Genomic DNA, 115,343 nt, shown 5'->3' with positions numbered 1-115,343 from the left:
ATAACGGATTATCCGCCCGGGAAAATCCTTGCACATTAAAGAATGATTGTAAAAAATTATTGATCTTGGTTCGTTGGTTGGAATTGGCTTTTAACCAACTTAAAATTTCTGAACCAGTTAGCTGATTAGCCCTTTTCCATTCGTTATCAAAGTTGATTAAAAAGTCAGAAGCTTGATCATCTTTACGCGTAATTAGTAATGGTTGGCGTTTAAAGCCTTGTAAGATGACGCTATTTAAATTCACGTTTTGGTAATTACCTTGGGGATCAATTAAATTAGGTTTTGTTTTATTGGGATCAAAAATAACGCTCAGTAATTGAACTTGGCTAAGGTTCATTTCCTTAGGATTAAAACTCAAGAACGGATTGAATAAATAAATTTGTTCGTTTTTCTCGCTGTATTGAATATCAGATTTCCGAACGTTAAAACTCAAGTTCAAATTGGTTAAACTGGCTTTTAAATTATTGAAAACGGTTTGATAATAAACACTGTTAGGATTAATGTTAATGCCTGAATTATCCACTAAACTTCATGTGACCAGATCAAACAATTGATCTTGGTTAGTTAAACTAATGTAATCAGCATGATCCGGATTGGTTTTAGTTATCAGTTGGTCATAATATTCTTTTACTGCATATTTTTTAAACCCATCATTCACGATTGTCCCAGCAACATTTTGGCCTTCTAATGAGGTTAGACTAGGATCATCAGTTGCAATCACAATGCTGTTTTCGTTGTAGTTTTTCCAAGTTGGTAACAAGAAAGAACTTAAAGCATTAGTGATGTGGAATGTTTGTTCTTGATCACCCAGTCGAAAGTGCGTGCCATCTAAACCTTGAATGTAGTTTTCGATTACCACTTTAATGTCAACTTGACCCTTACTATGATCTTGGTTAGTAAAACTAATTGTTTTAAACTGGGTCATTTTACCAACTTGATTATTTGGTACATCATTAGTTCCAAATTTGGTTACAAAGAACTGATCCGCATCGGGGTTAGCATAATAAAGCGGATCAATAAACCGGAATTTCAGAATGTTAATTGCATCGGTAGCAGCTAGTTGCTCTGAAACAGTTAATTGCTGGTTATTATCTAATGCATCATATAATTTTTGGGCTTTAGTTAGTAATTCATTTAACAAGTCCATAATCCCAATCACACTCTCATTCCCAAAGCTGCGGTTAACAAGCGCGTTTTGGGTAAATGGTAATTTCACTTCTGTATGAACTAACCCACTAATGCGGTTGAAGTAGTTGTCTAAGAAGAACCGAATTTCTTGTTGGTATGGTTGCACCACTAAATTACGTTCGGCCCGATCGTTGTTAGTATAACTGTTGTTAATCAATAAGGTGTTAGCACTAATCACGACTTCACCAGTGGAATTATTGACCGAAATTCCACCTAAATTATTGATGTCAACTGTTGTGCCATAACTAGGGTTAGAAGTTGAAGTGGTTAAAACATGGTTTAAAAACCCCGTTAAATTATCATATGCGGTGTAATCAAGGTTTGTGCTTGATTGACTAAGTTGCAAGTTTTTTAACACCCGTAATTGGGTTAATCATTCACTTGGTAACAAATCTTTTCATTCTTGACTTAAAGCATGGTGGAATAAACTACCCCCACCAGTATAACCACTTGTTGGACTTTGATTCGTTGGGGTTGCTGAAGCCTTATAAGCATCTGAAATGGCTTGGGTGGTTGTTAGATTGGGCTTTAAAGCAACTAGTAACGAAGGTAAAGTAGTGATTGGTGCAGCTTGGTCGGTTCCCGCATAAAATTTCCCGTACCGGTAACCGCCTTTAATCGTTAGGGAATTAATGCTCACTAAATTCGCATCAGCAATGGTGGTGATATTATTATTAATGTCATTTTGACTCCAGTTTGCCCCAGCATGAAAACCAATTAGTAATTGGTTTTTCTGGGCCATACTTAATTCTTGGGTCGTTGCTGTTAAGTGTTTATCAGTTCCAAAAGTTGGTGCAGTTGCACTTAAATCCAGCAATGGCAAAATCAGTTGACTAAAAGCAGCTTGGTCTGCAGCTGCTAATAAAGCTGCTTTAAATGCACTTACTTGTTGGTCTTGATACTGGTTGTAAGGAATGAAGGCAATTCCTGAAAGATTATCATTATTTTGTTTTCAAGCAAACGTGGAATTAAAGTTGGATAAATTAAAGAAATTAGTTTGTTTGAAATCAATAAAATTATCCCGTCCCGAATTATTTTGTTCGCGTAAAACAACCGCAAAATCGACACTACCAATTTCCCCATTGCGGTTAACATCAACTAGTCCTAACTCGGTTTCAGGTGGTAAATATGTGTCTAATTGATTATCACTAATTGCTTCACTCCATTTTTTAGTTTGAACATTTTCTTCAGTGCCATTAATGGTTTGAAAGGTTTTTAAAGTAACAAATTCTTTTAGTTTGTCATCAGTATAATCTAATGCGGATAAATCATTTGCCACATTGGTAGAATCAATGGAATATTCCAATTTTTTAAAGGAATTAATGGTGTAGTTTCTAACTAAATTAATCCCCCCATTTGCCGCAGTAGCCCCAATTTGTAAAGTGAAGGACAAAGTTCCCCGGATCTTATCGAAAAAGATTCCGGTTAAATAATTTTCATGGTGATCTAATTGATCTAGTTTGTAAATATTTTGGTTATTTAAAACCGCATTTGCTCCGGTTGTAGTTGTGGGAACCGTAGTATTCCCCCCGTTGTTTGCACTATTTTTAGCTAAGCCAATTCAACGCACACCCAGATGGTTTTTAATCCAAGCTAAAGCTGCAGTGGTGTCTTTGGGAGCAAACGTATTCGGCGCACGATTACGATCATCAAAATCAGTGACAATTTCATTACTATCACTAATTAAAAATGCTTCTTGTACTGCAAAATTAGTTAATGTAATATCTGCAATTTTAATTTGGTTGTTCAACGGGTCAAAGACATTAAACCCAACCACTAACTGGTTGCGGTTTTGATCAAACGACCGAATGAAAACCGAAGTGTTATCATTGGCAATATAACTGGAAACATACCGATCAGCTACAGCTCATTCATCAAAACCATTAATCAAATCAGATGCGGTAATTGACGAAACAAAATAGTGTTTCTTGTTGAAATTGGTTTGGGAAATATCTAGGGTTCGGTTGCCACTGTTGTCATTTATTTGTTGGCTTCGACCTAAACTTGGTGCACTTGGTTGACTGGGATTAATCGGGTTTAAGAAATAAGTGGTGTCAGTTAAAACATTAATGGTGTAAGTATAGTTTCACTGCTGTAATGGAGCACTAATGTTTAAGGTCAGGGTTGATGTTTTGGGAGTGACAGTCCCGTTATCATTAGTGTAAAAAAATTCATTACCCAAACCTTGGGCGATGTTGGATGAACCCGAAGTTCATGGTCGAGCGTTTTTGCGCCCGTTTAGATATGGCATCTGACCAAGCACACTTAATAAGAACCGGTTACCATTATTAGTATCTGCAGCATTAGCTCCAGTTGGTGTGCCACTTATGGTGCTTGGTTCGTAATTGGTTGGTAAATCTTGAAATGCTAAATCATGATTTAAACCATTAGCTTGCGCATAAAAACTAACCCAATCGATGTTTTTAAATTCGGTTGGGGTAACATCTTCACCCTGGTCATTTACTAAACTGGCTTGGATTGTTTGCCCGTTGCCACTTCTGCCGTCTTGTTTCCCCCAAGAATTAGCTACTGAATGATTTTGGGGAAGCGTACGAGTCAGAATGTAAGGGACTTGGGAGTTATATGATTTATACGCGTCTGAAGCATTACTTAAAATGCGGTCATCAAAAATTTTGCGACTTGGTTCGTTATTAACAACTGTTCCACTATCACTAGTAGTCCCAATTTTTCTCACATCTGAGCCAGAATTAAACCCTGGCAGAATGAATGGATCACTATATTGTTGGGCTAAAGTCACATTATAATCAATGGACTTGTTATAACGTTGTAGATAAGTTAAAGCCTTATTATCATTTAACTGGTTAAAGAAAATACCATATAAGTTCTGTGAAGCCGTGCGGGTTGTTTCATTAGCAGCAATATCAAACAGAAAACTTCCTGCGCCAAAAACGCCTAAATAAGTACTAAATTGAGCCGTGGTATTTCGATTAATTGCACTCGTTGGGCCAAATGCAGTGCGGTGGAACCAGGGATAGTATGGATTAGCATCATCACCAATTTTGTGGTTTCATGGTCCAATGGGATAACCATTCACATTAGAATTAACATTAGCGCCTGCACCTTGGACTCGGTTGCTGGTCGGAATGGTTAACTTAGGTCAGGTGTACCAACTGCTTTCTGTGTCTTGTTGGGGTCAGAAATCTAGTAATTGGTTATCATAAAAAGAAAAAGTTGGTAAAGTAAAGTTTTCATTTCCAATTTTTAGCCGGGTAATGTGCAAATTATCATTACTATCAGTTGAACCACGGTTTCAACCTCTTGGTAAGTTTTCTGTGGTTTGATCGTAATATTTGGCTCAATTAGTTGGGTTGAAGTATTGCGTGTAAACTTCATTAGTTAAAATATTGTTGAAATAAGCAGCGTGATTAAACCATGGTAGGGGTTTTGCAGCAATGGGGGTAATATAACGCAAGCGATTGTTGTTGAACTTCACATGAGTAAACATGTTTTTTGATAAAGGAATGCGTTCAATCCGGTTGCTTGAAAAATCAATCCGCGCAATGTCTTTATTGATATCTAAACGAACCGCACCAAAATTAGTTCCTTTATCAAAAGTAATTTCATTTCTGATATTCATAACAACTATACCATCTGAATTGGTACGAATACCCGCGTTCGGATCGAAGCGAACAAGCCCATCAGTTCCTGCCACTAACCCATTATTATTGTTATTAGTGGTAGTAGGATTAGTTTGGTTAACAAATTTAGTGCCATCTTTATTTTTGAAATACAACGGATCAGCTGAAACAGCATCTAGAAAACTGGTGTAGTCATTAACCGTTTTAGTTCCTGTTTTAGTACTAGAACTAGCGGTTGGTCCAGCATAACTAACTCCTGCTAAAGTTTGGGTAATTCAAGTTTTAATTCCTTGAACTGCAGCTAAATCTTTCACTTCATTATCAGCTCACAAACCACTTAAGTATTGGTAATAGTTTTGGTTATCTGGAGCGGTTCAAACCGGACTTTTTAGTTCTTCATCACTAATAAATTCAGTGGAATAGTGGTTGTTACTAAAAGTATTGAAGTCGCCAATCGCTTCAATTTGGTTGCGGCTGGCTTGAATTGTTTTTAAGCCAGGAAAGTTTTTGTAATTCGGGTTGGGAAAGTGGGTTAAAAAGTTATCATCAACATTAATGGTGCCAATTCCACTGTAACGAATTTCAAAATTAGGATTAGTAGTTATACTTGCTTTTAAATCATAAATTCCCAAACCCCAGCGTAGATTGGGGTTAAAAATTTCAGCAATTGAACTCAAGCCTAAATTCGATAAATCCAATGTCATATTGGGTTTATCGAATGCATCGAATCATTCTTGTTTGGTGAAACTACCATCGGGGCTTTTATTAAGTAGTGCCGCAATAGTAGTTCGAATTGTTCGGGTTGGAAAGAATTTTTCTAGTTCATTTCCGCTTGTTTCTAAAGTTGGTCAAACATTTTCGGTTTCATTGTTACTAAATAATCCTAATGGTGGTGCATATTTGACATTTTTAATTTCTTTTGTTTTCGGGTTGTATTGCACATATTTAAGATTGACATAGTCATAAGCATTCGCAACAGTTATAACCCCATTAGTTTGCGTTAAACTAACATTAGTTGAAACAACCTTAATTCCCGTTTTAGGTAGATCACCTTGAAAGGAAATTGAACGATGGGTATTTTCAATAACAAAATTTTCTAGATCAGCTAAATCCCGACCAACAAAAGCGGATAAATTCACATCATCATGATTATTCTGACTGGAATCAACCGGATTAGTATCTCCCATGCCCGTTGCTTGAAACCGGGCTAGTCGGGTTTGAACTGGATCTTGTTGTTCTAGTGCGACTTGTTTTTGATAAGCTTGGGAAACAAAATACAGAGAAGCCGTTAGTGCAACAGTACTAGAAGTTAAAATTGCTAAACCAATTAAAAAACTGGTTGCTGAATTAAGCCGTAGTTTTGCAAAATTACCACGTCAATTACGCTTAGGAGAAGAATTCATAAACTCAAAAAAACTTAAATTCATTTTTTATACAAAAAATGAACTGCTCAAATAATTCGATCAATAAGCAATGGAAAAAGTCAAAATTAACTTAATTTTGATTTTTTTCAGTTACCGCTAAAAAATGCCAAAGAAAACAACGGTTTTCTTCATCAAAAAACCCACAATATTTCTCATGAAAAACAGTGGGTTAAAAATCTAAAAAAATGCTGCCAAAATCAGTAATTTAATGCCTTAATAACAGTTCACTAAATTTTGAAAAATTGTTAATGAAACAGCAGCGGGATAAATTTGTTTTTATTATAAATAAATTAATACCATAATGGTGGTATTCTAATACCAAAATGGGGTCAAAGTGACCCCAAAAAAACGAAGCGCAGAATCTACAAAAAAGCCCGTATTTTCCTGAAAAATACGGGCTTTTTTTTTTTTTTTTAGAACCAATAAGAAAAATTAAACCAAAATTAGAAGTTTAAAGTTTGGGGTTTTCTGAGAAAAAAGATAAATTTTTAACCTTTTTACAGTCATTGTTTTATCTAGAAAAAACAGTTGTTTTTTCCTTAATTTACCTCCTTTTTTCATTCCATTTGTCTTATTTTTTGGGAAGTGAAAATTCATGAAAAATTCGTGTAATTTACCTTGAGAAAATCATTTAATTTATCAGAAAAAAATAACTAATTTTCCCATTATTGATGGACTGAATTTTTATTGAACTTCTAATTATAAATCAGTGGTAATTTCAACTGTCCCCTGCCATATAGAGTTCATAATAAAAAATCATTTCGCATCAAAATAACTCAAAAATGAATTAATAACCAGCAAGGATTTTTTTGGGTAAAATTATTAGTAGATAATAATTTTAAGAATTATTAAGTTATTTTTATGCGTATCTCATCCGTGAAGTGGTTTGACAACCCCCAGTGAAAAAGGGTTGTTGATGTCACTCGTTCATTTCTGACCCAATTGTCCCAAGCTTTAATGCTGCCAATTGCGGTTTTACCCATTGCGGGTTTATTATTAGGAATCGGTGGGGCTATTGGCGCAAATGTTCATACTGCTACAGCTAATGGTTTTGCTGCTTTTTTTAAAAGTATTTCCGAAGTAATCTTTGCTAATATCGCCATTCTATTTGGTATTTCTGTTGCCATTGCGTTTGCTCAGACCAACAAAATTTATGCTGGGTTTATGATGGTCATTGGCTATTTGGTTTTTAATTCATTACAAAGTGCGTTCATTCACTTCGATCACCAAAACCAGTTTCAAGATATTTTATGGTTCCATAAAGACTCGAACATCAGGTATCTAGTCGGCAGTAATTTAGGGATTACTTCGATGCAAACTTCGATTTTTGGTTCGATTATTATTGGCGGGATTGTTGCGTTTGTTTTAAACCGGTGAAGTGAAATTGAAGTTAAATACTTAAACTTCTTTTCTGGGATTCGGTTAGTCCCCATTTTATTAATGCCACTGATTACTGGATTAACCATGTTGTTTTTAGTTATCTGACCTTATGTGGGTCAGTTAATCGGCATCATTGGTGATCGGTTAGCAACCGCACCTGGGGGTGTGGATGGTTTGGTTTATGGGATGGTAGCTCGGTCATTAATGCCTTTAGGATTACACCACATTTTGATTGCCATCGCGTTTCAAACCGAATTGGGCGGACGTTTAACCCTAGCTAGTGTTGTTGAGGCGGGTGAGCGTTTACAAATTACTGAAATCCCCGAATTTCAAACTCTAGTAGCTGAATTACAAGCTCGCAATGGGCTAATTATTGGCGACCAGAACATTTGAAACTTTATTAATGGTTTACCATTTAACCATTTACCAACCAATGCTACAGGCCAATCTCTACCCGTATTTAATTGGTTTCAAACCCAACTAAATGTTTATGCGGGCCGGTTTACCCAAGATTATCCGATTTATTTGGGTGCGATTCAGGGTATTGGTTTAGCCATGATTTTAGCAGCGAAAAAAACCTACCGAAAAAAAGCAGTGGCCATTATTGGTTCATCCATGGTTGTCGCTTTTTTAACCGGCATTACTGAACCACTAGAATTTTCTTTCTTGTTTGTTGCCCCATTATTTTATTATGTGATTTATGTGCCTTTATCCGGATTAGCTTACATGTTCATGAAACTAGCAGGAGCACATGTCGGGGTTGGGTTTGCCCGAGGATTCATTGATTACATTATTTATGGCGCAGTGCCCGTGCAAAAAGGGACCCAGTTTTATTGAGCGATTGTGATTGCTTTAGCAATGGGAGTATTCAGTTTTGTCACCATGTATTTTGGCGCTAAAAAATTTGGTTGAAAAATTCCTTATTCCACGGATGAACAACTAAGCTTAATTGATAAAAAAACTTGAACTGAGCTGAAAAAAACCGAGCCAACCGAAGCCATTCCCACTTTAGTTAAGGCTTATGGGGGCTTTAGTAATATCCAAAGCATTACCGCGTGTGCCACCCGGTTACGCATTGTTGTCATTGATCTGAATCAACTCGATACAGAAACAATCAAGCAGCAAGGTGCGGTTGCAGTCTTAGTCAAAGGCAGTTCCACCCAAGCAATTTTTGGCGGACGTGCCCAAATTTTAGCCAACCAAATGGAGCAGTATCGAAAACAAGTTACACCCCCCAACTAATGTGGTTTCAACTGCTACTGTAAAATAATGATCCAACTACATTCAGCAGTTAGTTAAAGCCAATAATTAATAATAAAAAACCAACCTAATTAGTTAGGTTGGTTTTGTTTTGCTCATTTTTTGGTTTTACGTAATAAGTAATTCACCCCTGATTTAGTGACCGCGATACTGTATTTATCATGAATGAAAACCGCCAGTTCGTGCAAGCTTAAATAGGGATTTTTTAACCGTTCTTCCATGATGATTTGTTCTTCATCATTTCACTTATAAATATTGCGTTGATCAATAATGGTTTTGATTGCTGCTACTTGTTCAGTGGCAGCTTTGGTGACTTTAGATAAATTGGCCACATCCAAATTATTCAAACGCTGTTGTTGGTTTAAATAATCCTTTAAGATTTTATGATCTTCAAGTTCAAGCATTTGGTTAACCGCGTTCACTGATTTTAATAAATCAGATAAGCTTTCAGCCCGTTTCACATAAATCTTGGTTTTGTTTTTGTAATTGAAAACTTTGGATTGGATTTTCAGTTTTTTCAAGATTTTGCTAATCAGTTGTTGAATGAACCAGTCACTAACCCCAATCTCTGCGTGATAAACATTTTTTTCAATATCTAAAACTACCCCATGGGCTAAAAAGATCCCTGTTAAAATTGCTTGGTGGTTCATTTTATTTTGACTGAAAATCCGGCAACTAGTTTCTAGATCTTCTAGAAACGGGATCGTGTGAAAATCAGGAATTTGTAACCGATAAATTTTGGTTGGCTGATCAGGAACAACGAGTTTGGTTGGTAGTTCAAAGTATTTTTGTAAATACTTTTGAAAAAATTGTAACTGGTGTTGGGAATAGTTTTTGATTTCTCAAAACTGTTGCTTGGTTTCTGGATCTTCTAATAGGCTGTAATTGTTGTAACAATAAAAAGCCATAATCACCATGAAATCATTTTTCGTGTATTCTCAATCAATGATTTCGCGCTTAATTTTTTCGTTAAAAGTCATACCCCACCTTTCTGATCGGTTTTTGTTATTTCAACCCCACAACCCTACAAACATAAAGCATGCTTGTTGATCGATTATCAACAAGCATGAAAAACTCTAGTCCCGATCAACGAAGTGGTTAGCGATGTAGTTTTTGGCTTCAATGGCCGCAATTGCTCCATCATTAATCGCAGTGGCCACTTGGCGTAAATCCTTTTGAATTACATCCCCACCCGCGTACAAGCCTTTATATTTGGTTTCCATTTTATCATTAACCATGATAAATCCGTCATTACCCACAATTGCTAGATCTTTGACAAAATCAGTCACCGGGTTTAAACCAACATACGGGAAGACACACGCAATCGGAATTAATTCGGTTTTTTGGGTTTCGGTGTTTTGAATTGTGATTCCATTAACCACATTATCAGCAACTTCGATACTTAAAGCAACTGCGGGAGTATGCAAAATGATGTTGTCAATTTTTTTCATGTTGGCCACAATTTTCGCATCGGCCCGAAACTCGTTACGCCGGTGGATCACATGCACTTTATTTACCACATTAGACAAATAAATCGCTTCTTCAACCGCGGAATTACCCCCACCAATCACTGCAACATCGCGTTTTTTATATAAGGCCGCGTCACAAACCGCACAATAAGAAACACCCCGACCATAATATTCGGTTTCATTAGGAATGCCAAGTTTGCGTTCAATCATCCCTGTAGCAACAAAAACGGTTTTGGCATAATAAATTTTTTCATCCGCAGTGTGAACTGCTCAGTAGGGATCTAAATGAACTACTTTAGTGACATGCCCATAAATGTAGCTCACTTCATTTGCCAAGGCGTGATTCATCATTTTTAATGATAAATCAGCTCCCCCAATTGTTTCAAACCCTGGGTAGTTTTCCAAACTTCCCGTTTTAACCATTTTGCCCCCAGGTGTATCTTTTTCTAAAAACCCGACTTTCATACCCGCACGTGCACCATACACTGCAGCGGTTAATCCAGCTGGTCCTCCCCCAATAATTAAAAAATCATATAAATTGGGATTATTGCGTAATCCATCAGTAATTGCCATAATAAATAACTCTTTGACTTGTGCAAATTCAATTAATTTTCAATTCAAATGTCATGTTTGAAATAAGTGACATAACGTGAACCATAGAACTTAGTTTGGCTTGGGGTTAACACATAATCAGTTAACCGGACGGTGTCTAAACTTTTTAAGCGTTGGATGTCCTGACTAATTTTAGTAGTTAAACTGGTTTTTAAAAAGTTGTCTTGGAAATGCCCGTATTTTAAAGCTAAATCACGGAACCATGGCAGTTGATAAGCTTGGATTTTCATTCAATCCGCACTATACCCAAACCAGTGTACGTGCCGAATTTTCCGATTACCCGCCACTAAAAACGCATAGCTAATAATTAATGTCCCCAAAACGACCAATAAAATCGATAAGACAAATGATTGGTTAAAACTAAATGAAGTACCTCCGGCTGAAAAGCGTAGCCGTTCAGTTGCTACCCGGAATAAACCAGTGTAAGTAATTGCTAACCCCCCAATCATTCCGGCTTTAAATTTGGGAATCATGTTAATGAATCCACTGTAAATTAAAGTGAAGAAAATCACATTAAAGAAGGATTCATATAAAAATAAGGGTTGGTGGAACCGAGCCGCATTCATTCATGCTGGATCGGGATTAGCTGCTCCCCCAGGGTTGGGAATACTAGCAATTCACATGTTAGTTCATACCCCAGGCATCGCATGACGTAACCAGTTCAGCGGTAAAATTTCGGTATTACCCGTTTTAATTGCTTCTAAAGCTTGAGCATAAGTCAAATTGCCCACGGCTTGACCAAACACTTCGTAGTTGAAAAAATTCCCCCATCGACCCACAGCTTGACCAATTAAAACCACGGGAACAATTGCGTCAAAAAAGATTCAAGTTGAAACCCGACGGACTGCTTCAGCTTCGGCTTGTTTGCCTAAGGGAACATTAACCCAGTATTTGGGATTGCGCATGGATAACGGAAACCAAAATAAGCCTAAGAGCGTTGACGCAACCACTCCACCTTGAATCGCTAAACCACCGTTTCCGGTAAACCCAGCATATCACGCATTGGAGTTACCAATCGCGTATGATCAAATACTGGCAAACACAATTCCAATTGGAAAAGCAACTACAGCAAATTTAAGCAAGGGATCATAAGAAACTTTATAAAATTTGCTTAGTTTAATTGCACAAAAGATGACAGCAATAATAAAACCTAAAACTACTAAAAAACCATATAAGGTAACCGGAAGTCGACCGATGTGAAATAAGGTGCCAAAGCGGTTGTCTAAGTTGATGTCATTAATACCATGAAACATTGTTACTAATCATCATCCTTTCTTGTTGTTAATTCAATAATGCGATCTTGAAATTCATCAAAAGCAAAATAATGCTCATAGTATTTCAATTTAAAATCAATCACTGCGGCTTCAGCAATATCACTTAATTTTTTCCCATAACTCACTGGTAATAAATAATGGGGGACATGAATTCCCAGTAGGGGTTTCATGTTTAAGTGTGAACCAATGCGATCAATTTCATCCCGATCCAAATCTTTTTCTTTGCGTAGTTCAATCACCATCCGGATTTGGGTATGATCAATTAAGCGTTGCATTCCATACATTTTTTTGACATTTAAAATGCCTAGTCCTCGCAGTTCAATAAACCCAGCAACAACTGGGTTAGCTCGAGCTCACAATTCATTCCCAATCACGGCCACATCAATAGAATCATCACCAACAAACAAATGGTTTTTTAATAACAATTCCATTGCTAATTCGGATTTACCAATTCCTGCTTCACCAGTAATTAAAACCCCTTCGCCAAAAACATTCACCAACACACCGTGTAAAGTATGAACTTGGGCAAATTTACGGGATAATCAAGTTCCTAAAATTGATGTTGTTGTTTCAGCTGCAAAATTTGATTCAATAATCGGAACTTGATTATCATGTTTTTGACTCAAGCTAACCAATTCATCACGGTATAAAAACTGGTGACTTAAAATAATTGCTGGAGGCTGGCGTAATAAAATTGCTTCTAAACGCTTGTGCCGCTCAGCTGGGGATAAAGTTTGTAAAAACCGTTCCTCGTTTATTCCTCAGGAAATAATTTGTTCAATTTTGGGATGAGCAAAAATTTCGGCTAATTCTAATCCCGCTTGGTACAAAATCGGACTAGTAATTTTCAGCTGTTGATTATGTTGGGTTAGGTTTAAAAAATTGCCGCCCAATTTGGTAAATAATTGGGCAACCCGAATGTATTTTTGTGCCATAAATGTTGCTGAAAATTCATCACCATCCAGTTTGTTGGTTTTGGTTTTTGCAAAAAACCGTATTCGCTAATTATAGAGCAATAATTAGTGGTTTTTGCTTTTTAAATCAGCTTAATTAGAATTTTTTTATTTTTAATTTTGGGAATTATTTGTTGATAATAAAATTATTAACTTGGTTTTTTCTGTTGTTGTGCACTTGATAATTTCGTGCAAAAAAATTGGTCAGACAGGTTGGTAAAAAACAAAAAATTAATTGATTGCTCAATTAATTTTGGGCTGCTCCAACTTTGACTAAAGTTGGTTTAATGATGCGTTCGTGTAATTGATAACCAGGAGCAACAATGACAACGACTTTATTTTCTTGACCAGGTTGAGCTGGAACGGTTTCGAAGGCTTCCATAATTTCAGAATTATATTCATCCCCTAATTGCACCGGAATTTTTCGAATGTTTAAGTTTTCTAATAACTGGTTAAACATGTTTAAAAACATCATAAAACCAGAAACATAATTTTTTAAAACCGGATCAGTTGGGTTCATGCTTAAAACACTTTCAAACTGACCAATAATTGTTACCAGTTCAATTGCTTGTTTTTCTAAAGCATACTTTTTAGCGTGATTTAATTCCGCTTCAAATTTTTGTTGGTAAGCAATAATTTTTTGGTTTAAAACTTTTTCTGCTTGTTCAGCTTTTTCTTGCACTTTAGCTAAAAAAGCATCATTAGTTTCACCCTGAAGTTTGCGGCGTACTTCAATTTCGTGCGCTTCTAATTCCTTTTTATGCCGTTTTTCAGTTTCATCAATGCGGTGTTTTAATCGTTCTAATTCTGCTACCAAATCACCATGAGTTTTTTTGGAATTGGTTGGGGTTGGAATTGGATTTTTTTGACTTGGTTGTAAATGGTGTAATTTTTTGGTTAATTCGCGATTAATTTGTTCTAGTTCCTGAATTTTGTTGCGGTGGTCATTTAAAATTTTTTTAAAATCCGGATTTGGTAATGGATTAACTGATCCGTTTCCTGTTCCTTGGGTTTTAGGTTGTTGGGCTTGGGAGCCGAAATTGGACCCAGTGTTTGCTAGCTCGGCTTTTAAGCGGGTAATTTCGGCTTTTAGAGCTCGGTTTTCTTGATTAAGTTTGGAAGCGGATGCTTTAGTATAGAAGGTCTTATTATTATGTTTAGCTTTTCTTTTTGGGTTTAGCTCATTCATACAGCAATTACTCCTTTAATTCACTTAAAGCTTTATTGATCCAATTAACTGCTTCTTTGGGTTCTTCGATTTTAATCCCACTTAAAATTTTAATTTCTGCATCAGATAATTTTTGGGGACTAGCATATTCGACAACACCAATTAAATCACCACTAGTTAATTTATTATTGCGACTAATTCGACAACCAGCCCCAACAATTTTTAAGTGTTCGCCATTTTTAATTCCGGGTTTTACCCGGATGGTTTTAATCCCTCAAGGCGAAGGAATTTTCAAATCTCCCCCTATCATTGCTTGTAGAGGATTAACAACTAACTTAGTGTAAATGTTCATGCCGTGGCGTTCAAAAACATTGGAGTGGGTGACAAAGATCTGAATTTTTAAAGTTACTTCAGTGGAACCATGCTGGTTTTTAAAGATTAAAAATTGACCAGCACGAACTCCTGCGGGGATGGTTAAATCCAAAGTGGTGGTCACTTGGTTAAACCCGTTTCCGTTACAACTTTTACACTTTTTAATTGGAACTTTTCCTGAACCATGACAAGTGTAACAGCGAGAACGAGTTGAAACAACTCCAAACAGACTTTTGCGTTTAACAATTTCTTCGCCTAAACCATTACATTTTTTACAAATGGTAATGTTTTTAGCATCCCCATCTAAAGCTCCTGTGCCCCGACATGGGTCACATTTAGCTTGATAAGAATAGCGGAAGTTTTGTTTTGTTCCCCGAATGGATTCGACAAAACTAATTTCAATGCCTTGTTCGATTTCATTAGGATTCTGATTCGGAGAACGTTGGTTACCAAAATTATTACGAAACACCCGGCCAAACAGATCATCAATATCGCCTGATCCGTCCTCGTTGCCAAAAAAAGTTTCGCCTTGTTGGTTAAAAAACTGGTTAAAAATATCAAACGGGTTAAAGCCTTGGTCGTGAAATCCGGTATTTTCTAAACCAGCATGACCAAAATCATCATAAGTTTTGCGTTTTTGAGCATCACTTAAGACTTCATAGGCCTCATTAATTTCTTTAAATTGATCTTCAGCGCCCTTTTCTTTATTAATATCGGGGTGATATTTGCGAGCTAAAGTGCGAAATGCGCGCTTGATATCAGCTTCAGACGCATTACGACTAACTCCTAAAACTTCATAATAGTCTCGTTTACTCATTAAAGAGATCCTTTCATGATCAATTCTTTTAAATTAATGTCGGGTATTTAATGGGATAATGAAACGCCCATTAAAGCAGTTAAGAGTGATTTATTCCAAAATTATACCATAAGATTAGCAGTTAAGGTTAATAACTGCTAATACAAAACCGCTGTTGGTGGCTTTTAGGCATTAATCCCCATATTAATCCACAAAAGTGGCTAAACTTGTCAAGCCAGCCCATAAAAACACGACTAAAATAGCGTGGGTATAATATAATATACTCTATTAACTAGTGAGAAGAAGAACTAACTTAGACTAAAAATGATTTTACAAGCTCATCCCCGCATTACTTTCGGATTAAAAACTTTCAAATACGCACCAAGCTACAAAAAAACACCGTTTGATAGCGTATTTGTTTTAGTACCTGAACTTTATGATGAACTACATTTAACTAAAAATCCGACTTTAGAAGTCCGTTATTTTGATCCAGCAGGTAATTTGTTACACGTGCAAAACGACTTAGTCACCAAAGCGGCTTTTTATTTAAGCGCCCATCATTCCATTAATGTCAATTTACGAATTGACATTAAAAAGAACATTCCACTAGGTTCTGGTTTAGGCTCTGTAGCTGCATGTGCTGCAGCGTTAATTAAATATTATGCAGACCGATTTGATTTGCCAATTAATTTCCGACACATTGCAACAAGTGTTAGCCCTGATATTCCTTTCTTTTTAACTGGATTCAAAGTTGGCCGAGTGCAAAACTTTGGTGATGAGGTGGTTGGTTATACCCACATTCAATTGCCAAAAATGAAACTTCACTTCACAAACATTGCGCTTGATGAAACCCAAGTTCGTGAAGTTTTCAAAATTCAACCTAAATTTTTAGCTAATAACTACGTGTCTAAATTAGTGAGTGCTCTAACCAATAACCAACCCTTTGAAGTGTTTAACGAATACCAATCCGCGGTATTTCAAATTTCACCTGAATTATTTTTAATGCAGGCCAAATTAAAAACCCCTTTTAACCAAATTTTTACATGTGGAACTGGATCAACTTTAATTGAATTAAACGATCCACATTTCACTGAAGAAAACCACTAATCGCCTGTCTCCTTTTATTCTGGTTGTTAACCCATAAAAACAGATTTCACCATGGTTCATGTTGAAATATTTCATTAGTGTCTACTAGAATATCCAAGTCAAGGAATTAATGTCATGAATTCACAAATTAAAACGGTCCGGACCCGCTACGCTCCTTCTCCCACTGGAGAATTACACATCGGCGGAGCTAGGACCGCGATCTTTAATTATTTATTTGCCAAGCGGCATTTAGGCAATTTCATTCTCCGGATCGAAGATACCGATGTTGAACGTAACATCGAAGAAGGATTAGCTTCCCAATTTGATAATTTAAAATGATTGAATATTTTCCCCGATGAATCATTTAATAATCCTGGTGATTCGGGGCCGTATTTGCAGTCCCAAAAGTTATTAACTTACCAAAAAATTGCGGTCCAATTATTAGAACAAGATTTAGCTTACCGTTGTTTTTGTACTCCAGCAGAACTGGATCAAAAACGTCAACAAGCATTAGATAACGGCCAAACCCCACGGTATGATCGCACTTGTTTAAACTTAAGCCCTGAAGAAATCACTGCTAAAGTTAATGCCGGGAAAGAGTTTGCAATTCGGTTGAAACTAAGCGATGAAGCTACATATGCCTGGGATGATTTGATTCGGGGTAACATTAGTGTTCCAGGTACTGCTTTAAGTGATTACATCATTTTACGTTCCAATAAAATTCCCACCTATAATTTTGCAGTAGTAATTGATGATCATGACATGAAAATTAGTCATGTTTTACGGGGCGAAGAACACATTTCTAATACTCCATACCAAATTGCTACTTACCAAGCTTTAGGTTATACTAAAATGCCCCAGTTTGCCCATTTATCCATCATTATTGGGGCTGATGGAAAAAAACTTTCTAAACGCGATAAAACAACTAAACAGTTCATTGAAAACTACCGTAAGGATGGGTTTTTACCCGAAGCTGTTGTTAACTTCTTAGCTTTATTAGGTTGACCAGGAATTCCTGAACAAGAAATTATGACTTTAGAGGAGATGATTAATAATTTTGATCTTGCTCACCTTTCTAAAGCGCCGGCTTTTTTTGATTATAAAAAATTATTATGAATTTCTGGGCAACACTTCCGCCGGTTAAATGACAAAGTTTATTGAAACTTTGTTAATCCCTTTTTTGTGATTGATTTAAACCAACTAAACGAAAGCAAAGAAGAAATTGCCCTATTATTTAAAAACCAAATTTCTTATGCTGCGCAATTAAACGAATTAGCTAATAACATTTTTAATTCGCCTTCTAATGCGCAAACCATTTTCCAAGACCATCATCAAGTTTTAGCTGATAATCGCGATGTATTAGAAATCGGGCTAAAACTTTTACCTGATTCCACTGAAGAGTGAAATCATGCTAATGTGCGGGCGTATTTAAAACAAATTATGGCCCAAACCAATAAAAAAGGTATGGACTTTTTTATTCCATTACGTTTAGGATTAACTTATTCTGAACATGGTCCAGAATTATTTAAAATCATTAAATTAATGGGTTATCAATTATGCCGAACCCGTTTGCTTGAGGTCTTAAAATTCTTAGATGAATTCACCCCACAAAACTAAACCGTGATACTCCCGGTTTCACTTGGAAATTAAAGAAAAAAAGAAAAGTTATTTCATTAAAGACCCGATTCATAATGAAATTAATTTTGACCGCTCCCGCCGGTGGTTGTACCAATTGGTTAACACCCCAGAAATGCAGCGGTTAAGTAAAATCTTACAGCTTAGCTTATCTTATAATAATTTCCCCACTGCAACCCATACTCGTTTATCCCATTGTTTGGGAGTGTATCAAGTTGCGGCCAATTTCATTGATGAATGAATTCGTAAGGGTTGTTTACAACCTGATAAAGACCGGGTGGCGATTAATGTGGCTTTAGCAGCTGCATTATTACATGATGTGGGGCATGGTCCGCATTCGCATGCGTTTGAAGAATACATGCATTTTTCGCACGAAGCTTATGCCACCCAAATCTTAAGTTCACCCGAAACCCGAGTACACCAAATTTTGGTTAACCAAGCACTCAAGGATAAAATTGATCCGCTATATTATGTGCAAAAGGTTGCTCAAATTATTACTAAACAAAATAAAGCGCCCGAATTAAATTGGGTGCAAGATTTAATTTCTTCACAAATTGATGCGGATCGGTTGGACTATTTGTTGCGCGATTCGCATTTTTCAGGATTAAGTTATGGTAGTCGGAACATTCATTTGTTGATTAAATGATCTGTTATTGTCCGGGCTGAACAACTGGATTTAATCAATTATCCTGCACAAGCTAAATACGTTAACAAAATTGCATTTTATGACAAAGCGAATCATTTAATCACCAACTTCTTAATCAATCGTTACACCATGTATGCGGAATTGTATGCCAATATTTACAGTGTCACTTATGAATTACTAATTGGGAAAATCATTGATTATTTCCGTCAAAACTACCACCAAATTCGCCAGGATCCGCAGTTGCAAACTTATCATTTCTTATATGATTTAATTCAACCTTATTTGCAACCAGAAACTGCTAAACAATTTGATTATGCCAAATTTATTAAACTAACTGATCAAAGCTTTGATTTAATTCTTGAATCCTTCTGTGAAGCAGCAGATCCGGTTTTAGCATCTTTAGCTAATTTATTAAAAGGCAACATCAGTTTAACCCAACACCAGTTTTTGGCTCTAAGTCTAGAAGAATACCAGCAATTGCAAACTAGTTTCCAGATTTTACAAACCCAAAATCCCGAAATAACTTATACTGACCAATTGATTCTGCCCCAGCACCAACAACAATGACGACCAGTAATTTATGATAAAGAAAACCCAATTTTGAATTACAATAATGAAACAAGCCAAGTCGTTGCTTATGACAGTTTTTTAGATCAAACCCCGTTAGATCTGGAAAAATTACTCACTTTTAACCCAACCAGTAAAAAATACACTGTGATTGTGATTCAGAAAAAATTATGATCCAAAATTCAAGCAATTAATAAGAAAGAAGCAAACCCCTTATGACCAAACACTTAAACCCCCGCATGTTAACTGATTTAGCTTATGAAATTGCACTAACCCAATTTCATAACCAAAATTTCAGTTTCCAAAACTTATGATCTTTAGTTTGGAGTCAGGCAACTGATTTCAAACAAGAAAAAGTTGAAGACTGAATTGGCGATTTTTATGTTGACTTATGCCAAGACAAACGCTTTTTGGTTTGTGGTCCCACCACTTGATGTTTAAAAGAATGCATCACAGTTGAAAAAGCCGAAAAAATTGCTAACACCATGTTTTTATACGAAAAAGATGATCTGTTTGAAGAAGGCTATGAAGATTACACCGATGAAATTGAAGTTGCTGATTCGTTTGAAGTCGATGAAGAAATCCAAGTGAGTGAAGACGAAATTATTGACGAATAATTCGTTCTGCTTGCTTTAACCCAACCGAACAAACAAATTATGAATTAATGTTCGGCTTTTTAAAATCAAAAAAAGCTATGGTTTTTGACCATAGCTTTTTTTGAAACAATTTTGATTTGATTTAATTTATCGTATTTTTATTTAGTTTAGTTGAAGGATTGGATATCTTAAATAAGTAGACCGGCAAATGAAAGTAGCTAGACAATCATTTGATGCAACTAGTTCAAAATTTGGGAACCCAATTCTAAATTAATAGATAAATCGGGATTTTAATCCCAAAATTATGGTGCCTAAGAAGGGACTCGAACCCCCACGGTATTGCTACCGGCAGATCTTGAGTCTGCTGCGTATGCCAGTTTCGCCACTTAGGCAAAGGATTGGTTTTGCACCCATCATAAACAAGACGGAGCGATTCGCTAATATTATAGCAAAAATTCAGAGACTTGCAACAAATTATCCGACCAAACCCAAAGCAATTCCAACTAAGTGCGCTCATCTAATTGTTATCACAACAAAAAAACAAAATGAAAGTGGGCTTTCATTTTGTTTTTTCTTTTATACAGCTAAGTAAAAACTAGGAATTCATTTAATAGTTAACCACTCACTACTTGGGTTGACTCAATTTATACACCGCAGTGAAATAAACGGGTGAATCTGGTTCTAAATCACGTTGGTTACTAAAATCATAAGTAATATAAACTACATCTAATGTTTTAGAATAACTCACTGTAATTTGATCAACACTAGTTATACGATAGCCTTTAGAACGTAGAATAAAACTGTTTAGATTAGCGAAAACTTGTTCTTTAGTTAGTTGGCTTAAATCCAATTGGGTGGTTAGTTGTTCCTGGTTTAAAACCTGAAATAATGAAGTATTCGCCTGAGTTCGGGAGAAATTTCGGAAAGTATGCTGATAAACATTGGGCAAGCCAATTTGGTTCGAACGGGCTGGTGAACGGTTTTCAAAGGGAAGAGTAATAATAACGCTCAATTCACCCAAATTATTATTAGCTAATAACCGGGTATTTTGAGCGGTTAATTGAAAGTTAGGCATTTGTCCGGACAAATCAGCGCCCAAACTAACCAATTGATTAATGTCTTGATAACTAACTTCTGAAGCATTTTTACTCCGTTGGAGTTGTAATAAACGCTCATCATTAGCATTAGCAAAGCTAATACCGTTTTGTTGGTAGTGTTCGGGTGCGGTTCGTTTAAACCCCTGAATTGTTACATTAATCACTTCGTGGTTTTTGAATAAATCCAAAGTGGAATGGTTTTGTTTAGTCAAAGTGACACCTAAAGTTCCCCGCACATTATCGGGAAATAAATTAATTCCTAAGTTCGCTTCTAAATTGAAATCATTATGGGCGAAAAAGTAATTTCATAGATGACTAATGTTAACTTCTGATGGTAAGAAGCTACTTAATTTCTTCTGGTCAGCTCTATTTTTTAAATTATTAACATTAACTATCACCTGATCTTGATCAATTTGGGGTTGATCGAATTTATCGAATGTTAGATTTGGCTGTGTTCGAGCAATCTTATTATTAAACCCAGTATAAACTGTTGTAATTGTTTGGGCGGTTGTGCCAAACCCCAGTTTTTCATTAATTGCAGCCGGAACAGTAATGCTTATAGTTAACTGGTTATTTTGGGCATTAGCTGTAATTTGAGTATCAAGTTTAAATAACGGATAACCCTTCAGTTTTAACCGGTCAATTAATAGATCTAAAGTTTGTTCTTTCTTTTGAGCTAATGCAGTAGGATGAGAATTAGCTAGTAAAAATTGCACAATTGCTGGCAAACTATTAATATTGACTGATCTTACTTGGTGTAATTGCCCCCCGACTAAAGAAGAACCGCCAATTAAATCAATGCGATAATCAGTGTTATTACCATCAACCGGCAAGGCTTGATAAGTTTTATTAATTGCTAAATTTTGCACCGGACCATGAGGATCAATCACTGGGTGATATTTTTTTAATCGGGCGATAACTTGGAATTCGCCAGTCGCAAAATTCGGGTTATTAACTTCATAACTGAGTTGTTTTAAGACACTTAAATCAATGTGGTTATTTGTTAAGTTAAATAAGTTACGGCGTTTAATTGCTTCATCGTCAATGAAATCAATTCGACTCCGCGCTAATTGGTAATCCAGTTGTTCCAGTCTTAAACTGCTTGTGGTTTTTAAACCATTAAAAATTTTGGTCACTTGGGTCGAGTTCACATTAGTACTGGTCGCATTTTCAAACCACGGTACATAATTAATCGTTGCTTTCACTTCAATGGTGCCCGCACTATCATCAACATTTAAAACTTCATAATTCACAATTGACCCCGTCCCACTGGCCCGGAAATTTTGGGGTTGTAATTGGGAAGGTAATAAAAATTGGGCCCCTAAGTTTAAACTAAAATCAGGGCTGCGTAAAAATGAATGGGCTCCGTTTAAAGTTCCAATAATCCGACCTGTCCCTGGAGCAGCCGGGTCTTCATCAACTGCAACAGCCACCCCAGTATCCTTGTTGATCAACATGATTTTGCCAACTTGAACCGGAATGGCAAAAATTTTAAAGCCACTGGTGTTTTTAGAAATATCGGGATTATCAGATGTTGCTAAGTCCGCATAAGGAGTGTAGCGTTTAGTCGTAGCTGATAATTTATAAATAGTTGAACCAATGTTTCAGTCTTTTTTCACTGCATCCCAAGTTGCCATGTTAAAGAATAAATCACCCCGTAGATCCAAGTAACTACTGTAAATAATTCCGCTATCCCACGGAGCTAAAGCTGAACGTAATTTCGGTAATTCAATTGAACTTGTCTCATAGCCTATTTCTGAACCATTGGGACGAATAAAGAAAATTTTGTCCAAATACGGTAACCAAGTCTCATTGTTTACCGTATTGAAATAATAGTTGTTAGTAAAACCATAATTGTTGTTTAACACGAGTGGATCCCGACCAGGAATTCTTTTAAACCCATCCCTAATTTCTGGGGGAACCCAACGTAACGGACTAGTTCGTCACAATTTGTTACTTAAAGCAAAATTATTATCAGTCAAGTGAACATAAATATTATTAGTTACTTGGTTATGAGTAAAAAATAAAGCATGGGTTGGACTAATCGGAACTGTGGTAATCGGTGAAACATAAAAGAAATTTAACCCATCCACTGTATAGTTATATTCTCTGGGCCGGATGCCAAAAATTTGTCGATCCCGTCTGATTGTATTGGTCCCAGGAGAAAACACGGCAAAACCAGCTGCGCCGTTAGCAATCCCGCTCAAATCCAATAAACCATAAATCACAATCGAACCATCACCTAACTGGCTGATAATCGCAAACTGAAAACCTAACCCCGCATGTGTACCGTTTCAAGTTGAATCGCGCACATCGATCCGTGGGGTTGTTTCGGGTGTAGTAATTTCTAAAATCCCCGTTTTAGGATCAATTGGCACAACATATTGGAATTTTCAGTTTTCACTAACATTCTCATTAGAAGTGCGGGTTGCGGGAATTAGTAAATAGATTTTCTTGGTCAAACTAGAATAAGTTCAACCAATCACTGCTACGCCTTTGGGAAAACCAAAAATGGGATAAGCCGTTCCTTCAGGAGCGATGTAGTCCGCATCAACTAAACTTTGGAACACATTAGTGCTTCAAACCCGGTTCCCAAACCAGTCCAACTGGAAAATTGTGTTATTATCATCCATTAACACCGGACCAATATCAGAAATAATGGTTGACAACCGGGTCGTGGCGTTGAAATTAATTCGTTCATTAGCTGCAGTGTGTTTAATTGATTCATTTAAAACAAAAGTTTGGGGGGCATAATTAGTGTGCAAACTTGCTACCCCACTCGTAGCTACTAACGTAGATAAAGCAAATAAAAGTCAAAATTTAGAAAAGCGTTTCATTATTAAAAATACAAAAAGGAGAAATTACTAAAAGAAAAAATAACAAGAATACTAATCCGTGTTTAATCTAGGATTAAACACGGATGAAACAATTATGCAAAATCTTAATTCAACTGATACACCGCAGTGTAATAAAGGGGTAAATCAGGTTCTAAGCCCCGCTGGTGGCTAAAGTCATAAGTAATATAAACCACATCTAATGTGTTCGAATAGGTCACATTAATCTGGTTTGCACTTGTGAGTTGATAACCTTTAGACCGCAAGACAAAATGATCAAGGTTGGCAAAAATTTGCTCGGGAGTCAAGTGGTGCAAATCCAATTGGGTGGTTAGTTGTTCTTGGGTTAGTGTTTGGAACAATGAGGTGTTAGCTTGGGTGCGAGAGAAATTCCGAAAAGTATGTTGGTAAATGTTCGGTAAACTAATTTGATTGGTGCGGGTTTGCGCACGATTACTAAAGGGTAATCTAATAACCACACTTAACTCACCCAAATTATTGTTAGCAAATAATTGTGTGTTTTGTTCGGTTAAACTAAATCCCGGGCTTTGTTTTAATAAATCAGCTCCCAAATTAATTAGTTTACTAACATCTTGATAAGTAACTTCTGAAGCATTTTTCTGGCGTTGGAGTTGTAATAAAGCCTCACTGCTTGCGCCTACAAAACTAATTGTATTTTGGTAATACTGTTCTGGAGCAGCTTGTTTAAACCCGCTAATTTGAACATGAATTACTTCATGATTATTGAATAAAGCTAAAACAGAATGATTGCGTTTGGTTAATACCACATCCAATGTGCCCTGAACATTATCGGGTAATAAAGTCATTCCCAAATGTTCTTCAACATTGAAATCATTATGTTTAAACAAATAATTTCATAAGTGATTAATGCGAATCTCAGATGGTAATAAGTTGAGCAAACTGGTTCTTTCAGCAGCATTTTTTAAATCATTTAAATCTAATCGCACCACATCTTCATTTATGATTGGTTTATTAAAAGTCTCAAAATTAATGAAGGGTTGTTCCCGAATTCGGGGATCACTAAAACCAGTATAAGTTGTTTTAATCACTTGTTGCTGATTAGCAAAACCTAATTGCTGATTAATTGCAGCAGGAATTGTAATGGTGACAATTAACTGATCATCTTGAACATTAGTGACAAAATCAACATCAAGTTTAAATAATGGATAACCCTTTAATTTAGTGCGATCAATTAATAAATCTAGCAAATGATCTTTCCGTTGAATTAAAGTTGAGGGACGGGATCCAGTTAGTAAAAGTTGTAAAACTGGGGATAGAGTTGACACGTCCACACTACTTACTTGGTTTAAAGTTCCTCCCGTAATTGATGAACCATTGATTAAACCAATTTGGTATGTTGCTGAATCAGTCGTTACGGGTAAAGCCCTGTATGTTTCACTGACTTCTAAAGATTGTTCAGGACCATTAGTATCAATAATTGGTCTGTAATTAGTTAAACCAGCTTTAACATCAAATTCACCCGTATCATTATTGGTATTTTGAACCGCATAACTTAATTGGGATTGTAAACCAGGATCAATGTCATTGTTGGCTAAATTAAATAAGTTACGTTTTTTCACGGCTTCATCATCAATGAAATCAACCCGTGCATTCAATAATTGATAATCTAAAACATCAAATTTTAAATCTTTAGTAGTTTTTAACCCCGTGAAGGTACGGGTCACTTGGGTGGAAGTGACATTTGTGCTAGTTGCGGTTTCAAATCAGGGCACATAATTAATTGTTGCTTTAACTTCAATGCTACCTTCTGTGTCATTGACTTTTAAAACTTCATAATTCACAATTGACCCAGTCCCACTGGCTCGGAAATTTTGGGGTTGCAATTGGGATGGTAATAAAAATTGGGCGCCTAAGTTTAAACTAAAATCAGGACTACGTAAAAATGAATGGGTTCCGTTTAAAGTTCCGATAATCCGACCTGACCCAGGCGCAGCTGGGTCTTCATCGACCGCAACCGCAATCCCGGTTTCTTTGTTGATCAGCATGATTTTGCCCACTTGAACCGGAACCGCAAAGATTTTAAATCCACTCGTGTTTTTGAAAATATCAGGATTATCAGATGTTGCTAAATCAACATAAGGGGTGTAGCGTTTAGTGGTAGCTGATAATTTATAAATCGTGGAGCCAATTGTTCAGTCGCGTTTATTAGCATCCCAAGTTGCCATGTTAAAAAATAAATCACCCCGCAAATCCAAATAACTACTGTAAATAATGCCACTGTCTCAAGGCGCAATTCCCGATTTAAGTTTGGGTAATTCAATTGAATTAGCTTCATAACCAAGCGGAGAGCCATTCGGACGAATGAAGAAAACCTTATTAAGATAAGGTAATCAAGTTTCATCATTAACCGCGTTGTAATAATAATTATTTGTGATTCCGTAGTTATTATTAATGTTTAACGGATCATTTTTTCTTAATGGTCGAAATCCTGTACTAGTTGATGGGGGAGCCCAACGTAAAGGACTGGTTCGTCAAAGGTTGTTAGCAACCCCAAAATGATTATCAGTTAAATGCACATAAATATTATTGCTGACAGCATTGTGAGTGATGAATAAGGAATTAGTGCGACTGATCGGAACGGTGTTAATTGGTAGTACATAGAAGAAATCCAGATTATCAACTTTGAAGTGATAATCATTAATTCCAAAAATTCGTCCAGCTGGTCGTAAGGTATTAGTGCCTGGAGAAAAAACTAAATAACCCGAACCACCATTAGCAATCCCACTTAAGTCTAATAACCCATAAACAACAATCGAACCATCACCTAACTGGCTAATAATGCCGTATTGGAACCCTAATCCGCCCCCTTGACCGTTTCAAGTGGAACCACTTACATCAAACCGGGGTGTTTCTTCAGGGGCAACTAATTCCAATCTACCAGTTACTGGATCCAGTGGCACAATGTATTGGAATTTTCAGTTTCGATTTCCGGAATCATTCCCTTTGATCGTTGCGGGAACGTGTAAATAAATTTTATTGGTAATACTTGAATAAGTTCAACCAATCACTGCTGTGCCTTTGGGAAAACCAAAAATGGGTGCATTAGCCCCCTCTGGGGCAATATGACCCATATCCACTAGTTGTTGTTTAACATCAGTACTCCAAACCCGCTTGCCAAACCAGTCCAATTGAAAAATGGTATTGCCATCTAATAACACCGGACCAATGTTAGAAATAATTGTTGGCAAACGGGTGCTAGCATTGAAATTGATGATTTCAGCACTATCTTGTTGTAAATGTTTCTTTGTAACAGTTGCATCAGAAGTTCTTACTTTATTCACAAAAGTGGGTAATAATAAACTCGTAACAGAAACACTGCCAATTAGGAAATAAAACAAAAACTTGGATAATTTTTTAGACATAAAGTTCGTTCAACTCAAATTACTAGAAAATTCAAATTGAAAGAGTAATTCAAAATGAATTTAGTGCTTGTTTAACAATTGAATTTGCATTAATAATGCAAAATAATTGGATCGAATTTAAACCCAGTTAGGTTACAAATAATCAGGTTTTTTCAAATTTTTACTTATTCTTCTCATGGAAACAAGAAGGGACAAAAACAAATCAAAAAAGGCAATTGAAAATTAATAATTACAAAAAATTATTGATTCAATACGCTTAAAAATTTTCTTCAAGAAATAAAAATAAGTTTATTCCATAAAATAATTTTTTTTGCTTCATTGCGCCCAAAACCAAATTCAGAACCATAAATCTGTTTTTGGGTTAAAATTTTTAGAAATTTAATTCAGTTTTCTGATAAATCAAGTTAATGCTATGATCAAAACCGCTCATTATGAACTTTTTAAGTTGTAGTTACAGGAATATTCCCACAATATTGCAGGCTTGACCAACCTTAATCTTAGTAATGATTTTAAAGCTTTTTTAGGATTTTTGCAATGAAAGTTATATTAAAATGGTGGGAAAATAATACAATAATGGTATTATTTTGATATGAAAATGGTATTAAATTTTTTTTGAAATAAATCTCCAGAAAATTATATTCTACTTGGAGTTTAATGGCCAAGTTCACCAAAAAACTCTAACCAAATACTTGGTTAGAGCCTTTTGGTTTTTAAAACTGAAAAACAGAAATTTAATTCAGTTTGTACACCGCAGTGTAATAAAGGGGAACATCAGGTTCTAAATCACGTTGACCACTAAAATCATAAGTAATATAGACTACATCTAAAGTTTTAGAATATTGAACACTAATTTGATTAGCACTTGTTAATTTATACCCTTCAGACCGTAAAACAAAACTACTGCTGTTGGCAAAAATTTGTTCGGGTGTTAGTTGAGTTAAATCCAATTGGGTTGTTAACTGTTCTTGAGAAAGGGTTTGGAACAATGAAGTATTGGCCTGGGTTCGAGAAAAATTGCGAAAGGTGTATTGATAAATATTGGGTAGGCTAATTTGGTTAGTTGGAGTTTGTAAACGATTAGTAAATGGCAAAGTAATGACCACACTTAATTCACCCAAATTATTATTTGCAAACAATTTAGTATTTTGGTTAGTTAAGCTGAAATTCGGACTTTGTTTTAACAAATCAGTACCAAAAATAACCAATCGATTCACATCTTGGTAAGTAACTTCAGAAGCATTTTTTTGGCGTTGTAATTGCAATAAAGTTTCGCTGTTAGGGTTTACAAAACTAATCCCATGTTGTTGGTAATTTTGGGGTGTAGCTTGTCTGAAGCCTTCAATTTTGACATGAATTACTTCATAATTTTGGAACAAAGCTAAAGCAGAATGATTGCGTTTGGTTAAAACCACATCTAATGTTCCCTGAACATTATCGGGTAATAAAGTCATTCCCAAATTTTCTTCGACATTAAAATCATTATGCTTAAAAAAGTAATTTCACAAATGATTAATACGAATATCAGATGGTAACAAGTTCAGTAAACTTCTTCTTTCTGAGCTATTTTTTAAGTCGTTCAAGTTTAATTGAACCACATCCCCATCAATAATCGGGTTGTTAAAGGTTTCAAAATTGACAAATGGTTTTTCCCGAGCCCCAGTTGTACTAAAACCTGTGTAAGTAGTTTGAATGATTTGTTGTTGTTCGCCCAAACCTAATTGTTGATTAATTGCTGCTGGAATAATGATTTTAGCAGTCAACTGATTATTTTGTGGGTTAGTTGTAAAATCGATATCTAATTTAAACAAAGGATAGGCTTTAAATTTATTGTGATCAATTAATAAATCTAAAAGATGATCTTTTTGTTGAATCAAACTTGAAGGACGAGAACCACTTAATAAAAATTGAAGAACTGGTGGTAAATTAGTTAAAGCCACACTAGCTACTTGATTTAAGTGTCCACCAGTAATTGATGAACCACTTACTAAACCAATTTGGTATTCAGATGTAACAGTCGTTGCAGCTAAAGCTTGATAAGTTTGACTAACTTCGAATGATTGTTCAGGACCATTAGCATCAATTACTGGAGTGTAATTAGCTAAACTTGCTTTAACTTGGAATTCTCCAGTATCCCGATTAACATTTTGAACACTATAACTTAGTTTAGTTTGAAGGCTTGAATCAATATCGTTATTGGCTAAATTAAATAAATTACGTTTTTTCAAAGCTTCATCATCAATAAAATCAACCCGAGTGTTGCTTAGTTGATAATCAAGAACATCAAATTTTAAAGCTTGAGTAGTTTTTAAACCCGTAAAAGTACGGGTTACTTGGGTGGAAGTGACATTTGTGCTAGTTGCTGTTTCAAATCAAGGCACATAATTAATTGTTGCTTTAACTTCAATTGTGCCCTTTGTATCATCGGCATTTACAACTTCATAATTAATGATGGATCCAGTGCCACTAGCCCGAAAATTTTGGGGTTGTAATTGGGATGGTAGTAAAAATTGGGCGCCTAAGTTTAAACTAAAATCAGGACTACGTAAGAATGAATGGGCCCCATTTAAAGTACCAATAATTCGGCCTGATCCAGGTGCAGCAGGGTCTTCATCAACTGCAACCGCAATCCCAGTTTCCTTGTTAATTAACATGATTTTCCCCACTTGTACCGGAACTGCAAAAATTTTAAATCCGCTGGTGTTTCGGGAAATATCAGGATTATCTGATGTAGCTAAATCAACATAAGGAGTATAGCGTTTAGTAGTTGCAGATAATTTATAGATGGTTGAACCAATTGTTCAATCATTTTTATTCCCATCCCAAGTTGCCATGTTGAAAAACAGATCGCCCCGTAAATCTAAATAGCTACTGTAAATAACTCCGCTATCTCAGGGCACAATTCCTGATCTAAGTTTAGGTAACTCAATTGAACTAGCCTCATAACCCAAAGCAGAACCGTTAGGACGAATAAAAAAGATTTTATCTAAATAAGGCAATCAAGTTTCGTTATTAACCGTATTGTAATAATAGTTGTTAGTAATGCCATAATTATTATTAATGTTTAATGGGTTATTTTTAGGTATTGGTCTAAATCCTGTATTGGCTGCTGGAGGATTTCAAAGTAAAGGGCTGTCTTTTCAAAGTTTATTGGCCACGCCAAAATTATTATCAGTTAAATGCACATAAATATTATTTGTTCTTGCATTATGAGTGATAAATAAGGAGTTAGTACGACTAATGGGGACAGTATTAATTGGTAGGACATTAAAGAAATTTAAGCCTTCTATTCTGTGGTAATAATCAGTGGGACTAATTCCAAAAATTTGACCACCTTGACGTAAGGTATTTGTTCCAGGTGAGAAGACTAAATAACCAGCTCCGCCATTAGAAATACCGCTTAAATCTAATAATCCATAAATTACAATCGAGCCATCGCCTAACTGACTAATAATGCCATATTGGAATCCTAAACTTCCACCTCTACCATTTCAAGTTGAACTACTCACATTAATGCGGGGTGTTTTTTCAGGGGCCTCTAGTTCTAATCTACCAGTTACCGGATCTAAGGGAACAATGTATTGGTATTTTCAATTATTATCACCTTGGTCATTCCCCTTGATCGTAGCAGGAATATGTAAATAAATTTTGCTGGTAATACTTGAATAAGTTCAGCCAATGACTGCAGCCCCTTGGGGAAAGCCTAAAATGGCCGCATTGGTTCCAGTTGGAGCAATATGACCTTTATCGATTAATTGTTGTTTAACATTAGTGCTTCAAACGCGTTTTCCAAATCAATCTAATTGAAAAATAGTATTATTAGCATCCATTAACACCGGACCAACATTAGAGATGATCGTTGGTAAACGGGTGCTAGCGTTAAAATTAATGACTTCAGCACTATCTTGTTGCAATTGTTTTTTAGAAATAGTAGCATCAAAAGTTTTAATTTCATTAATGAAAGTTGGTAGTAGCAAACTGCTAACAGAAATACTTCCAATTAAAAAATAAAACCAAAATTTGGACAATTTTTTGGACATAAAGTTCATTTAACTCAAATTACTGGAAAATTCAAATTGAATCAATAATTCAATTTGAATTTAGTGCTTGTTTATCAATTGAATTGTTATTTACTTGTTTGAATTAATCAAGTAATCAAAAACAATTGGATCAAATGTAAACCTAATTCATTTTTAGATAATTAGGTTTTACAAAAAATTAGCTTATTGACATAATTGGATAATAAATTATTAAAAATAATTTATTAAATGAAAAAATAAAGTTAGATTATTTTTAATAATTACTTTAATTTGCTATACAAATTTATTTATTTCTAATTGGAATAAAAAATTAAAGTTTTTATCTAAGCTCTAAATTAACTATTGATTTTAAATCTTTTTTTTTTTTTTTGTTTAAGTTTTATTTAATTAATTTAGAAATTATAAAACAGTTACATTGCTTAGAAATTAAACATTTTAAAACAATAACCGATATGACTTGAAGTATTTTGTTTCATGTTAAATAAATCATAAAAAAAGATCTAGCAGTAAATTCCGACTAGATCTTTTTTGATTTATTTTAAACAAAAATTAATTATTTGGTTCTACATGATAAACAAAAGAAAAATGCTTAGTTATATTTTTTGGTAAATTCTTTTGTTGATCAAAGTGATAACTAATAAAAACAATATTTAATATCTCAGAATAATTAACATGAATTTGATTTTTATTTCTTAAATCATATCCTTTACTTCTAAGAATAAATTCATCTTGATTTGCAAAAATATAATCGCTTGTAATTTTAGTTAAATCAACTTTGGTATTCAATTGTTCCATTTTCATTGGTTGAAAATTAAAATTGGAATTAGTGTTAAGAGTAAAACCTCTAAAAGTATGTTGATAAACTTTTGGCAATTGAGTTTGATTGTGACTTATTGGATTTTTTGGCAGTTCTATTGTCACACTAACTTCTCCAGTTTGATCATTTCCAATTCATTTAGTATTATTTTCATTTAAAACAAAATTAGAGAATTGATTTTTAATTTCTGATTCCATCTTAATTAGTGATTTTAAATCAGTTAAATTTAATTCAGAAGCATATTTAATGCGCTGTAAACTAATTAATTCTTGGTCTTGGGGTCTGGCAAAATTGAAAAATTTTTCCTCATATTTTGATGGAATAATTTTTTGAAATCCTTCAATTTCAATCACTAAAAATTTGTTATTTCCAAAAAGTACAAAATTGTTATTGCTCTTTTTAGATAAAAAATTTTTAATTTTCCTTTGATATCATCAGGAATTAAAGCAATATCAAATTCATCACTATAATTAAAGTGGTCATGTTCAAAAATATTTTCTCATAAATCTTCTATTTTAATTTGACTAGATAAACTATTTCCCAACTTCGAACGATTATCCCGATCTTTTAAATTAGATAAATTTACATTAATTAAATGATTTTGTGTTGCTATTTTATTAAATTTATTTAAAGAAAATTGGGGACTAATTTTTGAATTAGGAATTGGAAAGCCAGTGTAAGTTGTACTAAAAGTTTGTTCTTTAAGATTTTTAAAACCTAATCTTTTATTCACATCAGCTGGAATTGTTAGTTCTACTTTTAAAGTGCCTGCTTGATCATTAGCAATCACTCTTGTTTTTACTAGAAATAATGGATAACCTTTCAATTTAGTTCGATCAATTAATAAATCCAAAACTTCGTTTTTTCTCTTAGCTAAGTATGAAGGATAAATTTTAGTTAAAATGGTTCTTTGAATTTCAGGTAACTCATTTAAATTCGTTACCTCAATTTTATTAACTAAGCCAGCCTTCAAACTGCAACCATTTAATAATCCAATTTGATAATCATTTTTATTTTTGAAAACTGGTAAAGCCTTATATTTATAAGTCAAATTATAAGTTTGTTCAGGACTTCTTGGATCAATTTCAGTTCTATATTTATTTAAGTTAACTTTAACAGTAAATTTACCAGTTGAATTAGACATATTTTCAATGGAATATTTAAGATTAGGTTTTAAATGGTTGCTAATCTGATTATCTTTCAAATTAAATAATTTCATACTTTCTAAAACATTAGCATCAATAAAATCAACTTGTGCATTAGCTAATTGATAGTTTAATTTTTCAAATTGTAAATCTTTAATAGTTTTTAATCCACTGAATGTTTTGATAATTTGAGTTGTTGTTACATTATTACTTGTTTCATTTTCAAATCATGGCAAATAATTAATGGTTGCTTTTAAAGTTATTGTGCCCTTATTATCATCAACACTAAGCACGTCATAATTGCTAATTGTACCGTTGCCATTAGCTTTGAAATTTTCGGTTGACAATTGTGATGGTAATAAAAAATTTGCCCCTAAATTTAAATTAAAATTCGGACTTTGCACAAAAGAATGTTTACCATTTAAAGTTCCAAGAATGCGACCTACTTCTGAAATTTTTGGATTTTCATCAATAGCAACTGCAATTCCTGTTTTATTGTTAATCAACATAATTTTACCTACTTGAGTAGGTACAGCAAAAATTTTAAAATGCTCACGATCTTTTAAAATATCAGGATTATCTGAATTAGATAAATCGACATAAACACTAATTTTTTTTTGTAGTAACATCTAATTTAAAAACTGTGGTATCAATTTTTCAATCATTAACAGTATCATTTCAAATTGCCATATTAAAAAACAAATTACCACGTAAATCTAGATAACTACTATATAAAATTCCTGAATATCAAGGAGATATATTAGTTACTAATTTAGGTAATTCAAGTGAAGTTGCTTTATAACCTAAAGTTGAATTATTGGGTTTTACAAAAAATATTTTGTTCAAAAAAGGAATTCAAATTTCATCTGCAACTAAATTTTGATAATAACTGTTATTCAAACCATAATTATTGTTAGTGACCAAAACTGAGTTTCTATGAGGGTGAATAAATGAAGATGATGAAGACGGTTGTCATCACAAAGGACTTTCTTTTCATAAGTTATTTTCCAAAAGAAAATTATTGTTTACCAAAAAGGTAAAAATATTACTGTTATATTGACCTTCATTTCAAAGTTCATGATTCCATTCTGTATCAGGATGTAAACCTTGACGAGTTAAAAACAAAGTTTTATTATTACCTATTGGAATAGTTGTAATTGGCTGAACTGTATGTAATAGAAGATTATTCACTTGAAAACCATAATCTCTAGGTTGCATCCCCAAAATATTTCCTGAGAAAATTATTTTGTTCACTGCAGGATTGAAAACATGATATCTAAATCCACCATTTGCCAATCCAGTAGTTCCCAATAAGCCATAAACTAAAATTGAACCATTGTCTAATTCACTAATAATTCCAAATTGGAATCTTAATCCTTTATAAGTACCATTTCATGTAGATCCGCTAACATTTATTCTGGGCGTATATTTTGGTTCTACTATTTCTAATTTGCCGTTTTCAGGATCTAAAGGGATGATGTATTGATATTTTCAGTCATCGTTGGCATTATTATCGTTTCCTATACGAGTAGCAGGAATATGCAAATAAATTTTGTGAGTAATTTTAGAAAATTTTCATCCAATAACTGCAGTTCCTACAGGAAATCCAAAAATTTCTTCATTAGTGCCATCGGGTGCGATATGTCCTGAATTTTTTAGTTGTTCAAAAACATTAGTACTTCAAACTTTTTTACCAAATCAGTCCAATTGGAAAATGGTATTACCATTCATTAAAACTGGACCTAGATCAGAAATAATCGTTGGCAGACGAGTGCTGTTATTAAAGTGAATTAGATCACTTTTGTCAGTTTGGCGGTGAATTTTTAATGATTGATCGTATTCAGTGCTAACTTGATTAATTTGGTTAGCCAACAAAAAACTACTACTTGAAAAAGAACCAATTGCTAAAAGTAAGAAAAAAGAAACCTTCTTCAATTTCTTCACCCCAAATTATAAAAAAAAGATGTTTTGGGCAAACAAAACATCTTTTTTTATTCATAAATGAAAAATAAATTGGAAAAATTTAATAATTAAATTTATGAATAAATAACTTCTTTTTTTAGAAATTTGTTGACCTTTCAAAAAAAGAACTAGAGCACTTGCGCTCTAGTCATTTATAACACTTTTTTAAATTTTATCAACTAAGAAATACGATAAACAACAGAAAAATGATTGGTATTATCATTTGGGGTTTCAGTCTGGTTATAAAAGTTATAAGTAATAAAAACTGCGTTTAATGCTTTAGAATGAATCACTTCAATTTGGTTAGGTGAAACTAGATCATAGCCCCTATTTCTTAGAATAAAGTCTTTTTGGTGATCAAAAATATACTGATTAGTTAAATTTTGTAAATTAATTTCTTTGGATAATTGAAATTGGGAAAATGGTTGAAAGCTTCTAGTTGCGCCATCTTTTCTAGCAAAATCATTAAAAGTATGGTGATAAAGACTTGGCAAATTGACTGGAGCTTGATTGGCTAAAGCAGTATTTTCTTTAGCTAAATTAATCACAACACTTAATTGACCCGATACATCATTAGCTGTTAAAGTGGTGTTTGTCGCATTTAGCCTAAAGCTTGGAAACTGCTGTTGCAGTCCAGTACCAATTGTTACTAAATTTTGTAGATCACTCACTTGGACTTCTGAAGCTAGTTTTTTCAGTTGTAAAGCTAATAAATTAGCATCAGTGGGAGCAGCAAATTCAATTTGGTTTTGAGTATAAATTTCTGGAGTAATTTTTTGGAAACCAGTCACTTCAATAACAGCTATTTTGCTCTTCTGCTCTGCAACTTTAAACAAATCAAATTCGAAACCACTCTTGTTGAATAAAACAATTTGTAACGATCCTTTAATGTTGTCAGGAATTAAAGAAATGTTAAAAACATTTTGGTAGTCAAAATTATTATGTGCAAAAATTTGGTTTCACAAATTAGCAAAACTCATTTGGGTTGCTAGTGATTGAGTTAATTGGGTTTTAATTGAATTGTCTTTTAAATCTTGCAAATCAACTTGAGTTACACCTTTAGTTACTTGTTGGTTTTGAAATTTATCTAAACTAAATTGGGGCTTAGTTTGAATGGTGGTTCCTAAATCAGTATAAGTGGTTGTAAAGGTTTGTTCTTTTTGACCATTAAGATTTAATTTTTGATTAACACTTTGTGGAATTGTGATTTCAACAACCAGAGTTCGTTTTTTATCATCAGGAGTTAATTTCACATTCATCAAATACAACGGATAACCCTTTAATTTAGCACGATCAATTAATAAATCTAATGTCTTGGTTGGATTGGCTGCTAATTCGGATGGACTGATGTTTTCTAATAATATTTGACTTACTTTGGGCAAATTATTAAAACTAGTTGTGGCAATGTTAGTTAATTTACCATTAGTAATTGATGATCCATGCACTAAACCAATCTGATATCCCGCAGAATTATCAATTGGTGTTGCTTTATAAGTATGATTTTGGGTAATTGTTTTTTTAGTAGCAATGTTAGGATCAATCCCAGGCGCATAATCTGATAGTGTTCAACGCACTTCAAATGTGCCCGCATTATTATTAACATTGTGAATTTCGTATTTAATTTTTGATCGTAATTGTTCAGAAAAACCATTATCGACTAAATTAAGTAAATCAAATTTTTGCAACACTTCATTAGTAATAAAATCAACCCGACCATTTTGGAGTTGATAATTTAATTCACTAAACTGTAAATCATTAACGGTCCGTAAATTAGTGAATCTTTTGGTAACTTGGGTTGTTTTTATATTGGCATTATTATTTTGTGATTCAAACCAAGGTACATAATTAATCGTAGCTTGAACTGTCATGGATCCTTTGTTATCATCAATATCAGTTACATCATAATTAACAATGTTACCATTACCATTGGCACTAAAATTATCAGCTTGTAATTGAGAAGGCAACCGAAATTTTGCTCCCACGTTCAAATTAAAATCAGGTCGTTTTAAAAAAGAATATTCGCCGTTTAATGTCCCAATAATCCGCCCAAAACCAGGGGTTTTAGGGTTTTCATCAACCGCAACCCCAATCCCGGTTTTTTTATTGATTAGCATAATTTTGCCCACTTGAGTGGGGATGGCAAAAATTTTAAAATGATGGTTTTCTCTCAAAATATCAGGATTATCTGAAGTGGTTAAAGTTACATAAGGCGTGATTTGTTTACTAGAAGCTGATAATTTATAAACGGTAGTGTCAATGATTCAATCATTAACAGTACTGTCTCAAGTTGCCATATTAAAAAATAAATCACCCCGCAAATCCAAATAACTACTATAAATAATTCCCGAATTTCACGGTGCGTCAGCATTTCTAATTTTCGGTAAATCAATTGTTGTTGCTTGATAACCTTGAAGTGAATTATCAGCTTTAATTGCAAATAATTTATCTAAAAAAGGTAATCACACTTCCCCAGTAACTTTATTATCGTAATATTCGTTATTCAAACCATAATTGTTATCAGCAACTAATGAACTTCTACGATCAGGATGAATAAAATTATTTGGATCCTTTGGTTTTCACCGCACTGGAACATGGTCCCAGTCACCATTAACTAATTGAAATTGGTTATTAACTACTAATGAAAAAATATTACTTTTATTTCTTCCGTGATTTCATAAGTGATTATTTGGTTTGTTTGCATCATTCACTACTTGGCGAATTAAAAAAAGTGATTTATCATGACTAATTGGTGCAGTAGTAATTGGTAAGGTAGTATGTAGATTTAAACCATTAACACTATAATTTCATGTATTTCTCGGTATGTTTAAAATTCTGTTACCCGCAACAACTTTATTAGTGCCAGGATGAAAAACGAAATAACTACTGCCCCCATTCGCAATTCCGGTTGTTCCTAAAAGCCCATAAATAATAATAGAACCATCACCTAACTGGCTCATGATACCAAATTGGAATCTTAATCGCGCTTCTCTTCCGTTATATGTTGCACCTTTAACCCCAATTTGTGCGGTTTCTGCCGGTGTACTAACTTCTAGTTTTCCCGTTTTGGGATCTAAAGGAATAATATACTGGTTTTTTCAGTTATCATCTCCCGAATCATTTCCAACCCGAGTAGCAGGAATGTGTAAATAAATTTTATTGGTGATTTTTGAATAAATTCAACCAATTAAAGCTGTTCCCTCTGGAAAACCAAACATCGGTAAGTTTGATCCTCCAGGTGCAACATGACCAGTTTGGGTTAATTCAGCTAAAACATCAGTGCTTCAAACGGTTTTACCAAATCAGTCTAGTTGAAAAACTGTATTTTTGTTAACTAAGACTGGTCCTAATTCAGAAATAATAGTGGGAAATCGGGTATTAGCATTAAAAGTGATCAAATCACTTGTATCAGCTTGCTGGTGAGTTTTTAGTGAAGCATTTTGTGGTAATTGACTAGCAAGTAAGATACTACTAGTTGCAAGTGCACCAAAGGTTAGAAAAAGGAAAAAAGAAATTTTCATTAATTTTTCTGTTCTAAAAATATAAAAAGATGTTTTGGATTAACAAAACATCTTACTACTCATAAATGAAAAATTAAGAGAAAGCATTTAATAATTAAATTTATGAATAATTAACTTCTTTTGCAAAATTATGGATTAATGTTGCAAAGAGAACGCGTTAATTATAATCGATTAAATTTAAAACATTTTGGTTCTTTTTAATTAAGAAAGACGATAGACTACAGAGAAATGATTCACATCATCATACTGGTGTTCGGGCTGGTTGGCAAAATTATAAGTAATGAAAACCGCATTTAATGCTTTGGAATGCACAACTTCAATTTGATTGGGTGAAACTAAACTATAACCATGACTTCTTAAAATAAACTCGTTTTGGTGGTTGAAAATATATTGGCTAGTTAAATTGGGAAGATCAATTGTTTTGGATAATTGGGCTTGGGAAAAGGGCTGAAAATTTTTGGCTGTCCCATCTTTTCTAGCAAAATCACTGAAAGTGTGGTGATAAAAATTGGGCAAATTAATTTGGGCTTGGTTGGCACGAGTTGTATTTTCTTGGGCTAAACTAATTGCCACGCTTAACTGACCCGATACATCATTAGCTGTCAATTTGGTGTTGGTATCATTTAATGTGAAATTGGGAAATTGTTGTTTAATTGCGGGACCAATTGTTACTAAATGGTGTAAATCACTCACTTGCACTTCAGATGCTAGTTTATTAACTTGTAAAGTTAATAAATTTTGGTCCCTTATTCCCGCAAATTGAATTTGGTTTTGAGCGTAAGTTTCTGGGGTAATTTTTTGGAACCCAGTTAGTTCAATAACGGTAATGTTACCTGTTGGCTCTGTAGGTTTAAACAAGCTAAATTCAAAATTACTTTTATTTAACAAAACAATTTGTAATGATCCGTGAATGTTATCTGGAACTAAAGAAACTTCAAAAACCTTTTGATAATTAAAATCATTATGCGTAAAAATTTGGTTTCACAAATTCGCAAAACTCATCTGACTAGCTAAAGAGCTGGTTAGTCTACTTCTGATATTATCATCATTTAATTGGTTCAAATCAACTTGAATACTTTTAAGAGTAACTGTTTGAGTTTTAAATTTATTTAAATTTAACCTTGGTACAACTGGTGTTGATTTAGCTAAACCCGTGTAAGTCGTTTTTAAAATTTGTTCTTTTTGACTATTAAGGTTAAGTAGCTGGTTAACTGCAGCTGGAATTTTAATTTCCACATCTAAAGTTTGGGCTTGATCATTTGGGGTTAGTGTCACATCCATTAAATATAACGGATAGCCCTTTAATTTAGTGCGATCAATTAATAAATCTAGTGCTTTATTTTGATCCCTAGCTAATTCAGAAGGCGTAATATTTTTTAGTAAAAATTGACTGGCTCGGGGTAAATCACTGAAACGAGTTGTTGGTACTGTTGTTAAAGTACCTGCAGTAACTGATGATCCGTTAATTAATCCTAATTGGTACCCAGTGGTATCAGTGGTTGGCAAAGCTTGGTACTTATGGGTTCTGGTTAAAACTGCTTTTTGATTAAAGCGGGGATCAATTGCGGGGACATGGTCAGCTAAAGTTCAGTGGACTTCAAAACTCCCACTAGTTTTATCTACGTTTTGAATTTGATATTTAATTTTTGAACGTAATTGTTCATTAAAACCATTATCAACTAAATTTAGTAAATCAAATTTTTGTAAGACTGCATCCGTAATTAAATCAACTCGGGCATTTTTTAATTGATAATTTAAATCCCCAAATTGTAAATGATTAACTGTGTGTAAGCCGGTAAATCTTTTGGTGATTTGAGTCGTTTTGACATTGACATTATTTTCTTGTGATTCAAATCAAGGTACATAATTAATGGTTGCTTGTACAGTAATTGAACCATCATTATCATTGAGATTAGTCACATCATAATTGACAATATTGCCGTTACCATTGGCAGTAAAATTATCAGCTTGTAATTGGGAAGGTAGCTTGAATCTAGCCCCAAGATTTAGGTTAAAGTCCGGACTTTTTAAAAAGGAATGTTGACCATTTAATGTGCCAATGATCCGCCCCATCCCTGGGTGTTTGGGATTTTCATCGACTGCAACCGCAATGCCAGTTTTCTTGTTTAACAACATAATTTTGCCCACTTGGGTAGGGATGGCAAAAATTTTAAAGTGTTGGTTTTCGTTCAAAATATCAGGATTATCTGAAGTGGTTAAAGTCACATAAGGCGTAATTTGTTTGGTTGTGGCTGATAATTTATAAACTGTAGTATCAATGATTCAGTCATTAGTTGTTGCATCTCAAGTAGCCATATTGAAAAATAAATCACCCCGTAAATCTAGGTAGCTACTATAAATGATGCCCGAATTTCATGGGGCATCAGCATTTCTAATTTTGGGTAAAGCAATTGTTGTTGCTTGATAACCTGAAGCTGAATGGTCAGATTTAATTACGAATAACTTATCTAAAAACGGTAACCAAGTTTCACCAGTAACTTTGTTGTCATAATATTCATTATTTAAGCCATAGTTATTATTAGCTACTAATGAACTATCTCGGTGCGGATGGGTGAAATTATTGGAATCTTGGGGTTTTCAACGAATTGGTGTAGTGTCTCAATTTCCACTTACCAAATGGAAATTATTATCAACAACCAGTGAAAAAATATTGCTTTTATATCTCCCATAATTTCATAAATTGGTGCTGTTTTTACCAGGATCATTCACTACTTGCCGTATTAGAAAAAGTGATTTGTCTTGACTAATTGGTGCTGTGGTGATCGGTAAAGTGGTGTGTAAATATAAATCGTTAACACGATAATCTCAGACATCCCCAGGAATATTTAGAATTCGATTCCCCGTAACTACTTTATTAGTCCCTGGGTGAAAAACAAAATAACTGCTGCCCCCATTCGCAATCCCTGTTGTGCCCAAAAGACCATAAACAATAATCGATCCATCCCCCAATCGGCTCATGATGCCAAATTGAAACCTTAAATTACTTTGGTTACCATTAGAAGTAGCACCCTGCACCCCAATCCGGGCAGTTTGATCTGGTGTACTAATTTCTAATTTGCCGGTTTTGGGATCAAGCGGCACAATGTATTGGTATTTTCAGTTGTCGTTATCCTGAGAATTGCCCACTCGAGTGGCAGGAATGTGCAAATAAATTTTGTTAGTGATGCGAGAATAAATCCAACCAATCAAAGCCGTACCTGTGGGAAAACCAAACATAACCGCATTTGAACCATCTGGGGCCACATGACCAGTAGCGGCTAGTTCTGTCAATACATTGGTGCTTCAAACGGTTTGACCAAATCAGTCCAGTTGGAAAACGGTGTTACCATTTACTAACACTGGACCTAATTCAGAAATGATCGTTGGAAATCGGGTATTCGCATTAAAGGTGATCAAATCATTTGTGTCTGCTTGTTGATCTACTTTTAATGCATGAGTTTGCTCAGCATGAGTTGGTTTTAAACGACTAGCCGGAAAAATCGTGCTAGCTGCTAGTGTTCCGATTGCTAAAAGAAGGAAAAAAGAAATTTTCATAAATTCTCTGCTTCAAAAACATAAAAATGTTTGAAGTTAATCAAACATCAATTATTCTTAAACTAAAAATCAGTAAATAAATTTAGTATTTTAGTTTATGAATGACGTACACTTCTATCTGAAAAAACTGATGTTTTTTCAGATAGAACAAAATAAATTTCACACAAATAGCTAATTGTTTTTATCAAAAGCAATTAGTTATGAAAGTCGATAAACTACTGAAAAATTATTGACTTCATCATTTTGGTGTTCAATTTGATTGGCAAAACTATAAGTAATGAAAACAGCATTTAATGTTGCAGAATAAACAACTTCAATTTGATTAGCTGAATTTAAACGATAGCCTTTTTGTCTTAAGATGAATTCATCTTGATGTTCTAAGATATATTGACTTGTTAAAGTTCTTAAATCAGCTTTAGTCCGCAATTGAAATTGCGAAAAGGGTTGAAAACTTTTCGCTGAAGCATCTTGTTTTGCAAAATCACTAAAAGTATAATGGTAAAAATTGGGTAAATTCACTTGATCGTGATTAGCTAATGCTTTATTTTGATTAGTCAAATTAATCAAAACATTTAATTGACCTGAAACATCATTGGCCTTTAAAGTCGTATTATTTTCATTTAGGCTAAAGCCTGGGATTTGTTGTGTGATGGCTGCACCAATTGTTATTAATTGTTGTAAATCACTGATTTTTACTTCTGATGCTAGTTTGTTAGTTTGTAACGCTAATAAAGCGGGATTTTTTGGGTCTGCAAATTGAATTTGGTTTTTTGCATAAGCATCAGGGGTAATTTTTTGAAATCCCGTTACTTCAATAACTGTGATTTTATTGTTGGGTTTAGAGCCCTTAAATAAATCAAAGGAGAAATCACTTTTATTTAATAAAACAATTTGTAATGATCCTTTGATGTTGTCTGGAATTAACGAAATTTGAAAAATATTTTGGTAGTCAAAATTATTGTGTTCAAAAATTTGGTTCCAGACATTAGCGATGCTCATTTGACTTGCTAGTGAACCTGTTAATCGAGCTTGAACCCCATTATCGTGTAATTGATTTAAATCAACTTGAATTGCATTTGTTGTGACAGTTTTCGTTTTAAATTTATTTAAACTTAATTGGGGTACAACTTGATTCGGCGCACTTAAATCAGTATAAGTGGTTTTAAAAATTTGGGCTTGCTGGCTATTAAGGTTTAGTGTTTTATTTACACTTGCAGGAATAGTAATTTCAACATCCAAAGTCCGTTGTGAATCATTTGGGGTTAATTTCACATTCATCAAATATAACGGATAACCTTTTAGTTTGGACCGATCAATTAATAAATCTAATGCTTTTTTTGGATTTTTTGCTAATTCTGAAGGACTAATATTTTCTAATAAAAGTTGGGTAGCTCGGGGTAAATTTTTGAAACTAGTTGTAGTTACTGGGTTTAAATGTCCACCTATAATTGATGATCCGTTAATTAAACCAATTTGGTATCCAGTTTGATCATTAGTTCCAAGAGCTTGGTACTGCTGAGTTTTGCTGATACTTAATCTGCGTCCAATATTGGGATCAATTGCGGGCACATAATCATTCAAAGTTCAACGCACTTGAAATGACCCATCACTTTGCACATTTTGAATTTCATATTTAACTTTTGGGCGTAGTTGTTCAGAAAAACCATTATCAGTTAAATTCAATAAATCAAAATTTGTTAATGTTGCATTATTTATGAAATCAACTCGGGCATTTTTTAATTGGTAATCCAATTCACTAAATTGCAAGTCATTAACTGTATGTAAACCAGTAAATGTTTTGGTAATTTGGGTGGTTTTAACATTAGTATTAGTATCCTGTGATGCAAATCACGGTACATAATTAATGGTCGCTTGCACTGTGATCGTGCCTTTAGTGTCATCAATATCTGTCACATCATAATTAACAATGTTGCCATTGCCATTAGCACTAAAATTATCAGTTCGTAATTGCGATGGTAACTTAAATTTAGCACCAACATTTAAATTGAAATCCGGACTTTTTAAGAAGGAGTATTTTCCATTTAATGTTCCAATAATTCGGCCTAAATTAGGATTTTTTGGGCTTTCATCAACCGCAACCGCAATGCCGGTTTTTTTGTTTAACAACATAATTTTGCCGACCTGAGTGGGAATCGCAAAAATTTTAAAATGATGATTTTCTTTTAAAATATCAGGATTATCTGAAGTAGCTAAACTAACATAAGGGCTAATTTGTTTAGTAGCAGCAGATAGTTTATAAACTGTTGTATCAATGTTTCAATCATTATCAGTAGCATTTCATGTGGCCATGTTGAAAAATAAATCCCCACGTAAATCCAAATAACTGCTGTAAATAATGCCGCTATTTCATGGTTCAGCTGCAGATTTTATTTTAGGTAAATTAATGAATTTTGCATCATAGCCCAATTCTGAATTATCGGGACGAATAAAAAAGACTTTGTCTAAATAAGGTAATCAAGTTTCTCCAGTAACTGGATTGGAATAATAGTCATTGGTAATTCCATAGTTGTTATTAACAATTAGCGGATCACTCCGGCCTACACGATGAAATCTTCCGTCTTGTTTTGGAGAAATTCAAGATAGTGGACTTTTTCTTCAAAAATTATTAATTAGATTAAATTGATTATCAATTAAATGTGTATAAATATCACTTTCAGTTGGTTTATGAGTAATGAATAAAGTTTTGGTTGAACTAATGGGAATTGTGTTCATTGGTCTAATGTAATAAAAATCTATACCATCTACTCAATGGTGAAAATTTTTGGGGTCAATATTAAAAATGCGTCCCCCTGTAGTCAGTGTATTAGTGTTAGGAGAAAAAATTAAATAACTTGATCCCCCATTAGAAATTCCGCTTAAATCCAATAAACCATAAACAACAATTGAACCATCACCTAACTGGCTAATCAGTCCAAATTGAAAACCTAGTTTACCTCTTTTGCCATTTCAAGTGGAGCCACTAGCATTAAATCGTGGTGTGTTTGCGGGCTCATCTAGTTCTAATTTACCTGTCTTGGGATCTAAAGGAACAATGTATTGGTATTTTCAATCATCTTGTCCCGGATCATTGCCTTTGATGGTTGCAGGAATGTGTAAATAGATTTTGCTAGTAATACGAGAATAAGTCCAGCCAATTAATGCTGTGCCCTTAGGTAAACCAAAAATTGCTTCATTAGCCCCTTCTGGATTAATAAAACCTTTGGCCGCTAATTGATCTTTAACATTTATACTTCAAACCGTTTGACCAAATCAATCTAATTGAAAAACGGTATTACCATTCACTAGTACTGGCCCTACCTCAGAAATAATGGTGGGGAATCGGGTGTTAGCATTAAATTGAATTAAATCATCCATATCCGTATGGCGATTAATGTTTAGGCTTTGGTTTGGTTCAGAACTTATTTGCTGCAATTGATTTGCAGGCAAGATGCTACTGGTTGTTAGTGCCCCAATTGTTAGAAGAAGAAAAAAAGAAATTTTCATAAATTTTCTGCTTAAAAAAACATATAAAGATGTTTTGGATGAACAAAACATTTACTATTCACAAATCAAAAAATAATTAATAAATTTAATAATTTGGTTTGTGAATATCTGACTTCTTCTTTAAAAAATCAAAGTTTTTTAAAGAAGAACAAGTGAAATTTCATGGAAATAATTAATTATGAAACTCGGTAAACCACTGAAAAATTATTGATTTCATCATCTTGGTGTTCGGGTTGGTTAGCAAAATTATAAGTAATGAAAATCGCATTTAATTCTTCGGCATAAACCACTTCAATTTCACTCGCTGAATTTAAGGTATAACCCTTTTGTCTCAAAATAAAATCGCTTTGGTGTTCAAAAATATATTGACTTGTTAAACTTTTTAAATCAAGTTTAGTTGTCAACTGCGATTGTGAAAATGGTTGAAAGCTTTTAGCTGAACCATCTTGTTTAGCAAAATCAGTGAAAGTGTACTGATAAATTTTTGGTAGACGAACTTGATCATGATTAGCTAAAACTTTATTCTCATTAGTTAAACTAATTAAAACATTTAATTGTCCAGAAACATCATTGGCAGTTAAAGTGGTGTTAATTGTATTTAAACTAAAATTAGGAAATTGTCTTTGAATTTCTGAACCAATTGTGACTAGTTGTTGAAGATCATTCACACTAACTTGTGAAGCTAATTTATGTGTTTGTAAAGCCACTAAATTAACGTCTGTGGGACCTGCGAACTGAATTTGGTTTTGATCATAAGTATCAGGAGTAATTTTTTGGAAGCCAGTAATTTCAATCACTGTAATTTTGCGATTAGAATTAGATCCTTGAAATAAATCAAAGGCAAAATTACTTTTGTTTAATAAAATAATTTGCAATGATCCTTTGATATTATCTGGTACTAAAGAAATTTCAAACACATTTTGATAGTCAAAATTATTGTGGGTAAAAATTTGGTTTCATAAATTAGCAATGCTCATTTGACTAGCTAATGAATGGATTAGTTCATTTCTAACGCTTCCATCTTTTAACTGTTGCAAATTTGCTTGAATTAGGTTGGCAGTAATTGTTGTCTTTTCAAATTTTTCTAAACTTAATGCTGGTGTCACTTGACTAGAAGTGCCTAAATCAGTGTAAATAGTTTGGAAGCTTTGTTCTTGATTTCCCCCAAGTTTTAATTTTTCATTAACACTCTGAGGAATTTTAATTTGAACAGTTAAAGTACGTTCTTGATCATTTGGCGTTAATGTAACATCCATTAAATATAATGGATAGCCTTTTAACTTGGAGCGATCAATTAATAAATCAAGGGTTTTTCTTTTATCTTTAACTAGCGCAGAGGGACTAATATTTTTTAATAAAAGCTGGTTTGCATGGGGCAAATTATTGAAACTAGTTTTTGCTACATTGGTTAAAGTTCCGTTAACAACTGCTGAACCATTGATTAAACCAATTTGGTATCCTGTAGTGTCAGTGGTTGGAATTGCTTTATAGGTTTTGGTTTTAGTAAGACTTAATTTTGGAGCAAAGTTTGGATCAATTATTGGAGCATAATTTTCTAAACTTCAATGCACATCAAATGTTCCTTCAGTGCTATTTACATTTTGAACTTGGTATTTTATTTTTGAGCGTAATTGTTCAGAAAAACCATTATCAGTTAAATTTAATAAGTCAAAATTTTTTATAACTGTGTCATTGATGAAATCAATTCGAGATTTTTCTAATTGGTAATCTAATTCACTAAATTGTAAGTCATTAACTGTTCCCAAGTTAGTAAATGTTTTAGTAATCTGGGTGGTTTTGACATTAGCATTATTATCTTGTGATGCAAATCATGGTACATAATTAATGGTTGCTTGTACTGTAATCGCACCATCGTTATCATTAATATCAGTCACGTTATAATTAACAATATTGCCATTACCATTAGCAGTAAAATTATCAGCTTGTAATTGTGAAGGCAGTCTGAATTTAGCCCCAACATTTAGGTTGAAATCAGGACTTTTTAAGAAGGAGTGATCCCCATTTAGCGTTCCAATAATCCGACCGAAACCAAGGTTTTTAGGATTTTCATCAATCGCAACTGCAATCCCAGTTTTTTTGTTAATTAACATAATTTTGCCAACTTGAGTCGGGATCGCAAAAATTTTAAAGTGTTGGTTCTCTTTTAAAATATCGGGATTATCTGAAGTTGTTAAAGTCACATAAGGAGTAATTTGTTTGGTAGTAGCCGATAATTTATAAATGGTGGTATCAATATTTCAATCTTGAGTAGCCCCATCCCAAGTGGCCATATTGAAAAATAAATCACCTCGTAAATCTAAATAGCTGCTGTAAATGATCCCACTATCCCATGGGGCAACTCCACTTTTAATTTTTGGTAAATTAGTTGAAGTTGCCCCATAACCAAGAGTTGAGTCATTTGGATTAATAAAGAAAATTTTATCCAAATAAGGTAACCAAGTTTCTCCAGTAATCGGATTATGGTAATAATCTTTAGTCATACCATAATTATTATTAAGGATTAAGGGATCTCTTTCATCTATAGCACGATATCCTGTACTAGTATCTGGAGGAATCCGAGTAAGTGGACTATCTTTTCAAAGACTATTTCCAATACCGAATTTGTTATCAGTTAAATGAGCGTGAATATAATTAGTGCGCGGGTTATGGGTAATAAACAACGCGTTGGTAGAACTAATTGGAATTGTGTTGATTGGTTTTACAAGATATAAAGCCAAATCACCAATTCTAAATTTAGGCATGGGTTTTTCAATCCCAAAAATTTTTCCTCCTGTAGTTAATGTGTTTGTGTTAGGAGAAAAAATTGCATAACTTGAACCTCCATTAGAAATTCCGCTTAAATCCAATAAGCCATAAATCACAATGGAACCATCACCCAACTGGCTAATAATGCCATATTGGTAACCTAAGTTGGCAATTTCACCATGTCAAGTCGAGCCCCTTGCATCAAACCGGGGAGTTTGTTCAGGAGCCACTAATTCCAATTTTCCTGTTTTAGGATCTAATGGCACAATGTATTGAAATTTTCAATTATCATTTTCTGTATCATTTCCCGCCCGAGTAGCTGGAACGTGCAAGTAGATTTTTTTGGTGATGTGCGAATAAGTTCAGCCAATTACCGCAATTCCTGCTTTAAAACCAAAAATCTGCGCACCTACTCCCTCTGGAGCAATATGGCCTTTAGCAACTAATTCACTTTTAACATTGGTACTTCAAACCGTCTGACCAAATCAGTCTAATTGAAAAACCGTATTATCATTAAATAGAACTGGACCAATTTCAGAAATAATAGTGGGAAAGCGGGTGTTAGCATTAAATTTAATCAAATCATCTGCTTCAGCATGTCGATTAATTTTTAATCCTTGGTTTTGTTCGGTACTCATTTGGTTTAGTTGGCTTGCCAGCAAAATACTGCTAGCTGAAAACGCACCGATTGTTAAAAGTAGAAAAAAAGAAATTTTTTTCAATTTCTTTCCTCCAAAAAGATAAGAAGATGTTTTGAATTAATCGAACATCTGCTATTCATAACATGCAAAAAATACATTTATGAATAATTAACTTCTTTTTCAAAATTATGGATCTATTTTAAAAAAGAACAAGAATCATTGTTAAAAAATAATTGGTCTTAATTATGAGAAATAATTAACTATGAAAGTCGGTAAACTACAGAAAAGTTATTGATCATATCGTGTTGGTGTTCGGGTTGATTAGCAAAATTATAAGTAATGAAAACTGCGGCTAATCCTTGATCATAAATCACTTCAATTTCACTCGCTGAAGTTAAAGTATAACCTTGCTGTCTTAAAATAAAATCTTGCTGGTGTTCAAAAATATATTGACTAGTTAACCCTTTTAAATTAACTCTGTTGCCCAATTGAAATTGGGAGAATGGTTGAAAATTTTTGGCTGTACCATTTTCTTTAGCAAAATCAGTGAATGTGTAATGATAAAGATTTGGTAAATTCACTTGATCCTGATTGGTAGAAACTTTATTTTCGTTAGCTAAATCAATTTGTACACTTAATTGCCCTGATACATCATTAGCTGTTAATTTGGTGTTGGTGTCATTTAATGTAAAATTAGGAAATTGTTGTTTAATCGCTGCACCAATTGTTACTAATTTTACTAAATCACTCACTGTTACTTTAGATGCCAACTTACTACTTTGTAAGGCTAATAAATTAATATCTGTTGGGCTAGCAAATTGAATCTGGTTTTGATCATAGTTATCAGGAGTAATTTTTTGAAAACCAGTTATTTCAATAACATTAATTTTCCGTTTGGAATCAAAACCTTTAAATGAGTCAAATTTCAAGTTACTATTGTTTAATAAAATAATTTGCAACGTACCTTTGATGTTATCAGGCACTAAAGAAACCTGAAAAATATTTTGATAATCCAAATTATTGTGTGTGAAAATTTTATTTCACACACTTGCAATGCTCATTTGACTAGCTAATGAATTAAGCAATTGCTGCTTGTGTTTTTCATTTTTTAATTGGTGTAAATCAGCTTGAATTAAATTGGAAGTAATTGTTGTATTATTAAATTTATCCAGACTTAATGCTGGTGCAATGTGACCAGAAGCACCAAGATCAGTGTATGTGGTTTTTAACGTTTGGGCTTGGTTATTATTAAGATTTAGTTTTTCATTAACATTTTTAGGGATGGTAATTTCCACAGCTAAAGTGTGATTGATATCATCGGCTGTTAATTTCACATCCACCAAATACAACGGATAACCCTTTAGTTTTGAACGATCAACTAGTAGTTCTAAAACTTTCTGTTTATTATTAGCCAATTCTGAAGGACTAATATTTTTTAATAAAAGTTGGTTAACATGGGGTAGATGATTAAAACTGGTGCTTTCCACATGATTTAAAGTTCCAGCTGTGACTGAAGATCCATTTATTAATCCTATTTGATATCCTGTTGTGTCACTGGTGGCAATTGCTTGGTATTTATGAGTTTTAGTAAGGTTTAGTTTTTGACTAGTAGTTGGATCAATTGTTGGAAAATAATCGACTAGTGTTCATTGCACTTCAAATGTGCCTTGAGTATTATCTACTTTTTGAACATGATATTTTATTTTTGATCTTAGTTGTTCAGAAAAACCATTATCAGTTAAATTTAATAAGTCAAAATTTGTTAAAGCTTGATCATCAATGAAGTCAATTCGGGAATTTTTTAATTGATAATCTAATTCACTAAATTGCAAATCATTAACTGTTCGCAAACCTGTAAAGGTTTTGGTAATTTGGGTGGTTTTGACATTAGCATTATTATCTTGAGACGCAAATCACGGTACATAATTAATGGTTGCTTGCACGGTAATTGATCCGTTAGTATCATCAATCTTGATGACATCATAATTAACAATATTGCCATTACCATTAGCAGTAAAATTATCGGTTTGCAATTGTGAAGGCAGTCTAAATTTAGCGCCAACATTTAGGTTGAAATCAGGACTTTTTAAGAAGGAGTGATCTCCATTTAATGTTCCAATAATTCGACCAAAACCAAGGTTTTTGGGATTTTCATCAATCGCAACTGCAATTCCGGTTTTTTTGTTAATTAACATAATTTTGCCCACTTGAGTTGGAATGGCAAAAATTTTAAAATGTTGATTCTTCTCTAAAATATCAGGATTATCTGAAGTTGTTAAAGTCACATAAGGTGTAATTTGTCTGGTTGTGGCTGACAATTTATAAATTGTGGTATCAATGTTTCAATCTTTAGCAGTTGCATCCCAAGTTGCCATGTTGAAAAATAAATCACCCCGCAAATCTAGGTAGCTACTGTAAATAATGCCACTATCTCATGGATTAGTTCCCGATTTGATTTTGGGTAAATTAATTGGTTCTGCTTGATAACCTAGTGCTGAATCATCGGGATTAACAAAAAAGATTTTATCTAAATAAGGTAATCAAGTTTCACCAGTAACATGGTTGTAATAATAATCTTTAGTAATCCCATAATTATTATTCACAATTAATGGATCAGTTTCACTTACAATCGGAAATCCCGTAGTTGCTGCTGGAGGAGTGCGGGTTAACAGACTATTTCTTCAAAGGGTATTACCAATACCAAAATTATTATCTGTTAAATGAGCATGAACATAGTTGGTAACTGGGTTGTGAGTAATGAACAAAGCGTTGGTAGAACTAATGGGAATGGTGTTCATTGGTTTAACCCGATATAAAGCCAAATCACCCACTTTAAATTTAGCTTGTACTCCTTTTAATCCAAAAATTCCTTTTCCTATAGTTAAAGTATTTGTATTGGGCGAAAAAACCGCATAACCTGCTCCCCCATTAGAAATACCACTTAAATCTAACAGTCCATAAATCACAATGGAACCATCACCTAATTGACTAATGACCCCATATTGATAACCCAATTTCGGAATTTCACCATGTCAAGTTGAACCTCTGGCATCAAACCGAGGTGTTTTATCAGGAGCAACTAATTCTAATTTACCAGTTTTAGGATCTAAAGGAACGATATATTGAAATTTTCAATTATCGTTAGCTTGATCATTTCCCACCCGGGTGGCTGGAACATGTAAATAAATTCTTTTAGTGATTTGTGAATAAGTTCAACCAATTACGGCAATGCCTTTTGGAAAGCCAAAAATGGGCTCACTTGCTCCTTCAGGAGCAATGTGACCCATTCGAACTAATTCCTCTTTAACATCTGTTTTCCAAACTGTTTGTCCAAATCAATCCAATTGAAAAACCGTGTTTTCATTAAATAATACTGGTCCAACCTCAGAGATAATGGTTGGAAACCGGGTATTAGCATTAAAAGTGATTTGATCACTAGTTTGGGCTTGAGAACGATAATTTTTCAGTGTATTTACTGTATTTACCGAACTATGATCATGCGCCGTAAAAATAACACTACTTACTGACACACCACTAATTAATAATAAAAATGATGATAAAACCTTTTTAAACATGAATGTTTGTTAGTTTGACTTATAAAAACAACAAAACAAAAAGTAGTCACAAGCCAAAATGGTTACATCTTCATAATATAACCACAAGTATTTTGATAATAATATATTTTCCCTAAAACGGTGGAATAGTTATGGTATTTTGGGGGATAAATGGGGCCATTTTCCCCCCAAAATTGTATCAAGTTCTCCCATTTAAATTCCTAATGAAATTGCTGAATTTTAGTAAAATTTCATGCTATTTTTACGATTTTTATAATAAAATCGGAGTAATTAGAGGATTGAAGGGTTTGTCACCTGTAATTTAGTTCATTTTTGCTGCAAAAGAAGCGAAATAAATTAAATTAATAACAAAATCTCACCCAATTAATCTTCTTGTTTTTGTTAGTATTATTGATTGCTAGTAATCCCAATTCAGGCATCATAATACTAAGTGATTTTAGTTTTTTCTCAAAAAACTAAATGTTTTAGAATCGGATAAATGAAGCACATTACCAAAAATAAATTGTTTTTGTTAGTGTGTTTTTTCATTTTTGTTCGTTCTTTTTTTCTCGAGCAATCGGTATTTATTTACTATGAAAAAAAGATTTAAATCACGACGTTGAATTAGTCTGATTGGTCTGATTATTACCAGTAGTACGCTTTGAGGAATCGCATCAGTTCGCCCAGCAGCAACTACTTCCATTAATTCCAATAGTAAAATTAAATTACACCAAGCCCAAGCCGCAGCACCAGCACCTTCAGCAACTTCAACTGAAGCTGATGGCACATACATTTATCGTCCATCTTCTTTAACCTTTACTCCGCGCACAGCGGGATGAACTGCTAAATATCCATCCCAAGTGACTGCGGCTGATATTAGTGCGATGTTCAATTTGCAACCCCAAACTGTTAGTGATGGTCAAGCAACAGCAACTAATTCAGGTTATCAATTTCAAAAAGTTGATGCTAGTGGTAAAGGGACTAAAGTAGAAATTAGTGGTTTAAACGCTGAAGTTTCACATTTCCTAGGTCAACTTTCTAATAATCAATTAAGAAATTTGAACATTGAATTTGTTAATGTTGATGATGTAAAAGGGACACTCAATTTTCGGGTTTATCAACCATTAAGTGCTTATCAATTAAGTAGTAACGTACCAACAAATACTCAATTGAATTCATCTAATAACAGTTATCGGGCTTTAATTCTTCCGCCAACTGATAAAAAAGATACTAGTGATGCGACTCTGTGAAAGTGAGATGAAAGTCTAACTTTAAACAAAGTTAAATTTACCTTTCGTTGAAACAGCAATGCCAACATCATTAGCTACATTAATCAACTAAATACTAAAAGTTCTACCGTAACTGAAGAAGCAGTAAAAACTAATTTCTTTGTAGTAACTCCTGATTTTGTACCGCCATACCAAACATTAAAATTTCCTACACCAACAGTTACTTTAACTCCAACGGATAATTTAGGTCGATTAAATGTTGCAGTTACACTTAATGATGAATTTTCTAATACTGATAAATCATTCTCTAGAACTTTCTTAGGTTTTCAAACTGATACTCAAGACGCTGTACAATCAGGGGTTCAATTGCACATTTTATCTGATGAACAATTAACTCAATCTATCATTAAATTACCTTTATGAGATCAAACCCAACCTGATGGTACTGTTACTTCATTTACCAATAAAAAAGTTGGTGATTTATTACCTACCCAATTTTTAAATGCTCGTAATGCTGATGCGAAATATAAAAATTATTCTTTATTGGATTTAATTACGGGTAAAAAAATTGATACTAGTAATAAAGTGGTTCCAAAAGTTCCCCAAACTTTAACGGCCAGTGGAGCAGATGCTGCAGCAACTGAACAAAAAACTGATGTTGGAATTGCTCCTTTGGAATTACCAACATCCATTGCCGGATTTCAAAATGAAATCGCTTATCTAACTCTAGCGGGTGATCGAGCTAAAACAGGTAAACTTACTGATTTACCTGAATTTAAGATCACTGAAGTTCGAGGTGTCGCTAACGATCGGGTAGGAATAGTTGATTTATTAATTTATTACCAAACATTAGACAATGCTGCTGAATTAGTTCAGGCTGCGCCAATGCATGTGCGTTATAAGGGTTTTAATGCTAACCCAAACAGTGGTTCATCTTTATTATTCAGCTGAAACAGTTCTTTACCAACTGATTTAGCAACACTAAGTAGTGACCAAATTTTCAACACCTTCAAGAATCAAATTGGGAATAATAATTATGCTGGATCATTCATTAATGATGATGCAGCTAAGTTATTTGTGTCCCGCTTCTTTACTAGTTCAACTTATTTCTCTGATGAATTTTATAAACGTTATGAGCCTAATTTAAATCAAGGAGCTCAAGTTTCAGTTGAACAAGTACAAACAAGTAGTAATTCTTCTGAAGCTGATAGTATTAAAATTTCCATTAAAATGGCAAATTTTAATGGAATGAAAGAACACGTTTTAACCAACATTTTCTTAGCACATCAAAGTGTAGTGAATATTCCTCATGATAAAGTTAGCACAATCGAACCCTTACAAGAATTTTTGTTACGTAATCACCGGTTTGCTAATCGGTTTGCTAGCAGTTTAACTGATGAAGAAATTTTGGAAATGTTTCAATTAACCATTCCTAATGGGGGTGAAATTTATACTGATCCATTATCCACTGCTAAAGTTTTTGCGATCGCTAATGATCAAGACGGACAATTAATTGTGATTTTGTTGTTGCCTAAATTTAATGGAGTAGAAAACTACGAATATAATTTCCGCATCAATAATTTTCGACAAAATGAGGCTTTAGAAAATGGCTTGTCTTTAACTCATGTACCCGAAATTAATTTACCAGCAACTTTCTTAGCGCGAAACCCATTAGATCCGAGTGATTTAACCACTAGTGATATTTTGGATAATTTATTTTCCAGTTTGCCAATTGCAATTGCCCGATTATTGAATGCTAATGATTTAACAATTGTCGAACGGGGTGAAAATTATGTTGTAGTTAATTTAAGAATTAACTGACGTGAATTGCTAAATCGTACTAATAATAGTCTTGAAGAACAACCTAATTCCCGAACTAATAATCAAACCAATCAAAACCCAAATAATGAGACTGATCCTGCTGTTACTACACCAGCTAATAGATCAACAACCACATCAACTACTTCAACTAATTTAGTTCATCATGAAGATGAACTAACAGCCGTTGACAACAGTAGCAGTGATGAAACTAGTGATGGCAAAAATCAAGTATTACGATTTGTGATTAATGGCTTTTTAGGCAAAAATGGTTTCCAAGCTAACAACCAAAGTCCTGTTGCCCAAATTCCAGTTTTAGATGATGCTTACATTGCTGTTATTGGCGTGATCGTAACCACAGTTTTAGCTGCAGCAGCTGCGATTAAAGGCACCCTTTTTTATCGTCGTCGTAAATATTATACTGATGGGTTAGAACCAGAACCTAGTTCATTGTCACAAAAGAATAAAACCAATATTCGAAGTTCAAGTTCTGATAAAAACAATCATCATAGATCTCAAATTAAAAATAAAAGCCGACAAAATAATAAAAAAACAGTTGCTAATTATCGAGCTGATGACTGGGGGAAAATCTAATGAAATCATTAATGAAAAAAATCAATCAACGTTTGCGCATTGGTCTAACAGCGATTGTGGGTTTAGGTTTTTTTGCAACAATAGGTACGGTTTTTGCTCATACTACATCTCCGACTAGTCCAACAAATAAAACTGCACTTAATTCAGTCAATCAAAAATTAGTCGATCAACATGGTCATAGAATTTTACAGCAAGCTAAAACTGTACAAGCAACTAAAACAATTAATGATTTTGATTTTCCTGAACCAGAATTTGTTAATAGCAATGGAAAATTAGGCGAATACAATGTACGCAACATTTATAACGCTAACGGAGCTTCTTTGTATTATGCTAAAGCTAGATCCACTAATTCAGTTAAATTAACATCCTCTAGTTCAACTTCATCTGAACCTTTTGATAATTTAGTCTTAATTGGTAACAACGATAATAAAGTAATTTGAAGTGTTGATGCTGAAAAAATTAAAAACACAATCAACACTAATCGTTCTTCTTCATCAACATCTTCTCCTCAATCTAGTAGCAGCTCTGAGAGTAATTCAGCAACAGTTGCACCCGTGACAACTGCATCAATTAGTGTACGAATTAATAAAGCCGAATTTTCCGCAGCAGCTAATGCCTTTTTTGTCAGTGTTTTTGCTAAAATTAGCGACACTCAAAGTCATACTGCTATTATCAAAATTACTAGAGATGAAGGAACCGTATCTGTTTATCACGATGCTGCTTTAGAGACTAAAAGTATGTCAGCATCTAATGGAACAGATTATAAGACTCATGAATTTAATCATCTAGTAATTCGTGTTGATGGTGTAAATCCAACCATTTTAATGTTAACAGGTGTTTTGAATAATCAATCTGGCAAAAATGTTATTGCAGCATTTTCAGTTAGTGCAGGAACATTGGGTACTTCTGGTGTTTTTACATCTGCTGCATCATCTGATTTTACAGATACAATTAAAAACGCTGGTGGCAAACTAATTATTACCAACTCCATTTTTGATAATGGAGCTTTATTATTAGTTTATTTTGTCTTGAGTGCATCAAGTGAGACAACTTCTAATAATCCTAAAATTTATTCTTTTTCATTAAGGGATAATCTTTTACAAAACCCTCAAAGTACTGATTTACGGGCTATAACCAATAATTCTGGAGAACAAACCCTTTTTAACGTTGAAAAAAATTCTAATGGTTTATTTTTAATCGCAAAAAGCACTAGCGGAACTAAAGGCGATTATGCTTCAACCAGTGAACTCGTAGTATCAAAAGTATCTGCATCAGTGGATATTAACAACGCCAATGTTACTTTAAACACTCACGCCAATAATGTAAACTATTTAGCTGGATTAGCACCAAGTGGCATTGCTCCAATTAACAATGGCAATAACTTACTACCCGGAGCAGCTTATGTAACTGTAAATGCAAATCATGTTTTAGTTGCTTTAAAAAATGACTTCTCTTATTTGCAACAAATTACGTTAATCAACAGTATTCCAAGTGGTGTTAAGATTTTAAACATCAGTAATAATGGTGTTTATTATTTAATTCATTTATCTAATGGTCAAATTATTGCCTATGATAATAATGGATTTGTTGGCTATGCTGATAAGCTTAATTTAGCTTTAGAAACTGTTGCCTCTGTTTCATTTATTCCTCAAAGTGAAATTAATGATGGTGCCCGTTATACCACTCAAAAGTTTGATGAATTTAAAACATCTTTTGAAGCTAATTCTTCTAGTTTTTTTGTGCGCGGTAATCCATATAATAATCGTACTTATCAACCGGTTTATGAGTATGAATTTGAAAAAGGCACAGCTCCTGCTGATGCAAATTATGGCGAAGAAGCAACTGTTAATGTTTTCCAAAAACTACGGAAATTAGGAACAAATGGTTTACCAAATACTAGTGACACCACTGGAATAAAATACTTTGTTGGCTCTTATAAATATCAACTTTATACTAAAGAAGCTAGTGTAAAAATTAAAAATGTAGTGCGTCCTTTTGTTCTCAAATCATTACCAACTGATGTTGCTGCTTTTTATAATTTACAAGATAATCGTCAAGTTGCAATTGATGATTTTTTAGAAATTAAAAACGTTAATTTAAACGACAAATATACTAGTTTAAATAATGTAGCCATTACTTTCCGTGGTAGTAATAATCCCTCACGTTTAACAATTAATGTTACAGTTGGTTATGCTTGAAGAAATAATGCTAAAGTTAATTCAACCACATTTAATGTTACCTTTCAAGGATTTCAAGATACTAAAAATCTATTACAAGAATTTAGTTACACTTTAAATCCGAAAACAATCGAAACTTTAAACCCAGCTTTTTCACGCATTTTCCCATCTGATTTGCAACCTGATCAAGTGATTGATGAATTTATTCAATTATCAGATGAGTTAAAAAGATATAACTATGTAGTTGATATTATTCCCAAAAACACCACCGGGTCGGCCATTTTAACAATTACCTTTGATTTCAGAGGTGAAAATGTTGTTTTGGCTCCCGCTAACATTACTGATGGAACTTTGGTAACTCATAATTCAGTGACTTGAGAGACTTTATCTGTATTCAAAGCTGATCCTAATTACAACGAGAATTTTTTATTTGGATTTAGTACTTTTGAAGAAATTAAACAAAAAACTTTAAAAGATGATAGTGGTAAAGTTGCTGTTTTGTTACAACCTTCTGATTTGGTTAAAAAATTCCGAACTAGTGATGGAAGTCAAGAAAAAGATATTACTGAAAAAGTTAAAGTTGCTATTGATGAATTAGGCTTATTTGTTGCCTCACCAATTGTACGACGCTGAATTACCCAAATCAATATAACTGATGTTAATGATTTATTGGGTTCATTCAAATTAGAAGTTGTTTTATCCCAACCATTACCAGGTAGTTTGACTACAAAATTTAGTCATAACTTTAATGGCTTTGCTCGTCGTGCGGCTACTAATGCTGATATTTTTACGGTCACTTTTCTTGAAGATAAAGAAGCATATGTTAATGAGTTTGCGCCACTAGAAGATGAAAACTTATTTAATCTTTTACCTTCACAAGTCTTGGCTGAAGATTTATTGCAACGAGCTAATGATGTTTTAAGTAAACAAAACCAAATTCAAGGTGGTTTAATTACTTTATCCCAAGCTGCAGAAGAAGCTAAACCCATTATTAGTTTAAGTGCTGATAATCCTAAAGGGAACTTGTTGGTTTCACTTTATTTTGAATCTTTCTTAAGTTACAACCCAACAACTAGTCAAATCACCTTATTACGCAACCAAAAAATTAGTCGTGTCTATTCTGGATTTAAAACTGGTGACCCAGTTGATAATAGCACTGGTTATTTCATTAACTGAAAATCCATTAATGATGTTGTTTTAAAAAATGGCAACCTAAAAATTGATCAGTTAACTGCTAATCAATTCCATGAATATTTGCGACAATTAAATAGTTATCAAATTGCGGAGTTATTTGCTAATTTATCTTTTGCTGCAACTGAAAAATATTCAGCTAATCCGAATTTAATTAGTACCAATTTAGCTGTTGATAATAATCGGGGCACTATTACTGTCACTTTAAATTTTGAACAATGAAACCAACGGGGCGGCATTACTAGTTTTGTGCAAGAATTTTCAGGTTTTTTAATTCCTGAAAACGCTTGAAATGAAGCTGTTGCGGAATTTGACCCCTTTAACGGATTAGATCCAAATGATCCTAGTTTTGCTCAAGCTAAAAGTGTTACTCCAGCTGATCAAGCTAGTGCAGAGATTTTAGCTAACTTTTATTCTTTTAGTAATAGTGTATTTAATAACGTTGAAAAAGAAATTTATTTCTTATTCAACACCAACACGGGAACTGGTCAAATTCACTTCTTTGTAAAAACTCCTAAATTAGCAGCCGCAAGTACAACTAGTTCTACAACTGATCCAGTCGATAATAACAACAATGCTGCTCCAACTGCCCCCCAAACTCCAGCTGATCCGAATGATCAAACAAATTCAAATGGCTCAACCAGTCCAGCTGATTCAACTGATCAATCTAATTCAACTCCTTCTCCTGATCCAACCGTTCCAAGTACTCAACCCACCCCACCAACTCCAACAACACCAGCCAATGCTCCTGCAGCTCCAGCAACTACATTAGTCCATCAAGTTCAAACTAAAATAATTAGAATGGACGATGCAACTAAGACTGATGACACTGATACTGATCAATCCAAAACTAAGACCTTTAATACCCAAGTGATTCCTTATCGGAGTTTAAGTCAGCGTGGCTTTGTTGAACTAGCTAAATCTGGTCAAGTTATTAGCGGTTTTAAAGAATTACAACTATATCCAAGCTTCACAAATAGTATTATTTATATTCTTTTAGCAATTTTCTTACCAACAGTTTTAATTGGTCCTGCAATTTATGTCTTTCACCGTTTAAGACGGAAATACATGGTTGCATATTACGAAAACAAATTGAAAAAAAGACTGGAAAAAGAATTTGGCACCCACAGCTAATCGTTTGCTTTTTTTCTCTTTTTTCATTGATTAATAACAAAACAAAATCCTTGCTTTATTTAGCAAGGATTTTGTTATTTCTAATTTTGTTTTAACCTAAATTACAATTTTTAGATTTTTAATAATCAAACCAGTTTAATCCCCGATTAATTGGTCATCAATCACTGAAAATGCCAAACCCCTTTGTTGATAATCTAGTATAATATATCCAATTAATTTAGCACCATGATAGTATTAAATTGGGGTCATAATGAGGCCAAAATGGTATTATAATGGAGCTTTATTGACGCATCAATCATTCAAATTACCTTATGTAGTCAAATCAATCTAGGATTGATTGGTTATATAGTTGTTATGCATATGAAAAAAAAGTCTTTTTTATGACGTTGAATGAGTGGAATTTGTTTAATCACAGCAAGCAGTATTGCTTTCTGATCAATTACAAACTTCAACAATAATACAACACTTCACACCCAAAAACCACCACTAATCAGCACTAGAGTTCAACATGCTGACGCAGTAGCAACCGCTACTGAAGGTGATGGTGCTTATCTTTATCGACCTTCTTCATTGGTTTTCAAACCCCAAGAATCCCGATGAACTCCAAAATACCCTTCCCAAGTCACAGCAGCAGATGTGGTTTCCATGTTTGATATCAAGCCCCAAACTTCTGCCAATGGAGAAGCTACTGCGACTGATACTGGTTATCAATTTGAAACTGTTGACGAAGATGGAGTGGGAACTAAAATTGAAACAAGTAGTTTATCATCAACTTTAAATTTTCAATTAGGACAACTATCCACTAATGTTGCTAGTAATTTAAATATTGAATTTACTAATATTGATGATGTAAACGGCACTTTAAATTTCCGAGTTTTTCAACCCATTAGTGCTTATACAGTATCTGGAACAACTTATAGCAATGCGCAGTTAACTAACACAACTACTGCTAATTATCGAGCTGTGATTCTTCCGCCAACTGATCGGGCTGATGAAACTGATCCCACCTTGTGAAAATGGGATACAGCAATTCGGTTAAGACGCGTCACCTTCCGGTTTAATTGAAATACTGATGCTAATATCATCAGTTTAATTCGCCAATCAAATTTACGCACTAACCAAATTCCCTTAAACTTCATTACCAGCAACTTTTATGCGATTGTTCCTGATTACACTCCGCCCCACCAAAAATTAACTTTTCCTCAACCCCGCATTAGTTTAAGTCATAACTTAGCTGCGGGAATTTTAGGAGTGCAAGTTGAATTAGATAGTCATTTTTCTAATAATCCCAAAACTTTTTTTCGAACTTTTTTAGGATTTAATCACGCCAACACCAGTGCCAGAAACATCCGCACTGGTGTCACCATTAATGCTTTAAGTAACCAACAGCTATTGAATTCTGAAATTAGATTGCCTTTATGGGATCGACCAGGATCAAATGGTAATACTATTTCGTTTATTAACAAAAAAGTTAGTGATTTGCTGCCGACCCAATTTTTATCCTGAAAAGAAACTACAGCTGAATCATATAAAAACTATTCTCTACTCGATTTGGTTACTGGTAAAAAAATTGCTGCAGCTGGTGGGGGTGGGCAAGGTTCTAATGAACTTGCTCCCTTAGATGTTAAAGTTGCTGGTTTTGAAAATGGAATTGCCTACTTAACCCTAGCCGGTGATCGGTCTAAAACTGGTTCGAATGCAGAATTACCAGAATTCAACATCACTGAAGTTCGGGGGTTTGCGGATGATCGAAAGGGAACAGTTGATTTATTAATTTATTTTCAAACCCTAAATAATGCTGCTGCAGTGGTACAAGCAACCCCATTGCATTTGCAATACACTGGATTTAACACCAACACTAACAGCGGATCATCATTATTTTTCACTTGAAACAGTAGTTTACCATCTGATTTAGCAACTCTAACTAGTAATGAGATTTTAACTTCATTCCGCAACCAAATTGGGAATAATAACTATACTGGAGCTTTTACAAATAATGCGGTTGCCAAATCATTTGTCTCCCGCTTCTTTACTAGTTCACGTTATTTTTCGGATGAATACCAAAAATCATATGACCCAGTTGCTGCCCAAGGCGCAACTGTGGCAATTGAACCTGTTAAAGTAAATGCTGCTGCAACCGAATCAGACAGTATCAAGATTTCGATCAAAATGGCTAGTTTTAACGGTACACGTGATCAAGTTTTTACTAACACTTTTATAGCCCACCAGAACAGCATTAACATTGATCCTAAATTAGTTAGTACAATTGAACCCCGTCAAGAGTTTTTATTACGAAATCACCGTTTCTCCCAGACTTTTGCCAGTCGGTTAACTGACGATCAGATTTTGCAAATTTTTAACTTAACCATTCCCCCTGGTGGTAATCAATACACTTCAGATTTAAGAGAAGCTAAAGTTTTCTCAATCTCTAATGATCAAGAAGGGCAGTTAATTGTTGTCTTGTTATTACCTAGGTTTAACGGAATTGAAAATTACGAATTTAATTTTCGGGTTAATAACTTTCGACAGAACGAAGCTTTAGAAAACGGTTTATCACTAACCCATGTACCTGTTATTAGTTTACCTTCAACTTTTTTAGCCCGTAATCCCTTAGATCCAAATGATCTAACTACAAATGATATTTTAACTAACTTGTTTTCAAGTTTACCAACCGCGATTGCGCGATTATTAAACCCGAATGATTTAGAGATTGTTGAACGAAAACCTAATTCAGTTGTTGTCGATCTGAAAATCAACTGGAACGAATTAATTAATCGCACTAACAATAGCATTAACAACCCTAGCAATGCTGATGCTGCAGCTGATGAACAACCAACTTCTGAAACAGCAAATGTTGATGAGACACCAGAACAAGACACCCAAACCCAATTGGACTTAGTCCGGCACGAAAATGAAGTAGCTGCTAATTCAAATGAAGCTAACCAAACAGGACGAACCCAAACTTTAAGATTTGTCATTAACGGATTTTTGGGCAGAAATGGTTTTGTTACTAACAACCAAAGCCCAGTTGCCCAAATTGCAATTTTAGATAATGTTTATATTGCAATTATTGGCGCTTCCATGACTGCTTTATTGTTTGTTGGCGCAGTAGTAAGTGGTAGTATTTACTACCGTCGGAAACGCATTTATGGAACTGCATTAGAAGCTGATACTGAAATTAATCCACGTCGTAAACGCTTCTTTCGTCGCAAATCAACAAAGGCAACTGAACAAAAAACTAAGCTGGTTCATCATAAAATCAAAAATAATGATCGCCCCCGTCCAGTGAAATCATCTGCTAATTATCAATCCAATGATTGAGGTAAAATTTAATGCCAACTTGACTTAAAAAATGCAGTCAACTAATTAAAATCTGGTTTGTTATTTTAATTAGTTTCAGCTTCTTTACTGCCATTGCTTCCATTTTTAGCCAAACAATTACTAACCAATCCCAATTAACTAAAAAATTGGACGAACCTAGTGCTGGATTTAAACTACAAAGACACCAGGATGCTTTGACCACAACCGATGAACAAATCCAACCACCTACTCCAGTTGCTAAAACCCTAGCTGATTTTGATTTTCCTGAACCAGAATTTATTAATGGGGGCAAATTAGGCCCTTATAATGTGCACAATATTTATGATGCGGCTGGGTTTGCTTTATTGTATGCTAAAGCTAAAACCAATTCTGATACAGCAACAGCAGCAACTGAACCATTTGATCATTTAGTTTTAATCAACAACCGTGATAACAGTTTAACTTGAAATATTAGTGCTACTGAAATGATTGCTCAAATCAAAACTACCCGAGCAACTCCAACTGGTGCACGCACAAGTGCTGATCCAGCTGATATTACTGGATTAAGAATTAATAAAGCCCAATATTCTAGTGTCGCTAATGCTTTTTTTGTGAGTGTTTACGCCCGTACTAGTGCAACTAGTGGTAATACGGTTGTTTTAAAAATTAATCGGACTGATGGAGAAATTAGTGTTTATTATGACACTAAAACCGAAGAAGCCCAAAAATTAACAGCTTCTAATGGAACTAATTATTCCACTCGGGAATTCAACCATTTAGTCATTCGGACTGATGGATTAAATCCGAATTTATTAATGGTTGCTGGGAATTTAAATAAAGATAATAACAATAATGTTATTACTGCTTTTTTAATTAGCAACCAAAGAATTGATACTAGTGGAATGTTATTAGCAACCCCAACTAATTATGTTGCCCAAATCCAAAGTGGAGCAGAATTAATTGTTACTAATTCCATTTTTAGTAACAGTGCCTTATTATTAGTTTTCTTTGTGAGAACTTCAGCGAATGAAGCGGTTGCCAATAGTCCTAAAATCTATTCTTTTTCTTTGAATAGTAATGTTTTACAATCACCTGCAGAAACTGCTATTAGCAGTTTTAATGATTCAGTTAAACAAACCTTTTTCACTGTTGAAACAAATTCAAAGGGATTATTTTTAAACGCCAAAAGCCAAAAAGAAAATAACCAAAATTTCACCAGCAATGGTAAAGTGTTAGTGCAAAAATTAAGCGCTAGCATTAACATTAATAACGCTGCAGTCGAAATTAGTAAATACGAACAAAACGTTCCCTATTTAGCCAATATGAACCCTAGCAGTTTTGTCCCCGTTTTGAATGAAAACAAACTGTTAAATGGAGCGGCTTATGTAACCGTGAATGAAAACCATGTTTTAGTGGCACTATCTGAAAACTTTGCTTACTTGCAACAAATTGCGTTGTTATCCAATATTCCCAATGGAGTGAAAATTTTAAGCATCAGTAATGATGGTCGTCATTACTTGATTCATTTATCTAATGGACAAATTCTAGCTTTCAATAACAGCGGGTTTGTAGCTTATGCCCAAAACTTAAATAATGCGTTTGAAGCGGTTTCACCAATTTCGTTTATTCCCCAATCCGAAATTCGGGACGGAGCTCGTTACACCACTTTAAAACCCAGTGATTTCCAAAATCAGTTTCGCGCCAACCAAACCGTTTTTTTAACTCCCCGGCCCGCTTATGCTTACACTGGTTTTGCACCCATTTATGAATACGAGTTTCATGAAACCACCATCACTGATTTAAACTTAGACTACAGTCATGAAATGGTGGTTAATGCCTACCAAAAACTACGGAACTTAGATCCATCAACCGGACTACCCCAAGCAACAGCAACCCCAAATTCAGTGCGTTATTTTTTGGGTTCTTATAAATACCAACTTTATGCTCGGGATGCGGTTTTAAACATTGCCCAACAAATTCCCCGCAATTTCATCTTGCGTTCTTTACCAACTGATGTAGCCGCATTTTATAACCGCAGTGAAAACTACCGCATTGCTGTGGCTGATTTTTTACGGTTAAAAAATGTTAATCTAAATGATAAATATGCTGATGTTAATAATCTATCAATTACTTTCAATGCAACTAACCGCCCTGCACGGTTTTTAGTTACTGTTAACATTGGTTATGTTTGAACCAATGGAACCCGTCAAAACCCCCGCCGGTTCCAATTTGCTTTTAATGGTTTTAACGGGACAACCCGAATCTTAGAAGAATTAAATTATACTTTGAACCCGAAAATTGGGGATCAATTAGACCCTAATTTTTCCCGGATTTTTCCTTCCCAACTGAAAGACAGTGATGTGATTGATCAATTCATTAGTTTATCAGACGAATTACAAAAATATTCTTACACCATTAATTTAGTTCCTGATAACACTAAAGGAACTGCCATCATTACAATTAGTTTTGATTTTGGGGGTGATAATGTGGCCTTATCAACCCATGGCATTGATCCTAAAGTCACTTTAGTGACCCCAAACTCTGTTACATGAGAAACCCCATCAGTTTTTAAAGCAGATAGTAATTACAACCAAACCTTTTTATTTGGTTTTAATACTTTTGATGACATTAGTAAAAAAAGAATCACTAATAATGACACCGAACAAAGTGTAAGTTTATTACAACCAAGTAATATTGCCAACCAGTTTAAAGAAGAAAATCAAACCACTGAAAAAAATTTAACTGACAAAATTAAAGTCGCTACTGATGTACTGGGTTTAATTACCGCATCCACAGTGGTTCGGAATTTAATTTCCCAAGTAACAATCACTGATATTAATGATTTATTAGGTTCATTTACCTTAAAAATTTCCTTAATTAATCCTTTACCAGGCAGTTTAGTCCGCGAATTTAGCCACAGCTTTACCGGATTTGCCCGCAGAAATCCGAATGTTTCAGATGCGTTTACTGTTGGGTTTGTAGAAGATCGCGAAGCTTATTTACGTCAGTTTAGTCCGGCTGATGATCAAAATTTATTTAACTTATTACCATCAAATATTGTGGCTGAAGATTTGGTGCAACGCGGCATTGCTCAATTGAGTGCTGAGAACAAAGTCTTAGGGGGGTTAATCAATTTATCCCAACCTGCAGCTGAAGCAAATCCGGTCATTAGTTTGAACGCGGATAATGCTCGGGGAAATTTATTGGTTTCTTTATTCTTTGAAACCTTTTTAGAATACAACCAGTTATCTGGTCAGTTCCAATTAATTCGTAACCGCAAAATTAGTAAAGTTTATACTGGTTTTAAAACTGGTGAACAAATTGATAATAACACTGGTTATTTCATTAACTGAAAAGCAAGTAATGATGTTGTTTTAGGTCGAGATCTAAGCACATTAAATACCACTGCAGGACAGTTTTATGCTGAATTACGTAAGTTATCAAATGATTATGAATTAGCTAAAATCTTTGCTGATCTTTCCCCAGCAGCCCAACGAAAATATGGCAGCAATCCGGATTTAGTACAAGCTACTTTAGATGTGAGCAACAGTCGGGGGACCATCACAATTACTTTAAATTTTGACCAGTGAAACGAAGGGAATGGGGTAACTACTTTTGTTCAAGAATTTTCTGGTTTCTTAATTCCTGAAGATGCCTGACAAAACGCAGTTGAAACCTTTGATCCGTTTAATGGTTTAGACCCGAATGATGACAGCTTTATTCAAGCTAAAAGTGTTACTCGGGCTGATCAAGCTAGTGGAACCGTTTTAGCTAACTTCTATTCTTTTGCTAATAGTGTGTTTAATAATTTAGAAAAAGAAGTGTACTTCTTATTCAATGCTAATGATGGGAGTGGTCAAATTCACTTCTTTGTGAAAACCCCGCAGTTAGCTCCCAGAGCAACTAACACCCCAACCCCACCCGCAAATAATAACCCTGCACCCCAACCCCAAAATCCCGCACCCGAAACTAATCCTGAACCAGATGACACTAGAAATCCAACTGATCCCGATCCCAATGCCACTCCTGCACCAACACCAGATCCAAGTGCAACCAATGTCACTCAAGCCCATTATGTACGGTTTGCTGATGAAGACGAAGTAAATACCGATACGGCTGACAGTGCAACCGATAACGTTAAAACCTTTAATACCCAAGTGATTCCTTACCGTAGTTTACGTGATCGCGGATTCATCGAACTAACCCACTCCGGACAAACCCTAACCGGTTTCCAACGTGTTCAGTTGTACCCCAATTTCACTAATAGCATTATTTATATCCTGTTAGCCATTTTCTTACCAATCATCATTTTTGGCCCCGCCTTATTTATTTTCCATACATTCCGTGGCAAACACATGATTGCTTACTACCAAAATAAATTACGCAAAATTTTGGAACGTGAGTTTAGCAGTAGTAGTGAATATAAAGAAAAATTACCCGAAATTAAAAACTAATTAATTAGTAACTGACAACATTAAAACCCTCCTGTTTTTTAAGCAACAGGAGGGTTTTGTTTTGTTATTTCGGGTCCTAAAAATTTATTTGGTTTGTCGCAGCACTTTGTTAACTAACACGGTCAATTCCCCAGTAAGAGAAAAACTATTACCTTGTAATTTAGTCATAATTAAAGCATCGCCCACTTTGATGGCATGAGTTTGATCCAGTTGACCCGAACCCTTAATGACCACTATTTCTAACCAGGCAAAATCTGGAAATTGATAAGTCCGGTTTTCTCCTGAATGCACAATTTTGTTTAAATGAAAATACTCATTTTGGATTAATTGTTGATCAGAAGCCCGATAAACAAAACGTGGAGTCTTAGGAGTTAAGCACGCAATGGCTTGAGTTAAATGAAGTTCACGTTTTTGCCCATTCTGTAACCGATCATAATCATAAATCCGGAATGTTAAATCTGATGATTGCTGAATTTCAAACACCGTTGTTTGTTCAGGAATAGCATGGATTGTGCCTGCAGGAATATAAATTGCTTCATCCTGAGCTAATTGCATTTCCGCAAATAAATTACTAAAATCTTGAGCCGCTAATTTTTGTTTGATTAAAGTTACATCATCACCTTGATAATCAATTAAAAAGGGGGCACCATTAGTTTTAAGCACATACCAAAATTCGTTTTTACCAAACGAATGATATTTGGCCTGAGCGTAGGCATCATCAGGGTGAATCTGAATGCTTAAAGCTTGTGCAGTATCAATCAGTTTTAATAAATTCGGATAAGCACCTTCATAATGATCAAATAAGGTTTTTTGCTCTTGAAACAAAGTTTCTAAACTGACTCCAGCAAATTCCGGATTCAAACAAACTGAACTATGATGCGGATAAGCCGAAATTAATCAGGCTTCACCAATGTTATCCAAATTGGATTGATAAATTTGTTTTAAATTTTGCCCACCCCAAATTACTGACTTTAAATAAGGTTGAAAAAATAAAAATTTTAAATTGGGGGTTGATGGTTGGGAACGGGATAATCTCATATAAAATTAAAGAATTAGACCAAATGGTCTAATTCGGATTTCAAAAAATAAAAGTAAATACTAATTTATAATTTTAATATTAATTAAAACATTTTTAACTGCGGATTAAATTACTCACCCAACTAACAACTATGACCAAAATTGTTTTTTTAGGCACGCCCGAGTTTGGCGCAAATACGTTGCAAACCCTAATCGCTATGAACCTAACCCCAATTCTGGTGGTTTGTCAACCAGATCGGCATTATAATCGCAAAAAAGAAGTTATTTTCTCGCCTGTCAAGCAATTGGCTTTAGCACACGAGATTCCTGTAGTTCAACCCGAAAAAGTTAGTCAGATTTATGAGCAGTTAGTAAGTTTGCAACCCGATTTGTTATTAACTGCTGCTTATGGCCAGTTTATTCCCGAAAAAATTTTACAAATTCCGCGCTTAGGCGCTTGGAATGTGCATGGTTCATTATTACCCGCTTTACGCGGGGGAGCACCGATTCAATGAGCGATTATTAACCAATTGTCCGAAACTGGGGTTTCATTAATGCGCATGGTCAAAAAAATGGACGCGGGCGGAGTGATAGCTCAAGAAGTTATTCCAATTAGTGCTGATGAAACTTATCAATCACTACTAAAAAAATTTTTATTAGCCACTACAGAATTATTAAAAAATCATTTTCCTAAACTAATTAATCAACAATATCACGAAGTGGCCCAAGATGAGTCTGCAGTCAGTTTTGCTTATAACATTCAACCCCACGAAATTTATGTTGATTGGCACCAACCCGCAGCAGTAATTGATGCTCTAGTACGGGGTTTATATAACAAGCCTTTAGCCAAAACCCGCTACCAGGATTTAGAAATTAAAATCCACCATTTAACTTATGATGCCACTAGTCATACTGATCAAGCGCCTGGGACAATTGTTAGTTTAGACCGTAACGGCATTGGTGTGGCCACAGCTGATCAAAAAGTTTTATTTTTAAAAGTGATTCAGTTACCATCGAAAAATCCCCAAGAGGTTCGGGCTTTAATTAATGGTAAAATACCTTTCGAGATCCATCAGAAATTTAGCAACTTTAGTTAATCACTAAAGTTGCTTGTTTAAACAGAAACTACGACCTATGCCAAAAGAGTTAATTAATAAAAGTGATTTCAAAAAAAACTTAGGTTTACCCAAATTTTTTTGGTTTAAGAATGAAGAAGAAATCAGTCAACTACTAACTAAATTCAGTCAACAAACAACCGAATCAACCACTGATCCGCTTGATCATGAAGATTTTGACGAAGAAGCAACCGAATTAGATGAAGCTGAAGTTGAAGAAGCATTTGATTTATTGTTCAGCACTAAAAACGAACAACGCTTATTTAAGCTATTAACTAAACTCCAAAAACAACCAGAAGATCAATTAACCCAACAATTAGTCAAAAAAGTTGTTGGGTTAATTAATGATGAACAACTAGATTTTTTGAAAAACCAGTTTGCGGTTTACGGAATTGTTTTTAATGAACTAAAAAAATTTTTAGCCATTCGGTTCAAAATTCCCTTTCAAAAAATTTTTGACCACAGCTTTAAAACTAATAGAGATTCATCCCAGATTATTTTAGAAAATTTAGACCAAGAAGAATTTATTTATTTAAAACCCAAAATTATTTACCAAAATTTTTATTTAAATCCTTCGGCTTTAATTAAAAAAAATAACAAGTTTTATGTCATTGAATCCAAAGCTAGTACGGTCCAAAAGCGGGATAATTTTTTAGACTTTATTTTTTTTGAACGTATCATGCAACGCGCCCAGTATTTTGAAGTTAGTTGTTATTTAAACGTTTTATTGAAAAAGACTAAACGCGCAGTGGGAGGGTCTATTATTGATTTTATTATTACTTCAAATATTCCTTATACCCGTCAAGTTAACAATAAATTACATAAATTAATAAAGTTCCATACTGATCAATACGATTTAATTAACCATTCTCAAAAACAGCTGTTTTTCCATCCCGCAACCGAACAAGACTGAAGTGAACAAGTTGCGGGTATTTCGTGTGCCCGAATAATGGATTGGAAAATTATTAATGCACATGATGAAAAAGAAGTGGACTGAAAACAGTATAGCTTTATTAATGTCAATAATTTTTTAGATAAATCATTACATTTTAATGATTATTTTATTCAACCATTGCCCAATGAAATGTTAGAAGGTTATCATTACCAAACTTATTTTGCTGAATACTGTTTAGCTCTTCAATCCGAACAATGAGAATCTTACCACCAGGTTTACCAGTTGGTGCAAGCCGAGAAAAAACGTAATAAATTCAATAAAACTGAGCAAACCCTCAATTGAATTTATACCAGCTTAGCTCATCCTGAATTGATTGCTCCATTACGAAATAGCGAAGTTCATGCTAATGAATTCATTGATTTTGATCATTTCTTTGATTTATCGAAATTTAAAACAAGAAAATTAACTCCCGATTTTTTTTATGCTGATCTGAATGGTGAATCCAAATTCATTGACTGAATTAGTTGAAAAAAATTATTATTATGTTTGTATCCTGAAGCGAACTATAGTGGGAATTTTTTAAGAACAAAAAAATTATTTGAATGGTTTTTTCGAAACTGGACTAATCGAAAAACTGATCTAGCCATCATCAACCGCAAACTGCAAACCCTTTTTTTTGGTAAATATTTTTTTAAACAAGCAACTCCCCAAGCTTTTTTGGTCAACCAAAAAGCTGTAACACTTTATCAAGAATATTGTCAAAGTCCTAATAAAGTTTATTATGACTTTGAATCATTAGCTTTACCTTTAGCGATCATGGAACAAACCTATCCCTATCAGCAAATTGTCAACCAAATTTCCATCATTAAAAACATTGATGGAGCAGGGATTGATCACTGTGAAAACCGGGTTTATGATCCGTTGCACTTAAATGTGCAAATGTTCAAAGAAATCATTGATTTAATTCATGTTGATCCCAACAAAAATCCCAAATACATTGTTTATAACAAGGCCTTTGAAAATACCCGATTAAAAGAAATGGCTGTTTTAATTAATGAACCAATTTATTTTGAAAAAGTATTAGATATCATTACTAATACTTTAGATTTAGCTGATTTTTTTGACTATCGCAAAACCACCATTTTAGCAGTTAAACTACGAGCTTATCATTCCATCAAAAAAGTGATTGAACTCGTTCCTCCCGAATTTTTAGCTAAAGCCAAAGCCACTAGTTACAAAGTGATTGAAAAAGTACAAAACGGGATGATTTGTCAAAGCCTTTCAATTCAACGTTATCTAAACCAAATTAATAACGCTTTGTGAACTACTAATGTTAGGTTAATGAAACAATATTGTGAAAATGATGTGCGTTCGATGATTGCAGTTGAATACTTAATGGAACAAATCGTTACTGCAGCAATGCAAAACCAAACAATTTTAGACATTGAAAAATGAACTGATCTAAATGATGTATAAAAAAACTAGCTTAATTTTTAAGCTAGTTTTTTTATTGTTCGATTTAAAAACGATTCAGAACCTAGAAGAAGCGACGTAAGTTGGTTTTCTTGTTTCAGTAAAAAATGAATCCCCCCACTCCAGTTGCTAAAACTGAGAAAAGTGGAATTGATGTACTTAAAGCAATCACTAAAGTTTGGTGACGGTTTTTAGCAACTCAGGATAGTTGGAAATTATAATTCCGTGGTAAGACTTTTAAAGTGTCAGTAAAGACATTACGTTGGGGAATAACTTCCACATCTAACACCGCATTGTTTCAACTTAAGTTAAATTGGGCTGAATCCTTATTAAATCCAGTTGCCACTAAAGCATCAATGACATCAGCACGGAATTCAGGAGTAATGTCAATATCAGAACTGTAATTTTGGATTACAGCTTCAGAACGTTGACGATCAAAAGCAAAGTGGTAGAAATCTTCTAGTTTTGGTACGTTACGGTAAACAAAAACTCTAGATAAATTTTCATCCAATCCTAAAGCCCGCGCTAATGAAGGAGTAATGGTATCTTTAGGATAAGTTAATTGGAAAGAAAGTGTTCCATTTACTAACGCATTCAATAAACTTCCTTCAGATTGTACTGATAGGTTAGTAATTTGGGGATGATAACCCATTAAATCCAAATTAGAATTGTTTAAAGTCGTGTAGAACTTGGTTAGTTCACTAGCCGTAGCCGGATTAATATCATTATTAAAAGTTTCTGATTCATTAAACAAATTAGTTAGGGTTTTACCAGTTGAAAGTTGGTACGGGTCTAAATTGTAGTAGTTAGGACCGGTTGATTCTTGCTCCTCACTATCGTTGGGAGTTGCTTCTAAAGTGGAGAAGTCAAAAGCATTTGGTTCGTTTGCAATTGCCTTACCTTTTAATCCCACAAAGAAATCAGTTGTCTTTTTAAAATTAGTGAAATTAAAACTAAACCGGTTAGTACCATTAATTACTTGGTTTAAGATGTAATCAATGCGTAAAGTTCCTTGTTCATCGTTGGGATAAACAATTGGAGTTGCACTAATTCCTGGGGATGAAACTGTGAACCGGTTGTAAAACTCAATAATCCGTGGTACATCAGGACGGAATAAATTTGCATCCAGTGAACGTAGTGCATAAGATGGTAGGAAATTAAACAAGTTAGCCGGTAAATTCGAACCATTGATTGGATTAATTGTATCTAAGATATCAATGTCAGGATTACCATCACGTTGACCTAAAGCACGGAATTCTTTAACGGTTGTGGACGATGGGTTAATCACATAATTGAAAGTCGAAATAATTGTATTTGAAGAATTACTTAACCCATTCACAAAAGTTAGTGCGGCATTTAAATCAAAACTACTTACGATGTCATTATTACCAAAAGTAATATTAGAAATATAAAAATTAACGGTTGGAATATCGAAAAAACTTGTTTTTAAACGTTCGTAATTTAATGGTTTTAAAGTATCACGAATGAATTCGGGAGTTGCCTCAGTTTGAATTGGTGCACGGCCTAATTTAACTAATAAGTCCAAAGGTTGGGCTCATAAGATCGATAAACGTGAAGCTAAAGTTAAGAAACGATCAAAACCAACTGTCACCCGGGATTCTAATGAAACTGTGCGGCTAAATCAAGAATCACTCACTAAAGTAGCATAAAAAGTAGCTGAACTTGTTTGGGTTGCTGCAGGAGCAGGATCACTACCGCCACTAATTGATGAATTATTCACATTATCAGTTAAAGTTAAATAATTTAAACTTTGCACTAAATAAGTTTTGGTTGTATCACTACGGTTTTCAGCAGAAAAAATATCTTTGTTCACCTCTGATGCAAAAATTGGAATAATACCAGTTGTTGCTTGTGTATCATTATTTAAATCAAAGAAGTTATTTTCTACAAATAACCGATATGTTAAATTGTCATTTAAACTAACAACATCCGTTGAGCTAATTCCGAATTTACGAGTACCATTGGTTAAGATGTATGCTCCCGCATCATCAAGAACATTGACTAAACCATAATTTGAGTCAGAATCTGTTTTTGCAGCACCAGTAATTGCTTGGAAATCTTGGGTTTGAAAGAATTGACCACTATTATAAGCTAAGCGGTAAATTTGATTTTTAGACGCCTCTTGCATCAATACATAAGCAGTTGTATCTTTAAAAATGATTGATTGGATTGGGTCACGACTTGGTGTATTAATAATTGTGGCAGCAAAATTATTTTGCAAATTAATCAATAAAACTGCATCAGTCAAACTAATTGCGGCAACAAAATTAGATAAAGCTAATTGGGAACTTGGAACAAACCGAAAGAAATTATCCCAGTTTAAGTCTTTAAAATTTCTGCTGGAATTAAAATTATGCTCAAATGCAATATCTTTGCCAGAGCCACTATTGAAACCTTCTTTAAATTTTAAGTCTTGGTCAACAAAGGCATATGAAAGTTTGCTAAATGAACTAGTTTGACTTAAAGTGTCTGTTGGTTTATCCAATCAGGTTAATAAATAAATCTCTAAACCATCACCACTAACTACTGGTGTTAAATTAGTGATTAATTTATCTTTTAATTTTGTTGTATCTAATGCTTTCTTTTCAACAGTAGAATTTGGAACATTCGTATTTAAAAGCGCAAAATCCCCAGCAGCTCCAGTGCTGGCTGTTTCGGTTTTAAAGAAATAAACAAAACCATTTATGTATACTGCTTTAGTATATTTTTCGGTTAATGTGTATTCTTGATAAACTTTGGTAATGTTATTGGAGTTGTAAACAACAAATTTATAACTGCTTGCATTCTCTAAAGTAATACCAATAAAATTATTGCCGTTTTTATCGTAACTAATAACATCAATAATTTTATCGTTAGTGTTTAAAACTAATTCACCACCAGCAATCCCACTTCAGTTGGTGATGGTAATTTTATTAGTATTGTTGGCATAAGACAAATAAGCTTTAGCTGCGCGAGCCGAAACATATTTGGTGGAAGCTGTTTCAATGCGAACCGCGTCTTGATGAACACGACGTTCAGCAGTTAATCCTGACAAATTATTTGTCACATTAGAAGATAATGTCGCTTGTTGTTTTGGACGGGTTAAACCTAATCCAATTCCAAGCGCTGAAACAGCAACTGCACCAAATGCTAACCAGCGCAAAGAATATTTAGTTTTCTTTCGTTTAAATCACATTTTGTGATTACCATTACTTTCTAAAATAAATATTTCCTTGCTTAAAAAGAAAAGAATTTGTTATTTTTCAAACAAAATTAACTGATTTAAAACACAACCACAACCAATCAAAATCTTTGATTGGTTGTCTAGTTAGTCTCATTTTATCAAAACAAACTATAACATTATAGCTTTCTTCGAATTTTACCAGAATTAGGGCTGAAAAACCCAGTTTTTCGGTGAATAAAAAGCTCCAAAAGGAGGGAAAATTGTTAAAAATAAAGTTGTTACGCTTTTATTTCAATTCATTGGCCCGTTCTTGGGTTTTTTTAATATTAGCAAAGTCTAACCAGTAAAAAACTTGGTCTAAATCATGGCCGTCATCCAAGAATAAGCCATGTTCTTTTAAGGAATAGTTTTCTTTATCAGCAATCAAACCACCATAAATTACAGCACAGTTGTTTTTCACCGGAAATTCGCCAAAGAATTTAATTAGTTCCTTCTCCACAATTGATAAGTGCTGTTTAATAACTTCATTAGATAGATGCACGCGGTTGCGTAAATAAAAATAGGGCATATACACAAACACGACTTCAGAATCATTAACAAACTCAATCCCATCAAACAACCGCTTTAGTTCTGTTTGAATCACTAGTTGTAAATCATGAGCAGGACTAATTTCACTAATTAAATCAGTAATTTGCGCTCCTAAAATGACGATTGGTTTCATGCCGTATTCTAAAAGCATTTTCAAACGCAAGTTTTGGTTTTTATAATTATTTAGTTTGGGCGCTTCTTCAAAACTATTGTAATGATTAACCATGATATAACTCATACCCAATTCTTTCGCTTCTAAAAACGAAGCTGAACCCATATAATCACCATAAGCTAACGGCGCAACAGCTTGTAGCCCAATTTGGGATAAATAGACTTTTTTGTTGCCGTATTTAATTAAATTAAACAACCCTAAATATGACGGCAAAATAATGTAGTTATCTGGTAAATACTTATCAACCCCTGATAAAAACTTTTCAATTTGAAAAGTTTGCATATTTGTTTTTCAATTTAAAATAATTTTGTTCATTACTAAAAACCAGTTTATTTTTTATTCTTCATCTTGTGGTTTGGGCGTAAAACGTTGGGATCGATTGCGTTCGGCTAAATTAGCATTAATCGATAAGCGACTGGGGACATACCGTTTGGTAATAGCACTATCTTTAACAACGTCGTTATAATTATAAACCGAACTATTTTGCCGTAACAGATTGAAACGTTTGTGTAATTTCAATTTTGTCATAACTTTGTTTCGTTCCATAATCCGTTTTCATAAGGCTTCGTTAACACTACTATTTTTAGCTGCATCATCTAGTCCCATTTTTTCATAATAAATTTTCATATTATTTTCTAACCGGGCTCTTTTAGCATCATGGATGTCAGTTAGTTTAGTTGCAAATTCTTGAAACAACTTGTCTGTTGCTTTGGAATTATGGGATAAGCGAAAAATTTTACCTTGATCTAAAATAATTTTCTTCTGATCGCGTTTGGTTCTTTTGTTAATTCCTAAATAATTACAAGTTTTTTCTAAGTGTTTTAAATAGTGAGTTAAAAATAAATTATCAAAACTTTCCTGATCTTCGTAGTTAATATTGATTTGTTTATTTTCTTCTTTAAACACATATGCCACATAATAGAAGTAAATTAAATCATTAAAATTAATGTCATCAGCAGCAATTAAATCACGTTCACGAAAGAAAATATTTAAATAAGGATTAAATAAATTTAATTTGCTACACTCTTCAATTACTTCATTTGCTTCAAACACCCGTGTTGATCATAAAGGCATTTGTTTGCCAATTTGTTTTAATAAGGCTTCATCAATTTTTTTCGGTTCTTTAGTTAGTTCTTTGATTTCTTTATCATCAGCAGTTTTAGTTGGTTTATAGTACTTATTGATGTAATACAACAAGGAATTGTTGTTATCAATCATTTTTAATTCCGCTTCTAATTCAATCAAATCGTGATTGAATTTAATCGTCACATCAGCTGAACTAGACCGAAGTTGCATTGGTTTGTAGTTTAAACATAACTTCAGATTATCAACTAAAGAATTGATACTAGTGTTTCGGGGTTTGAAAGAAAAGGGTTCTTTAGCCGCGTTAATGGTATTAGTGATGTACAGTAAATTAATTTTAGCATCATCATACTTTTTAAAGTTTCGGTCAAAGCCATAGCCAGTAGAAAACAGGTTTCATTTAACTCCCACTTTTTGTAACAAAGTAATGATTTTAGCAATATGTAAATTGAAAAGCGCTAAAGCAAATAACCATACCGCTGGTGAGAAGAACTTTCTAGCAATTTTAAGGATGTTTCATTCCAAAACAACAATATCGCCATAGAATAATGACTTCTTAAACTCTGCATAATATTGATTGGCCAAGTCAAATAAGTAAGTAAACGGATTATTTTGGTATTTAGTTTCGACTAAAAATAAGTGATAATCACTTAACATTGCTGAAATCGGATCCAACCGAGCTTCAGTGGAAACAACAGCAACTTTGTTAGCGATAAATTCTGTTTGTTTTAAATCACGTTCATGGGTGTTCACAGCATAATTAACGTGATAAATCACTTTTGGAGAAATATGGGGTCGGGCACGTTGACGGTTTAAAACCCCTGTTTTTAGTTCTTCCATGACTTGATCTGCAAAATCAAAGAAAATGATTGGGTATTCATTTAATTTAACTTTCACAAAATCCTGGTTGATATAAAACTGTTTAATCCGGTTATTGGTTTTAATTTCAGTAACCACGTTTTGTAAAGAATTAAATCCTTTAAGTTGTTTTTGAAAAATAACTTGATCAATAAATTTCTGAATTTTTAATGGGGCTTTTTGAAATCCAATAATTCCTGAAGCATCAACAAGAGAATTAATTAAGAATAACCGAGTCCCAAAATTTTTTTGCAATAAACTGATCGCCCGATCTAAAAAACTTCAATCATAAACCGGTCGATCAACTAGTAAATCAAAATAAAATTTTAAATGACGGTTGTTTAGAAAGTTTTTTTGTAAAACTAGAATTAACGCTTCTAAAGCATAGAAATCATTATTTGCAAAGTACTCACCAATCCTTAATACAACCCGAATTGCTGGAGTATCTAGTTGGTCGTGTTGTTTAATTGCTTCATAAATATTGTATAAGTTGCTTTTTAAACTCGTACTTAAATGATAGGCTTGACCCTTTTGAAAATTACAAGCTTGATAAAACTCAGTTTCAAAATCAGCATCATTTGAAGCATAAGAATAAATTTTAGTAACATTGAATAAGTCAATTAACTGGGTGAAATTAGTGAAGGGAACCAGTTTATACAGGTTATCTCCTTGACGAGCTTTATCGATATTAATACTAAAATTGCTAATATTTAGAATAGCAAAATGTGCTTTTTTATTCATTTTCAATTAATTTCACTTTGTTTCTTTTTTTAAACCAACTAATAAATCTACTTGATTATCGGTTCCGATTCCGGTATTCGCTTTCTAGTTTGCGACGTAATTTACGCTCATAAAACAAGGTTGCCCGCCGGTGTCAGATGAAGTATAAACCAGCTAAAATTGGTAAGAAAACTAATAACGGTAATCCTACTGCTAATGCAATATATAAAACACTTGATCAAAACCCATCTGTAACTTGACCAGGCTGAAAGCCTTCTAGCATTTGCCCTGAGTGGGTTAGTTCAACAAAACCATTGGCTTGCAACCTTTGGTACGGAATTGCATCAGTATTAAAGACCTTCGTACTTGCATCTTTAGTTTCATCGGCCTGTTGGACAACAGCAGCAGAATCAACCAATTGGGGTGTTAATGCAGTTGCAATTGCTGGTACATTAGAACGAAGAATGGTGTTAGGGTTAGAAGCTAATTGCGGAGTTTTCACAAAAAAATGAATTTGTCCCATCCCATTTTCTGCATCGAAAATGAAATAAATTTCTTTTTCTAGATTGTTAAAAATACTACCGCTGAAAGAATAAAAATGCGCTAAAGTGGTTTGACTCAATTGATTTACTGGAGTGTTTGAGCGCAGTTGTAATAATTGCGGAGCTTCTAAATCAATTGTACCTAATGGATCGAATGTTTTTAACGCATTTTCTCAGGCATTTTGGGGAATTAAAAAACCGGAAAATTTTTGTTGGAAACTTCGCACTTGGTGTTGATTTTCCCATTGATCAAAGTTCAGGTGCACCGTAATTGTCCCTTGGTTGTTATCAACTGCTAAATTGGATTTAATTAAATTTGGTTGGGACTGGTATTTAGCCCGAACTTCAGGCGAAAAATTAGCAAATAAATTAGCAATTTGGTAATCTGAATAATTTTTAACCTGATCAGCAAAAGCTAAAGCCGTCATTTGTTCCAGCCGGTAATTAGTGTCAGCTAAAATAACATCATTACTGGATTTTCAGTTTAAGAAATAACCGGTTGCTTCATTAACTGGCGCGCCTGTTTGAAAACCAGAGATCACCCGACTAATTTTAACATTACGTAAGAACTGGAATTTATTTGTTGTTGCATCATATTCTAAATAAGTATCAAAGAAGAGTGATACTAACAAATTACCACCAGGATTATCTGCACTAACACTAATTTCTGGTTCAGCATTAGCGGCTTCAGCTGATAATTGAATTAATCATCCTTGAACCCCGTTTAAACTTGGTTCATTGGTTCGGCGTTGTAACAAATCATCCACTGTTACTGATGAAGGTAGACGGTTAAATAAGTTTTGGGTTGGAGTTGGTTTAAATCGTTCCAAATAAACAGCTTGATCATCAGTAAAATTAATGCGAAACACATCATTAGCCGTTGGGGTTCGGGTGTTAAAACCCCGATAAATTTGTTCAAATTGCGTACTTAAACTTCCTGGTAAAGATTGTTTTAGACGCACGAACAATTTAAAACTACCCAATAAATCATTAACCCGACGAATTTGGACATCATCAATTAGGTCTCGTGCCACTACTGATGCATCAATTAAACCTAAATCATCAATTGCGGTTTTTAAATTTGCAGATAACCGGTCAATCCGGTTAGTCGTTGTTGTTTTAAATAATTTTGCAATTTCACTGGGTTTTAATTCCCGGAGTTTTTTGGTAGTACGGTTATATTGAACTGTTTTATCTAAAATGGCCTCAGAGGGTGTAAAACTGAATAAAACATTATCACTTAAAGTTGGGTCAAAACTAAAGACTTGGGGAGTTTCTCAAGTAATTGAATTTGAAGTCACTAAAACGTTGCGATCAGTTTTGTTTTCAGTCAAGAAAACATTTTTACCAATAAAGTTAAAACTAACGGTAATTAAAGCGGTTCCGTTCCCATTTTTAGGCACAATACTAATAGTGCGGGGATATTTGGCTAATTGGTCAGACAATTGGATGAAGTTAGTGATTACTTGTTGGGGAGTTAAACTAGATGGTAATTTATGGCTAAACTGGGCAGCTAAAGTTTCTTTGGGTTTTGGATTAATTGTATAAGTTAATTCTTGTAACAAATTCCCATTACGGTTAAATCCATCAAATTTTAGTGTAAAGGTTTTATCATTAACTTGTGCCCCACCAGAACGTGCATAACCTAAACTAACCGTTATTGTTAAACTTAAATTAACATCATCTGCGGTTAGTTTAATGGACAAATTATTTTTCTGATTAGCTTGATCATTGACGTTAACATTACTTAATTGTAAAAGATCGCGAACTGCAGCTTGGTAATTATTAGCACTATTATAAAACGCTGCTACATCAGATGGTCGAGTTTGGGGAATGAAAGTGTTGCTTAAATCTTTTAAGCTAACACTTGCATCTTGGCTGTATAACTGGTATTGGTTAGATCCAACAAAATATTTCGCCCCATTAGTATCTGTAGTATTAACCTGACCATCAGCTTGTAGGCTGCGTAATTTTTGATAAACATTTACTGTTACTTCTTCATGATAAGCCGCATCCGTAGGAGCAGGTGTTTTAACAAACTCAAACTCATAAACTGGTTGATAATTTACAGTATTGTATTGTGCATGTTGCACAAAAAATTGGGCGTGGTTTTTTTCAAACTCAGTTTTAAATTCTTCAAAAGTTTTAGTAGTAAATTGGGCCCCATTCGTAATTTGGGATTGGGGGATAAAAGCAATTGGTGCAGCTGATTCAATTGCATTAGCTAAATTGCCAACGTTTCCCACAAACCCACTGTTGTTATAAGCCAGAATTTGCCCATCACTTAAATGCAATAAATAGTTAACACCATTGTTAGTGATGTCTAATATTTTGGCTGTAGCTGGGATTTGACTGGCAATGGTAATTTGTTGTAAATAATGAAAATCTTGATCTAAACCAACTAAAACCCCGTTTGCATTAACCCCAACATAAACTGGTTGAGTTGCTAAGCTAGTGTTGTTATTTAATGCGGTTGTAAAACTAGTTAAACTTGTTCCAGCTAAATAATCAACATTGGTTTCATATTTTTCCACCCGCACACTTGCTTGGTTATTATTGGTACTAGTCTCAATTTTTTGCACTAATAGTTTTCCAGCAGAACTGAATGCGCCGGTTTTTGGTTGCTGACTTGTGGCGTTTAAAAACAAACCTTGACTGTTTTCTACAAGATTAAAAAAAGTTTGTTTGTTCGGGTCATTTAAAGTTGTTAAAGCAGCTACGCTAGGGTTGGATAATCCGTTATGGTTGGTTAAATCAAAAGCAAAGACTGCTGCATTTTGACTCACTGTTGCTTTGTTATTTTGAGCAAAAGCAACTAAAACCAAAGTATTATTTTTGACTCACGCATTAGTTACAGTTAGTTTACCACCCGCAGTAAGCACATTAGCGAAATCATCACTTAAATTAGAAGTAGTGATGCCAGTTGTGCTATCATAAGTTTTGCCATTTAGTCCAAAAGCCGCAACATTGCTATTTCTATCAGTTAAATTACCAGAAATTAATAAGAACTTGGGATTAGTCCCATCTTCTTTAATAACAATGTGGTTAAAATCACGTTCCTTATAGCTTGTGCCATTTAGTACCATACTATTAGGTTCAATATTGGCATCAAAATAAACTTCTTTGCTACCACTAGCTTGATCAATTTTAAAAACAACCGTGTGACCAGTATTAGCACTTCTGTTTGTGACTGCAAAAACACTAACAAAAAAAGCTTGAGCAGTAGCTGAATAAACTGAACCTTGCAACCGAACAAGTGAAACCGTTGTAGAAACCGCAACAGTGCTACTAGCCCCACTTGCACCAGTTAACCTACTTTCAGTCCGTTTTAGAGTAATGGCTGTTGCTAAATCATCTGCAGTTACAGTTCATTTCACACTATTATCACTGTTATTGACTAGAACTAAACGATCAAAGTTATTCCCTTCTACTTTGGAACTAGCCCCAGATTTTGCCCGAGCATAATATAATGAACCGTTCGCAACATTGTAAATATTACGCCCGTTATAAGTGCCTAATTGACCATTGTTAATAAACATTGGATCAGTTAACAGAAGGCTGTTGAAAGTAGCATTGCCACTTTGACGTTGAAGTGGGGTTTGCAATCCCGGAATTAATTGGGTGGTGGTTTGGATTGTGTGGCGATGACTAATGCTTCCCATCGTGGTAGTGAAAAGTCCAAGACCTAAAACTAATCCCAACGAGAATTTAGCATAATGGCGTCATTTTTTGCAATGGTGTTTCATTATTGATTCCCCCAGTCTTTTGAACGATGACTCATCGTATTTCGTGGTCGGTGATAACGATCCACTACTTTTTTAGTTGCGTTAGTAGTTGGTGTTTGTTTTGAGCCCCGAATGTTTAAAAACATTGGATTTTTCTTAAAACCAAACCGGAATTTAGATAAACTAGATGCTCGGGTTTTTGGGGTTGATCCGGCTGCAAGTATGGAGTGTTGAACAGTTGGTTTGTCAACGGTTGGTTTTTTAGTTGGTGTTGGTGGATTATTTCAAGAAGCGAAATAAATATCAGCAGCCGAACGTTTGACTCGAGCAGCTGGTGGCACTGGTTTTGCAACCGGTTTTGGTTTAGGCGCTGGTTTGGGTGCGGCTGGAATAGTAGCAGCTGATGGCATGAATTGATCAATTAAGCTTGGTTGAACTGATGGGGTTGGTGGAGTTTGATGACTAAAACTATGGGTTTTTGCTTCATTGTTTATAACAACTTTATTAAGGTTAGCAGTGGGTGCAGTTGTGGTTTTCACGGTTTTATTGAACCAACTTGATTTGCTAAACTTCGTACTTGATTTAGCCGCTGGTTTAGGAATTACTTTTGCAACACTTGATTTTGGTGGGATTGGTTTGACAGTCACTGGTTTTTTAGTTGGCTGTACTCGGACTGGTTTTTGCGCGTAAGCTGAAGGATCTTGGTTAAACAATTGTTGACGACGATGGAAAACACCCGCACTCACTAATACTAAAATTAGTAATAAGCCGGTTAAAATTAAACCAATCAAAATAATGTAAGTTGTGTCTAAAACCGCACCCTTATTTTGGGGGTTTTGGTTGTGGACAATCAGATTATTTGGACTTAAAAATCCACTAATCACAAACCGTAAAACATCAGTTTCATCATGCACATCTTGTTGATGAACAACACGGCTTTGTTGGGTAAGACTATTGTTGCTGTTGTTCGTGCGTTCTAAAAGTTGGTTTCAATTAAGTTTTAAATCGACCACCACAGAATTAGTGGTGCGTTCTACAACGGTTAAATCTTTAGGCTCTAACAAATTAGCAATTGCACTAGGTAAACTAGAAAATAAGTTTACTAAAATTTCAGCCGCTGTTAAATCATTTGGATCTAAGGGATTACGCGCTAAAAAAGTTGCTGGTAAATTAATTACGGGTACATGAGTTAAAGATAATCCTTGAGCTAGAGATTGGTTAGTTTTAAAGTAATTAATTCGGAAATTAAATTCGTAATTAGCAATTCCGTTGAATTGGGGAAACAATAATAAAACGACTAATTCTCCGGTTTGATCATTCGCAATCGAAAAGACTTTTACTTGATCAAAACTAGTAGTATAACCAGCGCCTGAAGCAGGAATTGTTAATTGAAACATTTCCAAAATTTCAGCATCGGTTAAACTACTTGCTAACCGGTTGGCAAACTGGTGGTTTTCTAACAAGAAAACTGGTTTTGGTGCAATTGTGCTAATTTGATCAGGAGCTAAATTAGTTTGACTGCCATGAACTAGAAAAGTGTTAGTTAAAACCTGGTTAGTTTGGTTGTTAAAATGACCCATTTGGATACTAATTTGCAAATTAGTTAATTGATGATCATTACTACTCACTTGTCTAACACTAACCTGAGCTCCCTGATTATTTGCGTTATAAGGTCGGTTAAATTCGGTTAAGAAAGCTTGGGAGCTGGTGAAAAATTGTTGGACAAAAGTTTTGGCTGCTGGAGTAGTTAAATAACCACCGTTGTAATTGGGATCATTAATTTGATTTTTGAATAACTGTCATAATTTAGCACTACTGAAGTTGGCAAATTCGGTTGGTAATGAACTGTTTCAACTAAAAAATAGGGATGAGCCGCTTAAGGGATTAGTATTAAATCCTTTGTATTGTACATGCATTGGTGCAGCGGGAATAAGTGATCCAGCATTATTAACCGTCTGGTAATAAATGATTAAATCTACTTCGCCCGTGCGATCATTTCCAAAACCTTTAACATTAGTAATTTGAAATTCGGGTACTTGAATTTCATTACTTTGGTTTCAACGTTGGTTGGCTAAACTTAAATAACCAATTTCGTTGTTGAACCCAGTTGCATTAACTTTTAAAGGAGCGACACCAGATTCTGCAGCACCAGTTGTAATTGGTTGACCAGTAATTAAGTCTAACAGCGAATAATTAATTAACCCAGCAGCTGGATTCCGCCCGGTTAGGAATTGGGTGGGCAACAAATTTTGCACAGTTTGTCCCACCCAAGAATCAGTACCTTGAGTCTCCCATAATGGAGCTTGAATTTCAGCATTTAACAATTGGTCATTAGTTAATAAATGCAGTTTAATCCGGTCATCAGCTGTAACTGGTTGGGTTGTTTTAAACCCAAAAAAAGTTCGGGAAAAAGTTTTGGTGGGATTGGCAAAATGTTCAGATAATTTAACATCAACCCGTAATCAACCTTCTGCATCATTAGCGTGAGTTGTAACCTGTAAATCATTAGGTGTTAAATAAGCTAACGCTTGGTCGCGATCGGCTGTGGTGATCAAAAAATTAGTTTTAATTCAATCAGCAGTGATTGCTGAAGCTTTTAAAGCAGTTTGATTAATGAAACTAATGATGTTTGCATCGCTGTTTCACTGCAACTGAAACTGGGCTTGTTTTAAACCTGGTTGTTGCTTCCATTTTCACAACGACGGATCAGTTGTACTAGCTTGTTGGTTTTGGGGGGGTAGAATTAATACCCGGTAATTTGCTGAATCAGTTAACTGAATATTACTGTAAACCCCGTTAGTTAAACTATAAGCACTAATTGGTTGATAAACCCGAAAATCCACGCTGCCTAAAACATCATTAGCACTCACTATTTCAATGATTAAATTGGTTGTTTGGTTGGCTAACTGACCTAAACCATGTTTGAAAGTAGTTTGCAAATTACTAATTTCGACTTTAGTTGCTTGGTTGTTAGTAACAGTTTGAAATTCATAACCTGATGCAGTCGCTGTTGGCAGTCCTGTTGAAGAAGTTTGCTGGGTGAAACTAAACATCCCCGCTAAATCTGTCGGAGTAATTTGGGACGGATATTTCGGGGTCCAATTGGTCAGATGAGGTTGAAAAACTAGGGCCCCTGGTCGGTATAAATAAGTGTTATCAGCTTCAGAAGTCTGATTAACTACTTCGGCTTGTTGTTGAATTAAGCGGGATGGAATTGGTTGAATTGGGGTTGTTGATCAAGAAGTCACCGAACCAGACCATCAACCAATAATTGATAAACCCGTTAAAGCTAAACTGAATCATCCGGATCATTTGTGTAATTTCTTTTTCATAACAACTTCCTGTAACTTTTGGTCAATTTCTGTTTTAAGGCCGTGATTTTTGGGTTAAATTGGCGCTAAAAATTAAAAGAAAAACCTGTGCGCTCAGTGGTTTATCCACCCGATGCGAGGTTAAATATAATACCAAAAAAAAGAATATTTAGCTCTCCAATTAGGATTGAGCTTAAATACTCTTTTTAGTATAAACTTTGCGTAAAAACCCGTAGTAGGGTTGGTTTAAATAATCATTAACATCAGCAATGTCTGGACGAACTGTAAAGAAACGTTTGAAATATTCCATTCAATCGGCTTGAGTTCATTTTTGAATCCAGTTGAAGAAATAAATGTAATGTTCATCTACAAAGTCGGGCAAACGTTTCGTACGCGTATTTGCTTGATTAATTTCTAAACCAATAATCCGGTTGCCCCGTTCTTTGAATTTTAAAAAGTCCCTGTTGCGTTTGATTTCCCGAACATTGTTTTTAAACAAGAAATCTGAAATTAACACCACATCCGCAAAATATAATTCTTTGTTATGGTTGACAATTTCCATAATTCGAGCTAGGGGGTTTTGGATGTCAGTCCCCCCATAATAAGCATGATTTAAAAACGTGCTAATTTTATGACTTAAATCATGCCGTGCAGCTCCAGGGTTTAAGTCAATGTAAGTGTATTCAGTCCCATACATCAACAAAATAACCCGCCGGTTCATTGCTAAAGCAATTTCACAAATCAATAATGCAAAATTTTTGGAAATAACCTCGTTAATACCCAACATGGAACCTGAGGTATCTAAAGCTAAAACAATTGATCCTGAAAACCGTTTTTCATTCGAAGAAATCAGTTGTTGGGGGATTTTCGTGTTGGATTTGTTCCCTAACAAATAAGTCATTAAACTGTTATCAATTAATTTTTTAAAGAAAATAATTTCTAAATCTTTGTCTTTTAAATTAATTAATTCCAGATAGAACAAATTCCGTAAATCTGAAGATTGGGTTAATGAATAAAATTCAGTGGGCAACATAAATTGTTGTCGAATTTCTTCAATGTTAACTTTGGAGTCTGAAACCTCTTGCAAAGTTGTCCCCCCCAAACTATCAATTAATTCTTTTAAAGCTTTATCTTGTTTTAACAAATCATAAAATTTGGAATAATGATTAACTGCAACTTCAGATTGTAAGATGTCGTTTTTTGACAAATCCCACAAATATTTATTTGCAAATTTTTTCAAGTGGGGACGAGTTTTAGCTTGGGAAATACTTGAAAAAGCCGCATAGGTTTTTAAACCTAATGATAATGAAGCTCCATCAGCAACTAAATCATCTTCTTCGGTTTCAAATAAACTTAAAACCGGAAAGTATTTGGTGTATTTAGCAAACTGACCGCGGGTGACTTCGGCTAAAACTTTATCACGATAGCTATCTAGAATTTCGTAGTGTTTAGAGATCGGAATTGATTTTTGTTCTAAGTCCGCATAAATTTTTTCTAACAGATTTGGATTGGCATAAACTAAAGCAGTGATGATGCCGACCGCATCTTGACGACTAATTTTCATGACTAGTTACGGGTTTGGTTAAATCATCAGTTAGACTTAAATCAAGGGGACACAATGATTCGGTGCTGGTAACACTGAAACCATATTTTAGTTTTGCTAAATCAGCGGTTAGATTACGCACTTTTTGGGCCAAACCCAACAAATTATCCCGAGCTGTAGCCGCTAATTTTTCATTTGCTAGTTTAGTGTTATGATCCCAGAAAATGTTGTATTGGGAACTATTTTCACTAAAACGGGTGGTTATTCGACTAGCTTGGTCGTTAATTGAGCCAATGAACTTCGCAGTCAAACTTTTCCAAATTTGGCGTTTAGCGTCATTTAACGGAATGATTTCATAACTGGTTTGTTGTTTGGTAATGAAGTTGGTATAGATCTGCACCGTTGGTTTGGTTTCGTCATTATCTTCATACAAGTAAAAATGACTGTTTTCGTATTTAAATAACAACTTCGCAGTTGGTTCTAATCCTTCAGTGAATTGTTCTTCAGAAACATAAGAAATTAACCAGTCAATACTAAAGCGGGCTTTGGTTGGGATGGCATCAATTTCGGATTTCAAGAAGTAGTATACTTGTTTGCGATCATCCACAAACGCGTAGTATTCCACCCCTTTAGGGTTAGTGTGGGCTTCAATTACAATCGCTTCAGAAACTGTGGCGTGAGTAATTAATCGAATTAATTCCTGGCGTAAATCTTTTAGTTCGTTAACCCGTTTATCATAAATTTGTTTGTATTTGTATTCGTAGATGTAACGGTTCACTAGTTTTTCATAAAAACTTAATTGTTCTAAAGTGTTTCACAACATCAATGGCAGCACATCAAAATCAGTCACATCTACTTCTAAACGTTCGTTTAAGTAAGCTGAAACTTTTAAAATATTGATAATTTTCTTTCATTTTCGGTCAGAAACATAGTACTGATCAAACCCATCAGAAAACGGATTTTGGCGTAAAACTTCTAAATTACGTTTTTCAATTTCGGCTTTAATTTCTAAAATTAAGTCCAGAATTTTTTGGGGAATCACCACGTTTTTAGCTTCTTTTTCGATTGCATCAATCAAACTAAAATCTAGTTTTTCTTCAGGACGAATAATTTTGGTATTTAACAAGTTACGGCTGTCAGTCACCATGGCCAAAAATTTCTGGGGATCAGAAATTGAGCCGACGTTAAACTTAATTAAGAACCGGTCCCATAACGCTTCTAGAGATTGGTTCCGTTCTGGCAACTCATTAGAAGCTGCAATCACAAAATACAAATTAACATGCAATAACTTACCATCGTTAACAAATAATTTTTCGTTTAAGATAGTCAATAAAGTATTTTGAATGGATGAAGACGCTTTTCAAATCTCATCTAAAAAGGCAACATTAGCATCAGGTAAATAACCCTTCATCTTTCGGGAGAAGTTACCTTCTTTTAGTTTGTTAATGTCAATTGGCCCAAAAATTTCATCAGTCAAAGTGAATTTGTTCATCAAAACTGAGAACTCTTTCACATTGTTAAAAATGGAAGAAATTTTACGAGAAATTAGGGACTTCCCAATTCCAGGAGGACCTAATAAGAAAACAGACTCTTTCGCAAAGATTGCTAAAATGGAAAGGCGAATTACTAAATCACGTTCGATTAATTCAGTTCCAATTGCATTGGCTAGTTTGTTGATTTTATTTTTTAATAAGTATTTCATTTTTTTGTAATTATTCAATTAACTAATTATCTGTTTTCTAACAGGCTTATTTCTTAGCATTAGCAGACAACGATGCCACTTGACGACTGAGTTCATCAATGCGATCATCAACATATGATTTATTCGCAGCATCACCAGGGAATTTGGGTTTGGTTAAGTTAGTAATAGTTTTGTAGTTCGCATCTAAAAACACTGAACCAGTTTCTTCTTTGTCCAAATTGTAGCGTTTTTCAAAAACTTCAATTTCTTGAACCATTGCCCCAACATCTTGGAAATTTTCAGATAAGAAAATATTAACTAAATCAGTTAATTTTAAAAAAGTGCGTTCTTGAATTTCTAATTCATTAGGGTTAGCAACATCAAAACCTAATTGAATCATTTTATTAATTTTTGCCCGTAGTTCAGCCAAGCGGCGGTGTTCTTCTAAGAAGGCATTTTTCAATGATTCAGGGGTTAAATCATTACTGTCCAAAAAGCTATTTTGAATGTTTTTAGTAATTTCACTTCAGGACAACATAAAAATGTTGGGGCTCATAACCACATCATTTTTTAGTTCCAGTTGAATTCGTTCCTCTTCTTCTTTTTGTTGGTAAACACTTTTAGAGGCAATATCGTAGATGTATTTAAATTTTTCATCGTTTTTTTGGTTCAGCAAATTTAAGATTGCTTTCCGGTAAACAACGATTTCTTGTTTAGATGGTGCATCTAAAGTTTTGTTCATGAAATGAAAAATATCCACCACTACCTGATCGGACTTGGTAATCACATCTTTGACTAAATCCACTTGGTCTTTGGTGAAATTTTGCTTGACAGCCGCAGAAACTCCGGTTTTTTTGCCATTAGCTTTGAAAAGATTCATTTGAAGAATTAACCAATTATTTTTTATAAATTAAAGCTGGCGCTCAAACAAAAAAATTAATAATTAATTCGTTATCAACTGAACTAATTATCATTTCTTTTATACTATGATTTTGTGCAAAAAATTAACTAATTTTAGTTTGCTTCCAACTAGTTAAACTCCTGTTTGGACTCTAGACGAAAATTTGTTTACTAGTGTTTTACTAGCTTCAACATGAGGGATCAAAACGACACAATATGCTTACTAATTTTAATCTAAAAAATCAAAAATAGCATAAATTAGTTGGAATGAATTAAGCCCGAATTATTGGGCTTGTTTACGTGGTCGACGTTGGGGTTTTTTCAGATAAACTTCATTTGCTAATTTCACAAATTCGTTTAATCAACCATCCACAATTTTTCCAGCAGCCACTCATGGATCAGATTTGGTTAAATCAATTCCTAATAGTTTAATAATTTCTAATGGTTTTAAAGAAGAACCAGCGCGTAAAAATTGGAAATACTGATCAATGTCTTTTTGGGTTCCATTAAACATTTTATCCGCAGTTAAAACCGCAGCAACTTCACCAATGGAATATTTGTAAACATAGAAAACTCCACTGTAAAAATGGGGCACAGTTAGAATATTGGCTAAAGCTTGTTTGTCTTCTTCAGTTTCTTTGCGATCATTAACTGGAGGGCTGTATTTTTTAGTTGCTTGATCATACAAATCCATAGCAATTTGGGAATTGAATGGTTGACCAGAATTAATTAACTCATTAGCTTTTCATTCGAATTCAGAAAAGATAATTTGTCGGGAAGTAGTCCCAAAGAAGGTACTAAGTAATTCCTCATAAATTTCAAGTTTTTTCTGGGGTTGATTTGCAAATTTTTTCAGTAGGTAATAAGATAATAATACTTCATTTGCAGTTGAAGCAATTTCAGCATAAAAGATTTTATTGCTTGCGTATACACGTTGGTGTTTGCTATATTCACACGCGTGTAAAGCATGACCCATTTCGTGAACTAAAGTGCTTACATCATCTAATTTTTCGTTGTAGTTTAATAACATATAAATTTTACGTAGCCCTTTAGTACCCCCAATACAATAAGCCCCACCGCGTTTGTTGGGATTAGGTTTTCAATCAATTCAGCGTTCTTTAAAAGCCCGATCTAAATTAGCTAAATATTCTTTTCCCAAAACAGCTAAAGCTTCGCGAGCCATTTTTTGGGCATCTTCAATAGTGTATTTGTCTTTAGAACTACCCAAGCTCATCATCCGGTCTCAAGGTTCTACTTTTGATAATTTATATTTAGCTTTTAAAATTCGGTTAAAAGTTGTACGGTACTTTCGGGACATTCAACCATATTTTTCCACTTCAGTATAAACGTGTTGAATGAAACTTGGATCAATTTCATCATCAAATGCGGTTGCAGCTACATACCCTTCAAAGTTTCGGGTTTTAGCTGAAATGTTAGCATCATTATAGAAATAACCTAAAGTAGTTGCTAAAGTTTCGCGGTATTGGAAGATGGTTTTTTGTCAACTTAAATAAGCAGATTGACGCAACTTACGGTCTGGTTCTTTTAAATAACGAATTAAATCAGCCCGGTTATTAAGTTTGTGTCTGCGTTTTCGAGAATCCACAGCATCTTCAAAAACAAAATCACGGTCAACTAGCCCGCTGAACACATTGTAATAAGAACCAGATAATGGTTCAAAATTACTAATATATTGTTCGATTTCTGGACTTAAATTGTGGGGTGCTCCCTGAAAAATCCGGTTATACATGTAAGTATATTCAGCTAGATCTTTTTCTTGTAAGTACTTCTGAATTTTGGATTTGTTTTTAATAATGGTATTAGATAAATTGGACAAGGCTTTAGAATAAGGCATTAACTTAAATTGTAATCCGTCCATTAATCCCTTAATTTCCAAATTAGATAAATCCACATTATAAGTATTAGATAAATAGTTCCAAATTCGGTTACCTAATAAATTTACTTTTTCATATTGTTTAATAAAAGCCCGAAAATCAGCTAGAGCTTTGAAGGGATCAGCTTCGTATAATTTCACTAATTTTTTGTTTTCGCGTAAGTAGTCTTTTTCTAGGACTTCATATGGCTTATTATCAAGAAGATCTTCTAGATCTCAACTATATTTATCATTCTTCTTTTTCAAAATAAAACTTCCTTTTTACATTTAAATACACTACATTTACTAATAATTCTAAACATAATTTTAGAAATTCTGTTTTTTTCAGGAAAACCGGACCTGAATTTTGAATTTTTAAGCGTTTTTAGAACATAAATTTGCATTTTAGGTACCCTACAGGATTCAAAAACAGGTTTAAGTAACAAAACCCCAATAAAAAACTCCCAAACCACAATGGTTTGGGAGTTAATCTTATTAAGTTATTAATCTCAGTTGAATTCTTAATTGAATTCTGAACTAAACCAGATTTTATTGGTGCACAATTGCAATAATATCTTCGTGATTAATAATTTTTCAGCTCTGATCATCTTTTTGGAAACTGACCCCAGCAAAAGCTTTAATCATCACTACTGTATTTTTGGTTAAACCTTTTTTTGTTAAATCTAACCCTGGACCAGTTGCAATAATTTTGCCCATTTGAATTTGCTGGTTCTGATCTTTATGTAAAATCAGTTTAGTTTGAAAAAATTGTTCAGTATCTAAAATTTGTAAAAGAATGTTTTTATCGGTTGGATGAATTTCTAAATTTGTTTTATTTTTTAGATTTTCCATTAGATTTGGATTTTTCTTCTTTTACTTCCTCAGTCACTTCTTCAACAACTTCTGCTTGACTAATGTCTGGTTCAGATTCAGGAATATCTTCAGGAGTGCGGGCTTGGTTGAATTGTTGTGCCATTGCTTCACTAGCTTTTTTTAAGACGTCCATTTTGGTTTTTAGTTCGTCATATTTTTCTGCTTTTAACAATTCTTTCATCTCATCAACTTGTTTTTTAGCTTCAGCTTTTTGCTCTTCAGATAATTTTTGAGCATCTTCAGATTCAAGTTGTTTTTCTAAAATGCTAATTCAAGTTTCGGCTTCGTTTTTAATTTCGGCTTTTTCTTTAATTTTGCGATCTTCTTCAGCGTGCTCTTCAGCTTCTTTAATCATCCGGTTAATGTCATCTTCTTTTAATCCAGATGAATCAGTAATGGTAATAGATTGTTCTTTACCAGTTTTTTTGTCTTTAGCAGTAACATTTAAAATTCCGTTGGCATCGATGGAGAAAGTAATTTCAATTTGCGGCATTCCCCGAGGTGCGGGATCAATTCCGCTTAGATTAAAGTTCCCTAATGATTTGTTTTGGTTAGCCATTGGGCGTTCACCTTGCACCACGTGCACATCAACTGCTGGTTGATTATCAACTGCAGTAGAGAAAATTTGAGATTTAGAAACCGGAATGGTGGTATTACGTTTAATTAATGGTGTAGCAACTCCGCCTTGGGTTTCAATACCTAAAGTTAATGGAGTCACATCTAATAATAAGATGTCTTTTACAGAACCACTTAAAACCCCCGCTTGTACTGCTGCTCCTAAAGCTACCACTTCATCTGGGTTAATGGATAGATTTGGTTTTTTACCAGTAATTTTTTCAACTAAAGCTTGCACAGCTGGCATTCGGGTAGAGCCACCCACCAATAAAATTTGGTCTAATTCGGATTTATTAATTTTTGCTTCAGTAATCGCATCTTCTAATGGTTTAATGGTGCGGTCTAATAAATCTTTGGTTAGATTTTCAAAGTGGGTTTTAGTTAAAGTTTTTTCCACGTTTAATGGCTGTCCATTAACCATGGATAAGAATGGTAATAAGATTTGCACAGAATTTAAACTAGACAAATCAATTTTGGCTTTTTCAGCCCCGTCTTTTAACCGTTGTAACACCATTTTATCTTTAGATAAATCAATGTTGTGTTCGTTGCGAATTTCAGTTAGCAATCAGTCAATAATTTTTTGATCTCAATCATCTCCACCCAAATTATTGTCTCCTGAAGTTGATAAAACTTCAAAAGTTCCTTGTGCCATGTCTAGGATAGAAACATCAAAAGTCCCACCCCCTAAGTCATAAACCAGAATTTTTTGTTCTTGATTAGCTTTTTCTAATCCATAAGCTAAGGCTGCTGCGGTTGGTTCGTTAATAATTCGTTCAACTTCTAATCCCGCGATTTTACCAGCGTTTTTAGTGGCATTTCGTTGAGCGTCATTAAAATAAGCCGGAACAGTAATAACCGCTTTAGTAACTGTATGTCCCAATTTTTTTTCAGCATAAGTTTTAATGTAACTTAAAACTTTAGCAGAAATTTCTTCAGCAGTATATTGTTTGCCATCAATTGTTACTTTTTTATCAGTTCCCATTAAACGCTTAATGGAGTGGATGGTATCTTTATTAGTAATCATTTGGCGTTTTGCTGCATCACCAACAATTACTTCTTTTCCTTTAAATGCAACAACTGAAGGAGTAGTTCGTTTTCCTTCAGGGTTTTCTAAAACGATGGGTTTATCCCCCTCCATTACCGCTACACAAGAGTTAGTTGTTCCTAAGTCAATCCCAATAATTAAATTTCGATTCATATTAATGCGTATCCTTTAAATTTCCTCTTAATTTTATTTGCATCTATATGTTACAAATAATAACCACTTCAAATGCCAAGAAATTTTAGCAGTGAAGCATGGTTACTGCTAATTTTAGCACTCTTTTGGTTTAATTGCTAATTTTTTTTCAGTTTTTTCTAAAATTTTGTAAAAAATCATTAAAATTAAGTCCAAGGCCTGAAAAAACAGGGTTTTAAAGCAGTGTTTTACAGTTGTAACAGAATAAAAGCACCCATTTTTATTGTCTGATTACATCTAATTGGGGTTGTGGGTTCGCTAAAGAAATATCGGGGTAGAAGCCCTTTTTACTTTATAATTGAATCAACTGTTGATTTTTTGTTAACAACCCAGAACCTAATTTATCACTAATAAGTTATCATTGTGCTTGTTAGTGATAAATTTCATTATGAACTAAACTATTTTGAGTTTAATTATTTGTTTTATGGAGACTTATGAAACTTAATTCATTACTTAAAAAATGAATTCATTTAAGTTCAATTGTTAATTTACTAACTTTTATTTTTGTTTCAATCTTAATAATTGTTGTTTTTTATTACCAATTTGGGTTAATGATTCCCACTAATTATCAAGTTTTAGCCCCAAATGCTGAAGGTGCAGTTGATTTTAGTTTTGGTTATGAATTCATTCACAACAACGGCTTTGCTGCTTTTTTTGCTAGTCCTTTAGGTGGTGGTACTTATTGACAGCTAGTTTTAAGTTTTTATGTTTTATCAATTCTTTTTGCTAGCTTTAATTTCATCTTTAATGCTGTGGTCATCTATTTAGGATCCAAATATAAAAATAGTTCAGTTCTTAACATCGGTGTCACTGCTTTGTTTTTGCCTTTAATTGGATTTATTTTCGCTCAAAAATTCTTAATCAAATTCCGTTCCACAATCATTCACAAACCTGATAAAACAACTGCGAAAAAAACTTTATTAAAAGAATTAGAAGAATCCATCAATCAAAAATTAGCGGCTTAACTATTCACTTTTCCCTGAAAATTAATCCCCCTGTTTGTCAAAAAAACAACAGGGGGCTTTCTTTTTTGGATTTTTCACCATTTGTAACAACTTGAAAAATGGTATAATTAAACTGTCATTTATTCAAGTTAATCGCTGGTTGGTATATTAAAACCAATTAGAGGAAAGTCCATGCTCACACTATGCTGAGATGCTAGTAGTGATTGCACCAGGAAATAAACAATAAACCTGGGCGCGAAGCAATTCGTGACGACCATACAATTTGACCTACAGCAGTTTTGCCATGGTTTAATTTTAACCAAAGTGCCACAGAGACGAGTCGTATAGAAATATACGGGTGAAACGCGGTAAACTCTGCAAGTGAGAAACCTAAATTTTGGTAAGGGAATTATCTAGCGAGAATTAACAATCAATAGATAAAATCAGAAATTATTTCGAATGAAACAGTAGATTTAATTTCGGTTAGATTAATGATTAACAAGTTACTTCAATTCATTATGTAACTACAGAACATGGCTTATTGAATGATTTCATAACAAAACCAACCTAATAACATAATAGGTTGGTTTTGTTATTTTAACCTAGTTTCATTAGCTCGAATTGTTACATTCATAATCGATAAATCATTGTTTTATTGACAAACAAAAACCAACCCGTTAAAAACGGGTTGGTTTTTTTAGTTGATAATAATTTTAATTGCTAGTTGAAGTGGTTGTTTTAGATTCCATGTTAGTTTTAGAAGTCATCGCAGCTGGTTTATTAGCACTTGATTTCATTCGGTTTTTGCCAAACACATCTTTGAAGACATCTAAGTAGTGTTTCACTAAAACAATTTTGGTTTTAGCTAAAATTTCTGCGGGCACATCATCTAAGTAGCGTTCATCATCTTTTGGTAAAAAGATTTTATTTACTCCGCCCCGGACTGCAGAAATAACTTTTTCTTTAACTCCACCGATGATTAAAACTTTACCTTGCAAAGTAATTTCTCCCGTCATGGAAATGCTGGAATCAACCGGAATTTTAGTTAAAGCAGAAATAATTGCTGAAGTTAAAGCAATTCCTGCAGAAGGACCATCTTTAGGAACCGCGCCAGAAGGCACGTGAATGTTTAAATCAATTTCTTCGAAATTAATTTTGTCTACACCATAAGTTTTGGCATTTGATTTCACATGACTTAAAGCCACTGTAACAGATTCTTGCATCACTTGCTTTAGGTTTCCGGTGATATTAATTTTGCCAGTTCCCTTGTAATAAGTAACTTCAATTGGTAATAAATCACCACCAAATTCGGTATAAGCCATGCCATTAACAATACCTGGAGCAACATCAGTGTCTTTGGTATTGTATTCATAAATCTCTTTTTTCAGATATTTTTGAACTTCAGGAATATTAATTACTTCTTTGAATTTAGGATCTAATTCTTGAGCGCGAACTAGTTTGCGAGCAATGGTTGATAGCAATCGTTTTAAGTTTCGCACCCCAGCTTCGCGAGTGTAACGAGCAATAATGTAATTAATTGCTTCATCCGTGAATTTTAGATCGGATTTTTTAATGTTATTTTCTTTCAGAATTTCTTCAATTAAGTGGGTTTTAGCAATTTCTAGTTTTTCTTTTTCAGTGTATGAAGTTAAATGAATCACTTCCATCCGATCATACAAGGCATCAGGAATATTTTCTTCATAGTTAGCTGTAGCAATGAACATAACTTGGGATAGATCATAATCTTCTTCAATGTAGTTATCAGAGAAGTTTTTATTTTGAGCCGGATCTAAAACCTCTAATAAGGCCCCAGATGGATCACCGCGGTGGTTTGAAGTTAGCTTGTCAATTTCATCCAGTAAGAAGACCGGGTTTTTAACTCCGGCTTTTTTCATGCCTTTAAGAATTCGTCCGGGCATTGACCCAATATAGGTTTTTCGGTGACCCCGAATTTCAGATTCATCCGAGATCCCACCAAGCGAAATTTTGACAAATTTGCGCTTTAAAGCTTGAGCAATTGAAATCACTAATGAAGTTTTTCCGACCCCAGGTGGTCCCACCAAACAAATGATGGTTGCACCAGATTTAGACCCTTTACGACGCTGAACGGATAAGAAATCCAGAATGCGGTCTTTTGGTTTTTCTAAACCATAGTGGTTTTTATTTAAAACTTGACTTACTTCTTCAAAGGTGACTTCTTCTTTAGACATTTCTCATCATGGTAATGACATCACTCAATCAATGTAGTTCCGAGAAATGATGGCTTCGTTAGAAAAAGAAGCAGTGAAATCAAGTTTGTTTAATTCGGATAAAACCTTTTGTTTCACACTTGGGGGGAACGGTTCTCGTTTTAAACGTTCGCGAATGGCGCTAATTTCTTCATCTTTATTAGGATTTTCACCCAATTCTTCTTTGATGACTTTAATTCGTTCGCGTAAGTAAAATTCTTTTTGTTGCTTACTAATGTTGTTATGAACTTTCCGGGAAATTGATTCATCAATTTTATTTTTAGTTTGATTAGAAATTTCGTTACTGCGTAAAATTAATTCAATCCGTTTTTTTACATCAACGGTTTCAAGTCATTGTTGTTTGTGTAATACCACATCATCAAAAGGAATCGGTCACACTTGAGCACACAGATCCACAATTTGAGAAACTTTGTCAGGGTGTTGATCTGCGAAATCTAAAACTTGACGTAAATTAAAATCATCATCACCAAAAATTTCTTCTAGATTGCGTAATAATTCACTAATTAAAAACTGAATATCACTGACCGAACCATTACGACGGGGCTTAATTGGTTTATATTTAGCCAATCAGAATGAATCGGAATTAAAAATCACTCCGCCTTTAGGAGAGAATTTTCAATCAATCTGATTTTTTTCTTCCCATGTTTTCAGATACATTTCTTCCAGTTTAGCCCGACAAACTCCTTCAACATAAATGACCATTGAGTTATCGACATCTGGTTCGCGTTTGATGATTTTACATAACGTACCCATTTGGTATAAATGTTTTGGGGTTGGTTCATCATCATCGTATGTTTTTTGGCAAACGATCAAAATTTGATCCTCATGCTCTTGTTGTGATCAGTACGCAGCTTCGATTGAAATAGCTCGTCCCAACTCGATTCGTTCTAATCCGCCCGGAAAAACAACTGCGTTACGGGAAATTAGAACAGGTAGGGGAGAGGAGGTTTTAGTTTTATTATTCATCTTCACAATTAACCTTATTTTGTTCTTAAATCTTCATCTTTCAAAAATGGTTTGACACAACCAAATCGAAGGGGTGATAAATCACATGAAACTTTGGGCAATTATTAGCAATCTAAACCTTAGTTTGCTAATAATTCCTAAATTTTACACCAAAAGAGCGCTTTTAACTAATTTTTTTTCCTTGTTTTTGGGTAAAAGACCAAAGAATCCAGTCAAAAACCGCGTCAGTAATGAATGTTTAAAGTGATTAAAGTAGTAGTTAAATAGTTGTAAAATTTGCATTAAACCAACTAAGAACCCACTTGAAACTAACCGCATGGTTCGTTCCCTTTAGTTATTAACTAAATTAACACAAAAAGGCGAATAATTTTTTTAATTATTCGCCCAAGATTGCCGTTTTAGCCGAAAAGTTGATATACCTCATGAGTTAAAAAGTTGTTGATAAAAATTCGTTTATTTCAAATACCGCTGGAATTTATGTTCTTTTTTCAAATTCTGCATTGCCCGGTAGCTTTTAATTTTATAATCCAGCATTGAACCTGGACCATGTAACATTTCATAATGATTGGCTCACTGATAACCTAGTGAAGCTGCAAAATAAACAAAGAGTCATAATAATTCTACATTCAGTTTATAAAAGCTGTATTCGTTAAATTTGGCACATAAAGCTGGCACCATTTGGGCATCTAATTCACTACTGAAGATCAAATGTGCTAAATCAAAATAAGGATTATTTAAACCCACTCATTCAAAATCAATGAACCGCATGCCTGTTGCTGGATCGTATAAAATGTTGGCTAAATCCAAGCTATTATGGGCTAAAACAACGGGTAGGGTTTTGTTTAGTTCGCCAATTTGAACAAATAATTCCAAGTCTTCACTGTCTAATTGGGTGTTGTGATTCAAATACAAATTATATGGCGTGTAGTTGAACTGGTGTTTTTGAACTAGTTCTTGGTTTTGAAATTGGGCTAAAGTTTGTAGTAACTGTTCCCATAATTCAGGGGTCATCATGCTTAATTGAATCGGTTCACCAGGTCATTTCTTTTTGATGTAATTTCCGGTTTCCACATCGAAATAAGCATAGTCCGCATTTAAACCCGCAGCTGTTAAATAATAGTATTCGTTTAATCAATTAGTTTTAGTTTTGGTCAAGTTTCACCGCAGACAATATTGTTGCTGCTGTTCTTGAATTCGAAACTGAAAAACCAGACTACGCTCACTTGTTGCCAGAAATTCAAAGTCATGAATTTCAGATTCATTAATTTGAAACCAACGGGTAATTAAGCCAGTGACTTTATATTGCAATTTCGTCAAATCTGGAGTAGCAGCTAAAGCCATCATCATGTTCCTTTATTTTCATTGTCGTGTTGGTTCAAGCAACAACGTCCTTGTTTAATTATATACTATTAACCCTTCCCAATTCTGGAGTTAGGTTGATTCGTTAATAACCAATCATTGAAAAGTCCGCCAAGAAGGATTCAAGACAAGTTAAAATAAAAACAATTTCAGTTGGTTTTCAACTGAAATTGTTTGATCTTTGCAGCAACTAAAAACGAATGAATCAATTAAACTAGTTGCAGTACAGATTGTTCTGCACTATCACCAGCCCGTTTGCCTAATTTTAAAACCCGGGAATAGCCGCCGTTACGAGTCGCATAGCGGGGTGCAATTTCGTCAAATAAAACCCGTAGTAATTCGTCTTTTTCGTGTTTTTTAGTTTTTAGTAAGAACCCCGCAACTTTACGACGGGCTTCTAAATTATTTTTACGTGCTAAAGTAATTAGTTTTTCCAAATAAATTTGGGTTTGCTTCGCCCGAGTGTGGGTGGTAATAATTTGGTTGTAAGATAAAACATCAGAAACTTGTTGACGGCTGATCATCTTGTTGACAGCTGAAGTCTTACCTTTTTTATTGATATATGACATACATGACTCCTTCAATCATTAGAAGTAATTAAAAATAAACAACAAACAAGTTGTTCAGGGTGATGTGAATTTAATTGCTTGGTTCCTCGTTAAAAGTTAGGTTGCGATCAGCAAGTTTACGCATAATCTCTTTTAAAGATTTTTTACCTAAGTTCCGAATTTGTTCAATACTGGATTTAGGACGATCAATCAATTCTTGAATGGTGTGAATTCCGTTGCGTTTTAGTGAGTTAAATGAACGCATAGTTAGTTCTAGTTCATCAATTGGGGTTGATAAAACTGCTTTTTTGTACTGATCTTCTTCTTTGCGAATAATTTCTAATTGGGAAATTTCGTGGTTGATCGAAACGATTGGTTCTAAATGAGAAGAAAGAATTCGCGCGGCTAAAGATAAAGCATTAGAAGCGCTAATCGAACCATCAGTTGCAATTTTGATTTCTAGACGTTCAGTCACCCCTCATTTAGTCGTTTTTTGTTCAGTAACTTTATAAGCCACCCGTAAGATTGGTGAAAAACTGGAATCAATGGCAATGATGTTAATACTGCTAATTAGTTCCCGGTTTTCGTGAAAAGAACGATAACCGCGGTCAACAGTAATGTATAAATCCATCACAAAATTGGTGTTATCTGCAATTTCACAAATTTCTAAATCACCGTTTAAAATTTCAAAACCGACTGGGCAGATAATATCTCGTGCATAAACGATCCCTTTTCCCTTTTTATTAATTTTTAGGGTTGGTCATTTTTCGATTTCTAATTTAGATAACTCATCTAAATCAACAATTCGTTCGTTGACTTTAATTGTTAATTTTTTGATGTTTCAAATAATATGAGTCAAGTCCTGAACCACACCTTTAATTGTGGTATATTCGTGGGTGATTCCGGGAATTTTAATTGCAAAAACACTAGCACCATGAATTGAGCTTAATAAAACTCGTCGTAAAGCATTACCTAAAGTGGTGCCAAACCCTTGCTCTAGCGCATCAAAAACAAACGTTCCTAAATTGGGATTAGTTGCTTCGATAATCGGTTCAATGCGGTATTTTGAAAATTTTTGCATGTGCGAAATCTTTCTATTAATTAAGTAAATCTTATTTGGAAATTGTAAGGCAAAAAACCACAATTCGTGTGGTTATTTCGATTGGATCAACCAATTCTTGCCCGGTGTTCATGAAAACGACAATTAAAATCTAGCGTGGTCGTTTAGGAGGACGACAACCATTATGCGGTAGTGGGGTAACATCAGCAATTTCGTGAATGGTAAAACCAACGTTTTTTAACGCCCGAATCGCTACTTCTCGACCCCCACCAGTTCCATTAACTTTAACCCCAATGGATTTTAATCCCATTGCATAAGCATCCTTACCAACTTTTTCAGCGACTAGTCCCGCTGCATAAGGGGTTGCTTTTTTAGTACCTTTATAACCAATGGTGCCGGCTGAACCCCAAACAATGGCGTTGCCACCTTCATCAGTTAAAGTGATAATGGTGTTGTTAGCTGTAGAGTGAATATAAGCAAATCCGTTCGGATTAGACAGCTTCTTTTTTTTCTTTTTAGCCATGATAATTTAATTCCTACTTGATTACTTACTTTCCATTTTTTTGTTGGCCACAGTTTTACGTGGTCCTTTACGGGTTCGCGCGTTAGTGCGGGTGCGTTGCCCCCGTACTGGTAAACCCCGACGGTGACGGATCCCTTCATAAGACCCAATTTCCATCTTGTTTTTGATATTTAGACTAACTTCTTTCCGTAAATCCCCTTCTAATAACAAAGCGAATTCGTCTTTAGTTGTCTGCAAATCCCCGATAACTTTACGAACTTGGGCAAAAACTTCTTTGTCTAAGTCTTTCACTCGGGTGTTTTCTAAAGCAGCAATTGCAGTTTTTTCTGCAGTTGATAAAGTTGTTACTGGTTTGGTATGACCAGTAATCGTTTTTTGAATAATTTTACGCGCAGCAGTTGGACCAACTCCTAAAATGTAAGTTAGAGATACTACTAGGCGCTTGTTATTGGGGATATCAACCCCTAAAAGTCGAGCCATGCGGCAAGTGTTCCTTTCAAATGATTTATTAATAAAATAAAAATGGTAAATGATTGTTTCAAGCAATTTAGTTAAAGTTGTTAGCTAACTTCTGTTGCTTTTTTTACCCCATTAACCTTGGCGTTGTTTATGTTTTGGCGTTTTACAAATCACGCACACGCGTTTTTTGCGCTTGATAATCTTACAATCTTTACAGATTGGTTTTACAGACGCGCGAACTTTCATGATTGCTGAACCTCTTTTTTCTATTTGCTGAAATTTTAAAGCAGCTTAGTTACCAATTGTTGCCAGCATGATTGTTCCAGTCCAAACCTGGTCATCATGGTTAATTGCAAGCAAGTCTAACTCTGTTGCTTTAAAAAAATTCGGAAGATAAGCTTGATTGTTGCATCTAATTGAAATAACGATAAACAATCCGGCCTTTAGTTAGATCGTATAATGACATTTCCACATCAACTCCATCACCAGGTAAAATGTGGATTTTATTTTGTCGCATTTTTCCTGAAACTCGACAAGTAATTTTAACTTCATTTTCTAAAATTACTAAATAAGCTCCACCGGGCAAAATCTCTTTGACCGTACCACGAAGTTTAATTTTGTCGTTCCGCTCGTTCAAACCGGTTACCTTTAATCTTTGTGCTTTCTTAAATTCCTTAACTTGATCTGGTTGTTTACCAGCTTATTAACAATTAATCAACCTCACCTCCAGTTTCTTCAGCATCGAATGCTGTTAAAACTTCAGTTTGGTTATCTAAAATCAGTACCATATGTTCTCAGTGACAAACTTTCGCGCGCGGTTTCACCCGCACTGATCATTTATCCTTCTGATCAATCGTATACGACCCATCAGCTTGATCGGTAAGAATTGGTTCAATGCAAAGCACCATACCACTTACCAATTGGGTACCAGTTTTTGGGCGCAAGCCCTTATTAAGCACTGATGGATCCTCATGTAAATGAATCCCACATCCGTGCCCACAAAAATCATTCAGAATTTGGTATTGGGGACAATTTTCAGCCACATATTGGCTGATTGCAGTTGTGATATCACCCGTGTAATTACCAGCTTTAGCCGCACTTATCCCTGCCATTAGAGCTTGGTAAGTGTGTTCAGCTAGCTGCTGGTATTCGGGATTGGTTGCGGGATCAACAATTTGACTGAACCCCGCATCACAAATATACCCATTAAGGCTAATTCCAAGATCGACGCCAACTTTATCTGTTGGTTTAAATTTCGTATTATCGGGAATGCCGTGAATGCCCACCTCATTAACCGACACGCACAACGCCCCGGGAAACCCGTGATAACCTTGAAAAACCAATTTCCCCCCTGCTGCGCGAACAATTTGCTCAGCAGCTTTAGCTAAATCCAGGGGGGTATTGTTAGGAACAATTAACTTTTTTAAAGCTGTAATGGTGGTTTTTCACAATCCCACTGCAGCTTTAATGCCAGCAATTTGCTCTTGGTTCTTCAAATAAATCATGTGGTTTTAGTTTGTCATAACACCGAATTTTAGCGTTAATTTTGGGCGCATTTTACTGTATTTTTTTACAAAATACAAAAAATACACGTTGATTGTATCACAAAACCGGGGGAAAATTATTTTTTTTGGGATAAACCTAAAATGCTTATGACCGCAGTTTCGGTTGAAGCTAAACTACCTCCAGCATCAATGCGGGTTAATAATCCCAACTGTTCGTATAACTCGATTAAAGGTGTGGTTTGTTGTTGATAAACTTCAAGCCGGTGCAAGATGACATCAGCCTGATCATCTTTGCGTTGGTATAAAAGGGTTTGATCAACATCACAAATCCCAGGTTGGTGGGGTGGTTTATTAACTTTGTGATAAGTATGATCCCCCTGGGTGCAAACTAACCGGTTGTTTAAGCGGAATAAAATCTCTGCTTCAGAAACCTCTAACAATAAAACATGATCAAACAAAAAGTGTTTATTAAAGAATTCAGCTTGGGAAATTGTGCGGGGATAACCATCTAAAATGACAGTTTGTTCCGGATGTTCTTGCGCTAAATTAGTTAGGGTTTCAAAAATTAAATCGTTTGTTAAATCATCAGGTACTAGTTTGCCCTCAGAAGTAATTGCCCGGATTTTTTGGGCAATTGGTTTGGTTGATGAACCTAAAGACCGAAAAATATGGCCCGTTGATAAATGAACGAACCGGTAAGTTTGCGCTAAATATTCCGCAATCGAACCCTTCCCAGCTCCAGGTGCACCTAAAAGTAAAATAAATTTCATAAAAACATGCTGTTAATAGTTTGAAATGATTAAAAAGACAAGATAAAATCGGGCTGAACCCGATTTTTTTGCTGTAAAAAGAAATGACATCAACGATATTTGTACCTAATTTCCATCCCTAGTTACAAATTGATGATACTGAAATTTCTGGGTTTAATAACCCAAATTGATGCTTGTTGTTCGATTAAATTGGGGATAGTTCAATGATTCAGTTAACATGAAGATTTTAAACTCTACTAACAATTCAAGCGCTGCTTCAGTGTAGTGAAACCATTTTTAACAATGATTAAATATTAAAAAACTTAATTTCAAAACTAGGCCTTACCACAAGTGTCATTCATCACTCTGATCCCGATCTAATTGTTGACCGTATAAATAATCACGGGGTTTAGCACCTGGTTCTAAGTTTAAAGCTTCATCCAATAAAACATCAGAATTACTGATCACTTGTTGTTGTAAGATTTGTTTTTGGGTTCGGTAGTAAACTGAGGTTGAAGTTGATTTGATCGCATCCCAAAACTGGATCGAACCAGAAACCAAAATAATTACTCCTGTCCCCCCTAAAGCTGCATTAGCGGGTAATCCCGTTGTAATCGTAATCACATTTGGTAAAACAGCTACGACGGCTAAAAATGGTCCGCCCAACCAGTTAACTCGGTTAACAATTTGCCGGATGTGATTAAACGTTGCCTGACCAATACTAATTCCGGGAATAAACCGTCCTGATTTTTCAAAGTTTTCGGTCAATTCCTCCGCATTAACTTGAATGTGAGAATAAAAAAATGAAAAGGCAAGAATTAATAACCCATAAATGGTCAAACCCACCGGAGAGTTCAGGGTTAAATAAGTTTGAATAAACTGGTATCCTCCAGGGTCTGAAGTCCGAACAAACTCGGCTGCAGTTCCTGGAATAGCTAGTAATGAACCCGCAAAAATAACTGGAATCACCCCAGCCGGAATAATTTTGATCGGTAAAAACGGTAAATCTTCCACGTTTTTGATCAAACCTTGTCCGGTTTGTTGCACCGGAATTTTGCGAATTGCCCCATTAATAAAAGTAATGATGAACAATAAGACAAAATAGAAAAATAAATAAACCACAAAAGTGGCAATCGCCACAAAAGCCGCATTATCTCCAGCTGAACGTAACCGGAAAAAACCGAAGGCCGAAGTCATGTTTTGGGGAATTGAAGAAACAATTCCAGACATAATAATTAAAGTTGGTCCGTTCCCAACCCCTTTTTTAGAAATAATGTCACTTAAAAATAGGGCAACATAAGTTCCTGAAACTAACAAGATAACTAATAACACTTGTTGGTTGGCTGGAACTTGGGCTAAACTGGTCACAATGCGGTTATCAACAATAAAATCCGAAAGATTCGCATTAGAAACCAAAACTAAAGCCCCATAAGCTGTGGCCACCGCAAACGGCAAAGTGACTAGCCGGGTGTATAATTCTAGTTTTTTCCGGCCCCGTTCCCCCGATTTTTTCAGTTCGGCTAGGGGTTTAATGATATCGGTTGATAACATTTGAATGATAATTTGGGCGGTAATATAAGGGGAGATACCAACCGCGAAAATACTCACACGGTTCAATCCACCTCCCCCTAAAAGGTTTAATAAGCCCACAATCCCGGGTCCATTATCACCAAAGTTTTTTAATCGAAGTGATGGAGCAGTAATATGAGCACCAAACTGGAATAAACTCAATAATAAAACCGTTGATGCAATCGCAATCAACACCTCTTTATTTTTGAAAATTTTAGCCCAATTGGAAGTTTGTTTTGATTTAGTAACTGGTTTCAGATTCACAATACAACCTAACTTCAAACATCAGCTAATGCTGACTAAGATGTTCTAATTTTATCCTAAACTTCAGGCTTTTGAGTGACAAATTTGCCACCACAAACTTGTGATGGCAAACAACAAAGCTGAATGAAAAAAGCACCAAAACCCACAAGTTTTTGGTGCATTAACCCCGTTAGGGTTTTAATAAATGGATTTTGCCCCCAGCGGCTTTAATCACGGCTTCAGCCCCTTTAGAAAAAGCATGGGCAGAAATGTTAATTGGTCGGGTTAATTGGTGGTTCCCAATTACTTTAATTCGTTGGGTTTTTCGCGGGTGCACTAACCGTAGTTCAATTAGTTTTTGTAAATCAAATTCAGTTTCTTCAGGAAAAAAAGATAATTGAAATAAATTGATCACACTAACCGCAGTTGCAAAATTATGGTTGTTAAACCCAATTTTACCAACCCGAATGTACAATGGGGTTTGTCCCCCTTCAAAACCTAGACGCACGTTCCCTGATTTACGGGCTAACTGCCCTTTAGTTCCGCGGGTACTTCGGCCCCCAATACCACTCCCAAAGCCCCGACCAACCCGTTTAGAGCGGTGGTTACGAGCTTTAGGATGGGATTTTAGTTGATTCAACATGAGCAAATAATCGCCTTTCGTTTCTATAATTCTTCAATGCGTTTATCGCGTAATTTTGCAATTTCAGCTGGGGTGTGTTGTTTTAGCAACGCTTTAATTGTTGCTTGCACCATGTTCATAGAAGAAGATGAACCTAAATTTTTAGAATAAATATCAGTGTATCCTGCTAGTTCTAAAACGGTTTTAATTGGTCCCCCCGCAATGATTCCAATTCCAATTTTGGCTGGTTTAATTAAAACTCGGGAAGCACAGTGTTTTCCAATGTTTTCGTGATAAACCGTGCCATTAGCATTAATTTTCACTTTTACCACATTTTTCAACGCATTTTTAACCGCTTTTTTCATTGCATCAGGAAACTCCTCGGCTTTGCCGATGCCATAGCCGATGGAACCCTTTTTGTTACCAACAACAACTAAAGTTCAAATCCGGCCTTGACGCCCCCCCTTAGTCGTTTTAGAAACCCGTTTTCAAGCCACTAATTTTTCTTCAAATTCTTGTTTTGGTTTAAAAGTTGCTCCCCCTAGTTTACGATCGCTGTTGCGACGGTTATCCGGGTTGCGGGGTTTACGAGCTTCAGAACCAGTTCCAGGACGACTGTTACTAGAGCGGGGTGCTGGTTTAATTGCATCACCAATACTTTTGGTAACTGCAGCCACTGCAGCTGCTTTAGCATCAGCTGGATTAGATTTAACAACTGATTGGGAATCGGTTTGGTGGGATTCGGTTTGTTCTGGGGTTGGATTGGATGGTTTTAAATTATCAGTATTCATTTTTTAATTCCGTTTTCAACAATTTAGGTTTAAACTTTGATGCCGTTTTCGCGTAAAGTTTCAGCAATCACTGCAATTCGGCCGTGGTATTTTGAACCACCCCGATCAAAACTAATTTGACTAATATTGTGGGCTTTTAGTTTATTTGCAAAATCTAAAGCAACTTTGGTGGCATTGGTTTTGTTGCCATTAGCTAATTTTAGTTGTAATGAAGACGCCGCAAATAACACTTTGTTTGCTTGGTCATCAATTAGTTGGACATAAATGTGTCCGTTGGTTTTGGTAATGCGGGCGCGTAAATGTTCATTACTCCGACGTACGGCTTTTAAAATCCGTTTGTGGCGTAACAAACTTTTTTGGCGGCGGTTTAAGTTAATGTTTTTCATGATCAGCTCTTATCCTATTTTTTCCCTTTTCCACCTTCAGAAGTTTTACCAACTTTCCGTAAAATCTGTTCATCAGCATAAGCAATTCCTTTACCTTTATATGGTTCAGGTTTGCGTCATTTCCGAATATTGGCCGCAAACTCACCCAATAATTCCTTGTGGAATGAACTAATTTTTAATTCGGTTGGTGAAACTAATTCGACTTTAATCGCAGCTGGAATCACAATTTCAATCGGATGGGAGAACCCTAAGGTTAACACCAACTTATCCCCAACTAAAGCGGCTTTATATCCGACCCCAGTCATTTTTAAGGTTTTGCTAAATCCGGTGCTTAAGCCTTCGATTGCGTTTTTGATTAAAGCGTTAATTGTTCCATATTGCATGCGGGATTCTTTGGAAGAATTTGCTTTAGCCGTGCTGACAGTACTGTCGGTTAAATGGATTTTTACCAGGTGTTCGTTATATTTCATCACCACTTGGTCAGTGCCGTTAGTGACCGTAATTAAGTTGCGATCTAATAAAACTTTAATGTTCCCGGGAACTGCTAAAATGCGGTTTCCAATTCTTGACATAATTTGTTCGTTCCTTTAATTGTTTTCAATGTTGCTGAATGAGGTGTGATATTTATCAAACATAAGCTAAAACTTCGCCACCAATTTGCAGTTTACGGGCGTGTTTAGAACACATTAAACCCTTATTGGTAGAAATGATCGCAATGCCTAAACCATTTAAAACATTAGGCAAATTGTCTGCTTGCACATAAACACGTAAACCTGGTTTAGAAATTTGACGCACCCCGTTAATTGAAGCAACTCCATCACGGTATTTGAAGAAAATGGTGATTTGGTTTTTCTTGTTGCGGGTTTCGGATTTAAAATCCAAAATGTAGCCTTCTGCTTTTAGTAAAGTTACTACACTTAATTTTAGTTTGGAGCCAGCAATTTTGATTTTGGTTTTGTGAGCCTTGATTCCCATTTTTATTTGGACAAGCAGATCAGAGATTGGGTCAGTATACATAATGATTTTCCTTTAATTAAAATTGCTTATCAAGAAGCCTTTTTCACCCCAGGGATTGCGCCTTTGTACGCTAAATCCCGGAAGCATAATCGACAAATCCCAAACCGACGGAACACTGCATGAGGACGACCACAGCGTTCGCACCGCGTGTAGTTTCGCACGGCAAATTTTTGGTGTTTTTTTTGTTTAACTTTTAAGGATTTCTTTGCCATAACTAATTAGCTTCCTTTTTTTGTTTTTTGATAAATGGTAATCCTAGTGCCAATAATAAATCATAGGCTTGATCGTCCGAATTAGTGGAAGTCACAAAAGTAACATCCATCCCCCGGATTTTTTTCACTAAATCGTAGTTGATTTCACTAAAAATTGTTTGCTCTTTAATTCCTAAAGTGAAATTCCCCCGACCATCAAAACCACTGGGACTAAAACCACGAAAGTCCCGCACCCGTGGTAAAGCAATGTTAAATAGTTTTTCAGCAAAAGCTCACATATTAGCATTACGTAATGTTACTTTTGCCCCAATTGCTTGACCTTCCCGGATTTTATAACTAGCAATCGATTTTTTGGCTTTGGTGGTAACTGGTTTTTGGTTGGTAATGATGGTTAGTTCAGCCACTGCAGCTTCTAAAAGTTTCGCATCAGCCGCGCCATCACCAACTCCCATGTTAATCACGATTTTTTCTAAGCGGGGAACTTGCATCACTGATTTTAAGTTCAGGGATTTAAAAAGCGCGGGTACAATTTCAGTTTTGTATTTTTGTTTTAAATGAGACATAATGAGCTTGATCTTCTTTCTAAATCTGACCTATTTTGGTTTTCCAATTGGTAAACCGGTTTTGCGGTTAATCCGGTGTTTGTGGTTATCTTTATCCCAAGTATAACCAACTTTGGTATAAACGGCTTTAGATTTATCATGGGCTAAAGTTACTTTAGATCAGTGGATGGGTAGTTCTTTTTCCACAATGCCCCCATCTTGGGTTTGTTGGTTGGGTTTAGTGTGACGTCTTACCCGGTTTACACCTTCGACTAAAACTTTTTGTTCTTTGGGATAAACAGCTAAAACACTGCCAACTGTTCCCTTAAATTTTCCCGCGATAACCCGGACTTTATCACCTTTAATAATGCGTTGCATTTGTGTTTTTCCTTTTTCTAAATTACTTCGGGTGCTAAAGATAAAATTTTGTTAAAACCACGTTCACGTAGTTCCCGGGTTACTGCACCAAAAATCCGTGAACCCCGAGGGGATTTATCTTCTTTAATTAGAACACACGCGTTGTCATCAAATTTTAGAATAATGCCGTTAGGTCGGCGAATTTCTTTTTTGGTGCGGACAACCACGGCTTTGAACACTTGGCCCCGTTTTACATTGGAATGGGTAGAAATTGCTTTAACTGAAACTAAAACAATATCGCCCACTGAAGCATACCGGCGACCTGTGCCCCCGTAAACTTTAATGACCCCAACTTCTTTGGCGCCGGTGTTATCAGCAACATTCATGCGTGTCATGAATTGAATCATAATTTTCTCCTAAGCTCCTTAATGGTCTATTTTGCTTCAGTTAAAATTTTGTTTAACCGTCAATTTTTTAAAGCACTTAACGGTCGGGTTTCAATGATGCTCACGAAATCGCCTTCTTTGGCTTTTTCTAATTCATCATGCGCGTGGTATTTTTTGTGACGAATTACCAGTTTTTTATACAAGGGATGTTTGAATTTGGATTCGACTTTAACCACAATGGTTTTTGCATTCTTCGTAGAAACAACAACACCTTTTAAGACTTTGCGGTATTTTTTAGTCACTGGAGTTGTTGGTTGGGTTTTTTCGACTTGATTCATTATTGCACATCACTTTCTTGTTTTTTCAGTTTCAACCCACTTAATTTGGTTTTAACTTGATCTAATAAACCCGTTTTAGCTTCAGCAGCTTCTGTTGCGGCTTGTTTATTGTTTTCTTCAATAATTATTTTGCTAAAACGGTGGTAATCCTTAGTTTCCATGCGTAAATTACGTTCATGTAAAACCGTTAACACTTGCGCAATTAGCCGTCGGGTTTCACGAATTAAATGGGTTTTAGTTAATTCCCCTTGAGCTGCTTGGAACCGGTTTTCCATTTGTTGAATCCGTAATTGGACAACTAACATTTTTAGTTCGTCATCTTGTTTTTGACGTAAATCTTTAATTAACATGATCGACATCCCCCTTATTCGGCATTAACTTCTGGTTTGGTTCCAACCGCTGCTGGTTTAATTTGGCGTTGGACCACACGGGTTTTAATTGGTAATTTATTACCCGCTAATTTCAGCGCTAACTTCGCAACTGCTTCAGGCACTCCCGCCACTTCGAACATAATGGTATCTTGTTTCACCACAGCTACAAAGCGATCGGGCGCTCCTTTTCCTGATCCCATCCGCACTTCTAAAGGTTTTTTAGTTAGTGACATGTGGGGGAAAATGCGGATTCACATTTTACCGGTTTTACCCAGTTTTTTTGAAATCACAATCCGCGCTGCTTCGATTTGACGCGCATTAATTCACGCGCCAGATTGCGCTGCTAAACCATAAGTCCCAAATGCAACATATGAGTTACCTTTAGCTGGACCTTCAAAACTCACTTTATGTGGTTTACGGTATTTGACTTTTTTTGGTTGTAACATAGTTTAATTCCTGTCTTATTCGCTTTTTTCTGCGGCTGGTGCTGAAGTTGGTTTTTCAGTTTGACTGCGAGGACGTTGATCGGGGCGGCGGCGGCGATCGTTGCGATTATTGCGGTTAAAACCACTGTTAGTTCGCACTGGTGCGGCTGGTTCAGGCATGAAGCCCTTACCAAAATATAAACCGCGGTTAATTCAAACTTTAACCCCAATTACCCCATAAGTAGTTTTGGCAATGGCAAACGCATAATCAATATCCGCTCGTAAAGTAGAAAGAGGTACCACACCTTCAGAATAACCTTCATCTCGGGCAATTTCAGCTCCACCTAAACGACCAGAAACTTTAGTTTTAATTCCTTTTGCCCCACCCATCATGGCTTTTTTAATACCTTTTTTCTGAGCAGAACGGAATGAAATCCGGTTTTCAATTCCATCAGCAATTTCTCGTGCAATTAATTGGGCACTAGTTGCGGGATTGTTAACGGCTTTAATGGTAACTTTGATTTCGGTTTTGCGTCCGACAATGCGGCGTAAATCCCGTTCAATTTCATCTAAAGTTTTGGCTTTCCCCAATAAGATTCCAACTTGAACCGCATAAACATAAGCAAAAAATTGTTGCTGGCCTTTAGAATTAATTAAGCGTTCAATTTCCACTTTTTCCACGCCTGCGTTTTTGTATTTAGTTGCAAAATACAACCGAACGCGTTCATCTTCAACTAATCATTGTGCGGTTTGCTTATCACTAGAAGCATTTCAACGGCTCACTCATTGTTTATTGATTCCAAATCGTAAACCATTTGGACTAACTTTTTGACCCATAACTATTTGGTATTTCCTTTGCTATCTAAAATTTGTGATTCAACCACAATGGAACCTTGATTATTTGGGGTTGAAGAATTGATTTTGTGTTGGTGCGCGCGCGGTTTTAACAATTTAGCATTGCGTTCAGCTTTTTCATTGGGATTATCTGAAACAAACAACTCTAAATGGGTGGAACGTTTACGCATTAAATCACTGCGGCCTTTGGCCCGGGGCATAGTGCGTTTATAAGTTGGGCCCTGGTTGGCAACCACGTGAAAAACGTATAAACTATTTCCGTCCATTCCGTGGTTATTGACCGCATTTGCGGTTGCAGAGGCTAGTAATTTTTTTAAATAAGCAGCGGTTTTTTGTTCAACATTATCTAAAATTTTAAAAGCATCTTGGACTTTATGGCCGCGAATTAAAGTACAAACAAGCGCAGCTTTTTTTGCAGAAACACGAATGTTTTTTTGAATTGCTTTAGCAAGCATGGTTCTGATTTCCTTTCCAAATTGACTTATTTTTTCGTTTTAGCTAATGTGTGGGCTTTGAACACCCGGGTTGGTGCAAATTCACCTAATTTATGGCCAACCATATGTTCGGTCACATAAACTTTGGCAAAGTTTCTACCGTTGTGAACTTCAAAGTTTAAACCAACAAATTCTGGATAAATCGTACTACGACGAGATCAAGTTTTAATCGGTTTTTTCTTTTCGCTTGCTTGCATAGCCACCACTTTTTT

At 34.6% G+C, this 115,343-nt stretch carries 68 protein-coding genes, 1 tRNA gene and 1 other RNA gene (2 of these 70 running past the window's edge); 13 read left to right on the top strand and 57 right to left on the bottom strand.

Going from position 1 to position 115,343, the window contains the following annotated elements; all coding sequences use genetic code 4:
• Positions 1 to 6,190, bottom strand: partial view of a hypothetical protein gene (locus tag NPA10_RS01295; protein ID WP_256547737.1) — the 5' portion only. 740 nt of this gene lie to the left of the window's left edge; only the first 6,190 of its 6,930 coding nucleotides appear in the window; its start codon is at positions 6,188 to 6,190; its stop codon lies beyond the left edge, outside the window.
• Positions 6,191 to 7,072: 882 nt separating this feature from the next.
• Here NPA10_RS01295 and NPA10_RS01290 point away from each other — a divergent pair.
• On the top strand, positions 7,073 to 8,833 hold the full coding sequence (locus tag NPA10_RS01290) for a PTS transporter subunit EIIC (protein ID WP_256547736.1): 1,761 nt from the start codon (positions 7,073 to 7,075) through the stop codon (positions 8,831 to 8,833).
• 89 nt (positions 8,834 to 8,922) lie between these two features.
• Here NPA10_RS01290 and whiA read toward each other — a convergent pair whose 3' ends face one another.
• The 6 genes from whiA to NPA10_RS01260 form a co-directional block, all read right to left on the bottom strand.
• Entirely contained in the window at positions 8,923 to 9,831 is a 909-nt protein-coding gene (gene whiA / locus NPA10_RS01285; protein WP_256547735.1) for a DNA-binding protein WhiA, read from the bottom strand.
• A gap of 96 nt (positions 9,832 to 9,927) precedes the next feature.
• Positions 9,928 to 10,941: an FAD-dependent oxidoreductase gene (locus NPA10_RS01280; RefSeq protein WP_256547734.1), complete on the bottom strand. Its 1,014-nt coding sequence runs from the start codon at positions 10,939 to 10,941 to the stop codon at positions 9,928 to 9,930.
• Complete coding sequence (gene lgt, locus NPA10_RS01275) at positions 10,926 to 12,185, bottom strand: prolipoprotein diacylglyceryl transferase (RefSeq protein ID WP_256547733.1); 1,260 nt, start codon at positions 12,183 to 12,185, stop codon at positions 10,926 to 10,928. Before lgt ends, NPA10_RS01280 begins: the two co-directional genes overlap by 16 nt.
• A 5-nt stretch (positions 12,186 to 12,190) precedes the next feature.
• Entirely contained in the window at positions 12,191 to 13,141 is a 951-nt protein-coding gene (hprK, locus tag NPA10_RS01270; RefSeq protein WP_256547732.1) for an HPr(Ser) kinase/phosphatase, read from the bottom strand.
• Positions 13,142 to 13,406: 265 nt separating this feature from the next.
• A complete protein-coding gene (gene grpE / locus NPA10_RS01265) occupies positions 13,407 to 14,348 on the bottom strand; it encodes a nucleotide exchange factor GrpE (protein WP_256547731.1) in 942 nt (313 codons plus the stop codon).
• A gap of 7 nt (positions 14,349 to 14,355) precedes the next feature.
• Entirely contained in the window at positions 14,356 to 15,516 is a 1,161-nt protein-coding gene (locus NPA10_RS01260; protein WP_307291485.1) for a DnaJ domain-containing protein, read from the bottom strand.
• A gap of 303 nt (positions 15,517 to 15,819) precedes the next feature.
• On the opposite strand from NPA10_RS01260, the gene NPA10_RS01250 reads away from it, so the two are divergent.
• The 4 genes from NPA10_RS01250 (at position 15,820) to rpoE (ending at position 20,046) form a co-directional block, all read left to right on the top strand.
• On the top strand, positions 15,820 to 16,602 hold the full coding sequence (locus NPA10_RS01250) for a GHMP family kinase ATP-binding protein (protein ID WP_256547730.1): 783 nt from the start codon (positions 15,820 to 15,822) through the stop codon (positions 16,600 to 16,602).
• A gap of 114 nt (positions 16,603 to 16,716) precedes the next feature.
• Positions 16,717 to 18,198, top strand: coding sequence for a glutamate--tRNA ligase (gltX, locus tag NPA10_RS01245; protein ID WP_256547729.1), 1,482 nt, complete (start codon positions 16,717 to 16,719; stop codon positions 18,196 to 18,198).
• Complete coding sequence (locus tag NPA10_RS01240; RefSeq protein ID WP_256547728.1) at positions 18,176 to 19,660, top strand: HD domain-containing protein; 1,485 nt, start codon at positions 18,176 to 18,178, stop codon at positions 19,658 to 19,660. Before gltX ends, NPA10_RS01240 begins: the two co-directional genes overlap by 23 nt.
• Positions 19,645 to 20,046 carry a DNA-directed RNA polymerase subunit delta gene (gene rpoE, locus NPA10_RS01235; protein WP_256547727.1) on the top strand — a complete coding sequence of 134 codons (402 nt, stop codon included), beginning with the start codon at positions 19,645 to 19,647 and terminating at the stop codon, positions 20,044 to 20,046. The genes NPA10_RS01240 and rpoE overlap by 16 nt, the downstream gene beginning before the upstream one ends.
• A 284-nt stretch (positions 20,047 to 20,330) precedes the next feature.
• Here the strand turns inward: rpoE and NPA10_RS01230 are convergent.
• The 12 genes from NPA10_RS01230 to NPA10_RS01175 form a co-directional block, all read right to left on the bottom strand.
• Positions 20,331 to 20,417 (bottom strand) — tRNA-Leu (locus NPA10_RS01230).
• 233 nt (positions 20,418 to 20,650) lie between these two features.
• Positions 20,651 to 23,959: a lipoprotein 17-related variable surface protein gene (locus NPA10_RS01225; RefSeq protein ID WP_256547726.1), complete on the bottom strand. Its 3,309-nt coding sequence runs from the start codon at positions 23,957 to 23,959 to the stop codon at positions 20,651 to 20,653.
• 104 nt (positions 23,960 to 24,063) lie between these two features.
• Positions 24,064 to 27,360, bottom strand: coding sequence for a lipoprotein 17-related variable surface protein (locus NPA10_RS01220; RefSeq protein ID WP_256547725.1), 3,297 nt, complete (start codon positions 27,358 to 27,360; stop codon positions 24,064 to 24,066).
• Between the two features lie 731 nt (positions 27,361 to 28,091).
• Positions 28,092 to 31,397, bottom strand: coding sequence for a lipoprotein 17-related variable surface protein (locus NPA10_RS01215; RefSeq protein WP_256547724.1), 3,306 nt, complete (start codon positions 31,395 to 31,397; stop codon positions 28,092 to 28,094).
• A gap of 549 nt (positions 31,398 to 31,946) precedes the next feature.
• Positions 31,947 to 32,567, bottom strand: a complete 621-nt coding sequence (locus NPA10_RS01210; RefSeq protein WP_256547723.1) for a hypothetical protein — start codon at positions 32,565 to 32,567, stop codon at positions 31,947 to 31,949.
• The gene (locus NPA10_RS01205) at positions 32,567 to 33,988 is read right to left on the bottom strand and encodes a lipoprotein 17-related variable surface protein (protein ID WP_256547722.1); all 1,422 of its coding nucleotides are present in this window, start codon (positions 33,986 to 33,988) and stop codon (positions 32,567 to 32,569) included. The genes NPA10_RS01210 and NPA10_RS01205 overlap by 1 nt, the downstream gene beginning before the upstream one ends.
• Positions 33,966 to 35,303 (bottom strand): hypothetical protein, encoded by a 1,338-nt coding sequence (locus NPA10_RS01200; RefSeq protein WP_256547721.1) that lies wholly within the window; start codon positions 35,301 to 35,303, stop codon positions 33,966 to 33,968. The genes NPA10_RS01205 and NPA10_RS01200 overlap by 23 nt, the downstream gene beginning before the upstream one ends.
• 197 nt (positions 35,304 to 35,500) lie before the next feature.
• Positions 35,501 to 38,839 (bottom strand): lipoprotein 17-related variable surface protein, encoded by a 3,339-nt coding sequence (locus NPA10_RS01195; RefSeq protein ID WP_256547720.1) that lies wholly within the window; start codon positions 38,837 to 38,839, stop codon positions 35,501 to 35,503.
• 201 nt (positions 38,840 to 39,040) lie between these two features.
• The gene (locus NPA10_RS01190; RefSeq protein ID WP_256547719.1) at positions 39,041 to 42,394 is read right to left on the bottom strand and encodes a lipoprotein 17-related variable surface protein; all 3,354 of its coding nucleotides are present in this window, start codon (positions 42,392 to 42,394) and stop codon (positions 39,041 to 39,043) included.
• Positions 42,395 to 42,592: 198 nt separating this feature from the next.
• Positions 42,593 to 45,898, bottom strand: a complete 3,306-nt coding sequence (locus tag NPA10_RS01185) for a lipoprotein 17-related variable surface protein (protein ID WP_256547718.1) — start codon at positions 45,896 to 45,898, stop codon at positions 42,593 to 42,595.
• Positions 45,899 to 46,074: 176 nt separating this feature from the next.
• Positions 46,075 to 49,386, bottom strand: coding sequence for a hypothetical protein (locus tag NPA10_RS01180; RefSeq protein ID WP_256547717.1), 3,312 nt, complete (start codon positions 49,384 to 49,386; stop codon positions 46,075 to 46,077).
• A 179-nt stretch (positions 49,387 to 49,565) separates the two neighbouring features.
• Entirely contained in the window at positions 49,566 to 52,880 is a 3,315-nt protein-coding gene (locus NPA10_RS01175) for a hypothetical protein (RefSeq protein WP_256547716.1), read from the bottom strand.
• Positions 52,881 to 53,452: 572 nt separating this feature from the next.
• On the opposite strand from NPA10_RS01175, the gene NPA10_RS01170 reads away from it, so the two are divergent.
• From NPA10_RS01170 to NPA10_RS01155, 4 genes are all read left to right on the top strand, one after another.
• Complete coding sequence (locus tag NPA10_RS01170; protein ID WP_256547715.1) at positions 53,453 to 56,500, top strand: hypothetical protein; 3,048 nt, start codon at positions 53,453 to 53,455, stop codon at positions 56,498 to 56,500.
• Positions 56,501 to 56,511: 11 nt separating this feature from the next.
• Positions 56,512 to 61,002 (top strand): hypothetical protein, encoded by a 4,491-nt coding sequence (locus NPA10_RS01165; RefSeq protein ID WP_256547714.1) that lies wholly within the window; start codon positions 56,512 to 56,514, stop codon positions 61,000 to 61,002.
• A gap of 360 nt (positions 61,003 to 61,362) precedes the next feature.
• Positions 61,363 to 64,335 (top strand): hypothetical protein, encoded by a 2,973-nt coding sequence (locus NPA10_RS01160; RefSeq protein ID WP_256547713.1) that lies wholly within the window; start codon positions 61,363 to 61,365, stop codon positions 64,333 to 64,335.
• Positions 64,335 to 68,756: a hypothetical protein gene (locus tag NPA10_RS01155; RefSeq protein WP_256547712.1), complete on the top strand. Its 4,422-nt coding sequence runs from the start codon at positions 64,335 to 64,337 to the stop codon at positions 68,754 to 68,756. The genes NPA10_RS01160 and NPA10_RS01155 overlap by 1 nt, the downstream gene beginning before the upstream one ends.
• Before the next feature lie 84 nt (positions 68,757 to 68,840).
• Here the strand turns inward: NPA10_RS01155 and NPA10_RS01150 are convergent, their stop codons facing one another.
• Positions 68,841 to 69,794 (bottom strand): type I phosphomannose isomerase catalytic subunit, encoded by a 954-nt coding sequence (locus tag NPA10_RS01150; RefSeq protein ID WP_256547711.1) that lies wholly within the window; start codon positions 69,792 to 69,794, stop codon positions 68,841 to 68,843.
• Between the two features lie 131 nt (positions 69,795 to 69,925).
• Here NPA10_RS01150 and fmt point away from each other — a divergent pair, with 131 nt between their 5' ends.
• A complete protein-coding gene (fmt, locus tag NPA10_RS01145) occupies positions 69,926 to 70,870 on the top strand; it encodes a methionyl-tRNA formyltransferase (RefSeq protein ID WP_256547710.1) in 945 nt (314 codons plus the stop codon).
• A 37-nt stretch (positions 70,871 to 70,907) separates the two neighbouring features.
• Complete coding sequence (locus tag NPA10_RS01140) at positions 70,908 to 73,259, top strand: DUF2779 domain-containing protein (RefSeq protein ID WP_256547709.1); 2,352 nt, start codon at positions 70,908 to 70,910, stop codon at positions 73,257 to 73,259.
• 61 nt (positions 73,260 to 73,320) lie between these two features.
• Here the strand turns inward: NPA10_RS01140 and NPA10_RS01135 are convergent, their stop codons facing one another.
• From NPA10_RS01135 to dnaK, 11 genes are all read right to left on the bottom strand, one after another.
• Positions 73,321 to 76,452, bottom strand: coding sequence for a hypothetical protein (locus NPA10_RS01135; protein WP_256547708.1), 3,132 nt, complete (start codon positions 76,450 to 76,452; stop codon positions 73,321 to 73,323).
• Positions 76,453 to 76,726: 274 nt separating this feature from the next.
• The gene (locus NPA10_RS01130; RefSeq protein WP_256547707.1) at positions 76,727 to 77,515 is read right to left on the bottom strand and encodes a triose-phosphate isomerase; all 789 of its coding nucleotides are present in this window, start codon (positions 77,513 to 77,515) and stop codon (positions 76,727 to 76,729) included.
• 21 nt (positions 77,516 to 77,536) lie between these two features.
• Positions 77,537 to 79,882, bottom strand: a complete 2,346-nt coding sequence (locus NPA10_RS01125) for a hypothetical protein (RefSeq protein ID WP_256547706.1) — start codon at positions 79,880 to 79,882, stop codon at positions 77,537 to 77,539.
• A gap of 55 nt (positions 79,883 to 79,937) precedes the next feature.
• Positions 79,938 to 84,149, bottom strand: coding sequence for a hypothetical protein (locus NPA10_RS01120; RefSeq protein ID WP_256547705.1), 4,212 nt, complete (start codon positions 84,147 to 84,149; stop codon positions 79,938 to 79,940).
• On the bottom strand, positions 84,149 to 87,460 hold the full coding sequence (locus NPA10_RS01115; RefSeq protein ID WP_256547704.1) for a lipoprotein 17-related variable surface protein: 3,312 nt from the start codon (positions 87,458 to 87,460) through the stop codon (positions 84,149 to 84,151). The genes NPA10_RS01120 and NPA10_RS01115 overlap by 1 nt, the downstream gene beginning before the upstream one ends.
• A 172-nt stretch (positions 87,461 to 87,632) precedes the next feature.
• A complete protein-coding gene (locus tag NPA10_RS01110) occupies positions 87,633 to 89,003 on the bottom strand; it encodes a VWA domain-containing protein (RefSeq protein WP_256547703.1) in 1,371 nt (456 codons plus the stop codon).
• On the bottom strand, positions 88,993 to 90,684 hold the full coding sequence (locus tag NPA10_RS01105) for an AAA family ATPase (protein WP_256547702.1): 1,692 nt from the start codon (positions 90,682 to 90,684) through the stop codon (positions 88,993 to 88,995). Before NPA10_RS01105 ends, NPA10_RS01110 begins: the two co-directional genes overlap by 11 nt.
• A gap of 46 nt (positions 90,685 to 90,730) precedes the next feature.
• Positions 90,731 to 91,543, bottom strand: a complete 813-nt coding sequence (locus NPA10_RS01100; protein ID WP_256547701.1) for a hypothetical protein — start codon at positions 91,541 to 91,543, stop codon at positions 90,731 to 90,733.
• 303 nt (positions 91,544 to 91,846) lie between these two features.
• A complete protein-coding gene (gene pepF / locus NPA10_RS01095; protein WP_256547700.1) occupies positions 91,847 to 93,703 on the bottom strand; it encodes an oligoendopeptidase F in 1,857 nt (618 codons plus the stop codon).
• 282 nt (positions 93,704 to 93,985) lie between these two features.
• The gene (locus NPA10_RS01090) at positions 93,986 to 94,288 is read right to left on the bottom strand and encodes a co-chaperone GroES family protein (protein ID WP_256547699.1); all 303 of its coding nucleotides are present in this window, start codon (positions 94,286 to 94,288) and stop codon (positions 93,986 to 93,988) included.
• Positions 94,269 to 96,128, bottom strand: a complete 1,860-nt coding sequence (gene dnaK / locus NPA10_RS01085; RefSeq protein ID WP_265745515.1) for a molecular chaperone DnaK — start codon at positions 96,126 to 96,128, stop codon at positions 94,269 to 94,271. The genes NPA10_RS01090 and dnaK overlap by 20 nt, the downstream gene beginning before the upstream one ends.
• Before the next feature lie 467 nt (positions 96,129 to 96,595).
• Between dnaK and NPA10_RS01080 the strand changes: the two genes are divergently transcribed.
• Positions 96,596 to 97,126, top strand: a complete 531-nt coding sequence (locus NPA10_RS01080; RefSeq protein WP_256547697.1) for a hypothetical protein — start codon at positions 96,596 to 96,598, stop codon at positions 97,124 to 97,126.
• A 120-nt stretch (positions 97,127 to 97,246) separates the two neighbouring features.
• An RNA gene (rnpB, locus tag NPA10_RS01075) (RNase P RNA component class B) lies at positions 97,247 to 97,650 on the top strand.
• A 168-nt stretch (positions 97,651 to 97,818) separates the two neighbouring features.
• Here rnpB and lon read toward each other — a convergent pair.
• The 26 genes from lon to rpsS form a co-directional block, all read right to left on the bottom strand.
• Positions 97,819 to 100,320, bottom strand: a complete 2,502-nt coding sequence (lon, locus tag NPA10_RS01070) for an endopeptidase La (protein WP_256547696.1) — start codon at positions 100,318 to 100,320, stop codon at positions 97,819 to 97,821.
• A gap of 453 nt (positions 100,321 to 100,773) precedes the next feature.
• Positions 100,774 to 101,667 (bottom strand): phosphotransferase family protein, encoded by an 894-nt coding sequence (locus NPA10_RS01065; RefSeq protein WP_256547695.1) that lies wholly within the window; start codon positions 101,665 to 101,667, stop codon positions 100,774 to 100,776.
• A gap of 221 nt (positions 101,668 to 101,888) precedes the next feature.
• Entirely contained in the window at positions 101,889 to 102,248 is a 360-nt protein-coding gene (rplQ, locus tag NPA10_RS01060) for a 50S ribosomal protein L17 (protein WP_256547694.1), read from the bottom strand.
• A gap of 70 nt (positions 102,249 to 102,318) precedes the next feature.
• Positions 102,319 to 103,308: a DNA-directed RNA polymerase subunit alpha gene (locus NPA10_RS01055; RefSeq protein ID WP_256547693.1), complete on the bottom strand. Its 990-nt coding sequence runs from the start codon at positions 103,306 to 103,308 to the stop codon at positions 102,319 to 102,321.
• Between the two features lie 130 nt (positions 103,309 to 103,438).
• Positions 103,439 to 103,810, bottom strand: coding sequence for a 30S ribosomal protein S11 (gene rpsK / locus NPA10_RS01050; protein WP_256547692.1), 372 nt, complete (start codon positions 103,808 to 103,810; stop codon positions 103,439 to 103,441).
• A gap of 21 nt (positions 103,811 to 103,831) precedes the next feature.
• Positions 103,832 to 104,290, bottom strand: a complete 459-nt coding sequence (locus NPA10_RS01045; RefSeq protein ID WP_256547691.1) for a 30S ribosomal protein S13 — start codon at positions 104,288 to 104,290, stop codon at positions 103,832 to 103,834.
• Between the two features lie 111 nt (positions 104,291 to 104,401).
• Positions 104,402 to 104,515 carry a 50S ribosomal protein L36 gene (gene rpmJ / locus NPA10_RS01040; protein WP_256547690.1) on the bottom strand — a complete coding sequence of 38 codons (114 nt, stop codon included), beginning with the start codon at positions 104,513 to 104,515 and terminating at the stop codon, positions 104,402 to 104,404.
• A 166-nt stretch (positions 104,516 to 104,681) separates the two neighbouring features.
• Positions 104,682 to 104,906, bottom strand: coding sequence for a translation initiation factor IF-1 (infA, locus tag NPA10_RS01035; protein WP_307291516.1), 225 nt, complete (start codon positions 104,904 to 104,906; stop codon positions 104,682 to 104,684).
• Between the two features lie 73 nt (positions 104,907 to 104,979).
• Entirely contained in the window at positions 104,980 to 105,774 is a 795-nt protein-coding gene (gene map, locus NPA10_RS01030) for a type I methionyl aminopeptidase (protein WP_256547689.1), read from the bottom strand.
• Between the two features lie 116 nt (positions 105,775 to 105,890).
• The gene (locus NPA10_RS01025) at positions 105,891 to 106,544 is read right to left on the bottom strand and encodes an adenylate kinase family protein (protein ID WP_256547688.1); all 654 of its coding nucleotides are present in this window, start codon (positions 106,542 to 106,544) and stop codon (positions 105,891 to 105,893) included.
• A 321-nt stretch (positions 106,545 to 106,865) separates the two neighbouring features.
• Complete coding sequence (gene secY / locus NPA10_RS01020; RefSeq protein WP_256547687.1) at positions 106,866 to 108,356, bottom strand: preprotein translocase subunit SecY; 1,491 nt, start codon at positions 108,354 to 108,356, stop codon at positions 106,866 to 106,868.
• Between the two features lie 169 nt (positions 108,357 to 108,525).
• Entirely contained in the window at positions 108,526 to 108,978 is a 453-nt protein-coding gene (gene rplO, locus NPA10_RS01015) for a 50S ribosomal protein L15 (RefSeq protein WP_256547686.1), read from the bottom strand.
• A gap of 23 nt (positions 108,979 to 109,001) precedes the next feature.
• Positions 109,002 to 109,748, bottom strand: coding sequence for a 30S ribosomal protein S5 (gene rpsE, locus NPA10_RS04400; RefSeq protein ID WP_256547685.1), 747 nt, complete (start codon positions 109,746 to 109,748; stop codon positions 109,002 to 109,004).
• A gap of 29 nt (positions 109,749 to 109,777) precedes the next feature.
• On the bottom strand, positions 109,778 to 110,134 hold the full coding sequence (gene rplR / locus NPA10_RS01005) for a 50S ribosomal protein L18 (protein WP_256547684.1): 357 nt from the start codon (positions 110,132 to 110,134) through the stop codon (positions 109,778 to 109,780).
• Between the two features lie 14 nt (positions 110,135 to 110,148).
• Positions 110,149 to 110,706: a 50S ribosomal protein L6 gene (gene rplF / locus NPA10_RS01000; protein ID WP_256547683.1), complete on the bottom strand. Its 558-nt coding sequence runs from the start codon at positions 110,704 to 110,706 to the stop codon at positions 110,149 to 110,151.
• Between the two features lie 52 nt (positions 110,707 to 110,758).
• Complete coding sequence (gene rpsH, locus NPA10_RS00995; protein WP_256547682.1) at positions 110,759 to 111,151, bottom strand: 30S ribosomal protein S8; 393 nt, start codon at positions 111,149 to 111,151, stop codon at positions 110,759 to 110,761.
• A 26-nt stretch (positions 111,152 to 111,177) separates the two neighbouring features.
• On the bottom strand, positions 111,178 to 111,363 hold the full coding sequence (locus NPA10_RS00990; RefSeq protein WP_256547681.1) for a type Z 30S ribosomal protein S14: 186 nt from the start codon (positions 111,361 to 111,363) through the stop codon (positions 111,178 to 111,180).
• 2 nt (positions 111,364 to 111,365) lie between these two features.
• The gene (gene rplE, locus NPA10_RS00985; RefSeq protein WP_307291521.1) at positions 111,366 to 111,926 is read right to left on the bottom strand and encodes a 50S ribosomal protein L5; all 561 of its coding nucleotides are present in this window, start codon (positions 111,924 to 111,926) and stop codon (positions 111,366 to 111,368) included.
• A 30-nt stretch (positions 111,927 to 111,956) separates the two neighbouring features.
• Positions 111,957 to 112,283, bottom strand: a complete 327-nt coding sequence (gene rplX, locus NPA10_RS00980) for a 50S ribosomal protein L24 (protein ID WP_256547680.1) — start codon at positions 112,281 to 112,283, stop codon at positions 111,957 to 111,959.
• Positions 112,284 to 112,300: 17 nt separating this feature from the next.
• A complete protein-coding gene (gene rplN, locus NPA10_RS00975) occupies positions 112,301 to 112,669 on the bottom strand; it encodes a 50S ribosomal protein L14 (RefSeq protein WP_256547679.1) in 369 nt (122 codons plus the stop codon).
• Positions 112,670 to 112,695: 26 nt separating this feature from the next.
• Complete coding sequence (gene rpsQ, locus NPA10_RS00970; protein WP_416388924.1) at positions 112,696 to 112,986, bottom strand: 30S ribosomal protein S17; 291 nt, start codon at positions 112,984 to 112,986, stop codon at positions 112,696 to 112,698.
• A complete protein-coding gene (gene rpmC, locus NPA10_RS00965; protein WP_256547678.1) occupies positions 112,986 to 113,345 on the bottom strand; it encodes a 50S ribosomal protein L29 in 360 nt (119 codons plus the stop codon). Before rpmC ends, rpsQ begins: the two co-directional genes overlap by 1 nt.
• 5 nt (positions 113,346 to 113,350) lie before the next feature.
• Positions 113,351 to 113,803 (bottom strand): 50S ribosomal protein L16, encoded by a 453-nt coding sequence (rplP, locus tag NPA10_RS00960; protein ID WP_256547677.1) that lies wholly within the window; start codon positions 113,801 to 113,803, stop codon positions 113,351 to 113,353.
• A gap of 15 nt (positions 113,804 to 113,818) precedes the next feature.
• Entirely contained in the window at positions 113,819 to 114,619 is an 801-nt protein-coding gene (gene rpsC, locus NPA10_RS00955) for a 30S ribosomal protein S3 (protein WP_265745493.1), read from the bottom strand.
• A 2-nt stretch (positions 114,620 to 114,621) separates the two neighbouring features.
• Positions 114,622 to 115,092 (bottom strand): 50S ribosomal protein L22, encoded by a 471-nt coding sequence (gene rplV / locus NPA10_RS00950; protein WP_256547676.1) that lies wholly within the window; start codon positions 115,090 to 115,092, stop codon positions 114,622 to 114,624.
• A gap of 26 nt (positions 115,093 to 115,118) precedes the next feature.
• On the bottom strand, positions 115,119 to 115,343 hold the 3' portion of the coding sequence (rpsS, locus tag NPA10_RS00945; protein WP_256547675.1) for a 30S ribosomal protein S19. Its footprint extends 48 nt past the window's final position; the window shows 225 of its 273 coding nt (coding positions 49–273); its start codon lies beyond the right edge, outside the window — the gene reads right to left on this strand; it ends in the stop codon at positions 115,119 to 115,121.

The organism is Mycoplasmoides fastidiosum, assembly GCF_024498275.1.
Classification (GTDB): Bacteria; Bacillota_I; Bacilli_A; order Mycoplasmatales; family Mycoplasmoidaceae; genus Mycoplasma_N; species Mycoplasma_N fastidiosum.
The sequence above is the reverse complement of the archived record's forward strand: the minus strand, read 5'-3'. Positions and strand labels throughout refer to the sequence as shown.